This is a genomic window from Janthinobacterium sp. EB271-G4-7A (genome assembly GCF_020858075.1).
In the GTDB taxonomy this organism is placed as follows: domain Bacteria; phylum Pseudomonadota; class Gammaproteobacteria; order Burkholderiales; family Burkholderiaceae_D; genus Janthinobacterium; species Janthinobacterium lividum.
In genome coordinates this window covers 570,245-681,955 of record NZ_JACYMI010000001.1, presented here as the reverse complement: position 1 = coordinate 681,955, position 111,711 = coordinate 570,245, and the positions used below count along the sequence as shown (strand labels likewise).

Annotated in this window: 106 protein-coding genes and 2 tRNA genes (2 of these 108 only partly in view); 48 read left to right on the top strand and 60 right to left on the bottom strand. The window is 64.4% G+C overall.

The window, feature by feature from the left end; genetic code table 11:
• From IGS58_RS03165 to ybaK, 9 genes are all read right to left on the bottom strand, one after another.
• Positions 1 to 374 carry the beginning of an ion transporter gene (locus IGS58_RS03165; protein ID WP_034779933.1) on the bottom strand. It extends 535 nt beyond the left edge of the window, so only the first 374 of its 909 coding nucleotides appear in the window; it begins with the start codon at positions 372 to 374; the stop codon falls past the left edge of the window.
• Between the two features lie 92 nt (positions 375 to 466).
• Positions 467 to 2,218: a cation:proton antiporter domain-containing protein gene (locus IGS58_RS03160; protein ID WP_099394803.1), complete on the bottom strand. Its 1,752-nt coding sequence runs from the start codon at positions 2,216 to 2,218 to the stop codon at positions 467 to 469.
• Positions 2,219 to 2,325: 107 nt separating this feature from the next.
• Entirely contained in the window at positions 2,326 to 3,582 is a 1,257-nt protein-coding gene (locus IGS58_RS03155) for a metal-dependent hydrolase (RefSeq protein ID WP_230520641.1), read from the bottom strand.
• 102 nt (positions 3,583 to 3,684) lie between these two features.
• Complete coding sequence (locus IGS58_RS03150; RefSeq protein ID WP_230520640.1) at positions 3,685 to 5,346, bottom strand: GDYXXLXY domain-containing protein; 1,662 nt, start codon at positions 5,344 to 5,346, stop codon at positions 3,685 to 3,687.
• On the bottom strand, positions 5,343 to 6,302 hold the full coding sequence (locus IGS58_RS03145) for a DUF2157 domain-containing protein (protein ID WP_092607987.1): 960 nt from the start codon (positions 6,300 to 6,302) through the stop codon (positions 5,343 to 5,345). The genes IGS58_RS03150 and IGS58_RS03145 overlap by 4 nt, the downstream gene beginning before the upstream one ends.
• Positions 6,303 to 6,339: 37 nt before the next feature.
• The gene (locus tag IGS58_RS03140) at positions 6,340 to 6,630 is read right to left on the bottom strand and encodes a DUF427 domain-containing protein (RefSeq protein WP_070281496.1); all 291 of its coding nucleotides are present in this window, start codon (positions 6,628 to 6,630) and stop codon (positions 6,340 to 6,342) included.
• A gap of 70 nt (positions 6,631 to 6,700) precedes the next feature.
• Complete coding sequence (locus IGS58_RS03135) at positions 6,701 to 7,366, bottom strand: DsbA family oxidoreductase (RefSeq protein ID WP_230520639.1); 666 nt, start codon at positions 7,364 to 7,366, stop codon at positions 6,701 to 6,703.
• Positions 7,367 to 7,456: 90 nt separating this feature from the next.
• A complete protein-coding gene (gene plsY / locus IGS58_RS03130; RefSeq protein ID WP_230520638.1) occupies positions 7,457 to 8,101 on the bottom strand; it encodes a glycerol-3-phosphate 1-O-acyltransferase PlsY in 645 nt (214 codons plus the stop codon).
• A 97-nt stretch (positions 8,102 to 8,198) separates the two neighbouring features.
• Positions 8,199 to 8,690, bottom strand: coding sequence for a Cys-tRNA(Pro) deacylase (gene ybaK, locus IGS58_RS03125; RefSeq protein WP_230520637.1), 492 nt, complete (start codon positions 8,688 to 8,690; stop codon positions 8,199 to 8,201).
• Positions 8,691 to 8,727: 37 nt separating this feature from the next.
• Between ybaK and IGS58_RS03120 the strand changes: the two genes are divergently transcribed.
• Positions 8,728 to 9,714 carry an endonuclease/exonuclease/phosphatase family protein gene (locus IGS58_RS03120; RefSeq protein WP_230520636.1) on the top strand — a complete coding sequence of 329 codons (987 nt, stop codon included), beginning with the start codon at positions 8,728 to 8,730 and terminating at the stop codon, positions 9,712 to 9,714.
• On the opposite strand, the gene IGS58_RS03115 is transcribed toward IGS58_RS03120, so the two are convergent.
• The gene (locus tag IGS58_RS03115) at positions 9,711 to 12,245 is read right to left on the bottom strand and encodes a sensor domain-containing protein (RefSeq protein ID WP_230520635.1); all 2,535 of its coding nucleotides are present in this window, start codon (positions 12,243 to 12,245) and stop codon (positions 9,711 to 9,713) included. The genes IGS58_RS03120 and IGS58_RS03115 overlap by 4 nt on opposite strands.
• Positions 12,246 to 12,638: 393 nt before the next feature.
• On the opposite strand from IGS58_RS03115, the gene IGS58_RS03110 reads away from it, so the two are divergent.
• The 4 genes from IGS58_RS03110 (at position 12,639) to IGS58_RS03095 (ending at position 18,387) form a co-directional block, all read left to right on the top strand.
• Positions 12,639 to 13,871: an efflux RND transporter periplasmic adaptor subunit gene (locus IGS58_RS03110; protein ID WP_034779962.1), complete on the top strand. Its 1,233-nt coding sequence runs from the start codon at positions 12,639 to 12,641 to the stop codon at positions 13,869 to 13,871.
• Positions 13,872 to 13,874: 3 nt separating this feature from the next.
• Positions 13,875 to 16,994 (top strand): efflux RND transporter permease subunit, encoded by a 3,120-nt coding sequence (locus tag IGS58_RS03105; RefSeq protein ID WP_070257467.1) that lies wholly within the window; start codon positions 13,875 to 13,877, stop codon positions 16,992 to 16,994.
• Positions 16,995 to 17,356: 362 nt separating this feature from the next.
• Positions 17,357 to 18,076, top strand: a complete 720-nt coding sequence (locus tag IGS58_RS03100) for an MgtC/SapB family protein (protein ID WP_230522187.1) — start codon at positions 17,357 to 17,359, stop codon at positions 18,074 to 18,076.
• The gene (locus IGS58_RS03095) at positions 18,073 to 18,387 is read left to right on the top strand and encodes a hypothetical protein (protein ID WP_230520634.1); all 315 of its coding nucleotides are present in this window, start codon (positions 18,073 to 18,075) and stop codon (positions 18,385 to 18,387) included. Before IGS58_RS03100 ends, IGS58_RS03095 begins: the two co-directional genes overlap by 4 nt.
• Here the strand turns inward: IGS58_RS03095 and IGS58_RS03090 are convergent.
• Both IGS58_RS03090 and IGS58_RS03085 read right to left on the bottom strand, forming a co-directional pair.
• On the bottom strand, positions 18,379 to 19,776 hold the full coding sequence (locus IGS58_RS03090) for a sensor histidine kinase (protein ID WP_092607964.1): 1,398 nt from the start codon (positions 19,774 to 19,776) through the stop codon (positions 18,379 to 18,381). The two genes, IGS58_RS03095 and IGS58_RS03090, sit on opposite strands and share 9 nt — an antisense overlap.
• Positions 19,769 to 20,449, bottom strand: coding sequence for a response regulator transcription factor (locus IGS58_RS03085; RefSeq protein ID WP_034779983.1), 681 nt, complete (start codon positions 20,447 to 20,449; stop codon positions 19,769 to 19,771). Before IGS58_RS03085 ends, IGS58_RS03090 begins: the two co-directional genes overlap by 8 nt.
• A gap of 227 nt (positions 20,450 to 20,676) precedes the next feature.
• Between IGS58_RS03085 and IGS58_RS03080 the strand changes: the two genes are divergently transcribed.
• The 3 genes from IGS58_RS03080 to IGS58_RS03070 are packed head-to-tail and all read left to right on the top strand — an operon-like array spanning position 20,677 to position 26,162.
• On the top strand, positions 20,677 to 21,801 hold the full coding sequence (locus IGS58_RS03080) for an efflux RND transporter periplasmic adaptor subunit (RefSeq protein WP_230520633.1): 1,125 nt from the start codon (positions 20,677 to 20,679) through the stop codon (positions 21,799 to 21,801).
• A complete protein-coding gene (locus IGS58_RS03075) occupies positions 21,794 to 24,898 on the top strand; it encodes an efflux RND transporter permease subunit (RefSeq protein WP_230520632.1) in 3,105 nt (1,034 codons plus the stop codon). Before IGS58_RS03080 ends, IGS58_RS03075 begins: the two co-directional genes overlap by 8 nt.
• Entirely contained in the window at positions 24,885 to 26,162 is a 1,278-nt protein-coding gene (locus IGS58_RS03070; RefSeq protein WP_230520631.1) for a TolC family protein, read from the top strand. The genes IGS58_RS03075 and IGS58_RS03070 overlap by 14 nt, the downstream gene beginning before the upstream one ends.
• A gap of 65 nt (positions 26,163 to 26,227) precedes the next feature.
• Here the strand turns inward: IGS58_RS03070 and IGS58_RS03065 are convergent, their stop codons facing one another.
• The 6 genes from IGS58_RS03065 to IGS58_RS03040 form a co-directional block, all read right to left on the bottom strand.
• Positions 26,228 to 26,434, bottom strand: a complete 207-nt coding sequence (locus IGS58_RS03065; protein ID WP_070257461.1) for a hypothetical protein — start codon at positions 26,432 to 26,434, stop codon at positions 26,228 to 26,230.
• An 80-nt stretch (positions 26,435 to 26,514) separates the two neighbouring features.
• Positions 26,515 to 27,432 carry a site-specific tyrosine recombinase XerD gene (gene xerD, locus IGS58_RS03060; RefSeq protein ID WP_230520630.1) on the bottom strand — a complete coding sequence of 306 codons (918 nt, stop codon included), beginning with the start codon at positions 27,430 to 27,432 and terminating at the stop codon, positions 26,515 to 26,517.
• Complete coding sequence (locus IGS58_RS03055; protein WP_230520629.1) at positions 27,429 to 27,941, bottom strand: methylated-DNA--[protein]-cysteine S-methyltransferase; 513 nt, start codon at positions 27,939 to 27,941, stop codon at positions 27,429 to 27,431. The genes xerD and IGS58_RS03055 overlap by 4 nt, the downstream gene beginning before the upstream one ends.
• A 425-nt stretch (positions 27,942 to 28,366) precedes the next feature.
• A complete protein-coding gene (locus tag IGS58_RS03050; protein WP_070257459.1) occupies positions 28,367 to 29,647 on the bottom strand; it encodes a TRAP transporter large permease in 1,281 nt (426 codons plus the stop codon).
• Positions 29,644 to 30,216 (bottom strand): TRAP transporter small permease, encoded by a 573-nt coding sequence (locus IGS58_RS03045; RefSeq protein ID WP_034780017.1) that lies wholly within the window; start codon positions 30,214 to 30,216, stop codon positions 29,644 to 29,646. Before IGS58_RS03045 ends, IGS58_RS03050 begins: the two co-directional genes overlap by 4 nt.
• A gap of 116 nt (positions 30,217 to 30,332) precedes the next feature.
• Positions 30,333 to 31,325: a TRAP transporter substrate-binding protein gene (locus IGS58_RS03040; protein ID WP_404811521.1), complete on the bottom strand. Its 993-nt coding sequence runs from the start codon at positions 31,323 to 31,325 to the stop codon at positions 30,333 to 30,335.
• A 136-nt stretch (positions 31,326 to 31,461) separates the two neighbouring features.
• Here IGS58_RS03040 and IGS58_RS03035 point away from each other — a divergent pair, with 136 nt between their 5' ends.
• Both IGS58_RS03035 and IGS58_RS03030 read left to right on the top strand, forming a co-directional pair.
• Positions 31,462 to 33,480, top strand: coding sequence for a sensor histidine kinase (locus IGS58_RS03035; RefSeq protein WP_070257457.1), 2,019 nt, complete (start codon positions 31,462 to 31,464; stop codon positions 33,478 to 33,480).
• A 32-nt stretch (positions 33,481 to 33,512) separates the two neighbouring features.
• Entirely contained in the window at positions 33,513 to 34,097 is a 585-nt protein-coding gene (locus IGS58_RS03030) for a response regulator transcription factor (protein WP_034780029.1), read from the top strand.
• 111 nt (positions 34,098 to 34,208) lie between these two features.
• On the opposite strand, the gene IGS58_RS03025 is transcribed toward IGS58_RS03030, so the two are convergent.
• Complete coding sequence (locus IGS58_RS03025) at positions 34,209 to 35,036, bottom strand: siderophore-interacting protein (RefSeq protein ID WP_070257456.1); 828 nt, start codon at positions 35,034 to 35,036, stop codon at positions 34,209 to 34,211.
• A 22-nt stretch (positions 35,037 to 35,058) separates the two neighbouring features.
• Positions 35,059 to 35,733 (bottom strand): PadR family transcriptional regulator, encoded by a 675-nt coding sequence (locus IGS58_RS03020; protein WP_230520628.1) that lies wholly within the window; start codon positions 35,731 to 35,733, stop codon positions 35,059 to 35,061.
• A 113-nt stretch (positions 35,734 to 35,846) separates the two neighbouring features.
• On the opposite strand from IGS58_RS03020, the gene IGS58_RS03015 reads away from it, so the two are divergent.
• Positions 35,847 to 36,224 (top strand): DUF3052 family protein, encoded by a 378-nt coding sequence (locus IGS58_RS03015; RefSeq protein ID WP_230520627.1) that lies wholly within the window; start codon positions 35,847 to 35,849, stop codon positions 36,222 to 36,224.
• 31 nt (positions 36,225 to 36,255) lie between these two features.
• Here the strand turns inward: IGS58_RS03015 and queG are convergent, their stop codons facing one another.
• The gene (gene queG, locus IGS58_RS03010; protein WP_230520626.1) at positions 36,256 to 37,347 is read right to left on the bottom strand and encodes a tRNA epoxyqueuosine(34) reductase QueG; all 1,092 of its coding nucleotides are present in this window, start codon (positions 37,345 to 37,347) and stop codon (positions 36,256 to 36,258) included.
• Positions 37,348 to 37,425: 78 nt separating this feature from the next.
• On the opposite strand from queG, the gene tsaE reads away from it, so the two are divergent.
• Genes tsaE through IGS58_RS02995 form a run of 3 tightly spaced genes read left to right on the top strand, consistent with a single transcriptional unit; the run spans position 37,426 to position 40,129 of the window.
• Positions 37,426 to 37,914 carry a tRNA (adenosine(37)-N6)-threonylcarbamoyltransferase complex ATPase subunit type 1 TsaE gene (tsaE, locus tag IGS58_RS03005; RefSeq protein ID WP_034780043.1) on the top strand — a complete coding sequence of 163 codons (489 nt, stop codon included), beginning with the start codon at positions 37,426 to 37,428 and terminating at the stop codon, positions 37,912 to 37,914.
• On the top strand, positions 37,878 to 39,278 hold the full coding sequence (locus IGS58_RS03000; RefSeq protein ID WP_230520625.1) for an N-acetylmuramoyl-L-alanine amidase: 1,401 nt from the start codon (positions 37,878 to 37,880) through the stop codon (positions 39,276 to 39,278). Before tsaE ends, IGS58_RS03000 begins: the two co-directional genes overlap by 37 nt.
• A gap of 14 nt (positions 39,279 to 39,292) precedes the next feature.
• Entirely contained in the window at positions 39,293 to 40,129 is an 837-nt protein-coding gene (locus IGS58_RS02995; protein WP_230520624.1) for a D-hexose-6-phosphate mutarotase, read from the top strand.
• On the opposite strand, the gene IGS58_RS02990 is transcribed toward IGS58_RS02995, so the two are convergent.
• The gene (locus IGS58_RS02990) at positions 40,126 to 41,106 is read right to left on the bottom strand and encodes a carbonic anhydrase (protein ID WP_425323871.1); all 981 of its coding nucleotides are present in this window, start codon (positions 41,104 to 41,106) and stop codon (positions 40,126 to 40,128) included. The genes IGS58_RS02995 and IGS58_RS02990 overlap by 4 nt on opposite strands.
• Before the next feature lie 208 nt (positions 41,107 to 41,314).
• Positions 41,315 to 41,965 (bottom strand): VTT domain-containing protein, encoded by a 651-nt coding sequence (locus IGS58_RS02985; RefSeq protein ID WP_034780059.1) that lies wholly within the window; start codon positions 41,963 to 41,965, stop codon positions 41,315 to 41,317.
• A 269-nt stretch (positions 41,966 to 42,234) separates the two neighbouring features.
• Here IGS58_RS02985 and IGS58_RS02980 point away from each other — a divergent pair, with 269 nt between their 5' ends.
• The 8 genes from IGS58_RS02980 to IGS58_RS02945 all read left to right on the top strand — a co-directional run bounded on the left by IGS58_RS02980 (position 42,235) and on the right by IGS58_RS02945 (position 50,754).
• Complete coding sequence (locus tag IGS58_RS02980; protein ID WP_092607928.1) at positions 42,235 to 43,173, top strand: peptidylprolyl isomerase; 939 nt, start codon at positions 42,235 to 42,237, stop codon at positions 43,171 to 43,173.
• Positions 43,174 to 43,211: 38 nt separating this feature from the next.
• A complete protein-coding gene (mutL, locus tag IGS58_RS02975) occupies positions 43,212 to 45,119 on the top strand; it encodes a DNA mismatch repair endonuclease MutL (protein WP_034780065.1) in 1,908 nt (635 codons plus the stop codon).
• Positions 45,120 to 45,221: 102 nt separating this feature from the next.
• A complete protein-coding gene (gene miaA / locus IGS58_RS02970; RefSeq protein ID WP_230520623.1) occupies positions 45,222 to 46,181 on the top strand; it encodes a tRNA (adenosine(37)-N6)-dimethylallyltransferase MiaA in 960 nt (319 codons plus the stop codon).
• A 91-nt stretch (positions 46,182 to 46,272) separates the two neighbouring features.
• Positions 46,273 to 46,349, top strand: a tRNA-Met gene (locus tag IGS58_RS02965).
• Positions 46,350 to 46,410: 61 nt separating this feature from the next.
• A tRNA-Met gene (locus IGS58_RS02960) sits at positions 46,411 to 46,487 on the top strand.
• A 181-nt stretch (positions 46,488 to 46,668) separates the two neighbouring features.
• Positions 46,669 to 47,196 (top strand): sigma-70 family RNA polymerase sigma factor, encoded by a 528-nt coding sequence (locus IGS58_RS02955; protein ID WP_230520622.1) that lies wholly within the window; start codon positions 46,669 to 46,671, stop codon positions 47,194 to 47,196.
• Complete coding sequence (locus IGS58_RS02950) at positions 47,193 to 48,194, top strand: FecR family protein (protein ID WP_230520621.1); 1,002 nt, start codon at positions 47,193 to 47,195, stop codon at positions 48,192 to 48,194. Before IGS58_RS02955 ends, IGS58_RS02950 begins: the two co-directional genes overlap by 4 nt.
• Before the next feature lie 79 nt (positions 48,195 to 48,273).
• Positions 48,274 to 50,754, top strand: a complete 2,481-nt coding sequence (locus IGS58_RS02945; RefSeq protein ID WP_230520620.1) for a TonB-dependent siderophore receptor — start codon at positions 48,274 to 48,276, stop codon at positions 50,752 to 50,754.
• Positions 50,755 to 50,887: 133 nt separating this feature from the next.
• Here IGS58_RS02945 and IGS58_RS02940 read toward each other — a convergent pair whose 3' ends face one another.
• The 7 genes from IGS58_RS02940 to IGS58_RS02910 all read right to left on the bottom strand — a co-directional run bounded on the left by IGS58_RS02940 (position 50,888) and on the right by IGS58_RS02910 (position 57,885).
• A complete protein-coding gene (locus IGS58_RS02940) occupies positions 50,888 to 52,174 on the bottom strand; it encodes an MFS transporter (RefSeq protein ID WP_034780077.1) in 1,287 nt (428 codons plus the stop codon).
• Positions 52,175 to 52,718: 544 nt separating this feature from the next.
• Positions 52,719 to 53,039: a thioredoxin family protein gene (locus IGS58_RS02935; RefSeq protein ID WP_442908368.1), complete on the bottom strand. Its 321-nt coding sequence runs from the start codon at positions 53,037 to 53,039 to the stop codon at positions 52,719 to 52,721.
• Between the two features lie 21 nt (positions 53,040 to 53,060).
• Positions 53,061 to 53,756, bottom strand: a complete 696-nt coding sequence (locus IGS58_RS02930; RefSeq protein WP_070257445.1) for a fumarylacetoacetate hydrolase family protein — start codon at positions 53,754 to 53,756, stop codon at positions 53,061 to 53,063.
• Between the two features lie 71 nt (positions 53,757 to 53,827).
• Entirely contained in the window at positions 53,828 to 55,123 is a 1,296-nt protein-coding gene (locus IGS58_RS02925; protein WP_034780684.1) for an MFS family transporter, read from the bottom strand.
• A 153-nt stretch (positions 55,124 to 55,276) separates the two neighbouring features.
• The gene (pcaF, locus tag IGS58_RS02920) at positions 55,277 to 56,479 is read right to left on the bottom strand and encodes a 3-oxoadipyl-CoA thiolase (RefSeq protein WP_070257444.1); all 1,203 of its coding nucleotides are present in this window, start codon (positions 56,477 to 56,479) and stop codon (positions 55,277 to 55,279) included.
• Positions 56,480 to 56,534: 55 nt separating this feature from the next.
• Entirely contained in the window at positions 56,535 to 57,176 is a 642-nt protein-coding gene (locus IGS58_RS02915) for a 3-oxoacid CoA-transferase subunit B (RefSeq protein WP_070257443.1), read from the bottom strand.
• A 10-nt stretch (positions 57,177 to 57,186) separates the two neighbouring features.
• Entirely contained in the window at positions 57,187 to 57,885 is a 699-nt protein-coding gene (locus IGS58_RS02910) for a 3-oxoacid CoA-transferase subunit A (RefSeq protein ID WP_070257442.1), read from the bottom strand.
• 166 nt (positions 57,886 to 58,051) lie between these two features.
• On the opposite strand from IGS58_RS02910, the gene IGS58_RS02905 reads away from it, so the two are divergent.
• Positions 58,052 to 58,879 carry an IclR family transcriptional regulator domain-containing protein gene (locus tag IGS58_RS02905; protein ID WP_070257441.1) on the top strand — a complete coding sequence of 276 codons (828 nt, stop codon included), beginning with the start codon at positions 58,052 to 58,054 and terminating at the stop codon, positions 58,877 to 58,879.
• A 7-nt stretch (positions 58,880 to 58,886) separates the two neighbouring features.
• Here IGS58_RS02905 and IGS58_RS02900 read toward each other — a convergent pair whose 3' ends face one another.
• From IGS58_RS02900 to IGS58_RS02885, 4 genes are read right to left on the bottom strand one after another with little or no spacing between them, the layout of a single operon-like run.
• Entirely contained in the window at positions 58,887 to 59,750 is an 864-nt protein-coding gene (locus IGS58_RS02900) for a ChaN family lipoprotein (RefSeq protein ID WP_230520618.1), read from the bottom strand.
• Between the two features lie 42 nt (positions 59,751 to 59,792).
• A complete protein-coding gene (locus tag IGS58_RS02895) occupies positions 59,793 to 60,224 on the bottom strand; it encodes a YeeE/YedE family protein (protein ID WP_230520617.1) in 432 nt (143 codons plus the stop codon).
• A gap of 8 nt (positions 60,225 to 60,232) precedes the next feature.
• Complete coding sequence (locus IGS58_RS02890; RefSeq protein WP_230520616.1) at positions 60,233 to 60,658, bottom strand: YeeE/YedE family protein; 426 nt, start codon at positions 60,656 to 60,658, stop codon at positions 60,233 to 60,235.
• Between the two features lie 8 nt (positions 60,659 to 60,666).
• Positions 60,667 to 61,020: an ArsR/SmtB family transcription factor gene (locus IGS58_RS02885; RefSeq protein WP_070257439.1), complete on the bottom strand. Its 354-nt coding sequence runs from the start codon at positions 61,018 to 61,020 to the stop codon at positions 60,667 to 60,669.
• Positions 61,021 to 61,353: 333 nt separating this feature from the next.
• Here IGS58_RS02885 and IGS58_RS02880 point away from each other — a divergent pair, with 333 nt between their 5' ends.
• A complete protein-coding gene (locus IGS58_RS02880) occupies positions 61,354 to 61,758 on the top strand; it encodes a PEP-CTERM sorting domain-containing protein (RefSeq protein ID WP_139144178.1) in 405 nt (134 codons plus the stop codon).
• A 70-nt stretch (positions 61,759 to 61,828) separates the two neighbouring features.
• On the opposite strand, the gene IGS58_RS02875 is transcribed toward IGS58_RS02880, so the two are convergent.
• From IGS58_RS02875 to IGS58_RS02860, 4 genes are read right to left on the bottom strand one after another with little or no spacing between them, the layout of a single operon-like run.
• Entirely contained in the window at positions 61,829 to 62,008 is a 180-nt protein-coding gene (locus IGS58_RS02875; protein ID WP_034746783.1) for a hypothetical protein, read from the bottom strand.
• Positions 62,005 to 62,406 (bottom strand): DUF3224 domain-containing protein, encoded by a 402-nt coding sequence (locus IGS58_RS02870; RefSeq protein WP_070257437.1) that lies wholly within the window; start codon positions 62,404 to 62,406, stop codon positions 62,005 to 62,007. The genes IGS58_RS02875 and IGS58_RS02870 overlap by 4 nt, the downstream gene beginning before the upstream one ends.
• Positions 62,406 to 62,987, bottom strand: a complete 582-nt coding sequence (locus IGS58_RS02865) for a DUF1697 domain-containing protein (protein WP_230520615.1) — start codon at positions 62,985 to 62,987, stop codon at positions 62,406 to 62,408. The genes IGS58_RS02870 and IGS58_RS02865 overlap by 1 nt, the downstream gene beginning before the upstream one ends.
• Before the next feature lie 15 nt (positions 62,988 to 63,002).
• Positions 63,003 to 64,580 (bottom strand): sensor histidine kinase, encoded by a 1,578-nt coding sequence (locus IGS58_RS02860; RefSeq protein ID WP_070257436.1) that lies wholly within the window; start codon positions 64,578 to 64,580, stop codon positions 63,003 to 63,005.
• A gap of 205 nt (positions 64,581 to 64,785) precedes the next feature.
• Between IGS58_RS02860 and IGS58_RS02855 the strand changes: the two genes are divergently transcribed.
• Positions 64,786 to 65,124 carry a hypothetical protein gene (locus IGS58_RS02855; protein ID WP_070257435.1) on the top strand — a complete coding sequence of 113 codons (339 nt, stop codon included), beginning with the start codon at positions 64,786 to 64,788 and terminating at the stop codon, positions 65,122 to 65,124.
• A complete protein-coding gene (locus tag IGS58_RS02850; RefSeq protein WP_070257434.1) occupies positions 65,121 to 65,966 on the top strand; it encodes an HDOD domain-containing protein in 846 nt (281 codons plus the stop codon). Before IGS58_RS02855 ends, IGS58_RS02850 begins: the two co-directional genes overlap by 4 nt.
• A gap of 162 nt (positions 65,967 to 66,128) precedes the next feature.
• Here the strand turns inward: IGS58_RS02850 and IGS58_RS02845 are convergent, their stop codons facing one another.
• Positions 66,129 to 66,455, bottom strand: a complete 327-nt coding sequence (locus tag IGS58_RS02845; protein WP_034746769.1) for a hypothetical protein — start codon at positions 66,453 to 66,455, stop codon at positions 66,129 to 66,131.
• Positions 66,456 to 67,105: 650 nt separating this feature from the next.
• On the opposite strand from IGS58_RS02845, the gene miaB reads away from it, so the two are divergent.
• The 11 genes from miaB (at position 67,106) to IGS58_RS02790 (ending at position 78,518) form a co-directional block, all read left to right on the top strand.
• Entirely contained in the window at positions 67,106 to 68,473 is a 1,368-nt protein-coding gene (miaB, locus tag IGS58_RS02840; protein ID WP_230520614.1) for a tRNA (N6-isopentenyl adenosine(37)-C2)-methylthiotransferase MiaB, read from the top strand.
• A complete protein-coding gene (locus tag IGS58_RS02835) occupies positions 68,470 to 69,534 on the top strand; it encodes a PhoH family protein (RefSeq protein ID WP_070257432.1) in 1,065 nt (354 codons plus the stop codon). Before miaB ends, IGS58_RS02835 begins: the two co-directional genes overlap by 4 nt.
• Positions 69,518 to 69,982: an rRNA maturation RNase YbeY gene (gene ybeY / locus IGS58_RS02830; protein WP_230520613.1), complete on the top strand. Its 465-nt coding sequence runs from the start codon at positions 69,518 to 69,520 to the stop codon at positions 69,980 to 69,982. Before IGS58_RS02835 ends, ybeY begins: the two co-directional genes overlap by 17 nt.
• 4 nt (positions 69,983 to 69,986) lie before the next feature.
• Positions 69,987 to 70,406: a DUF4259 domain-containing protein gene (locus IGS58_RS02825; RefSeq protein WP_034780174.1), complete on the top strand. Its 420-nt coding sequence runs from the start codon at positions 69,987 to 69,989 to the stop codon at positions 70,404 to 70,406.
• Between the two features lie 117 nt (positions 70,407 to 70,523).
• On the top strand, positions 70,524 to 71,402 hold the full coding sequence (locus tag IGS58_RS02820) for an HlyC/CorC family transporter (protein ID WP_034746750.1): 879 nt from the start codon (positions 70,524 to 70,526) through the stop codon (positions 71,400 to 71,402).
• Positions 71,403 to 71,481: 79 nt separating this feature from the next.
• Positions 71,482 to 72,999, top strand: a complete 1,518-nt coding sequence (gene lnt, locus IGS58_RS02815) for an apolipoprotein N-acyltransferase (protein WP_081345693.1) — start codon at positions 71,482 to 71,484, stop codon at positions 72,997 to 72,999.
• Positions 73,000 to 73,146: 147 nt separating this feature from the next.
• A complete protein-coding gene (gene glyQ / locus IGS58_RS02810; RefSeq protein ID WP_034780177.1) occupies positions 73,147 to 74,064 on the top strand; it encodes a glycine--tRNA ligase subunit alpha in 918 nt (305 codons plus the stop codon).
• Positions 74,065 to 74,103: 39 nt separating this feature from the next.
• A complete protein-coding gene (gene glyS / locus IGS58_RS02805; protein WP_151096986.1) occupies positions 74,104 to 76,206 on the top strand; it encodes a glycine--tRNA ligase subunit beta in 2,103 nt (700 codons plus the stop codon).
• On the top strand, positions 76,206 to 76,793 hold the full coding sequence (gmhB, locus tag IGS58_RS02800; RefSeq protein WP_052139990.1) for a D-glycero-beta-D-manno-heptose 1,7-bisphosphate 7-phosphatase: 588 nt from the start codon (positions 76,206 to 76,208) through the stop codon (positions 76,791 to 76,793). The genes glyS and gmhB overlap by 1 nt, the downstream gene beginning before the upstream one ends.
• Before the next feature lie 16 nt (positions 76,794 to 76,809).
• On the top strand, positions 76,810 to 77,550 hold the full coding sequence (locus IGS58_RS02795) for a lysophospholipid acyltransferase family protein (protein ID WP_034780186.1): 741 nt from the start codon (positions 76,810 to 76,812) through the stop codon (positions 77,548 to 77,550).
• Positions 77,551 to 77,594: 44 nt separating this feature from the next.
• The gene (locus IGS58_RS02790) at positions 77,595 to 78,518 is read left to right on the top strand and encodes a M48 family metallopeptidase (RefSeq protein WP_099389016.1); all 924 of its coding nucleotides are present in this window, start codon (positions 77,595 to 77,597) and stop codon (positions 78,516 to 78,518) included.
• A gap of 123 nt (positions 78,519 to 78,641) precedes the next feature.
• Here the strand turns inward: IGS58_RS02790 and waaA are convergent, their stop codons facing one another.
• From waaA to IGS58_RS02770, 4 genes are all read right to left on the bottom strand, one after another.
• Positions 78,642 to 79,916: a lipid IV(A) 3-deoxy-D-manno-octulosonic acid transferase gene (gene waaA / locus IGS58_RS02785; RefSeq protein WP_230520612.1), complete on the bottom strand. Its 1,275-nt coding sequence runs from the start codon at positions 79,914 to 79,916 to the stop codon at positions 78,642 to 78,644.
• An 18-nt stretch (positions 79,917 to 79,934) separates the two neighbouring features.
• Positions 79,935 to 80,957 carry a lipopolysaccharide heptosyltransferase I gene (waaC, locus tag IGS58_RS02780; protein WP_070255901.1) on the bottom strand — a complete coding sequence of 341 codons (1,023 nt, stop codon included), beginning with the start codon at positions 80,955 to 80,957 and terminating at the stop codon, positions 79,935 to 79,937.
• A gap of 4 nt (positions 80,958 to 80,961) precedes the next feature.
• Positions 80,962 to 82,344 carry a phosphomannomutase/phosphoglucomutase gene (locus IGS58_RS02775; protein ID WP_034780201.1) on the bottom strand — a complete coding sequence of 461 codons (1,383 nt, stop codon included), beginning with the start codon at positions 82,342 to 82,344 and terminating at the stop codon, positions 80,962 to 80,964.
• 92 nt (positions 82,345 to 82,436) lie between these two features.
• Positions 82,437 to 82,745 carry an H-NS histone family protein gene (locus IGS58_RS02770; protein ID WP_034780203.1) on the bottom strand — a complete coding sequence of 103 codons (309 nt, stop codon included), beginning with the start codon at positions 82,743 to 82,745 and terminating at the stop codon, positions 82,437 to 82,439.
• A gap of 455 nt (positions 82,746 to 83,200) precedes the next feature.
• Between IGS58_RS02770 and IGS58_RS02765 the strand changes: the two genes are divergently transcribed.
• The 7 genes from IGS58_RS02765 to IGS58_RS02735 all read left to right on the top strand — a co-directional run bounded on the left by IGS58_RS02765 (position 83,201) and on the right by IGS58_RS02735 (position 89,654).
• Positions 83,201 to 84,040: a symmetrical bis(5'-nucleosyl)-tetraphosphatase gene (locus IGS58_RS02765; protein WP_092607863.1), complete on the top strand. Its 840-nt coding sequence runs from the start codon at positions 83,201 to 83,203 to the stop codon at positions 84,038 to 84,040.
• Between the two features lie 107 nt (positions 84,041 to 84,147).
• Positions 84,148 to 85,068 (top strand): AraC family transcriptional regulator, encoded by a 921-nt coding sequence (locus IGS58_RS02760; RefSeq protein WP_099394842.1) that lies wholly within the window; start codon positions 84,148 to 84,150, stop codon positions 85,066 to 85,068.
• Positions 85,069 to 85,186: 118 nt separating this feature from the next.
• Positions 85,187 to 85,741 (top strand): carboxymuconolactone decarboxylase family protein, encoded by a 555-nt coding sequence (locus IGS58_RS02755; protein ID WP_230520611.1) that lies wholly within the window; start codon positions 85,187 to 85,189, stop codon positions 85,739 to 85,741.
• A 1-nt stretch (position 85,742) separates the two neighbouring features.
• Positions 85,743 to 86,828, top strand: coding sequence for an acyl-CoA dehydrogenase family protein (locus IGS58_RS02750; RefSeq protein ID WP_070255914.1), 1,086 nt, complete (start codon positions 85,743 to 85,745; stop codon positions 86,826 to 86,828).
• Complete coding sequence (locus IGS58_RS02745) at positions 86,825 to 87,625, top strand: ABC transporter ATP-binding protein (RefSeq protein ID WP_034780212.1); 801 nt, start codon at positions 86,825 to 86,827, stop codon at positions 87,623 to 87,625. Before IGS58_RS02750 ends, IGS58_RS02745 begins: the two co-directional genes overlap by 4 nt.
• 17 nt (positions 87,626 to 87,642) lie before the next feature.
• Positions 87,643 to 88,887 (top strand): ABC transporter substrate-binding protein, encoded by a 1,245-nt coding sequence (locus tag IGS58_RS02740; protein ID WP_070255916.1) that lies wholly within the window; start codon positions 87,643 to 87,645, stop codon positions 88,885 to 88,887.
• Positions 88,888 to 88,889: 2 nt separating this feature from the next.
• A complete protein-coding gene (locus IGS58_RS02735; RefSeq protein ID WP_230520610.1) occupies positions 88,890 to 89,654 on the top strand; it encodes an ABC transporter permease in 765 nt (254 codons plus the stop codon).
• Here IGS58_RS02735 and IGS58_RS02730 read toward each other — a convergent pair.
• The 6 genes from IGS58_RS02730 to IGS58_RS02705 all read right to left on the bottom strand — a co-directional run bounded on the left by IGS58_RS02730 (position 89,651) and on the right by IGS58_RS02705 (position 94,484).
• Positions 89,651 to 90,397: a lysophospholipid acyltransferase family protein gene (locus IGS58_RS02730; protein ID WP_230520609.1), complete on the bottom strand. Its 747-nt coding sequence runs from the start codon at positions 90,395 to 90,397 to the stop codon at positions 89,651 to 89,653. The genes IGS58_RS02735 and IGS58_RS02730 overlap by 4 nt on opposite strands.
• Before the next feature lie 87 nt (positions 90,398 to 90,484).
• Complete coding sequence (locus tag IGS58_RS02725; protein ID WP_230520608.1) at positions 90,485 to 91,786, bottom strand: dihydroorotase; 1,302 nt, start codon at positions 91,784 to 91,786, stop codon at positions 90,485 to 90,487.
• Positions 91,787 to 91,810: 24 nt separating this feature from the next.
• The gene (locus IGS58_RS02720; RefSeq protein ID WP_034780223.1) at positions 91,811 to 92,776 is read right to left on the bottom strand and encodes an aspartate carbamoyltransferase catalytic subunit; all 966 of its coding nucleotides are present in this window, start codon (positions 92,774 to 92,776) and stop codon (positions 91,811 to 91,813) included.
• On the bottom strand, positions 92,769 to 93,293 hold the full coding sequence (gene pyrR, locus IGS58_RS02715; RefSeq protein ID WP_070255920.1) for a bifunctional pyr operon transcriptional regulator/uracil phosphoribosyltransferase PyrR: 525 nt from the start codon (positions 93,291 to 93,293) through the stop codon (positions 92,769 to 92,771). Before pyrR ends, IGS58_RS02720 begins: the two co-directional genes overlap by 8 nt.
• Before the next feature lie 39 nt (positions 93,294 to 93,332).
• Positions 93,333 to 93,716, bottom strand: a complete 384-nt coding sequence (gene ruvX, locus IGS58_RS02710; protein WP_070256114.1) for a Holliday junction resolvase RuvX — start codon at positions 93,714 to 93,716, stop codon at positions 93,333 to 93,335.
• Between the two features lie 165 nt (positions 93,717 to 93,881).
• Positions 93,882 to 94,484 carry a YqgE/AlgH family protein gene (locus IGS58_RS02705; protein ID WP_034746689.1) on the bottom strand — a complete coding sequence of 201 codons (603 nt, stop codon included), beginning with the start codon at positions 94,482 to 94,484 and terminating at the stop codon, positions 93,882 to 93,884.
• Positions 94,485 to 94,926: 442 nt separating this feature from the next.
• Here IGS58_RS02705 and IGS58_RS02700 point away from each other — a divergent pair, with 442 nt between their 5' ends.
• Positions 94,927 to 96,390: a cryptochrome/photolyase family protein gene (locus tag IGS58_RS02700; protein WP_230520607.1), complete on the top strand. Its 1,464-nt coding sequence runs from the start codon at positions 94,927 to 94,929 to the stop codon at positions 96,388 to 96,390.
• Here the strand turns inward: IGS58_RS02700 and IGS58_RS02695 are convergent.
• The 7 genes from IGS58_RS02695 to IGS58_RS02665 form a co-directional block, all read right to left on the bottom strand.
• Positions 96,383 to 97,024 (bottom strand): hypothetical protein, encoded by a 642-nt coding sequence (locus IGS58_RS02695; protein WP_230520606.1) that lies wholly within the window; start codon positions 97,022 to 97,024, stop codon positions 96,383 to 96,385. The genes IGS58_RS02700 and IGS58_RS02695 overlap by 8 nt on opposite strands.
• A 29-nt stretch (positions 97,025 to 97,053) precedes the next feature.
• Complete coding sequence (locus tag IGS58_RS02690) at positions 97,054 to 102,366, bottom strand: hybrid sensor histidine kinase/response regulator (RefSeq protein ID WP_230520605.1); 5,313 nt, start codon at positions 102,364 to 102,366, stop codon at positions 97,054 to 97,056.
• Positions 102,367 to 102,406: 40 nt separating this feature from the next.
• A complete protein-coding gene (locus IGS58_RS02685; RefSeq protein WP_034780233.1) occupies positions 102,407 to 104,644 on the bottom strand; it encodes a methyl-accepting chemotaxis protein in 2,238 nt (745 codons plus the stop codon).
• Positions 104,644 to 105,225: a chemotaxis protein CheW gene (locus tag IGS58_RS02680; RefSeq protein ID WP_070256117.1), complete on the bottom strand. Its 582-nt coding sequence runs from the start codon at positions 105,223 to 105,225 to the stop codon at positions 104,644 to 104,646. Before IGS58_RS02680 ends, IGS58_RS02685 begins: the two co-directional genes overlap by 1 nt.
• 59 nt (positions 105,226 to 105,284) lie before the next feature.
• Positions 105,285 to 105,650, bottom strand: a complete 366-nt coding sequence (locus IGS58_RS02675; RefSeq protein ID WP_034780235.1) for a response regulator — start codon at positions 105,648 to 105,650, stop codon at positions 105,285 to 105,287.
• Between the two features lie 36 nt (positions 105,651 to 105,686).
• Positions 105,687 to 106,109, bottom strand: a complete 423-nt coding sequence (locus tag IGS58_RS02670) for a response regulator (RefSeq protein WP_070255929.1) — start codon at positions 106,107 to 106,109, stop codon at positions 105,687 to 105,689.
• A gap of 85 nt (positions 106,110 to 106,194) precedes the next feature.
• Positions 106,195 to 106,347: a rubredoxin gene (locus IGS58_RS02665; protein ID WP_034780237.1), complete on the bottom strand. Its 153-nt coding sequence runs from the start codon at positions 106,345 to 106,347 to the stop codon at positions 106,195 to 106,197.
• A gap of 96 nt (positions 106,348 to 106,443) precedes the next feature.
• Between IGS58_RS02665 and thiD the strand changes: the two genes are divergently transcribed.
• Positions 106,444 to 107,301, top strand: coding sequence for a bifunctional hydroxymethylpyrimidine kinase/phosphomethylpyrimidine kinase (gene thiD, locus IGS58_RS02660; RefSeq protein ID WP_442908351.1), 858 nt, complete (start codon positions 106,444 to 106,446; stop codon positions 107,299 to 107,301).
• 45 nt (positions 107,302 to 107,346) lie between these two features.
• Positions 107,347 to 108,636 carry a glutamate-1-semialdehyde 2,1-aminomutase gene (gene hemL / locus IGS58_RS02655; RefSeq protein ID WP_230520603.1) on the top strand — a complete coding sequence of 430 codons (1,290 nt, stop codon included), beginning with the start codon at positions 107,347 to 107,349 and terminating at the stop codon, positions 108,634 to 108,636.
• 2 nt (positions 108,637 to 108,638) lie between these two features.
• On the opposite strand, the gene IGS58_RS02650 is transcribed toward hemL, so the two are convergent.
• Positions 108,639 to 109,355: an HAD family hydrolase gene (locus tag IGS58_RS02650; protein ID WP_230520602.1), complete on the bottom strand. Its 717-nt coding sequence runs from the start codon at positions 109,353 to 109,355 to the stop codon at positions 108,639 to 108,641.
• 286 nt (positions 109,356 to 109,641) lie between these two features.
• Positions 109,642 to 110,607 carry a magnesium/cobalt transporter CorA gene (gene corA, locus IGS58_RS02645; RefSeq protein WP_034746658.1) on the bottom strand — a complete coding sequence of 322 codons (966 nt, stop codon included), beginning with the start codon at positions 110,605 to 110,607 and terminating at the stop codon, positions 109,642 to 109,644.
• On the opposite strand from corA, the gene IGS58_RS02640 reads away from it, so the two are divergent.
• On the top strand, positions 110,606 to 110,764 hold the full coding sequence (locus IGS58_RS02640; RefSeq protein ID WP_161789554.1) for a hypothetical protein: 159 nt from the start codon (positions 110,606 to 110,608) through the stop codon (positions 110,762 to 110,764). The two genes, corA and IGS58_RS02640, sit on opposite strands and share 2 nt — an antisense overlap.
• Positions 110,765 to 110,828: 64 nt before the next feature.
• On the opposite strand, the gene mtgA is transcribed toward IGS58_RS02640, so the two are convergent.
• Positions 110,829 to 111,554, bottom strand: coding sequence for a monofunctional biosynthetic peptidoglycan transglycosylase (gene mtgA / locus IGS58_RS02635; RefSeq protein WP_070255932.1), 726 nt, complete (start codon positions 111,552 to 111,554; stop codon positions 110,829 to 110,831).
• Positions 111,551 to 111,711, bottom strand: partial view of a shikimate dehydrogenase gene (aroE, locus tag IGS58_RS02630; RefSeq protein ID WP_230522186.1) — the end only. Its footprint extends 667 nt past the window's final position; 161 of the gene's 828 nt are visible here — the last part of the coding sequence; its start codon lies beyond the right edge, outside the window — the gene reads right to left on this strand; it ends in the stop codon at positions 111,551 to 111,553. Before aroE ends, mtgA begins: the two co-directional genes overlap by 4 nt.

The following is a 111,711-nucleotide window of genomic DNA, read 5'->3' as shown; positions in this document are numbered from 1 at the left end:
ACGATGGCCAGCAAGTCGATAATGCCGAAAAAACTCTTGGCGTAGCGCACAGGATGCTGCAGGCAGGACAGGCGGGCGAAATACTCGATGGTAAATAAAATGGTGAAAAACCATTCCAGCGCCGTCAGCCAGGTGCCATAGCGCTCGGCCACGGAGGCGACACTGCTGAGCACGACCACCGTCACGCTGATCAGGATGGCGGCGATCAGCAGCAGGTCGAAGGCGCGGCCCGTGCGCGTTTCCGCCTCGAAAATGACGGTGTACACCTGCTCGCGCCAGCCCCGCTCGGGCTTGCCATATTTCTGCTGCGTTTCCTGCGCAGCCAGTTGCTGCGGCGTCAGGGGCGCCGCGCCGCTCTTCGTCGCGGCTTTCATGTGGGTAGTGTGCTCATATACTATTATTGTATAGATAATTTACAAAGCACGGCGACACGCACGGTTGGGCTACAGGTTTCACTACAACAACACTACGACAACTTTTTCGCCAGCAGCACGGCATTGCGCCGGTCGCGCTCGGCCTGGACGATGTCCGTCGTGCGCGCTTCCGAGATGCCCACCGTGTGCAGCACGGTGGCCGTCAGCTGCAGCGCCGATTCCAGCGCCTCGGGCACGACCAGGGTAGCGCCCGCCTGTATCAGGGCCACGGCATGCGCCTCGTCGCGGGCCCGCGCATACACGGGCAGCTGCGGATATTCGCGGCGGATCGATTTCACGGCATGCAGCACGGACGCCGCATGGTCCATGGTCAGCACCACGGCGGCGGCCCGGTCCGCATTGACCTTTTGCAACAGTTCCGCGCGCGACGCATCGCCGAAATACACGGGGAAACCGCGCGGATGCAGGGTCGTCACCAGGCGGGCATCGTTTTCAATCGCCACATACGCGATATCCTGCTCCGTCAGCACCTTGGCCAGCAACTGCCCCACCCGGCCGAAGCCGGCGATGATGACGGTGTTGCCCTGCGGCGGCAGCGCGCCGTGCGCCAGGTCGGCCAGCTGATGGTGGTGGCGCTGTTCCCACCAGTTGCCGAAAGCGCGCGCCGCCTTGGCCAGCGCCGGCGTGGCGAACAGGCTCAGGCCCACCACCAGCATGACGAACTGCGCCACCTGCGGTCCGATCAGCTTGGTACCGAGCGCATACGCGACGACGATGAAGGCGAATTCGCCGCCCTGGCCCAGCAGCACGCCCGTTTCCACGGCGCGCCCCCAGTGAAAGCCGCCGATGCGGAAAATCACGCTGATGACGAGGGTTTTCAAGGCAAACAGGCTCAGCACGGCCAAGGGAATCAACACCGGCGACTTGAGGATTTCGCGCACGTCGATCTGCATGCCCACGGACATGAAGAACAAGCCCATCAGCAAGCCTTTGAAGGGCTCGATCGTCACTTCCACTTCGTGGCGAAATTCCGTTTCCGCCAGCAGCAGGCCGGCCAGCAAGGCGCCCAGCGCCATCGACAAGCCCGCCAGATAGGTCAATCCCGCGATGCCCAGGGTGCTGAGCAGGGTCAAGGCCATGAACACGTCGGGCTGGCGTTTCTTGACGAAAAACTGGAACAGCGGACGGATGACGCGGCGGCCCAGCAGATAGATCAGCAGGATGGCGCCGGCCGATTTCACGGCCGCAAAGCTGAGCAGATACGCCAGGTCGTCGCTGCGCCCGCTGGCGAACACGTCGATCAGGATGAACAGCGGCACCACCATCAGATCCTGGAACATCAAAATGGAAAACCCCGCCTGGCCGGCCGGCGTCTGCAGCGAGCGCTGGTCGGTCAGCAACTGCATCACCACGGCCGTCGACGACAGCGACAGCACCAGGCCCAGCACGATGGACGCTTCCAGCGACAGGCCAAAGTAATACGCCACGCCGCCGATCAGGCAGGCGCTGACCGCCACTTGCCCCACGCCCGCGCCAAATACCCAGCGCCGGAGCGCCCACAGCCGTTCCGTCGACAGTTCCAGGCCGATCATGAACATCAAAAACATCACGCCCAGCTCGGCCAGGCCGCTGACCTGCTCGGCGCGGACAAACGAGAAATACGTCAGCCACGTGAACTCGCCGGCCCACAGGCCGAAGCCAAACGGGCCAAACAGGGCGCCGACGGCCAGGAAGCCGAGGACCTGGTTGACCTTCAGGCGTTGCAATAGCGGAATAAAAATCCCGGCCAGGGCGAGAAACAGCAGGGTTTCCCGCAGATACGGTAAGGCGTGTTGCTCTTCCAAGATAATCCTAATTGAATGGCATTCATGCTGAATTTACAATTGTCGCATGCTGAGCAAGGGCACAGCAGGCGCATCCGCGATATTTTTTCCACAAGGCAACATAACCGCTACTTGCCATCCGCTTGCGGCAACGCCAGCATGTCGGCACGGGGGCGGTCCCAGCCCGGCACGTAGGCAGGGCATGGCCGGCCACGGAACTGCTGCAATTCGACCGTGGTGAAATTCGGCAACATGCCGGGATTGAAGCGCACGTCCGTCAGCTTGTCCGCGTTCAACCTGGGCATGCGGGCAAAGCGGAACCAGGCGTCGACATAGCAATTGTCTTCCTGCAAAGCGCGCAAGGTGGCCAGGCTGCCCGCCGCTTGCGCGGACACGGCGATGCCGGGCGCCAGTTGCTGTCCCCGCTTGCCCGTCTCGGCCAGTCCCGCCGGGCAGGCGGCGGGCGCCAGCGACTCCGGCAGCAGGCTCAGCGTGCCGCGCCGCAAGGTGTACGCGTCCGCCTTGGCGTCCGTTTTGCTGTCGAGCGAGACATAGATCCAGCACAGCGGGTTGCTGGGAAACGCCGTCATCGCCACATCCCACACGCGCGTGCCAGGGTCCAGGCGCTGCACGGCCGCCTCGATGCGCGCGCGGCCGAGGGCCGAGGCCACGCCCTGCGTGCCGATGAACGTGGCGGCCAGCGCGAAGGCCAGCAGCAACGGTCCGCGTCCCCGCTCGCCGGCCCGGCCTTGCAGCACGGCCAGGATCACGCCCAGCCCCAGCAGCATGGCCAGCGAAGCGGGCGCCAGGTAGGTTTTATAGGTGAAGAAACACAAGGCCGCCGCCAGTCCCGCCAGCAGCACGCTTTTGACGATGCCGTAGTGCAAGGACATGATCACGGGCACGCCCAGCAGTACCCAGAACATGGGCTCGACAATGAAGACCATGTCGCCATACAGCCAGCGGCTGTCAAACGGGTAAAACGGGTGCAAGCCATAGGAATTGAGGAAATCCATGCCCATGTGCAAGCAGAATCCCAGCAACAGGCAAGCCGCCAGGCCGATGCGGGCGGGCACGCTGCTTTTCAGCAACCGGCGCGCACCGGGCCATAGCAGCCACAACAGGGCCAGCAACAGCAGCGCCTGGGGCAAGGCCAGCAGCAAGGTATGCGTGTGGCCCCGGTGGTGCAGCATGTAGCCGAACGGGCGCGGCAGCAGCTTGGTCAGCACCAGGTCCAGGTCCGGCGCGTTGCTGGCAAACCAGGCCGTAAAGAGAAACAGCGCGCGCCGGGTGCGCTGGGCGGGGGCCTGCGGCTCGGGCGGCAGGCTGCGGTGTACCAGTTCGCCGACCCCGAGGCCGATGACCGAATGCGTAATATTATCCATCGGGCAATTTTACAGGATACGGCCACCCCAAGAGCAAAGGCTGGGGTCGTACCCTCAGGGTACGACCCCGGATTCTGTCATTGGGTTTGTTCAATCAAGCGGCTACAGCGCCTGTAAATCTTCCCCACGCATGCCCACCAGCAAGGCGCGCCCGTCCGGCATCACGCGGAACTCGCCATAACGGGCTTTTTCCCAGCGCGCCGCCTCGCCTTCCTTGAAGAACCAGGCATCGCTGACCAGCACCCAGTTCCCATCCTTCGGCGTCAGCTCGAGCAGGAATTCGCCGGGCGCAAGGGCTTCCCTGGTGTACGGGCGCAGCAGTTCCGCCACGCCGCGCGCATCGCGCGTGGCCACGACGAGGGGCCGGCCAGGCGCCCGGTCCACGCTGGCCAGCGTGCTCAAGACGCCAAGGTTGACGAAATTGAGGCGCATGTAGTCGCCCTGCATCAGCGAGCGGGGATCGACGGGCTCCAGCGCCACGAAGATCGCTTGTCCTTTGGCAATCAGCTGCTCTTTTTGCCAGATGCCGCCATTAGCGACCAGCAACACCAGCAGCAAGCCGCCCAGCACGCCCAGGCGCGCGGCGCGGTGTTCGGTGGCCACGCCCGCCGGTTTGCTTTCCACCAGGTGCAGCACGGCGCCGCGCATGGCCAGCCACGACAGGGCGCACAGCACGGCGCCAGCCACGGCCAGCAACGCCGCCTTGCTGGCCAGCGGCCAGGCCAGCTGATAATAAAAGCTGCCGAGTATCCATGCGGCGGCCAGCGCGGCCGCCACGGCCACGCGCGAGCGCCCGCTCGTCAGGCAATACGCGAGGATCAGCAGCACGGGCCCCAGCGCCGGCATGAACCAGGACAGCACGACCAGCACCAGCGCCACGCCGATGGCGGGCAACTGGCGCAACGCCGGCCAGCGCCATCCCGTCCAGGCGGCAGCCGCCATGGCCAGCACGAGCGACACACCATTCAAGGCTTGCACATACCAGGCGCCGGCCTGGTGCCGGGTCACTTCGCGCGCCACTTCGCCGGCAAAACCACCGCCCAAGGCGCCGCCCAGCATGAAGGTCATGCCGGACCAGAAGACCAGTCCCAGCAAGATTGCCAGGACCCACCCCGTCGACAGCGATTCCAGGAAGGCGGCGACGGACGCGCCGCGGCCATCGTTGAAGGCTTGCTTCTGCAGCCAGTGGGCGCCCAGCCAGAGGGCCAGGGCCAGCATCCAGGCCAGATACAGTTGCGTGGGGTCGTTTTCGAAAATAAAGTCGCGCGTGCTATCTACGATGCCCAGCCCCAGCAAGCCGCAGGCGACCAGCCCCAGCAGCACCCGCAGCCAGTCGCGCGGCAAGGCGGCGGCCACCACCAGGCATGCGAGGCACAGCAGCAGCGACGCCGTCTGCGTGGAATAGTCGCGGTACAGGGCATAACCGAGCAAGCCGCCCCCCACCAGCAGGCATGGCACGGCCAGCTGTTCGACGAACAGCGCCACGCCGCGCGTGCGGATCAGCAGCACGGCCGCCACCAGTACGATGCCGGCGACGACATACGCGCCGGGTCCGTGGCGCACGACGCTTTCCAGGCCCACGCCCAGCGCAATCATCAGGGGAATGGCGGCCAGCCAGGCGCCGAAGGCCGTCATCAGCACCAGCGGCCACGGCCGTACATCCTGCACGGGACGGGTGGCGTTGGGCGGCAGCAGGCCGGCGCGCGTGGCGTCGTCGATCAGGGTGGCGAGCGCATCGGCTCGTTGACCATGGATAGTGTTCATGCCGCCTCCCGGCGCGTGCGCCACAGGATGCCCTGCACGGTCAGCGCCAGCAGCACGGCGGCCAGCAAGCCCAGCATGGCCAGCGCGCCGACGCCATCGCCATGGCCGTTGAATAGCACGTGCGTCAGCCCTCCCACCAGCAAGGTGTTGATACCGAGCGCGACGGCGCTCAGGCCGAACACATCAAAGAACCGGCCGGTGGCCAGCAGGACGCCGGCGACGGCCAGCAAGCCCAGTCCCGCCCAGTACGGCGATTCGATATCATTGCCGAACAGGGCGCTGACGCCCGTGCCCGTGATAAGGATGGTGGCCAGTACCAGGCCCAGGCGCAAGGCCCAGCTGCCCGCGCCCGTCCAGCGCGCCAGCAGAGGCGAGACAAACGCACAGGCAAGCAGCACGACCAGCCAGCCGCTGACGAAAATGGACAGATCGGCCGAATCGATGCGCCAGCTGTGGCGCGCCTGCGCCTGCATCCACAGGGTGGCAGCCGTCGACAGTATCAGCATCCATGGCGTCCACAGCACGTCGCTGCGCGCGACCAGGCACAGGGGCAAGGCCAGCACGGCCCACAGGGCGAACAGCTGCCACGGGTCGGCGCCCGTCTGGTACGTCTGGCCGAAATACGCAAACAGGCCGCCGATGGCCAGCAAAGCCAGCAGCAGCAAGGGCACGCGCGCCTTGGGCACGGCGAAGGCGCCCACGCAGGCGGCGGCCAGCACCCCTTGCAGCAGGGCAAAGCGACCCATGCGGCCCAGCTCTTCCCAGTTGGCGGCGACCCAGCAGATCAAGCCCATGCCCAGCAGTGCGGCGCCCAGCACGGCCACGCCGCGCGGCAGCCAGTAGGCCAGGCGCGCGGGTTCGCGCTGGAAGCCGGCCACTTCCTGCAACTGCCGGGTTTGTAGGGCATCGAGCGCATGGTCCGAGGCGAGTTGGTACACGGCGAGGCGTAAATCCATCGTCTGCTTTCTTTGTCAGGAAATTGGGGGAATCAGGTCAGCGCTCGACGCTCACGCCGCGCCAGAAGGCGACGTGGCCGGCAATTTGCTTGGCGGCATCCTTGGGCTGGGGGTAATACCAGGCCGCGTTGGCATTCGTCTGGCCACCGACGACGAGGTCGTAATAGCTGGCCGTGCCCTTCCACGGGCAAATGCTCGTGTGGCTGCTGGGACGCAGGTATTCCTGCGTCACAGACGATAAAGGAAAATATACATTGTTTTCAACGACTTGCACCTGCGCATCGGTGGCTTGCGCGATGACAGCGCCATTCCAGCTGGCTGTTGGCATTTGACTATCCTCCTTCTGCGCCGAGTGTAGCGCAAAAAGTCTGCCATGGCGCGCGCCATTGGCGCCCCGCTCAAGCGCCGGCGATGATCTGGCGCAAGGCTTGCTCGAACACTTCAGGCGGCTGGCCCCCGGAAATCAGGTGGCGCTCGTTGATGATGACGGCAGGCACCGAGTTGATACCGTTCTGCTGGTAGAACTGTTCCTGCGCGCGCACCTCGTCCGCGTAGGCGTTTGATGCCAGCACCTCGGCCGCCTTGACGGTGTCCAATCCCACCTTGCCGGCCACGGCCAGCAGCACCTCGTGCGAGGATGGATCCTGTCCCTGCGTGAAATAGGCATCGAACAGCGCCATCTTGAGTTGCTTCTGACGCCCTTCCAGCCCGGCCCAGTGCAGCAGACGGTGCGCATCGAAGGTGTTGTAGATGCGGCCGCGCTTGTCCATGGCAAAGGTAAAGCCCAGCTGCTCGCCGCGCGCGCGGATGGCTTCGCGCGACTGCGCCATCTGTTCCGGAGTGGAACCGTATTTGCGGGCAATGTGTTCGCCGATATCCTCGCCTTCGGGCGGCATATTGGCGTTCAACTCGAAAGGCTGGAAGTGGATGTCGGCCTGGACGGTGTCTTGCAGCTTGTCCAGCGCCTGCTCCAGCGATTTCAGGCCCACCACGCACCAAGGGCAGGAAACGTCGGACACGAAATCGATACGGATGGAGGTGGGGGTGGCGGGAGTGGAACTCATGGTGGGCAGCCTTTGCGCGAGTCGGTGGCGGCCGCACCGCGCGGCGCCGCAAGCACAGCATATGCGTGCGGGCCGCGGGAAATCAAGCGCTTACTTCTTCTTGACGGTCGCCTTGGCCGCATCCTTCTTGCCGCCGATCTTGCTTTCCTTACCGGAGAGCAAGTTCGCGATGTTCTGGCTGTGGCGATAAGCCAGCAGCACGCTCATGACGATCACGGACAGCAAGATGGGATCGACGCCGAACAGCAAGCCATAGTAAAACGGCGCGAACAGGGCCGCCACCAGCGCTGCCAGCGAGGAATAGCGGAAGGCATAGGCGATGATCAGCCAGGTAGCCAGGGTCGCCAGGCCCAGCCATGGATTGATGCCCAGCAGCACACCGAGGGCCGTGGCCACGCCCTTGCCGCCGACAAAGCGGAAGAACACGGGCCACAAATGGCCGAGGAAAACGGCGATGGCCACCAGGGCCACGGCCGTGTCGCCCACGCCCAGCGCAGTGGCAAAATGGTCGGCCAGGAACACGGCCAGCCAGCCCTTGGCGCCATCGCCCAGCAGGGTCATGATGGCGGCGCCCTTGTTGCCGCTGCGCAGCACGTTGGTGGCGCCCGGATTTTTCGAGCCATAGGTGCGCGGATCGGCAATGCCGTAGACCTTGCTCATCACCACGGCAAACGATATCGAGCCGAGCAAGTAAGCGGCCACTGTCATTGCCACGGTTGTGATTACTGGATTCATTTCTTCCCTTTATTGTGTTTATTACACCAGCATCGAGGCTGGCGCAGCAGAATATACACCATGGCCGATGCCCGGTAACAGCCCGTCGTCTATTTCATTAATCCTGCAGGGCGCACTGCACCGGCTTGGCTTGCAACAAATCAACAAGCACCTGCGGCGTCAGCGAGACGAGGAAGCCGCGCCGCCCGCCATTGATATAGATGCGTTCAAGCGCCAGGATCGATTGCTCCACGTACACGGGCATGGCCTTTTTCGTGCCGAACGGCGAGGTGCCGCCGATCATGTAGCCGGAATGGCGCTGCGCCACCTCGGGCTTGCACGGCTCGACGGACTTGCAGCCGATGGCGCGCGCCAGATTCTTGGTCGACACCTTGCAATCGCCATGCATGAGCACGATCATCGGCTTGGCCGCCTCATCCTGCATCACCAGGGTCTTGATCACCGCATGCTCGGGCACGTTCAATTCGCGCGCCGAGACGCTGGTGCCGCCGTGCTCCTCGTACGGATACGGGTGTTCATCGAAGGAAACTTGATGCTTGCGCAGCAACTGCGTCGCCTGGGTCTCGGAAATATGCTCTTTTTTAGCCATGCGTGATACGCTGATCGTTCAGTGAGGAGTGCTAATTATGCAGGAAGAAATCCGCTTTGCCACATTCAATGTCTGCAACCTGGCCCCCGCCGGGGCGAAATTGTATGACAACCTGGAACCGTTGAGCCCGGCGCAATACGCGGCCAAGGCGGAGTGGACGGCGCGGCAGATCGACCTGCTCGACGCCGACGTGATCGGTTTCCAGGAAATTTTCTCGCAAGCGGCCTTGCGCGACATACTGTCGCGCACGCGCCATTACCGCGAAGCCACCCTGGCCGGCTACGATGCGATGGATGCCGCCGGACGCATATTGCCCACGGTGGCGCTGGTGTCGCGCCTGCCGCTGGCCGGCGCTGGTGTTGCCTGGGCGAATTTCCCCGCCGGCGTGAGCGTGCCTGCCGACAGCCATGTCCAAGATGACAATGCCTGCCGCTTCGCCCGCGCGCCCCTGCACGTCCAGGTCATCTTGCCTGGCGGACAACTCACGGACGTGGTCGTCGTGCATTTGAAATCACGCCGGCCCGACTACCGCCATGGCGACGGCAGCGATGCCATCGCCTACGCGCTGGCCAACCTGCGCTCGCTGCAGCGGCGCGGCGCGGAAGCCGTGGCCCTGCGCGTGCTGGCAAGCGAACTGGGCCACAGCGGCCGCCCCCGCATCGTGCTGGGCGACTTCAACGACATCGCCAATGCCGTCACCACGGCCATCGTCATGGGGGCGGGCGGGCCGTGCGAACCACATGGCGACATGCCGGAAATGCGCGCGCGCCTGTACGACGCCAATGCCATCCAGCTGCGCCAGGATGCCCTGCGCCACGTGGGCTACACGAATATCCACGACAGCACCTACATGACGATCGACCACATCCTTGTGTCCGAACATTTCCACGCCGCCTCGCCGCGCGCCATCGGCGTGGTACAGGAAGTGGGTTATCTCAACGACCATTTGCTGCTGGGCTTGCCGCATGCATCCGACCATGGCCAGGTGCTGGCACGCATCAAGCTGTTGGGAAATATCCACTAATGCAGCAACCTCGCCAGCGCGCTGCCCTCGACTTGCGCGCTGGCATAGCGGCCCTGGTATTGCTGGCAGCCCTGCCCCCGCAGATACGCCAGCTGCTGCGCCGTTTCCACGCCTTCGGCAATCACCGTCAATTGCAGCGCGCGCGCCATGGCGATGATGGTGGCGGCGACGGCCGTGTCGGACTCGCCTGCCGCGCCGTTCGCGGCGGCGGGCAGGAACGAGGGATCGATCTTGAGTTTATCCACCGGGTAATGGCGCAGATTGGCCAGGCGCGAATAGCCGGTGCCGAAGTCATCGATGGCCAGCCTGGCGCCCAGCGCGCGCAGCTGCGCCAGCACCCCGGCCAGGCGGGCGCCACCCTTCATCAGCAAGGACTCCGTCACTTCCAGTTCCAGGCAGCCGGCAGGCAAGCCCGACACCGCCAGTGCCTCTTGTACGCTCAGCAACAAATTATTGTGCAGGCATTGCGCCGGCGACAGATTCACGGCCACGCGCCAGGCATGGCCCGCATCGTGCCAGGCACGCGCGCGCAGGCACGCGTGGCGCAGCACCCAGTTGCCAATCGACACCATCAAGCCGCATTCCTCGGCCACGGCGATGAAGCGCTCGGGCGGCAGCACGCCCAGTTGCGGGTGGCGCCAGCGCAGCAGCGCTTCGGCGCCAACGATCTGCCCGCTGGCAACATCGAGCGCGGGCTGGAACTCCAGCACGAATTCATCGCGTCCCAGCGCTTCGCGCAAGCCCTGCTCCAGGCTGGCCCGCTCGACGATTTGCGCATTCATCTCGGCATTGAAAAACTGGAAATTGTTGCGCCCGCTTTCCTTGGCATGGTACATCGCGATGTCGGCGTTATGCACGAGGGTATCGATGCTGTCGCCATCGCTGGGAAAGATGGCTACGCCGATCGAGGTCGACACATGCAGTTCATATTCGCCCAGCTGGTACACCTGCGTCACGGCATGCAGCAGGCTGGACGCCACATGGGCCACCTGGTCGATGCCGCCCACCTCGGCCAGGATGATGACGAACTCGTCGCCGCCATGCCGGCTGACCGTATCGACGCCGCGCACGCAGCGCACCAGGCGCCGCGCCACTTCCTTGAGCAGCAAGTCGCCCACGTGGTGGCCCATGCTGTCATTGATGTGCTTGAAATGATCGAGATCCAGGTACAGGATGGCCAGCATGCTCAGCTTGCGCCGCGCGGCCGCCAGGGCCAGCGACAGCCGGTCCAGCAGCAGCACCCGGTTCGGCAAGTCGGTAAGGAAATCGTGCTCGGCCAGGTGGCGCGTGTGCTCCTCGTTTTTCTTGCGCTCGCTGATATCGCTGAGAATGGCCAGGTAATTGCTCAATTGCCCTTGCGAGTCGCGGATGGCCGTCAGCGACAGCCAGGCCGGGTAGCGCCCGTCCGCCTTGCGCTGGCCCATGATATCGCCTTGCCAATAGCCATTCGCATCGACCTCGTCCCACACGTGATCGAAAAACGCCGGCGCATCCGGCTCCACGCCGTGCAGGACGAAGGGCTTGCCCAGCATGTCGTCCAGGCTATAGCCGCTGATCTCGCTGTACGCGGGATTCATGCTGACGACCCGCTGCTGCGGGTCCATCACGACGATGGCGACACTTGCATGCTCGATGACCTGCATCGACAGGTACAGGGCCCGCTCGGCCAATTTGCGCGAGGAAATATCGCGGATCACGGCGTAAAACAGGTAGGTGTGGTCGAGCGTGACGGAAGTGAGCAGCACTTCGCCCCAGAACAGCTCGCCGCTGCACGTCTGATAGCGCCAGTCAAAGCGGCAATTGCCGTCGGCGTGGGCCTGCGCCGCCAGTTGCGTGCCGCTCAACGATGACAATTCGCCATCGGGCTGGCGCAAGGGCGAAAAGTCGCTGAGGCGGCGCCCCAGCAGGCGTTGCCGGTCTTCACATTGAAACAGGGCAATGGCGGCCGGATTCGCCTCGGCGATATGCTCGTCGCGCAGCAGCAGGATGGCATCGGCGGATTTCTGATACAACTGGCGGAAATTGTCGCCCATCAGCAACAAGGCGCCCTGCGCGGCGCCATCCTGGCCGCTGGCCGTGATGTCGACATCGATGCAGACCACTTGCCGCACTCTTCCGGATTGCATGACAGGAAAAACGGTGGAACAGATGCAGCGCGGCGCGGCGCCATCGGCATCCAGCATCCACAGGCGCGTGCTGCGCGCCTTGCCGCTGTCCCACACGGCCGCCAATTCACCGGCAACCTCCTCGGCCACGGTGGCGGCGTCCGGCAGCGAAGCGGCCACCCTGGCCCACGGCTGGCCCAGCGCCAGCTCCGCCGTCACGCCATACAGGCGCGCCGCGCCAAAGCTCCAGTAGCGCACGATGCCATCGCGGTCGATGCCGCGCACGGCCAGACCGGGCGCCTGTTCGACGGCGGCAACAATGATGGACAGCAAATCGAGCGCCTTGCCGGCCGGCCCCGCCTGCGGTTCGGCAGCGGCCAGCAAACGGCCCGGCGACGGGGCGGCTCCGACAATCCGATCAGACATCAGGCCCCCCGTGGCGCGGCAGCGCGGCAACCGGCGGGCGGATGGCCTGTCCGGTGGCGCAACCATCCCGACCATTCTTGCGCGCCCGCGAATCGGCTTCTTGAGGATGCGCAAGCATCGTGACGCGCACCGCGGGCATGCCGGCAGTGGTTCCGGTCGCCGTTTTTTGCATTCCAGCCCCGATTTTGTGCAATCTGTCGCACAGCGATGGCGGCCAGACTTGAATCTTCCTAAAGTGGCAACATGCGCATCGCCGTGAACGACCGCAGCGGCAGGCGTGCTGCCTGCGGCCGCCACGGTGATGCGCTACCCGAATTCTCCCGGCCAGCGACAGGCCGGGTCCGCACCGAGACCTGGCGCCGAACCCCTGCGCCGCTCCTGACTAAAAAACCTATGAAAAACGAGACCCTGCCCCCCGCCTCCCCCCTTGCCGCCACGCGCCGCCGGCGCTGGCGCACCCCCGTGCTGATCCTGGTCGTGCTGGCCCTGGCCGGCGGCGGCTGGACGGTGATGCAATCGAAGCAGCAAGCCGCCAAGGCTGCCGAACTGCAAGCGAGCAAGAAGAAGGAGCAGGACAAGACGCCCGTGCATGAACTGGCGCAGGGCGACGTGGCCGCCATCGATGCGCGCGCGCTGGCAATCAGCCTGCCCCTGTCCGGCTCGCTGGCGCCCTTGACCCAGGCCACCATCAAGGCCAAGGTTTCCGGCGTGATCCAGGAAACGACCTTGCAGGAAGGCCAGCATGTGGCGGATGGGCAAATCCTCGTGCGCCTGGATGCGGCCGACCAGCGCGCCCGCCTGACGCAGCAGCAAGCCATGCTCGACGAAGCGCAGGCGCGCCTGTCGATGGCAAGCAAAAACGAGGCCAATAGCCAGGCCTTGCTCAAGCAAAAGTACATTTCCCAAACGGCCTACGACACGACGCAAAACTCCGTCGACCTGGCGCGCGCCAGCGTCAAATCCGCCGCTGCCATGGTCGACATCGCCCGCATCGCGCTGGCCGACACGGTGATTCGCGCGCCCATGGCCGGTATCGTCAGCAAGCGCCACCTGCAGGCTGGCGAAAAAGTCTCCCCCGACATGCCCGTCTACACCATCGTCAACCTGGCGCAACTGACCCTGGAAGCGCCCGTGCCCAGCGCGGAAATTCCCCGCATCAAGCTGGGCCAGGATGTGCACTTCAAGGTCGACGGCTTCGGCGCGCGCGACTTCGCCGGCAAGGTCACGCGCATCAACCCCACCACCGAGAGCGGCTCACGCGCCATGCTCGTCTACATCGCCGTCGACAATGGCGATGGCGCACTGCGCGGCGGCATGTTCGCCAAGGGCAGCATCGTCACCGAGCGCTCATCCGTGGCGCCGCTGGTGCCATTGACGGCCGTGCGCAATGAAAAGCAGGGGCCCGTCGTGTATGCGCTGGTGAACAACAAGGTGGTCGCCCAGCCCGTCACGCTGGGACTACGCAACGAGGATGAAGGCTATGCGGAAGTGACGTCCGGCCTGGTGCCGGGCGCGAAAGTCATCATCGCCAAGCTCGATGGCGTCAAGCCGGGCCACAGCGTGACCTTCGCCGCACCAGCTGCCGCCCCTGCCGCGCCGGCAGCCGTGCTGGCACGGAAGGACTGAGCCATGTGGATGACCAAAGTCAGTATTCAAAATCCCGTCTTCGCCACCATGGTCATGGTGGCGCTGGTGGTGCTGGGCATCTTCTCCTACCGGGGCCTGGGCGTGGAAAGCATGCCCAGCGTGCAGTTCCCGTTCGCCGCCATTGAAGTGAACTACCCGGGCGCCTCGCCCGAAGCCGTGGAAAACGACATCACGCGCCCCATCGAGGACGCCGTCAACACCGTCAGCGGCATCAAGACCATCCGCGCCAACTCGTGGGAAGGACGCGCCGGCGTCTACCTGGAATTCGAGCTGTCGACGAACATGGACAAGGCCATGCAGGACTTGCGCGACAAGGTGGCCCTGGTGCGCCCCCGCTTCCCGAAAGAAGCCAAGGACCCGTTCATCGCCCGCGCCGAAGGCGACAACGAACGCCCCATCGCCACCATCGTGCTGACCTCGACCGGGCATGACCTGCGCTCGCTGTCGACCATGACGGAACAGATCATCAGCAAGCGCTTCCAGGGCGTGGCCGGCGTGGGGCAAGTCAAACTGCGCGGCTTGCGCGCGCGCCAGATCCTCATCAGCATGAAACCGATCGAACTCAATGCCCAGGGCATCGGCGTCGATGAAGTGATCCGCGCCATCCAGGCGACGAATACCAATTTGCCGGCCGGCTCGATCAGCCATGGCGCGGCCGAACAGCTGGTGCGCGTGGAAGGCAAGATCAAGGATGCGCGCGAATTCGGCAAGATCATCGTCGCGCGCCGCGCCATCGGCCCCGTCTACCTGGATCAGGTGGCCACCGTGGTCGACGGCGAACAGGAAGAACTGTCGATCTCGCGCATGAACGGCCAGCAAGCCGTGACCATGGAAATCACCAAGGTGCAGGATGCCAACGTGGTCGAAGTGGGTACCGGCATCCTGAAAGTGGCGGCGGACCTGCAAAAGACGCTGCCGCCCGATATCACCCTGCGCGTGCTGGACGACGAATCGGAACGCGTGCAAAGCCAGCTCAATAACGTCAAGCGCACCATCATCGAAGGCGCCGTGCTGACCATGGTGATCGTCTTCCTGTTCCTGCACTCGTGGCGCTCGACCATCATCACGGGATTGACCTTGCCGATCTCCGTGCTGGCCAGCTTCATCGCCATGAAGGCCTTCGGCTTTACCCTGAACTTTTTGACCCTGATGGCGCTGTCCTTGTGCATTGGCCTGTTGATCGATGACGCCATCGTCGTGCGCGAAAACATCGTGCGCCACCTGGGCATGGGCAAGAACCACTACAAGGCGGCCAACGACGGCACCAATGAAATCGGCCTGGCCGTGATGGCCACCACGTTCGCCATCGTCGCCGTGTTCGTGCCGGTCGCCTTCATGGACGGCATCATCGGCCGCTTCTTCCTGCAGTTCGGCATCACCGTGGCGGTCGCCGTGCTCGTCTCCCTGTTCGTCAGCTTCACGCTCGACCCCATGCTGTCGTCCGTCTGGCGCGACCCCGTCAAGGACCGCTTCAAGTATGCGCCGTGGCTGGGCCGCTTCATGGCCTGGATCGAGACGGGCATCGACCGCCTGCACGTCTGGTACGGCAAGGTGCTGGCTGTGGCCCTGCGCTGGCGCAAGACCACCCTGGCCACGGCCGTGGCCCTGTTCGCGGGCAGCCTGATGCTCGTGCCGATGATCGGCGGCGAGATGTTCCCCGAGACGGACCAGGGCTGGGTCAACCTGCGCTTCAAGACGCCCGTCGGCTCCAGCCTCGAATACACGGACAGCAAAGTGCGCCAGATCGAAACGGCCCTGAAGGAGTTTCCCGAGATCGACAGCCTGGTGGCCAATATTGGCACGCCCGATGGACGCAACGCGGCCGAGGTGAACCTGAAACTGACGGACCTCAAGACGCACAAGCGCCGCTCGCAGCAGGAACTGGAAAAGCTGATCCGCGAGCGCCTGGCACCGATCGCCGGCATCACCCTGTCCGTCGGCAACCGCCCCATCTTCATCGCCATCCTCGGCACGGATGAAGGCAAGCTCGATGCGGTGGCGCACCGGCTGATGGACAAGATGCGCACCATCAAGGGCCTGGCCGACATGGAGTACAGCCAGGAAGGCGCCAATCCGTCGACCACCGTGAAAATCAATAACGAGCTGGCCAGCGACCTGGGCTTGTCGGTGCAGCAGATCGGCAATGCCCTGCGGCCTTTTGTAGCGGGCGACACGGTCAGCCACTGGTTAGCCAGCGATGGACAAAACTATGACGTCAACGTCCAGCTGCCGAAATCGGGCCGCCAGAAAGTGGCCGACCTGGCCGACCTGTCGCTAGCGTCCAGCAAGTTTGACGCGAACGGCAAGCCCGTGATGATTCCGCTGCGCCAGGTGGTCGAATTCGTGCCGTCATCGAGCCCGCAAGTGCTGAAACGCCAGGCCTTGCAACGCCGGGTCGCCATCTATGCGGGCGTGCAGGGCCGCCCTGCCGGCGACGTCGACGCCGACGTGCAGAAAGCCATCAAGTCCATCGACCTGCCGCCCGGCGTGCGCTTCGACGTGGCCGGCAATGCGCAGCAGATGGCCGAAACCATGGGCGGCGCGATGATGGCGCTGGGCATTGCCGTGATCTTCATCTACCTGGTGCTGGCGTCGCAGTTCGGCAGCTTCCTGCAGCCGATCGCCATCATGGTGTCCTTGCCGCTGTCGCTGATCGGCGTGCTGGCCGCCCTGCTGATCACGGGCAGCACCCTGAACATCTTCTCCGTGATCGGCTTCATCATGCTCATGGGCCTGGTCACCAAGAATGCGATCTTGCTGGTCGACTTCACCAACCAGCGCCAGCGCGAAGGCCTGGGACAGTTCGAGGCGCTGATGGAAGCGGGGCAAGTACGTTTGCGCCCCATCCTGATGACGACCCTCGCGATGGTCTTCGGCATGCTGCCGATGGCCATCGGCATGGGCGACGGCGGCGAATCGCAGGCGCCGATGGGCCGCGCCGTCATCGGCGGCGTCATCACCTCGACCTTGCTGACCTTGGTGGTGGTGCCCGTCGCCTACACCTACCTCGACAGCCTGGGCAAGCGCGCCGCGCGCTTCTTTGGTGGCAGCGGCGGCGAGCATGCCGCATCCGCCGACGACGGCAAGGCACACGCCCACTGATTGACCGGTCGCCTTCACCGTCCCCGCATTGGCGGGGACGACGCGGCGGCTTTCTGAAGAGAGCTTCAGTTGACCAAAGCTGCCCCACTGGCTAGACTGTCCCCGTTATCAATGATATGGAGTGACTCGTGGGTGCTTGTTCCAGTGACAGTAGTCGATTGACCATCGGCGATCGGCCTTAGGCAAGACGCGCGCATTCCGCCCGCCCTGCCCATGGCAAGGTGCGGTTATACCAGCGGCGATGTCCATTCGCCGCACTTCCCTCCTCATCGTTCCACCGTTATCGTCTGCTGCCCCCTTTACCGGGCGGTTTCCGCACGCCCTGGCACTCGCCTGTTCCTCCCCAGCCGGGAGAAATAATGGTGGTATTTGACTTTGCGCTGCGCGTTGCCGCGGCATTGACCCTGGGCGCCATGATCGGCGCCGAACGCCAGCTGCGCCAGCGCATGGCGGGCCTGCGCACGAATGCGCTGGTGTCCGTCGGCGCCTCGCTGTTCGTGATGGTTTCCGTGCTCGAAGGCGATGCCTCTGGCCACATGCGCATCGCCGCGCAAGTGGTGTCGGGCATCGGCTTCCTTGGCGCCGGCGTCATCATGCGAGAAGGCATGACGGTGCGCGGCCTGAACACGGCCGCCACCCTGTGGTGCTCGGCCGCCATCGGTATCCTGTGCGGCCTGGGCTTCGCGCTGGAAGCGGCTATCGGCACTGGCTTCGTGCTGATCGCCAACCTGGTGCTGCGCCATCTGGCGCAACGCATCAACGCGCATGGCAGCGAAGCGGGCATCGAAACGGAAAGCATCTACCGCGTGACAGCCGTGTGCGAGGCGGAGCAGGAAGTCCAGGTGCGCAAGCTGATGCTGCGCTTGATCAGCGGCATGCCGGCGCTGATGCTGCAATCGCTGCACAGCGAGGATGCCGCGCACGCGGGGCGCATCGAAGTGCGCGCCGACCTGCTCACGCCCTTGTCCAGCCCGGGATTGCTGGAGCAGATCGTCAGCCAGGTGAGCCTGGAAGGCAGCGTTTCGGCCGTGCGCTGGGCGCTGGTAAACAACGCGGAATTTGTCGCCGAGCGGGGGGTATGATGATGAAAAAGTTCTTCCATTGGTTTGCCAGGCAAGCGCCTGTCGTGGCCACCTACCGCCTGACCGTCACCTGCCCCGCGGCGCAAGCCGACCATGTGGTGCGCCTGCTGCTGGCCGAACTCAAGGGCGCAGGCCTGGCGCCGTCGCAGATGCTGCGCAGCTGGGACGACGCCAGGCAGGTGGTGCACCTGATCGCCACGGTGCTGTGCCAGGCCGTGCAGCGCGCCGTGCTGGTACGCTTCGTCAACCGCGCGGGCGCCTGGCCGCAAGTGCGGCAAGTGCGCTGGGAAGGCGTCGCACCGTCAATCTGAGGCGGGCAGGCGCATGATGAACAGCGCGCCGCCTTCCGGGCGGTTGCGCGCCTCGATACTGCCGCCATACGCGTGCACGATGGCCTGCGACAGGGCCAGGCCCAGGCCGAAGCCGGGCGCCTCGCCTGCACGCGCCTGGGCGCCCCGGTAAAAGCGCTCGAACAGATGCGGCAAATCGTCCACGCCGATGCCCGGCCCCGCATCCGCCACGCCCACAAACGCCTGTTCGCCATCGCGCACCACGCGCACCGTGATGACGCTGTCTGGCGGCGAAAACTTCACGGCGTTATCGAGCAGATTGGCCAGCACCAAGTCCACCGGGCCGGCTGCCACTTTGGCCTGGACGGTCACACTGTCATCGAAGACGATGCGGATGCCGCGCTGCGCCGCCGCCTTTTCCAGGCGCTGCGCGGCCGCCCGCACGAGGGGATTGAGCGCGATGGTTTCCACCGCATTGCGCTCCTGGCCCACATCCAGGCGGGTGAGCATCAGCAATTCTTCCACCAGGGTCGTCAGGCGCTGCACTTCATCGAGGCAGGACGCCAGCGCATCGACATACTCGGGCGCTTCGCGCGGGCGGCGCAGGGTGATTTCAATTTCCGTGCGCAGGCGCGACAGGGGCGAGCGCAATTCGTGCGAGGCGTCGGCCGTGAAGCGGCGCTGCGCATCATAGCCATGCTCCAGTCGGTCCAGCATGGCGTTCAGGGTATCGACCAGGCGGCCGATTTCGTCCTGCGTGCCGGGATGTGGCAAGCGCTGGTGCAGACTGGCTTCGCCGATCGAATGCGCCTGGTCCACCACATCGTCAATGGCGCCCAGCACGCGGCGCGTGAGCATTTCGCCGGCCAAGCCCACGGCCGCCAGCAAGGCCAGCGCCATGGCGGCAAACAGCACCGTGGCCGCGGCCAGCACGTGGTTGGCGTCGTCGAGCGAACCGGCCACCTGCACCGCCAGACCTGCGCCGGACGATGGCACGGGAATCGAGACCATGCGCAGCGGCTCTTCGCCAAACTTGGGCAGGGTCTCGAAGACAGTCTCGCCGGCCGCCAGGCGCGCCAGCAGGGCGGGCGGCGCCGGCAGCTGCGCCGCCTCCAGGTTGCGGCTGCGCGCCAGCACGCGGCCTTCTCCATCGATGATCTGTACCAGGCGATCCAGGCGCGTCAACGAGGGCTGCGCCAGGCCAGGCGCCACCTCGTGCACCTGCACGGGCTGGCGCGGCGCGGCCGGCAGCATGGCCATTTCCGTCTCGGCCAGCGCCAGCAGGGCCGCATCGAGCTGGCCATGCACGGCGCGCGACAGGCCCCAGTAGCCGGCCAGCGCCGTGCAGGCGACGATGGCGAGGATGACGGCCAGGTGCACCAGCAGCAGGCGCTTGCGAAAGCTAGCCACCGTTGTTTTCCGCCAGGCGGAAGCCGCGTCCGCGCACCGTATGGATCAATGGCGGCAAGCCCGGCGTATCCACTTTTCCCCGCAGGTTGCGCACGTGGACATCGATCAGGTTGTCGATGCCGATCAGGTCCGCCTGCCATATCTGCTCGGCCAGGCGCGCACGGCTGACCACTTCGCCCGCCTGGCGCAGCAGGATCAGCAGAATCGCGTATTCCTTGGGCGTGAGCACCAGCGGCGCACCGGCCCGTGTCGCCTGGTGACTGACGGGATCGAGCGTCAAATCGGCCAGCGCCAGCACCAGCGGGCGGCTGATGTCGGAGCGGCGCAGCAGGGCGCGGATGCGCGCCAGCAGTTCCTCGAATTCGAACGGCTTGGTCAGGTAATCGTCCGCGCCCGTGTTCAGGCCCGCCACCCGGTCGGCCGTGGCGTCGCGCGCCGTGAGCATCAGCACGGGCGTCTGGATGCCGCGCGCGCGCAAGTCGCGGCAAAAATCGATGCCCTGCTTGCCCGGCAACATCCAGTCCAGCACGATCGCGTCGTAGTCGACGGCGTAGCTTTCATCCTCGCCTTCCTCGGCGCTATGCGCCACGTCGACAACAAAGCCTTCTTCCTGCAAGCCGCGGGCCAGCAGGCGCGCCGCCTTGCGGTCGTCTTCCACCAGGAGGATTCTCATGCCAGCCTTTCGCGTCGCGCCCTGTTTTCCATGCTGGCATTTTACCGCGCTCCACCGCGCGCGCACCGAACCTGAAGAATGATTCAGGCATTCTTGGGCGCTTCTTCAGGACCATATTGCTATGCTTTTCCGGCGCTGTCATATCTCTGCCCGCGCCCCTTCTGACCGCCCGCCTGGGCACGGCATCCACGCATGCCCCATCACCATCAATAACAAGGAAACACGGGATGAACACGACCACCCGCAACGCCCTGGGCGCCAGCTGCGCCCTCGCTCTCGCCTGTTCGGCCCTGGCCGGCTGCGCCAAACCGACGGCGGCAGCCACGCCGCCCGCCCAATCGAGACACCTGGACGACGGCAGCATCGCCGTCGACAAGATGTCGCCGCTGCGCCAGCGCCTGCAGGTCGCCGCCGTGCAGGAACAGGAGATCGCCACGCAGACGGATGCACCAGGCAGCATCGAAGCGATGCCGGAAAAACTGGTGAAAATCACGCCGCCGCTGGCTGGCCGCATCACGCGTTTGCAGCGCGCCTTGGGCGACAGCGTGAAGGCGGGCGATCCGCTGTTCACGCTCGATTCGGCGGAACTGAGCGCCGCCTACGCGGACGACAGCAAGGCGAAGTCCGCCCTGCTGCAGGCGCGCCAGGAACTGGAGCGCCAGAAAACCCTGTTCGAGGCGGAAATCGCCGCGCGCAAGGAGTACGAAGCGGCGCAGGCAGCTTTTGCGCAGGCCGGCAGCGATGCCCAGGCCAGCGCCGACAAGCTGGCCCAGTACGGCGCCGGCGCGCGCGGTTCGCGCCGCGACTATGTCTTGCGCTCGCCGATCGCCGGCACCGTGATCGCCATGGAAGGCGCCCAGGGCGGCTACTGGAACGATATCAACGCGCCCGTCATGACGGTGGCCGACCTGTCCACCGTGTGGCTGTCGGCCAACGTGGCCGAGAGGGACCTGGCGCACGTGGCCGTGGGACAAAAGACCAGCATCACCGTCGATGCCTGGCCCGGCAAGGCTTTTGAGGGCAAGGTCGCGTATGTGGGCGCCGTGCTCGATCCCGAGACGCGCACGGTAAAGGTGCGCGTGGCCATCGACAACCGCGCCGGCGCCTTCAAGCCGGGCATGTTCGCCCACGCGGGATTCGCCGGCGCTTCCCGCCTCGCCCTCCTCGTGCCAGCGGCCGCCGTGCTGCAAAGCGGGCCATCGACGCGCGTGATGGTGGAGCGCAGCCCGCTGGTGTTCTCGCCGCGCACGGTGGAAGTGGGCGCCAGCCATGGCGGGCAGGTGGAAATCGTCTCGGGCTTGCGCGCGGGCGAACGCATCGTCGTCAAGGAAGGAGTGCTGCTCAATGATTGACCGTTTCATCGCCACCTGCTGCCAGCGGCTCGGCATCGTCTGGCTGGTACTGCTGTTTGTCGCCGTCTACGGCGTCTATTGCTGGAAGCAGCTGCCCATCGAAGCCTACCCCGACATCGCCGACGTCACCTCGCAGATCGTCACGCAGGTGCCGGGCCTGGGCGCCGAGGAAATTGAACAGCAGATCACCATTCCACTGGAACGCGCCCTGCTGGGCACGCCGGGCATGCACGTGCTGCGCACGCGCAGCCTGTTCGCCCTGTCGCTGATCACGGTGGTGTTCGAGGATGGCAGCGATGGCTACTTCACGCGCGAACGGCTGCAGGAACGCCTGGCCAGCGTGAACCTGCCGTACGAGGCCAAGCCGGGACTCGATCCCTATACCTCGCCCACGGGCGAGATCTACCGCTACACGCTGGAATCGAAAACACGCTCGCTGCGCGAACTGTCCGAGCTGCAATTCTGGACCGTGATCCCGCGCCTGCAGCAGGTGCGCGGCGTGGCCGACGTCAGCAATTTCGGCGGCCTGACGACGCAATTCATGCTGGAACTCGATCCCGCAAAACTCGACAGCTACGGTTTCTCGCTGGCGCAGGTCAAGGACGCCATCAACGCCAACAATATCAGCGGCGGCGGCAGCGTCATCGACCGTGGCCAGCAATCGTACGTGGTGCGCGGCGTGGGCTTGCTGCATTCGCTCGACGACATGGGCAACGTCGTCGTCAGCAGCAAGGACGGCGTGCCCGTGCTGGTGAAAGACCTGGGCAAGCTCGCCTACGGCAACGTGGAGCGGCGCGGCATCCTCGGCAAGGACGACAACCCCGACACCATCGAAGGCATCACCCTGCTGCTGAAGGATTTCAATCCGTCCGAGGCGCTGGCCGGCATTCACGCGGCCGTCGATGACCTCAATACCAACCTGTTGCCGAAAGATGTGAAAGTGGTGCCCTACCTGGACCGCAGCTCGCTGATCGACGCCACCCTGCACACGGTCAGTTATACCTTGGGCGAAGGCATGCTGCTGGTCGCCCTCGTGCTGCTGCTGTATCTGGGCAGCCCGCGCGCCGCCGCCATCGTCGCGCTGACGATCCCGCTGGCCCTGCTGATCGCCTTCATCTTCATGCACCACTTTAAAATTCCCGCCAATTTGCTGTCCCTGGGGGCGATCGACTTCGGCATCCTCGTCGACGGTTCCGTGGTGGTGCTGGAAAACATGCTGCGCCGCCGCGAGCGGGAACAGGAGCGGCCCCTCACCCTGCAGGACGCCATCGACGCGACCCTGCAGGTGGCGCGCCCCATCATGTTCGGCATGGCCGTCATCATCGCCGCCTACCTGCCCCTGTTCGCCTTCCAGCGCATCGAATACAAACTGTTCTCTCCCATGGCGTATGCGGTGGGCGCGGCGCTGGTGGGCGCGCTGGTGGTGGCGCTGGTGCTGATCCCCGGCCTGGCCTGGCTGGCCTTGCGCAAACCGCGCCGCACCTTCCATAACCGCGCACTGGACAAGCTGGCGGGCGCGTATGGCCGCTTCCTCGAACGCATGGTGGGCAGGAAGCGCTGGGTGGCGATGGTGTGCGCCGCTTCGCTGGCGTGCCTGGCTTTGCTGGGCACTACCATCGGACGCGACTTCCTGCCCTACCTCGATGAAGGCTCCCTGTGGCTGCAGGTGCAGATGCCGCCCGGGATCACGCTGGACAAGGCGTCCGACATGGCCAGCGAACTGCGGCGCGCCGCGCTGGAGTTTCCCGAAGTGTCGACCATCGTCACGCAGACGGGACGCAACGACGACGGCACCGATTACTGGACGCCGTCGCACATCGAGGCGAGCGTGGGCCTGCATCCATATACCAGCTGGAAATCGGGCATGAGCAAGCAGCAGCTGATCGCGAAAATGAATGAGCGCTTCGCGCGCATGCCCGGCTTTACGGTGGCCTTCATGCAGCCGATGATCGATGGCGTGCAGGATAAATTGTCGGGCGCGCACAGCGACCTGACGGTGAAAATCTTCGGCAACGACCTCGATGAAGTGCGCGCCATCGCCGGCAAGGTGGCGCACGTATTGAAAGGTGTCCCCGGCGCCTCCGACGTGGCCGTGGACGTGGAACCGCCGCTGCCCAACCTGAAGGTGGAACTGGACCGCGCAAAGGCGGCCCGCTACGGCATCAACGCGGCCGACGTGGCCGACCTGATTGCCACCGGCATCGGCGGCGCGCCCATCGGCCAGGTGTACGTGGGCGAGAAAAGCTACGACATCGCCGTGCGCTTCCCGCCCGCCACGCGTTCCAGCCCGGACGCCATCGCCAACCTGAAACTCACGGCGGTGAATGGCGCGAAGATCCCGCTGGCGCAGGTGGCCAGCATCAGCACCACCTCGGGCGAGAGCGTCATCGTGCGCGAAATGGGACGGCGCCACATCATCGTGCGCCTGAATGCCCGCGGACGCGACCTGGCCGGCTTCCTGGCCGAAGCGCGCCCGCTGGTGGCGCAAGCCGTGGCAGGCGAGCACCAGCGCATCAGCGTCGAATGGGGCGGCCAGTTCGAGAACCTGCAGCGCGCGCAAAGCCGTTTGGCCCTGATCCTGCCGATGACGCTGGGCGCCATGTTCCTGCTGCTGTTTGGCCAGTTCCGCAACCTGCGCCAGCCCGCGCTGGTCTTGCTGGCCGTGCCGCTGGCCATGCTCGGTGGCCTGGCCGCGCTGCACCTGCGCGGCATGACCTTGAACGTGTCGAGCGCCGTCGGCTTCATCGCCCTGTTCGGCGTGGCCGTCCTGAACGCCGTGCTGATGCTGGCGCAGATCAACCGCTTGCGCGCCGACGAAGGCCGCAGCTTGCGCGACGCCGTGCTGGAAGGCGCGCGCGACCGCATGCGCCCCGTCCTGATGACGGCCACGGTGGCCGCCCTGGGCTTGACGCCGGCCATGCTGGCCACGGGTCTGGGCAGCGACGTGCAGCGCCCGCTGGCCACCGTCGTGGTGGGCGGTCTGGTGACGGCGACGGCGCTGACCCTGCTGCTGTTGCCGGCCCTGTATTACCTGATCGAGGCGCACGTACACAAACGCCAGACCGATACCGAAGGAGAGACCCATGACACGTTTTGATGTACTGCTGGCGGCCTGGCTGATCGCCCCTTGCGCCATCGCCGCCCCCCTGAGCTTTGAAACCTATTTGTCCGCCGTGGAAAGCCACAGCCTGGAGCTGCAGTCGCAGCAGGAAAGCATCGTCTCGGCCAAGGCCGGCATCGGCATCGCCGGCCTGCGTCCCGATCCCGAATTCACCTTGGGCGCCACGCGCGAAAGCGTGCGCAGCGTCGAACACCGTCCCGTCACGTGGAACCCGGCCATCAGCATGGCCATCGAGACGGGCGGCAAGCGCGCCGCGCGCTTGAAAGCCGCGCACAGCAATGTCGCGCTGGCCGAGGAAACGGTGGCCGGTTTCAGGAGCGAGCTGTATGGCACGGCCGCCGCCGCGTTCACGGAAGCGTGCCGCACGCGCGAAGTGGCCGCGCGCAAGGAGCAGACCATGGCGGCCCTGTCGCAAGTCGTGGAAGCGAACGCCGTGCGGCGCAAGGCGGGCGACGTGGGCGGCATCGAGCTGCTGCAGTCGCGCGTGGAACGCGACCAGTTCCAGGCCGAGCTGGCGCAGGCGCGCAGCGAGTCGGACAGCGCCATGCTGGCCCTGTCGCCGCCGCTGGGACGCCAGTTCGACGCGCTGTTTCCGGAGGCGCAGCTGGCATGCGACTTCGCCGCGTTTGAGAACCAGGATGCCGGTGTGCTGGTGCCGCAAGCGCTCGATGCCCGCAGCGACGTGCGCATCGCCCGCGCTACCCTGGACAACCTGCGCGACGGCGCGGCGCTGGTGCGCGCCAACCGCGCCGTCGACCCGACCGTCACGCTGGGCCTGGCCGCCGCGCGCGGCTACCATGACGGCATCGATGCCAGCGGCAATCCCGCCGATGGCGCGCCCCGCTCCCGTGCGCTGTCCATCTCGCTGGCCATCCCCATTCCCCTGTCGCGGCGCGACAAGGGCGACATCGTACAGGCGGAAGCGGGCGTGACACAGGCGATGCTGGCCCTGCGCCAGGCGGAACTGACAGCGGAAACGCAAGTGCGCACGGCGCAGCGGCAGCTGCGGGCGGCGCAGGACAGGCTGGCACACTACCGTGACGGCGTGCTGGTCGATGCGCAAAAGGTGGTCGATGGCATGCGCCTGTCCTACGTCAAAGGCAATGCCTCGCTGCTGGAATGGCTGGCGGCGCAGCGCTCGGCCGATGAGGCGTACCAAGGCTATGTGCAGGCGCGCGCCGATGCGGCCATCGCCAGCACGCAGCTGCAACTGGCGATCGGCCAGCGGCCGCGCTTGTAGCGGGGAAGGAGAGAGCGAGGAGATACCGGCGCGGCCATGCCGCACCGGTCGTCAGGAACGGAGAATTACTGGGGCTGGGCGGGAGCGTCGCCTTCGGCGGCCGGATCGGCGTCGACGTCGGCGTCGTCCGCTTCCGGCTCATCGCCCTCGCCGCCGTCGGCCGGCTTCGGATTGTTTTTCGCTTCCAGCTTGCGCCTGGCTTTTTCCTCGGCTTTCTTCTTCTTTTCCAGCTCTTTTTGCCGTTTTTCGTATTGGAAATTTGTCTTGGCCATTTACTACCTCTTTAGTTTTTAGATGTTACAGATAAGCACATAAGGCACATTATGACGTAATTGAACCAAACACCAAATGTTTAGCCTCGCGGATGATGCTGCGCATGCAGCAGTTTCAGCCGTTCGCGGGCCACATGCGTGTAAATCTGCGTGGTGGAAATATCGGAGTGTCCCAGTAACAATTGCACAACACGCAAGTCCGCGCCATGATTCAGCAAATGGGTGGCGAACGCATGGCGCAGGGTGTGCGGCGACAGCGGCGCCGTGATGCCGGCGCTCAGCGCGTGTTTCTTGATGATGACCCAGAACATTTGCCGCGTCATGGCGCCGCCGCGCCGCGTGACGAACAGCGCATCGTCCATCTGGCCGTCGAGAATCACGCCGCGCGCTTCCTTCAGGTAGCGCTCGATCCACAGCCGCGCCTGTTCACCGAACGGCACCAGCCGCGTCTTGCTGCCCTTGCCCGTGATGCGCAGCACGCCATCGTTCAGGCTCAGCTCCACGGATTGCAAGTCCACCAGTTCCGACACGCGCAAGCCGCTCGCATACATGAGTTCCAGCATCGTGCGCTCGCGCAGGCCCAGCGGCGTGCTCACGTCGGGCGCCGCCAGCAGCGCTTCCACCTGCGCTTCGCTCAAGGTATGCACGAAGCGCGCGGGCTGCTTGGCCGACACCATCTTCAGGCACGGGTCGGCCGCGATATGCTTGTGCCGCAGGGCCAGCTGGTAAAAACGCTTGAGCACTGACAGGCGCCGGTTCGACGACGTGGCCTTGCTCTCGTCGTGGCGGGCGGCGAAATACGCCTCGATATCGGCCGTGGACACGTCGTACAGGCCCTCGCGCCCGGGCCGCGCCACTTCCAGCCAGCGCGAAAACAGCCGCATGTCGCGCCGGTAGGCGTCCAACGAGTTTTTCGACAGGCCGTCTTCCAGCCACAGGCTGTCGCAGAATTCATCGATCAGGGTAGTGTTGTCGGGCGCCAGCAGGCTGTTCATCATCGTGTTGACCATCCCATGCCCGCCACGCCTTCATGCGCCAGCAGCCAGCGCTTCACGCCCAGGTGGAAGCCCGTCGCATCGTCATGGTGGGCAAAGCCGCCCAGGCCGCCAGCGGCCGTGACCCGGTGACAGGGTATGACCACGGGAAACCAGTTGGCGCCGCAGGCCTGGCCCACGGCGCGCGGCGCCGAGCCGATCAGGCGCGCCACGTCGCCATAGGTGCGCACCTGGCCGCGCGGGATGCCGGCGATCGCCGCCCATACCCGTTGCTGGTAGGCGCTGCCCGCGCCTGCCAGCGGCAAGTCGAAGACCTGATCGGGATCGAGGAAATAGCGCGCCAGTTGCCGGCACGCCCGCTCGGAGACGGCATCCTGCGCGTCTTTTTCCGCAAAGTGCGGCGGCAGATACACCAGCTCGCATACCTGGCCATCCTGTGTGCGCACGCCCATGGCGCCGAACGGCGCGGCCACGATGGCGCTGAACAGTTCACTGCCCTGTTGTTTTTTCATCTGCTGATCATTATTCAAGTGTGGCATATATGCAACCTGCCGGCGCCGGAAACAGCGCCACGGGAATTATGCACCGACTTTGGGCGTGCCGGCGGACGTTTCCCGGGGACGAAAAAAAAGCGCACCAGTCGGTGCGCTTCAAATATTGCTTCACGTTCCCGGTCGTTTGGGTCCGCCGGTGCCGGCTTGTGGCCGCAGACAGCTATGACTCAACAACTTCTGTGAAACGTGTGTCTCCTCAATATATCCCCGGTATCAATACCGTTTTTATAGACCACTCCCCCACTAACCTTGTTGCCAATTCTGTATTTCAGCCTTGCTACCTGAGCGTATATGCATATACGTGTTTCCCCTTAAGGCTGCCCATCATAGCGCATTTATTCGGCCGGATCGACTTTTTTTGCACCATGACGGGGACAACTGTTTTAGTTGTAAATTAAATTTGGCAGCCACAGCGAGATTTGTGGTACGTAGGTAATCAGCACCAGGAAGCCCAGCATCGTCAGCAGCCACGGCATCACGGCCACGGTCAGCTCCGAAATGCCCATCTTGGTAATGCCGGACGCCACGTACAGGTTCAGGCCCACGGGTGGATGGCACATGCCCACTTCCATGTTGACCACGATCAAGATGCCGAAGTGCACAGGATCGATGCCCAGCTTCATGGCGACGGGGAACAAAATCGGCGCCATGATCAGCACGATGGACGACGGTTCCATGACGTTACCAGCCAACAACAACAGCACGTTGACCACCAACAGGAAGCTGATCACGCCCAGGCCCTTGCCCGTGATCCATTCGGCCATCGCTTGCGGGATATTTTCACTGGTCATCAGGAACGAGAACAGCACGGCATTCGTGATGATGTACAACAGCATCGCCGACATGGCGGCCGAGTCGAGCAAGACCTTGCCCACTTGCTTGATCTTCAAGTCCTTGTAGACGAAGACGGCGATGATGAAGGCGTACACGGCTGCCATGGCGGCCGCTTCCGTCGGCGTGAAGGCGCCCGAGTAGATGCCGCCCATGACGATGACGATCAAGAGCAGGCCCCAGGCGCTCTTCTTGAACGTGACGAAGCGCTCGCCCCAGCTGGCCTTTTTCATGCGTGGATAATTGTGCTTGCGCGCCAAAAACCACGTGGTCAGGCCCAGCAGCATGGCCAGCATCATGCCGGGAATCACGCCGGCCATGAACAGCTTGCCCACCGAGGTATTCGTGCTGACGGAATACATCACCATCACGATCGATGGCGGAATCAGGATGCCCAGCGCGCCCGAGGTGGTGATGACGCCAGCGCCGAAACCGCGCGGGTAGCCCTGCTTGACCATGGCCGGCAGGATGATGGAGCCGATCGCCACCACGGTGGCGGGGCTGGAGCCGGAGACGGCCGCAAACAGCGCGCACGCCATCACGCCGGCCAGCGCCAGACCGCCATGCCAGTGGCCCACCATGGAACTGGCAAAGTTGATCATGCGCCGCGCCACTCCGCCATGCGTAAGGAAGTTGCCCGCCAAAATGAAGAACGGGATGGCCATGATCTCGAATTTCTCGATGCCCGTGAAAATCTTCAGGGCCACCGATTCGATGGGCACGCTGGTCATGGTAAACAGGAACGTGAGTACCGTCAGGCCCAGCGAAATGGAAATCGGCATGCCGGTCAGCATCAGCGCCAGCAGCAACACAAAAATGATCAGCGCGTTCATGCCTTGGCTCCCTTTTCTTCAGCCGTCAGTTCGTCTTCCAGGCCCTCGACGTGCGAATGGTCGTGTTTCGGCAAGGCGCCCGTCTTGATGAAATGCACCATCACTTGCAGGAAGCGGAAGCACATCAGGTAAGAACCGAGCGGCACGGCCAGGTAGACCAGCCACATCGGCACTTCCATGTCGGCCGAGGTCTGGTCCGTGTGGCCGATCGACCACACGAAGCTGGCGCCCAGGGTCCCCACGACACCCGTAAACAGGGCGCCGGCCCCCAGGCCGAAGACGATGAAACGGTCGCGCCAGCGCGGGTTCATGCGGTTGATCAAGACATCGACGCCCACGTGGATGCCCGTGCGTACGCCATACGCGGCACCGAACTTGGCCATCCAGACGAACATGTAGATGCACAGTTCCTGGGCCCAGCTGGTATTGATTTGAATCAGGAAGTCTTGCACGACCGGTATCGGCAGGCCGGCCAGGTAGCGGTGCACGACCGCGACGAAGATGATGAAGGTGGCCGCGCCCATCAGGGTCGCGATCAGCCACTCTTCCAGGTGATCCAGAAATTTCATGGTGGACTTTCAAAGAATGCGGGTACGCTGACACCCGCGCAGGACGCGCAGGTGCCGTTGCTGCAGAAAGACAGGGATGCCCCTGAAAGCCGCACCGGGTGGCGCGGCCAGCGCTATTACTTCGCGCTTTCCTTGTTGATGGCCGAGATCAGGTCCTTGCCGATGCGCGCTTCCATGGTCTTTTGCACGGGCGCCAGCGCCTTGCGCCACTCGGCCTGTTCCTGCACCGTCAGGGTGTAGATCTGCGTCCTGCCCGCCTTCTTGATGGCGTCGAGGGCCTGGTCGTTGTCGCGCTGGGCGATGGCTTTTTCAAACGTGGTGGCCTCGCGCATGGCTTTTTCCAGCTGGGCGCGGATATCGGGCGGCAAGCCATCCCAGAATTTCTTGTTGACGATAACGGCATAGCCCAGGTAGCCGTGGTTCGACACGGTCACGTGCTTTTGCACTTCATGCATCTTTTGCGTGTACATATTCGACGGCGGATTTTCCGTGCCGTCGACCACGCCCGTCTGCAGCGCCTGATACACTTCCGAGAAGGCCAGCACCTGCGGATTGGCGCCCAGCGCGCGCATCTGCGCGTCGAGCACCTTGGACGACTGGATGCGCATTTTCAGGCCCTTGAAGTCGGCCGGGCTGTGCAGCGGCTTGTTGGCCGACATCACCTTGAAGCCATTGTCCCAGTAAGCCAGGCCCGTGATACCCTTGGGTTCCAGTTTTTTCAGCAGGCTCTTGCCGATTTCGCCTTCGGTAACGTTGTACAGCGCCGTCTTGGTGGGGAAAATGTAGGGCAGGTCGAACGCTTCGAACTCCTTCACGCCCAGCGGGCCGAACTTGGCCAGCGAGGGCGCCAGCATCTGTACGGCGCCCAGCTGCAGGGCTTCGAGTTCTTCCTTGTCCTTGTACAACTGGCTGTTCGGGTACAGTTCGACCTTGACCTTGCCATTCGTGGCTTTCTCGGCCAGCTGCTTGAAACGTTCGGCGGCCTGGCCTTTCGGCGTGTCCGTCGCCACGACGTGGCTGAACTTGATGACGATGGGGGCTTGCGCGTAAGCGTGCACGCCGGCGGTGGCGCCTATCGCCGCGCACAGCGCGACGAACATGGTTTTCATCTGCATTTTTGTCTCCTGGATGGTTTTTAGAAAAACTTTATTATTTGTCTACTTGGATATTGTGCCAAAGAAACTGCTTCGGCTATTGTGGTTAACCACAATAGCCGGCTCCCGATAAGCCGCTACCCTGCCAGCCATGCCGACTCCCCCCACCCTTGCACGCCGCTTCAAGCTATCGAGCCCGATGCGCTGGCTGCTGCCCGTCATATTGCTGCTGCTGTTCCTGTCCATCCTGTTCTGGCTGCCCTGGCAGGCGCGCCAGATGGAAAGCAACGAGCGCCAGGAGCAATTGATCGCCGACACCCTGTGGGTGGAGCAGACCATCCGCTTCCAGCTGGCGCGCAACGAAGAAAGCCTGTTCAACCTGGGTGTCGATATCGCCAGCGCCTCGCTGGGCGCGGAAAAAGTGCACGAACGGCTGCAGCAGATGCTGCGCAATGGCCGCGAACTGCAACGCGTGCTGTGGCTCGACACCAGCGGCAAGGTGCTGGCCACCAGCGACAACAGCCTGCCGCATGCCCTGTCGTTTTCACCGGCCTCGCTGACGGCGGCCGACAATGCGCGCCGCCTGCACCGGGGCCAGTACGCCCAGCCTTCGCAGCAGAGTGGCTTTCCCGACGCGCCGCCGGGCGCCATGCTGATGGATTACCACCAGCCCCTGTTCGATGGCCAGCGCTATGTCGGCAGCCTGGTGGCCACCTACCAGATCAGCAGCCTGCTCGATGAAATGGTGCCGTGGTGGTTTGCGCAGGATAACCAGATTTCGCTGATCGACCGCGACGACAAGGTGCTGGCGCGGCGCGCCGCCGCCGGTCCCGGCCACGGCGTGTACACGCACAAGCGCGCGCTCGACGTGCCCGGCGCCACCATCACCTTGTTTACCGACAGCGTGAAAAGCCAGCCCAAGCTGCTGCCCAATCTGCTGGTCGGCTCCGTCATCGCCCTGTCGCTGGGTTTATTATGGAGCCTGCTGGCCCTGTGGCGGCACATCTCGCGCCGCCTGGTGGCCGAGGGCGCGTTGCGCCAGCAGATGCTGTTTCGCACGGCGATGGAAAACTCGCTGGTGACGGGCATGCGCGCGCGCGACCTTGAAGGAAGAGTCACATATGTGAATCCCGCGTTTTGCCAGATCGTCGGCTATCCGCCCGAGGAAATCCTGGGCCGTTTGCCGCCCATGCCCTACTGGGTGCCCGAGGCGCTGGAGGAATACCAGCAGCGCTTCGTCAAGGCCCTGGCCGGCAACCCCACACCGCAGTTCGAAACCTATTTCCAGCGCCCCGACGGCACGCGCGTGGCCGTGCTGATCTTCGAAGCGCCGCTGGTGGACAAGAATGGCCAGCAGACGGGCTGGATGGGTTCCGTGCTCGATATCTCGGACCGCAAGCGGGTCGAGGAACTGAATCGCCAGCAGCAGGAAAAACTGCAAACGAGTTCGCGCCTGGCCACCATGGGCGAGCTGGCGTCGATGCTGGCGCACGAATTAAATCAGCCGCTGGCGGCCATTTCCAGCTACACCACGGGGGCGCTGAACCTGATCCGCCGCGCCATCGAGCATGACGCCCCCGTCGATCCGGGCACCTTGAAACCGGCGCTGGAGCAAGCCAGCGCGCAGGCGCAGCGGGCCGGCCAGATCATCCGCAGCGTGCACGATTTCGTGCGCAAGAGCGAGCCGCAACGCCAGGATATCGCCATCCGCACCCTGATCGACGGCATCCGCGCGCTGATCGACCTGCAGGCCCGCAAATACTATGTCACCATCCAGGAAGAGCTGCCGCCGGACTTGCCGCTGCTGCGCGCCGACCCCGTGATGATCGAGCAAGTGCTGCTGAACCTGACGCGCAACGCCATCGAAGCGATGCAGGATGCGGCGCCGGGACGGCGTATCATGCGCCTGCGGGCCAGCCACGACGCGCAGCAGGGCATGGTGACGGTGGACGTGATCGACCATGGCCACGGCATTCCCCAGGACGTGGCCGAGCGGCTGTTTTCGCCGTTTTTCTCGACCAAGTCCGAAGGCATGGGCATGGGCTTGAACATCTGCCGCACCGCCATCGAATTTCATGGCGGCGCGCTGACCTTCGGCGCCAACCCCGCTGGCGGTACCATCTTTACATTCAGCGTGCCGGCCGCGCCGCGCGCGCCGCACTCGCATTAACGAATAACGCATAACGACAAGCCGGAGACCACATGCTACACATCATTGACGACGAAGAGGTCGTGCGCGACTCCCTGTCCTGGCTGGCCGCCTCGCGCAGCATCGAGGCGCGCAACTATGCCAGCGCGCAGCAATTCCTCGATAGCCTGGACGGCAGCTTCGACGCCGCCGGCGACTGCGTGCTGCTCGACGTGCGCATGCCCGACATGAACGGCATCGCCCTGTTCGACCAGCTGGTCAAGCGCGACCTGACGGCGCGCCTGCCCGTGATTTTCCTCACCGGCCACGGCGACGTGCCGATGGCCGTGGACAGCCTGAAACGGGGCGCCTTCGATTTCTTTGAAAAGCCGTTCAACGACAACGACCTGATGGACCGCGTGCAGCAGGGCCTGGCCAACTCGCGCCAGGCGGGCGAACTGGCCGCCGTGCATGCGCGCCTGGCCACCCTGTCGACGCGCGAACGCGAAGTGCTGGACCTGATTTTGGCGGGCAAGATGAACAAGGTGGTGGCCGACAAGCTGGGCATCAGCATGCGCACCGTGGAAGTCCACCGCGCGCATATCTTCGACAAGATGCAGGTCAAGACGGCAGTGGAGCTGGCGGGGTTGTTGAAGTAATGCAGCAATGTTGGATTACGCGGCGCTGGCGCGCCGCTAATCCAACCTACATTGCAATGTAGGTCGGGTAGGTCGGGTTAGCGCTCAGCGCGTAACCCGACACCACCGCCATCACGCATCATGGTGCTCGTGATGCTCCGCCGCCCCATGCTTCCAGTAACTGGCCACATGCAGGTGCTGCTTCGGCACACCGGCGTCAATAAAGTGCCCGCGCAAGCCCTGCACCTGCGCATGCTCGCACGCCACCCACACGTAACCGTCACCATCCTGCGGCAAGGCGACCTGCGCCAATTCTTCCAGCAGCAGCGGCCCCTTGCGGCCATGGCGCGCGACCCAGCGCACGTCCAGCTGCGCGGCGCACTCCAACGCGATCTGTTCGCCGTCTTCGACGATCTCGATCACGGCAATCGCCCGCGCCGTGGCCGGCAACTGCTCCAGGCGGCGGGCAATGGCCGGCAAGGCCGTCTGGTCGCCCACCAGCACATACCAGTCGAAATCGAGCGGCACCAGCATGGAGCCGCGCGGTCCGCCCACGCCCAGGGTCTGGCCGGGCGCCGCTTGCGCCGCCCAGCTGGCCGCGGGGCCGTCGCCATGCAGCACGAAGTCGATTTCCAGCTCGCGCCGCGCGGCGTCATAACGGCGCGGCGTGTAATTGCGGGCGATGGGACGCGCGCCTTCCGCGTACTGGATGGGATTCGGGCCATTGCCCAGCACGGGAAACACGGGCGCTGTCTCGCCCGGGGCGGGGAAGAACAGCTTGACGTGATCGTCGTGCGCCGGCGAGACAAAGCCATCCAGGTCGTCGCCCGCCAGGGTGATGCGGCGCATGTGCGGCGTCAGCTGCTCCGTTCGCACGACGGTGAGCACGCGCAGTTTCAAGTCATGCCGCACGCGCTCGATGGCATGCGGACGTGGTGCTGTAGGTGATGCAGTAGTCATTGCTTATCCTTGTAAAGTAGGCTCAGTGGCCGTCGACGATGGCATTCGCCGCCTGCTCCAGCACGGCGGAGACGCGCTCGGCTTCGGCGTCGTTCCAGCTGGTCTTGTTCAGCAACAGCGCATGCTTGAGGGTGTGCATGGCCTGGCGCACGCGCTCGGGCAAGGCGTTGCGCGCCTGGACGCGGGCAAACATGTCGAGGCGGGCCAGGATGCCATCCACCTGGGCGCGGTTCTCGTCGAGATACGCGCGCCCCAGGTCCGTGATCGTGTAGAGCTTCTTGCCGCTGGCGCTCTCGCTTGAGGTGACGTGATCCTGCTCTTCCAGCAGGGTCAGGGTCGGGTACACGGCGCCCGGGCTGGGGGCGTAGGCGCCGCCGCAACGCTCTTCGATGGCCTTGATGATTTCATAGCCGTGGCGCGGGCTGATTTCGATCAGCGCCAGCACGATCAGCGGCAGGTCGCCGCGGCCGAAGACGCGCTCAGCCCGTTCGCCGCGCCCACGTCCACCTGGGCCACCGGGGCCGCCATGGCCCATGCCGTCGCCGCGCTCGTCGAAGCCGCGCGGGCCGCGGCCATGCATGGCGTATTCACTGCGGTGCTCGTGGCGGTGTTCGCCATGGTGATACTGCTGGCCGCAATGGCCGTGATGATGGTGATGGCCGTGATGGCCGTGTTCTGCGTGGTGTGAGTTTCTCATGTTTTCTCTTTAAAGATATATCGTTAGTAGGTATCGTCATTTTATAACGATATATCGATAAGTCAAGGAGAAATTTGTTATGCTCGTCTTTCCGCAATCGACACGCCGATGCCATGCCTGACAAAACCGCCTTTGACAAAATGTATGTGAAAAATGCCACGGCCCTGGCCGTGCTCAATGACGGCGGCGAACATGGGGAATTGCTGGCGCAGTTGCCGCCAGAGCGGCTGGTGCGGGACGGTGAAAATGCCGACTGGCTATTGCTGTTCGCGCGCAGCCGCGCGGAACTGGAGCAGTACCTGCCGGCGTCACGGGCGCGCCTGGCGCCCGGCGGCGCGGTCTGGGTGGCATACCGCAAGGGCGGAATCAAAGCGGGCAGCGACATCCACCGCGACGATATCCGCGACTTTGCGCAAACCATGGGCCTCGACAGCGTGGCCATGGTCGCCATCGATGGCAAGTGGTCGGCGCTGCGCCTGAAGCAGGTTTAAACGCAGGGATAAACGCAGAAATAAACGCAGGTCAGGCGATGCCGTGCAGCGCCAGCGCCCATTCGACGTGCTCGCGCACGATGGCCGATGGGTGCTCGCGGCGCGACAGCAGGGCCGCGACGATGTCGGCCTGGCCCCGGGCCTTGGCCGCCGCGTTGCCCATGCCGACGGCCAGGTTGCGCAGCCAGCGTTCGTGGCCGATGCGGCGGATCGCGCTGCCTTCCATGCGGCGGTTGAACTCTTCTTCCGTCCAGGCGAACAGTTCCACCATGCCGGCGCTGCCCAGGCTGTGGCGCTCGTCGAAGTCCGGCACGACGGCGCGCTGGGCGAACTTGTTCCACGGGCAGACGGTCTGGCAATCGTCGCAGCCATACACCTTGTTGCCGATCAAGGGGCGCATCTCGACGGGAATGGCCCCCTTCAATTCGATCGTCAGGTAGGAGATGCAGCGGCGCGCGTCAAGCTGGTACGGCCCCAGGATGGCTTGCGTCGGGCACACCGTGATGCACGCCGAGCACTGGCCGCAGCGCGGGGTCTCCGGCGGGTCGACGGGCAGCGGCACGTCGATGAGGATCTCGCCGAGGAAAAAGAAGGAACCGCCCTGGCGGTTGATCAGCAAGGTATGCTTGCCGCGCCAGCCCAGCCCGCCCTTTTGCGCCAGCTCGACTTCCATCACGGGCGCCGAATCGCTGAAGACGCGGTAGCCGAAGTCACCGATCTCGCCCTTGATGCGCTCGGCCAGCTGCTGCAGGCGCGAACGCATGACCTTGTGATAGTCGCGGCCGCGCGCATACACGGAGATCACGGCCGCCGCGGGATCGGCATCGCGCGCCGCCTCGTGCTCACGCCAGTCGGGCCCCAGCGCCGGCGGCAGATAATTCATGCGCGCGCTGATGGCGCGCACCGTGCCCGGCACCAGTTCGGCCGGGCGCGCGCGCTTCATGCCGTGGCTGGCCATGTAATCCATTTCGCCGTGATACCCTGCATCGAGCCAGGCTTGCAAGGGCGCTTCCATGTGCGACAGGTCCACGTCGGCGATACGTACCTCGGCAAAACCCAGCTCGCGCCCCCATTCTTTAATGGTGCGCGCCAAGGCGGCGAGATCGGTGACGGTGGCGGACATAGGGGACTTTACGGAAAACGGCAGGCGCGCGGGCGGTTACAATGACAGCAGCCTCCATTTTATGCGATACCGAAGATAATGACCGAACACTTCAAAGCCCACCTCCACGACGAAGCCGGCACCGCCGCGCTGGGCGCCGCGCTGGCGCGCGCACTGGCGCCGGGCCTGGCGATCTACCTGCACGGCGACCTGGGCGCCGGCAAGACGGCCCTCACGCGCGCCCTGCTGCACGCGGCCGGCCATGCGGGCCACGTGAAAAGCCCCACCTATACCTTGTCCGAACCGTACACGGTGCAGCTCGATGGCCAGAGCGTCAACGTCATCCATTTCGACCTGTACCGCATGGGCAGCGCCGAGGAATTCCTCGACGCGGGTTTTCGCGAAGACTTCGACGGCCGCAATATCTGCATCGTCGAATGGCCGGAGAAAGCCGAGCCGGTGCTGCCGCCGGCCGACCTGAATATTTATTTGAACGTTGCGGGTACAGGACGTGATGTAGAATTGCAAGCGTCTTCTGAATTGGGTCTGTCATGCCTTCACCGTCTCAAATTCGCCCCGAACCTTTGATCTCCTCGCCCATCACCCGGCGCACGGTCCTCAAGGCCGGCGGCACCCTGCTGCTGTCCGTGTTCGCGCCCATGTCGGCAATGGCGGCGCAAATTCTCGCCGTGCGCGTCTGGCCGGCCGAGGACTATACCCGCGTCACGCTGGAAAACGACAGCATCCTCAAGGCGACCCACTTCATCGTCAAGGACCCGGAACGCCTGGTGGTCGACATCGAAGGGCTGGAACTCAATCCAACGCTCAAGGGCCTGGTGGCGAAGATCCAGTCGAACGACCCGTACATCAAGCAGGTGCGCGTGGGCCAGAACCGGCCCAACGTCGTGCGCCTGGTGTTCGACCTGAAGGAAGAGGTCACGCCGCAGCTGTTTACGCTGCCGCCGGCCGGCTCCTACAACCACCGTTTGATCTTCGACCTGTATCCCGTGCGCGAGCCGGACCTGATCGCGCAAATGATCGAAAAGGGCGACTGGTCGAGCGACCCTGCCAAGCCGCCAATGGCCGGCACGCATACGCCGCCGCCCGCGCTGCCCCTGCCCGACAGCGGCAAGCCGCCCGTGGCCGCCGTCGTGCCACCGGTAGCGCCCATCGTGCCGCCCGTGCCCGACATCCGCCCGGAACAGCGTCCCGAAGCGCGCCCCCTGCCGGGCCAGAAGGTGGTGCGCATGATTACCATCGCGCTCGATCCCGGCCACGGCGGCGAAGATCCTGGCGCCATGGGCAGCCGGGGCAGCCGCGAAAAAGACGTGGTGCTGGCCATCGCCAAGCGCCTCAAGACCAAGCTGGAACTGCAGCCAAACATGCGCGTCATGCTCACGCGCGACGCCGACTTCTTCGTCCCGCTGGGCATGCGCGTGGAAAAGGCGCGCAAGGTGCAGGCCGACCTGTTCGTCTCGATCCACGCCGACGCCTTCATCCAGCCGACGGCGCGCGGCTCGTCCGTCTTCGTGCTGTCCGAAAAAGGCGCCACCTCGACGGCCGCGCGCTGGCTGGCCAACAAGGAAAACCAGGCCGACCTGATCGGCGGCGTGAACGTAAAGAACCACGACAAGCAGCTGGCCAGCGTGCTGCTCGACCTGTCGACGACGGCGCAGATCAATGACAGCATGAAGCTGGGCAAGGCCGTGCTGCGCGAAATCGGCGGCATCAACCGTCTGCACAAGGGTTCCGTCGAGCAGGCCGGCTTCGCCGTGCTGAAAGCGCCGGACATTCCCTCCATCCTGATCGAGACGGCGTTCATCTCCAATCCGGAAGAAGAAGCCAAGCTGACCGACAACGGCTACCAGGACCAGATGGCCGACGCCATCGTCACGGGCATCAAGAATTATTTTGCCAAGAATCCGCCGCTGGCGAAAAGCCGCCTGACCTGACATGAAAGCCTAGCATGAGCAAGAGTATCTTTGGCGAGCTGCCGGCCGTGACCATCCGCGCCGCCGACGGCGCGCAGGCGACCGTCACCCTGTACGGCGGCCACCTGGTCTCGTGGCAGACCAGCGATGGCCAGGAGCGCCTGTTCTGCAGCCGGGATTCCGCGCTCGATGGCAGCCGCGCCATCCGTGGCGGCGTGCCCGTGATCTTTCCCCAGTTCGGCGCGCGCGGCACGGGCATGCGCCACGGCTTTGCGCGCGTGGCGACCTGGCAGCTGGAATCGAGCGGCGACACCGATGGCGCTGCATGGGCGCAATTTGCCCTGACCCAGGCTGACTTGCCGGAAGCGATCGCCGCCACCTGGGCCTATGCCTTCACCTTGCGCCTGCGCGTGGCCGTCAAGGCGCAGACGCTGGAACTGAACCTGTCCGTGCATAACACGGGCGAGCAGGCGTTTCCATTCTCGGCGGCCCTGCACAGCTATTTTTCGATAGATCAATTGAGCGAGGCGCGCATCGGCGGCTTGCAGCGCGTGCGCTATTCGGACGAAACGCCGCAAGATGCCTTGCAGGCGGAAGAAGTGCTGCAATTCGCGGACAAGCTGGACCGCATCTACTACCAGCTGCCGGGCGCCTTGAGCCTGCAGTCCGGCGGCCATACGCTGCGCCTGGAACAGCAGGGTTTTACGGACGCCGTCGTGTGGAACCCGGGCGCGCAAGACGCGGCCGCCCTGCCCGACCTGGCCGACGATGAATACCAGCGCTTCATCTGCATCGAGCCAGCCCTGATCCAGCCCGACCTGCTGGCCGCCGGCGCCGAATGGACGGGCCGCCAGCATCTCGCATTTATTTAATTCGATTCCTTGATGATGCGGCCGTTGGCAGGCTGGATCGGGCGCGCATTCAAGGGATACAAGCGACTGAACAGCGCCATCTGCGCCGGCGAAGCCTGCACCGGCTGCTTCATCACCAGCCACAGCACGCCTTCGCTGCAAGGCGGCTCCGTCATCGATCCCATGTACGTGTAGTACTCGCGCCGCGTGGGCAGCATCTCGGCCGGGTCGAGCAGGATGGTCGGCTGCATGGTCTCGAATTTTTCCAGCGGCAGGTTGTTCCACACGGTCTGGATGGTCGCCTGCGGCGCGCCCCGCTCCAGCAGCAGCGCCAGCACGGCTTGCCGGCCTTCCGCGTCGCGGTGCACCAGGTGCACCACCATCTCGAATGCCTTGCCATTGATGCGCTCTTCGGACGGACGGTGGAAATGGAATTGCTGCAGCTCGAACATGCGGTTCTGCACCGTGATGTAATTGCCGCCGCTCACGCCCACCTGCACCGTGTGGCCATTGTCGACCACATTGAACGACGACGGATGGTAGTCAAAGCTGATCTGCTCGAGTTCCACCTTCATGCCGTCGCGGATATCGATCGGCGACTGCCGGCTGCCATTGCCGCACTTGGCCCAGTCGACATTGATCTTGCTCCAGTGGGCCGGGCCGCTGTCGCCTTCGTACGACCAGTGCGTGCCGCGCGGCACGGGCGGCGGTGGCGGCGGCGCGGCCTTCACCACGGCGGCGCGCTTGGCGCGGGCGGCGGCGCGGGCCGCCTGGGTCGCGCGCATTTCCGCCAGGCGCGCCGCGATGCGTTCGGACAGGTCGACTTCGGCCGCTTCTTCCTTCTCGCGCGCCGTGGGCGCGACGACGACAGGCGCCTTGGCCTCCTTGCCCTTCACCGATTCGGTCAGGGTTTTCATGGCGGCCGCGCGCGCCGACGCCGACATGGGCGCGGATGCGGCGGCGCTCGCCGGGGCGGGGGCATCTTTGGCGCTTGCCATGGCCGTCATCGCGGCAAGGCTGCAAGCTAACAGGGCGCTCAAATGTCGCATGGAAATCCAGAAAGTGAGAATACCCTCTGGTTTACGGCTGGAAAGCAACAAAACTTGAATCAGCGCGGGAGTAAAACAGAAACAAGGCAGAGAAAAACGGGATCCGGGGCCGGCTGCGGGCTGTGCCGCAGCGCGCTTGCCCCGGATCCATGCGGCCTTACGCCGACTTGCCGACCATGCGCTTGTAGAGTTTCCACAAGCCGCCCAGTACCACCGGCACGACGGCGGCGCCGACACCGATCAGCACGATCAAGGTCAGGTGGTCGCGGATCCACGGGATATTGCCGAAGAAGTAACCCGCCGTCACCAGACCGACCACCCACAACAGTGCGCCCGTCACGTTGTACATCTGGAAGCGCGCATGCGTCATGTCGGAAATGCCAGCGACGAACGGCGCAAAGGTACGCACCACCGGCACGAAACGGGCCAGGATGATGGTCTTGCCGCCGTGCTTTTCAAAGAATTCGTGCGTGCGGCGCATGGCATCCTTGTTGATCCAGCGGTAATCGTGGGTAAACACCCTTTGCCCGATGGCCTCGCCTATCCAGTAATTGAGCGTGTTGCCCGTGATGGCCGCCGTGACAAGCAGGAAGATCAGCAAGCCCAGGTGCATCTGTCCCGTCGCGCAGAACGCGCCGGCGATAAACAGCAAGGTATCCCCAGGGAAGAAAAACAGCACCACGAGGCCTGTCTCGCAAAAAATAATGGCGAACAGCACCGCATACACGAGGGTACCGTACTGCTCGATCAAGAGACCCAGCGTCTTGTCGACATGCACGATCATGTCGAGGAATTGCACAAAATCCATATATTTTTCCCTAAAGGTAGCGGCGGAATCATACACCACCCGGCCAGCGCAACGGCAGTCCCCGGCCCGATATTTCAGGATTAATTATGCGGTGCCCGTGCGCGTGTGGCATTTTAAGGAAAGGTTAAGGAATTACCGACGCCAACTCGCTCAGGCCAGTTTTCCTGCTGGCATACCATGTTCGGCCCGCGCAACGTTTTTTCAGCGAAATATTGCCATTCCGGTATACACTTTCTGACCGGCGCAACCCGCGCCGACCAGGAGAAAACATGTATCGACACCCACTGAGCGGCCTGACCATGGCCACCGTACTGGGCCTTGCGCATCTGACTGCCCACGCGGCGCCTGTGCAGATCAAGGCGCCCGCCGAACTGCCCGCCAAAGCGGGCTTGGCCGACGTGATCAAGGCTTCGAAACCGTCCGACTGGCGTCCGCTGGATCCGGACAACACCCTGTACCTGGACATTCCCGCCGGCCGCGTGGTGATCGAACTGGCGCCAGACTTCGCACCGAAGCACGTGGCCAACATCAAGGCCCTGGTGGCCGAACAGTATTACGACGGCCTGGCCATCACGCGCGCGCAGGACAACTGGGTGGCGCAGTGGGGCGATCCGAACGAGAAAAATCCCAAGCCGATCCAGCATGCGCAGCGCACCTTGCCCGGCGAATTCACCGTGCCCCTGAAAAACGTCAAGAGCTTCACGCGCCTGCCGGACGTCGATGGCTATGCGCCGCAAGTGGGGCATTCGAACGGCTTCCCGTCCGCGCGCGACCCGAAAACCGGCACGGCCTGGCTCACGCATTGCTACGCCACCGTGGGTGTGGGCCGCGACAGCGCCAGCGACAGTGGCGGCGGCACGGAACTGTACGCCGTCATCGGCCAGTCGCCGCGCCACCTGGACCGCGACATCACGGTCGTCGGCAGAGTCGTCTCCGGCATGCCATTGCTGTCGACCCTGCCGCGCGGCACTGGCCCCATGGGCTTTTATGACAGCCCCGAGAAAAACGTGCCGATCAAGTCCATCCGCCTGGCCGCCAGCGTGCCCTTGGCACAGCGCGCAAACCTGGAAGTGATGCGCACCGACAGCGCCGCCTACCAGGCCGTGCTGGACGCCCAGCGCCACCGCGGCGGCCCGTGGAGCAAGGTCACGGCCGGCCATATTGACTTGTGCAATGCGCCGATACCGGTACGGGAGGTGGCGAAGTAGCCGATGCCCGGCAATTCGCAACCCGTTATAATCAGGGCATGAACGCTCCCATTACGCCCCACCGCCCGATCCAGGCCTTGCCTGACCAGTTGATTTCGCAAATCGCCGCCGGCGAGGTGGTCGAGCGGCCGTCCGCCGTCGTCAAGGAGTTGCTGGAAAACGCGCTCGACTCGGGCGCCACGCAGATCACCGTGCGGCTGGAAGAAGGGGGCGTGAAACGCATCGCGATTACCGATAACGGGCGCGGCATCGACAAGGACCAGCTGCCGCTGGCCCTGGCGCGCCATGCCACCTCGAAGATCGCGTCCCTGCACGACCTGGAAAACGTGGGCACGCTGGGCTTTCGCGGCGAGGCGCTGGCCTCGATCGCCTCGGTGGCCGCCGTCACCGTGACATCGCGCACGGCGGACGCGGCCCATGCGTGGGAAATCGTCGGCTCGCACAATGGCAGCGTCTCGCCATCGTCAGGCGCGCACGGCACCACGGTCGACGTGCAAGACCTGTATTTCAACACGCCCGCGCGGCGCAAATTCCTCAAGTCCGAGCAGACGGAATACGGCCATTGCGCCGAAGTCGTGCGCCGCATCGCCCTGGCGCGGCCGGACGTGTCGTTCTCGCTGTCGCACAATGGCCGCACCATCGACCAGTGGAATATCAGCGAACTGGCCAAGCGCAGCGCCCACATCCTGGGCAATGACTTCGCCGAAGCGCGCCTGGCGCTGGACGAATCGGCCGGCACCTTGCGCATTCACGGCTTTGCCGGCTTGCCGACGGCGTCCAAGGCGCGTGCCGACGGCCAGTTCTTTTATGTCAACGGCCGCTTCGTGCGCGACAAGCTGCTGGTGCACGCCGTGCGCATGGCCTACCAGGACGTGCTGCATGGCGACCGTTTTCCGTCCTATGTGCTGGCGCTCGACCTCGACCCGGCCCTGGTCGACGTCAACGTGCACCCGTCGAAGATCGAAGTACGCTTCCGCGACAGCCGTTCCGTGCACCAGTTCGTCTTCCACGCGGTACAGCGCGCCCTGGCGCAGACGTCGGCCACGGCGTTCGGCAGCGTGCCGGCGCCCCTGCCGGCTGCCTCCAGCCTCGGCGGTGATACCGCGGGCGCGGGTTTGGGTGGACCTGGCATCTGGCGCCGCGAGCAGACGCAGACCTCGTTCGGCGCACAATTCACGAATACCTTCGCGCCTGCCTCGCCCGGCGCGGCCCGCCCCTTCTTTGCCGATGCGCCAGGCGTGGCGCAGGACACGTCCGCCTACGGCGCCCTGTTCGGCGGCGGCGCTGCCAGTTCTCCCATCGCGCAGGTGGAACCCTACATCGCCTCGCCCGAAGCGATGGCGCGCGAAGAATATCCGCTGGGCTTTGCCCTGGCCCAGCTGCATGGCATCTACATCCTGGCGCAGAACACCAAGGGCCTGGTGCTGGTCGACATGCACGCGGCGCACGAACGCATCCTGTACGAGCAGCTGAAAAACGCACTGCAGGCGCAAGTCTCCGGCCAGGACATGCAGGTGCAATCCTTGCTGATACCCGTGACGTTCTACGCGGACGCCATCGAAGTGTCGACGGCGAATGAAAACCAGGACACATTGAAAGCGCTGGGCTTCGACATCGCCGCCCTGTCGCCCACCACCCTGGCCGTGCGCTCCGTGCCGACCCTGCTCAAAAACGCGGACGCGCAAACCCTGGCGCGCGACGTGCTGCGCGACGTGCGCGAATACGGCGGCTCGCGCGTGCTGATCGAGCGCCAGAACGAATTGCTGGGCACCCTGGCCTGCCACACGGCCGTGCGCGCCAACCGGATTTTATCGGTGCAGGAAATGAACGCCCTGCTGCGCCAGATGGAGAGCACGGAACGCGCCGACCAGTGCAACCACGGACGGCCGACGTGGGTACAGGTCGAGATCAATGCGCTCGATAAACTGTTCCTGCGCGGCCAATAGACAGTAGGTCGGATTAGCGCAGCGTAATCCGACACTGCGGCGGCATCACGTCGGATTACGCTTGCGCTAATCCGACCTACGCATCACCTTACAAAAGTCAACATGCAAAACACCCCACACCTCCCCCTGGCCGTCGCCATCATGGGCCCCACGGCCAGCGGCAAGACGGCCAGTGCGCTGGCCATCGCGCAAGCCATTCCATCCGAGATCATTTCCGTCGATTCCGCCCTCGTTTACCGGGGCATGGATATCGGCACGGCCAAGCCGTCGAAGGAAGAACTGGCCCAGGTACCGCATCATTTGATCGACATCATCGATCCGCTCGATGCGTATTCCGTGGCGCAGTTCCGCAATGACACCCTGCGCCTGGTGGCGGAGATCACGGCGCGCGGCAAGCTGCCGCTGCTCGTCGGCGGCACCATGCTGTACTTCAAGGGCCTGGCCGATGGCCTCGACGACTTGCCCGGCGCCGATCCTGCCTTGCGCGCCCGGCTGGAAGAGGACGCGGCCGCCATCGGCTGGCCTGCCATGCATGCGCGCCTGACGGAGCAGGATCCCGTCACGGCCGCGCGCCTGGCGCCGCAGGATGCGCAGCGCATCGGCCGCGCGCTGGAAATCATCGCCCTGTCCGGCCAACCCATGTCGGCCCTGCTGGCCCGGCGCGAAAAGACCGTGCTGCCATTTCAATTGCAATCGTTCGCGCTGGAACCGTCGGACCGCGCCGTGCTGCATGCGCGCATCGCCACGCGCTTCGACCTCATGCTGAAAGACGACGCCCTGCTCGATGAAGTGGAGCAGCTGCGCCGGCGCGGCGACCTGCACCCGGGTTTGCCCTCGATGCGCTGCGTGGGCTACCGCCAGGCCTGGGAGTATCTCGATGGCCGCATCGACCGCGCCGCCCTGCGCGAGACGGGCATCATCGCCACGCGCCAGCTGGCCAAGCGGCAGCTCACCTGGCTGCGCTCGATGCCGGAACGCATCGTCATCGATTGCCTGGGCGCTGATCCGGCCTCGTCCATGCTGGCGCAGATCCAGCCCTTGCTGACGCCGTTACAAAAATAATCATGCCTGTGCTGGCGCGTGAAAAATCCGCACATTTTTTTGCGCCGGCATTGACAAGGAAATGGGAAGACTGGATAATGCTCGGCTGTTGGGTGATATAGCTCAGTTGGTTAGAGCACAGCATTCATAATGCTGGGGTCGGTGGTTCAAGTCCACCTATCACCACCAAAGAACAAGAATCATGGTTCTGCCATGGTCGAAACCAGCATCCGGTCTGACCGGTCTGTTTGGTGATATAGCTCAGTTGGTTAGAGCACAGCATTCATAATGCTGGGGTCGGTGGTTCAAGTCCACCTATCACCACCAAGAATTTGCAGCATTGATAAACCCGCCCTGCCCCGTGCAGCGGCGGGTTTTTTCATTTCCGCCATCATCGCGCATGCGGCCTGCACGCAACACCTGCCCTCTGCGCATGCATTGGGGATTGTGGCAAGCGGCCCCTGCGGCTTACAATGAGAATAATTCTCATTTATATTATTCATCATCCATGTCCGCTATCCAGCCCAGCCTGCAACAGCAAGTGCATTCGCTCTACAGCGAGCATCACGGCTGGCTGGTCGGCTGGCTGCGCAAAAAACTCAGCTGTCCGCATGGCGCGGCCGACGTGGCGCAAGATACGTTCGTGCGCATCATCGCCTCGCGCGACGCCCTGTTCGGCATGCGCGAGCCGCGCGCCTATCTGTCCACCACGGCAAAGCGATTGCTGCTCGACCGCGCGCGCCGCCAGATACTCGAGCGCAGCTACCTGGCGGAACTGGCCCTGCTGGCCGACAGCCTGCCCGGCGCACCTTCCCCGGACGAGATCCTGATGGCCGTGCAGGCGCTCGAGCAGATCGCCACGGCACTGGATGGCTTGTCCACCAAGGCGCGCGACGCTTTTTTGCTGCACTACCTGGAAGAACAGCCGCAGGCCGCCGTCGCCGCGCAGCTGAACGTCTCCACGCGCATGGTACAGAAATACCTGGTGCAAGCCTTGCTGGCCTGCCGCCACGCCTGCCCGGCCATGGCGGCATGAACAGCACGCGCACCGACGTGGCGGCCGAGCAGGCCGCACGGTGGATCGTGCGCCTGAGCGCCGACGACCCGTCCGAACGCGACACGGCGCGGGCCGGCTTCGCCGCATGGAAGGCGGCCGACCCGCTGCACGCGACAGTCGCCGCCGGCATGGAAAACCTGCTGCTTCAATTGAGCGCCGTGCGCGAGCCGGCCGGCGGCGACCATCGCCCCGCGCGCGCAGCCCTGGCCGCCCTCGCCCCAAAGCGCCAGCGTCTGCGCCAGCTGGCCGCCGCCAGCGCCGTGGCCGTGCTGGCGCTGACCGGCGCGCTGGTCATCAGCGAGCGCCCCGCCTACCTGCTGGCCGACCTGCGCAGCCCCACGGGACAATGGCAGACGCACACCCTGGCCGATGGCAGCCGCCTGACCCTGGGCAGCCACAGCGCCGTCAACGTGCATTTCAATGCGGGCGAGCGGCATGTGGAACTGGTACGCGGCGACATCCTCGTCGATGTGGCCAAGGATGCGCAGCGCCCTTTCATCGTCGACAGCAACCAGGCGGCGATCCGCGCGCTGGGCACGCGCTTCAGCGTCCGCAAGGAAGGCGGCAGCACCACCTTGAGCATGCTGGAGTCCAAAGTGCTGGCACAGGTGCCGCAACATCCGGCCGTCGTGGTGCAGGCGGGCCAGCGCGCGCGCATCACGGACGATGGCGTGGGACTTATCATGGCCATCGATGCGGCCAGCGTGCAGGAAGCGTGGCGCGCGCACCAGCTGGTGGTCGACGACCAGCCGCTGGCCGAAGTACTCGACGAGCTGGCGCGCCACCGCCCCGGCCAGCTGCATTACGACCGCGCGCAGATAGCCGGCATCCGCGTGGCCGCCGTGCTGCCGCTGGATGACACGGACAAGGCGCTGCAACTGCTGATCGACAATTTCCCGCAGCTGCGCATCCGCATGCTGACGCGCTATCTCGTGATGGTCGACGCCCCCGCCAGCGGCGCCGCAAAAAATAAATAGAGAATTTTTCGCGTTCGCGGTTCCACTGTGCGCATCTCGTGCGTCAAGGCAGCTGAGATCATTCAAAAAAGGCTGTCACATGTACGCTCAAGTCGTTGCCGTTTCCTCCCCGAATACCCTGCGCACGCGTCTGCGCCCGCTGGCCCTGGCCGCCATGCTGCTCGCTGGCACCGGCCTGCACGCCCAGGCCGTCGCCCAGGCCGTGCCGGCTGTCGCCAGCTACGCCATCCCCGCCGGCCCGCTGGCAGGCGCCCTGAACCGCTATGCGCAGCAGGCGGGCGTCTCCATCGTCATCGACGCCGCCAAGGTGCAAGGCTTGCAAAGCGCCGGACTGCAGGGCAGCTATGCCATCGATGACGGTTTCGCCGTGCTGCTGCGCGGCAGCGGTTACGCCATCGGCAAGACCCCGACCGGCTATGTGCTGGTGGCCGCGCCGGCAACCTCGCCCACAGCGGCCGCTACCTCCGCCTCGGCTGCCGAGCGCACCATGCCCTCGATTACCATCGTCGGCCAGGCCGAGCAAGGCGCCACCACGGAAGGCAGCGGCTCCTACACGGCGCGCAAGATCACCATCGGCAAGGGCGAACAGTCGATGAAGGACATCCCCCAATCGGTGAGCGTGCTGACACGCCAGCGCCTGGACGACCAGGGCATCACGGACTTGCGCGAAGCCGTCAATAACGTCACGGGCGTGGTGGGCGTGCATGGCGTGGGGCCGGGCGTCGTGATCACGGCGCGCGGCTTCCAGATCGACCAATGGCAGTACGACGGCGTGCCGATCGACCGCAACACCTATGCGCTGGGCAACTGGGGCCAGGAAAACATGGTCATCTACGACCGCCTGGAAGTGCTGCGCGGCGCCTCGGGCATGCTGGTCGGCACGGGCAGCCCCGGTGGTTCAGTCAATCTGGTGCGCAAGCGTCCACTGGCCGCGCGCGCGATCACGCTGACGGGCCGCGCCGGTTCCTGGGACCATTATGGCGCCCAGGTCGACATCAGCACCCCCCTGAATGCGGAAGGCACCCTGCGCGGACGCGCCATCGTCGATGAAGACGATAGCCACTCCTTCATCGACCAGGTGTGGAGCAAGAACCGCACCCTGTACGCGGCGCTCGACTACGACCTGGCGCCCGCCACCACCGTGGGCCTTGCCGCCAGCCATGTCAAGGCCCACGGCCGTCCCACTTTCATCGGCCTGCCCCGCTACAAGGACGGCAGCGCACTGCCACTGCCGCGCTCTACCTTCACGGGCGCCGACTGGAACCGCAGCCAGGTCGAGCAGAGCACCGTCTACCTGGATCTGGAACACCATTTCAATACGCAATGGAGCCTGAAAGCCTCGGCGCTGGGCACGAATGAAAGCACCAGCTCCACGCACCAGCGCACGGCCTTTGAAATCAATCCCGATGGCAGCGGCGCGCGCTATGGCGACTTTTCCACCGATTTCGACAACCGCAAGCGCGGCATCGACGCTTTCGTGCGCGGCAAATTCAATGGCCTGGGCATCGCGCAGGAAGTCGTCGTCGGCGCCAGCTATGCCAGCTTCACGTCGACCGACCGCTATGCGCGCGCGTGGGAAACAGGTGCGGATATCTTCAATATCAACCACCATCGCCCGTGGCAGGACTTCGACACCATCGCCGCGCGCCCAGCGGGCGTGACCAGCTACAGCACCTACGACATGCGCCAGAAAGGCCTGTACGCCACCTGGAACGGCCAGCTGACGAGCAATCTGAAGGTCCTGCTGGGCGGGCGCTTCAACTGGTACGACTTCCTGTATGCCACGCCGGACGGCTATCGCGACGCCACCAGCGCCACGGCAAAGTTCACGCCATCGGTGGGCCTGATCTATGCACTGACGCCGCAATGGTCGGCCTACGCCAGCTATGCGGACGTGTTCCAGCCGCAGACGAACCACGATGTGGCAGGCCGGACCCTCAAGCCGATCACGGGCAGCAGCTACGAGGGCGGCATCAAGGGTGAACTGCTGGACGGCAAGCTCAACACCTCGCTGGCCGTGTTCCGCTATGACCACAAGGACCGCGCCGTCACCGATTACGCCGCCGGTTTCGCCTGCGACGGCTGGTACTGCTCGCGCGCCTCGGGCAAGGTGCGCAGCCAGGGCCTGGAAGCGGAAATGTCGGGCGAAGTGGCGCGCGGCCTGCAGCTGTCGGCCGGCTACGCCTATACGACGACGACCTACCTCGACGATCCGGACAACAAGGGCCAGGTCTTCTCCACGTGGACGCCCAAGCACATGCTGCGCCTTTGGTCGAACTACACCCTGCCTGGCGATTGGGACAAATTCAGCGTGGGCGCCGGCGCCAACCTGCAAAGCCATACGGTTGATACCGAACGCAGCTTCAAGGTTGCCGGTTTCTCGATCTGGAACGCGCGCCTGGGCTGGCAAGCCACGCCGCAAGTGGCCCTGTCGCTCAACGTCAACAACGTGTTCGACAAGCGCTACATCATCCCGTCCTACAACACCACCGGTTCGAACAACTACTATGGCGACCCGCGCAACGTGCAGTTCACCCTGAAGTACACGCCGAAGTGGTAAACGGATCGGGAGGCTGAGAGCCGGGATGACCGGCCAGAATGATGGCGCGGCGGAGGCGCCATAAAAAAACCCCGGAAGTTGGATGCCAACTTCCGGGGTTCGTTACATAAGGGGATTCAGCTGGCGCGGGTGTTTATTCCCAGGCTTCCTTGCCCGCGCGTGGCTTGCCCACCATCAGCAGCGCGCCCAGTGTCAGCACGGCCGCCAGCGACAGGTAGTAGCCCACGTATTGCAAGCCGTAGTTGGTGGCCAGCCAGGTGGCGATGTACGGCGCCAGCGAGGCACCCAGGATGCCGGCCAGGTTGAACGTCAGCGAGGCGCCCGTGTAGCGCACTTCAGGCGGGAACAGCTCGGACAGCATCGTGCCCAGCGGTCCGTAGGTCATGCCCATCAGGCCCAGGCCGACGGCCATGAAGACGGTTACTTCCCAGGTCACGCCGGAACCGAACATGGGCGCGAGCACCAGGCCGAAGATGGCGATGGCGACGGAGACCCAGATCATGGTCGCACGGCGGCCGCGGCGGTCGGCCAGCACGGCCGAGAAGGGTATCGTCAGGGCAAAGAACAGCACGGCAAACAGCTGCACGATGAGGAATTCCTTGCGCGTGAAGCCCAGCTTGGTCGTACCCCAGCTCAGCGCGAACACCGTCATCAGGTAGAACAACACGAAAGTGGCCAGGGCGATGATGGTGCCCAGGAACAACATGCGGCCATGCTGGCGGAACACGGTGGCGACCGGCAGTTTGACGACCTCTTTCTTGTCGATGACTTTCTGGAAGTCCGGCGTTTCCGTGATCTTCAGACGCACATACAGGCCGACGATGACCAGCAGCGCGCTGGCCAGGAACGGGATGCGCCAGCCGTAGCTGAAGAACTGTTCGTCGGTCATGGTTTCGCTCAGCAGCAGGAAGATGCCGCCAGACAGGAAGAAGCCGATCGGCGCACCCAGCTGCGGGAACATGCCGTACCAGGCGCGCTTGCCCGGTGGCGCGTTTTCCGTGGCCAGCAGCACCGCGCCGCCCCATTCGCCACCCAGGCCCAGGCCCTGGCCGAAACGGCACAGCGCCAGCAGCAGCGGCGCCAGGGTGCCGATGGCGGCATAGGTCGGCAGCAAGCCGATGATGACGGTGGAAATACCCATGGTCAGCAAGGCTGCCACAAGAGTAGCCTTGCGGCCGATGCGGTCGCCGAAGTGGCCGAACACGGCCGAACCGATGGGGCGCGCGAAGAAGGCGATGGCGAACGTGGCCAGCGACTGCAGCACGGCGGCCGACGGGTCGCCGGCGGGGAAGAACAGTTTCGGGAACACCAGCACGGCGGCGGTGGCGTAGATATAAAAGTCAAAGAACTCGATGGTGGTGCCGATCAAACTGGCGAACAGCACCGTGCCGGGGGAATTTTTCTTGGGGGGGGTGCTCATTTACTGCGCTCCTTGGGGAGGGTGTCTAAAGGCCATTCTCTGGATGTTTTTTCAGGCAGCAGCACAGCACGTTGTCTCCGTGTCGTTCGCATATCATAGCCTTGCGCGCAGGCATTTGCCGCGCATTTGCTATTAAATTTGCAAACAAAAAACAACGGTTTTAGTTGCCGTAGCGAACTGCCGGCAACGCGCGCTAACGCGCCGTGATCAGTGCTGATTTAGAGAAACAACGGTCGTGCGCCATCCGGTTACCCGGGGCACGGCAGGAAAGGCGTCAGGGGATGGGCGACGTGTATCAGGCCCGGCGTATCGCCAGGCATTCCGTACCAGACCCGCGCGTCGGCATCGCGGCATCGGTCATTTGTGGTGAATCCTTGCCTGCGGCCCCTCCGGGTGGAGCGGGCCGGCGATGATCGCGCCTGCATCACTAAGGATGCGGTTGATCTTGCTGTAAGCGGCTTATGATACGCGCAGTGGTGCAGTGCGGCAAGAAGTTGTGATGGAGCATGTGCGGTGATGTTGGCTTACGCTGCGCTAAGCCGACCTACGCATCAATCAATGCAAAAGTCTGCTCAATTTCGCGGCTGTCGAGCGGGCGCACGAGGCGCGCCACTTCCCGGCCATCCTTGAGGAAAATCAAGGTCGGCCACAGTTTTACCCGGAACGAACGCCCCAACGCGCGGCCGGGGCCGTCTTCCACACGCAGATGCGGCACCGCGGAGTGCTGCGCAAACGCGGCGGCCAGCGGCGCCTGGGTGGCGCGGCAGTGGCCGCACCAGCCCGTGCCAAATTCCAGCAGGGCCGGCCCCGTCAACGCGTCGATCTCGGCGCGCTTGGGTTGCGCTGCAGAATACGTATCGTGCATCATGCCGCTCTCCTTGAAAACTTAGACCACTTTCACGCGCAAGGTCTCCAGGCCATCGATGGCGCCCACCAGCTCGTCGCCGCGCTGCACGGCCGCCACGCCGGCCGGCGTGCCCGTGTAGATCAGGTCGCCCGGCTGCAAGGTAAAGTAGGTCGACAGGTCGGCAATGGTTTCAGCCACGTTCCAGATCAGCATGTCGATCGTGCTGCCCTGGCGCAGCTCGCCGTTCACGTGCAGGGTGATGGCGGCATGCTTGACGTCGCCCGCCTGCGCGGCCGGGGTGATGGGGCCGATGGGCGCCGAATGCTCGAAGGCCTTGCCCGTGTCCCATGGACGGCCCAGTTTTTTCGCTGCGCCCTGCACGTCGCGGCGCGTCATGTCCAGGCCGATCGCATAGCCCCACACGTGGCTCAGCGCATCGGCCACGCCGATGTCGCTGCCGCCCTTGCCGATGGCCACCACCAGTTCCATCTCATGCTGGAAATCCTGCGTCTGCGCCGGATACGGCAGCTCGCCCGTCGTGCCGGCAGGCACGGGCAGCACGGCGTCGTTTGGTTTCATGAAGAAAAACGGCGCCTCGCGGCCCGTGTGGCCCATTTCCTTGGCGTGGTCGACATAGTTGCGGCCCACGCAATAGATGCGGTGGACGGGAAAGCTGTCGGCGCTGCCCGTGACGGGAACGCTGGGCTGGATCGGTGCGGGAATGACATACGGCATGAAAACTCCTGATCGGCACGATAACGGTGATGAAAAAGGGACACCGCAGTGTCCCCCATTTTACGGCAAGCTTACTTCAACAGTCCCGAGCGGCTCGGGTCCGGCATGCGGATGGCGACGATGAAGGAAATCAGGCACATGACAGTCACGTACCAATAGAAATACTCTTCCACGTGCCAAGCCTTGAACTGCAGCGCCACGTATTCGGCCGAACCGCCGAACATGGCGTTGGCGACCGCGTACGACAGGCCCACGCCCAGCGCGCGCACTTCGACGGGGAACATTTCCGCCTTGATCAAGCCGCTGATCGACGTATAGAAACTGATGATGGCCAGGGCGATGATGATCAGGCCAAACGCCGCGTACGGGCTGGTGATGTCCTTCAAGGCATGCATGATCGGCAGCACGCACAGGGTGGCCAGGCCGCCGAAGAACAGCATCGAGGTGCGGCGGCCGATGCGGTCGGACAAGGCGCCGAATACCGGCTGCAGCACCATGTAGACCAGCAAGGCGCACGTCATGACGGCGCTGGCCGTCTTGGTGTCCATGCCGGCCGTGTTGACCAGGTATTTCTGCATGTAGGTGGTAAACGTGTAGAACACGAGCGAGCCGCCGGCCGTAAAGCCGAGTACCGTGATGAAGGCGCGCTTGTGCTTGAGCAAGCCGCGCAGGCTGCCCGCGTCCTTGTCCTTGCGCTCGCTGGCGGTGGTTGTTTCCGTCAGGGATTTACGCAGGTTCAGCGACACCAGGGCCGCCAGGGCGCCAAACACGAACGGAATGCGCCAGCCCCAGGCACGCAATTCTTCCAGGGTCAGCAATTGCTGCAAGACCACCAGTACCAGCAAGGCCAGCAGCTGGCCGCCGATCAGGGTCACGTACTGGAACGAGGCAAAGAAGCCGCGCTTGCCCGATTCCGACACTTCGCTCATGTAGGTGGCGCTGGTACCGTATTCGCCGCCCACGGACAAGCCCTGGAACAGGCGCGCCACCAGCAGCAGGAACGGGGCGAAGGCGCCGATGGTTTCATACGTGGGCAGCACGGCGATCATCAGCGAGCCGCCGCACATCATCAGCACGGAAATCATCATCGACTGGCGGCGGCCGTATTTGTCGGCGATGCGGCCGAACAGCCAGCCGCCCACCGGACGCATGAGGAAGCCGGCGGCAAAGATGCCGGCCGTCTGCAGCAGCTGCGTCGTCGGGTTACCGGACGGGAAGAAGGCGTGCGAGAAGTACAGCGCGCAGAACGAGTAAATGTAGAAGTCGAACCATTCGACCAGGTTACCGGAGGAAGCGCCAATGATGGCCTTGATGCGCTGCTGGGATGTCAGCTGCGCAACGTCATGCGGAGTATCGTGGGATGTCATATCAGTCTTCTTGTTCGTGTGAAAAAGCCAACGCCAGCCGGGTTGCCCGGGCTGGTTTTGCATCATACGCCCTTGATCGGGGTCAAAAAGCCGCCCGGCATACGCGTTAATACGTATCGCCGGCAACTTTTTTTCACCTGCGGGCGCGTGGAATCAGACCCGTTCCAGCACCAGCGCGATGCCCTGGCCCACGCCGATGCACATGGTACAAAGCGCGTAGCGGCCGCCCGTGCGGTGCAGCTGGTTGACGGCCGTCATCGCCAGGCGCGCGCCCGATGCGCCCAGCGGATGGCCCAGGGCGATGGCGCCGCCATTCGGGTTCACGCGCGGGTCGTCGTCAGGCAAGCCCAGCTGGCGCAGCACGGCCAGGCCCTGGGCGGCGAACGCTTCGTTCAGTTCGATGACGTCGAAGTCGGCCAGGGTCAAGCCCGTCATGGCCAGCACTTTCAGGGTGGCGGGCGCGGGGCCGATGCCCATGATGCGCGGCGCCACGCCGGCCGTCGCCATGGCCACGACGCGGGCGCGCGGCGTCAGGCCAAAGCGGACCGCGTTCGCTTCATCGGCCAGCAGCAGGGCCGCCGCGCCATCGTTGACGCCGGACGCGTTGCCGGCCGTGATCGTGCCGTCCGCGCGCACGACGGGTTTCAATTTGGCCAGGGTGTCGAGCGTGGTGGCGCGCGGATGCTCGTCGCGAACGACGACGACAGGATCGCCTTTCTTTTGCGCGATGCTGACGGGGCAGATTTCACTGTCGAACACGCCCGCCTGCTGCGCCGCCAGGGCTTTTACCTGGCTGGCCAGGGCAAACGCATCCTGGTCCGCGCGGCTGATGCCGAAGTCGACGGCCACGTTTTCCGCCGTTTCCGGCATCGAATCGACGCCGTACTGCGCCTTCATCAAGGGATTGATGAAGCGCCAGCCGATGGTCGTGTCTTCCATTTTCATGCCGCGTGCAAAGGCGCTGTCCGCCTTGCCCATGACAAACGGCGCGCGGCTCATGCTTTCCACGCCGCCGGCGATCAGCAAGCCCGCCTCGCCGCTCTTGATGAAGCGGGCGGCACTGCCGATGGCGTCCAGGCCCGAGCCGCACAGGCGGTTCAGGGTGGCGCCCGGCACGCTGTCGGGCAAGCCGGCCAGCAGGGCCGCCATGCGCGCCACGTTGCGGTTATCCTCGCCCGCCTGGTTGGCGCAGCCGTACAGCACGTCGGTGACAGCCGTCCAGTCCACGTGCGGATTGCGTGCCATCAAGGCACGGATGGGCACGGCGCCCAGGTCGTCGGCGCGCACGCCGGCGAGTCCGCCGCCATAGCGGCCAAACGGCGTGCGCTGGGCGTCGCAGATATATGCGTGGGTCATGTTCTTTCCTCCAAGAAAGTAGTTTGCGTATTGATGGTGACGTATTGATGGTGAATTAACGTCCGTCCGTCAGCGGCACGACCGTCAACGCTTGCAACTGCTCGAAACTCAAGCCGTCCACCAGTTCGACGACCGTGGCGCCGGCGGGCGACAGGTCGAGCACGGCCAGGTCGCTGTAGATGCGGCTGACGCAGGCGATGCCCGTCAGCGGATAGGTACAGGCCTGCACCAGCTTGCTTTCACCCGTCTTGGTCAGCAATTCCATCATGACCCAGGTCTTTTTCGCGCCGATGGCCAGGTCCATGGCCCCGCCCACGGCGGGAATGGCGTCCGGCGCGCCCGTGTGCCAGTTGGCCAGGTCGCCCGTGGCGGACACCTGGAAAGCGCCCAGCACGCAGATGTCCAGGTGGCCGCCGCGCATCATGGCAAAGCTGTCGGCATGGTGAAAATAGCTGCCGCCCGCCAGCAGGGTGACGGGCTGCTTGCCCGCGTTGATCAGGTCGTAGTCTTCCTCGCCGGGCGCGGGCGCGGGGCCCATGCCGATGACGCCGTTTTCGCTGTGCAGGATGATGTCTGCGCCAGCCGGCAAGTGGTTCGCCACCAGGGTCGGCAAGCCAATGCCCAGGTTGACGACACTGCCTTCATGGATGTCGGCCGCCACGCGGGCCGCCATTTGATCTCGATTCCATTTATTCACTTGATACTCCTCAGGCGGCTTTGAAGCCGGCGGGGCCGGTGGCCGTGCGCGGCACTTGCACGATGCGCTGCACGAACAGGCCCGGCGTGATGACGTGCTCGGGATCGATGCTGCCCAACTCGGCAACTTCATGTACGGAAGCAATGCTGACTTTCGCGGCCATGGCCATGATCGGGCCGAAGTTGCGCGCCGTCTTGCGGTAGGTCAGGTTGCCCCAGCGGTCGCCCTGCTCCGCCTTGATCAGCGCGAAATCGGCGTGGATCGGTGACTCGAGCACATACATGCGGCCATCGATCTCGCGCGTTTCCTTGCCTTTGGCCAAGTCCGTGCCATAGCCCGTGGGCGTGAAAAAGCCGCCGATGCCGGCGCCGGCGGCGCGGATACGCTCGGCCAGGTTGCCCTGCGGTACCAGCTCCAGCTCCAGCTTGCCCGCGCGGTACAGGGCATCGAAGACGTGGGAATCGGCCTGGCGCGGGAAGGAGCAGATGATCTTGCGCACTTGCCCGTTTTTCAGCAGGGCAGCCAGGCCCGTATCGCCATTGCCCGCATTATTGTTGACGATGACGAGGTCGCGCGCGCCTTGGGCGATCAAGCCGTCGATCAGCTCGGCCGGCTGGCCGGCGCCGCCAAAGCCGCCAATCATGACGGTGGCGCCATCGTGGATATCGGCCAGCGCATCAAGCACGCTGGAACGCAGTTTGTCGATCATTGCCTGCCTCCTCCAAATCAAAGCCATCTGTTATTTGTTCGCATAACGAACAAATATTCGTATTTAGAACTTATTCGTGAGAATATGCCTGATCGGGGCGCTTGTCAATTTGCCGTTTTCGCCAGCGCCATGGCTATAATTGCCACCTTGATCAATTGGAATTGCCATGACCGACCTCCGCAGCACGCCCCTTTCCGCCGCAGACACCCTTGACGCCGACGGCGCACCGCGTCCCGGCGACAGCTATGTGCAATCGTTCGCGCGGGGGCTGGCCGTGTTGCGCAGCTTTGGCGCGGACGCGCCGCAACAGACCCTGAGCGAAGTGGCGGAGCGGGCGCAGCTGACGCGCGCGGGCGCGCGGCGCATCCTGCATACCTTGCTGCATCTCGGTTATGTGGAAGCGGATGGACGGCTGTTCCGTTTGACGCCCAAGGTGCTGGACCTCGGTTACGCCTATCTGTCGTCCTTGCCCGTGTGGACGCAGGCGCAGCCGCTGCTGGAAGAATTGATGCAGACCTTGCGCCAGTCGTGCTCGGCCACCGTGCTCGACGGCGATGACATCGTGTATGTGGTGCGCCTGTCCGCGCACCGCACCATGTCGATCAACCTGGGCATCGGCAGCCGCCTGCCCGCCTACTGCACCTCGATGGGACGGGTTTTGCTGTCGGGCCTGGCGCCCGACGTGCTGCACGCACGGCTGTCGAAGATGGCACTGCTGAAAATCACGCCGGCGACCAAGGTCGATATCGACGTCTTGATGGAAGAGATTGCGCAAGTGCGGCGCCAGGGCTGGTGCCTGGTGCAGGAAGAGCTGGAACAGGGCTTGATCGCCCTGGCCGCGCCCGTGTTCGACCGGGCTGGCAAGGTGGTGGCGGCGATCAACGTCAGCGGCCAGACGGCGGGGCCGTCCGTGGCGCACCTGCTGGAACACAGCTTGCCGAAACTGCTCGAGACGGCCAGCCGGGTCAGCGCCCTGGTGCGGGTGCAGCAGTGATTATTTCTTAAACCTTATTTTTAAACTTCAAGCACGGGTCCGCGCGCGGCTGCGCCGGCATCGTTTGCGTCAGGTCAAACGTGCCCTTGTAGCCGCTGCCGCCCTGCTCCAGGTAGCCGATGCTGCGCACGTTCAGCTGCGGGTCGGCCAGCTTCAGCCAGCGGGGCACGCCGATATCCTTGCGCACATGGGCATTGCCGGCGATCAGCACCACGTCGCGCGGCGCCTGATCGCGGATCAGTTTGGCCATCCAGATATCGCGCGCCACCTGGGCGTTGACGACACCGTTGATCATCATGTCGGGCAGCATATTGCAGCGGGCCGCCTGGACTTCCTTCTGTTGCCCGTCCAGGATATCGGCCGGCACGGGTGCGGCCAGGTAAGTGGCCACCATGGCGGGCGGCATGGACCACTGGATGCCGTCGCGCACGATACGCGACGCATCGGCCGGCGACAGGTTGCCGGCGACCAGGCTCAGCTGGTAGCTGATGACGAGGTCCAGCACGGGCCGGTACAAGCTCCAGTCCCAGCGCGGCTGTTCCATCACGCGGATGATGCAGTCGGGATCGGCGCAATCGCGCGCGGCGCGCGTCAGCAAATCCTGGTTTTCGCGGTCGAACTGCTCCATCACAATCACGGGACGCCAGCCGGCTGCCAGGCGGCGGCGCAATTCTTCGACGCGCAGGCGCTGGCCTTGCGCATTGTCATGGACTTCGCCCAGCAGCAAGACTTGCGGATTGGGCAAGGTGTCGGCCACGGGCACGGGAGCGGGCGGCGCTTCCTTCTTCAGCAAGCTGCCGCAGGCGGCCAGCGCCAGCATGCTGGACAGCAGGGCGGCGCGCGCGCCGGCGCGGAAAATCACGGTCTTCATGTAAGCAGTATCCAAAGTGGCGATGCGCCAGATTGTACCGTCTCAGACCGGCGCGGGCAGCTTGCGGCGCTCCTGCACTTCAAACAGGACCATGCCGGCCAGCATGGCGCCCACAAACAGCCACGCTTTCGGCTGGCCCGCCAGCAGGGATACGAGGGCGGGACCGGGACAAAAACCGGCGATGCCCCAGCCCACGCCAAAGGCCAGGCTGCCCAGCAGCAAGCGCCGGTCGATGCGCCGCGATGCCGGCAACTGCATGGGCTCGCCCAGCAGCGCCGTGCTGCGCCGGCGCGCCAGCCAGAAGGCTGGCAGGGCCACGCCGATGGCGCCGCCCATCACCAGCGCCAGCGACGGATCCCAGGCACCGGCCAGGTCGAGGAAAGCGAGCACCTTGGCCGGATTGCCCATGCCGGAGACGATCAGGCCCAGGCCAAAGAGGAGGCCGCTCAACAGGGAAAGGATCAGCTTGCTCATAAGCTTGCTCACAGATGGCGCAACAGATAGACGGTGAGGAATCCGGCCGCCATGAAGGCGATGGTGGCAGCCAGCGAACGGGGAGACAGGCGCGACAGGCCGCACACGCCGTGGCCGCTGGTGCAGCCGGCGCCATAACGCACGCCCACGCCCACCAGCAGGCCCGCGACGATCAGGGCCGGCGTGCCCGCGTCGATCTGCAAGGGCGGCAAGGCTTGCCACAATTGGTAAAGCAGGGGCGTGCCGATCAGGCCGGCAAGAAAGGCGATGCGCCAGCCCAGGTCGCCACTGCGCGGCCGCAGCAAGCCGCCGAGGATGCCGCTGATGCCGGCGATCCGCCCATTGAACAGAATCAGCAGGGCAGCCGCCAGGCCGATCAGCATGCCGCCAGCCAGCGAGGCCCACGGCGTGAAGTGCTGCCAGGCTATGCTCATGGCAGCGTTCAGTCCGCTTCGTCGTTGAAGGCGGGGCGCGGCGCGCAAAATTGCGCGTACAGCACTTGCAGCACGGCCAGCACGGGCGGGCTGGCGACGCGGTAATAAATCTGCTTGCCATCGCGCCGCGTGGCCACCAGCATCTCTTCCCGCAGCACGCCCAGCTGCTGCGACAGGGTCGGCTGGCCGATGCCCACTTTTTGTTCGAGGTCGCTGACGCAATGCTCGCCCTGCGATAGCTGGCACAGCAGCATCAATCGGTCGGCATTGCCCATGGCCTTGAGCAGCGAGCTGGCCTTGTAGGCCGAGCCACGCATGGCGTCGAGGTTGTATGCGTGTTGCGGTGTTACGACTGTCTCCATCTTGCCCTCCCACAGGCGGTCATATTGATCATCATGCGATAAACAATATACTAATCAATATACTGTTTTCCTGCTGGCGATTCGCACAAAAAAACAACAGTGTTTTTTGGCGATAGCGTGCTCATGCAAAGTGTGCGGCAACGATCATGTTTACGCTATCAAAATGACAAATATTCGTAATAAAGAGGAAATAAACGTATCAAAATTGTCACGATCTGTGCTGTAATGGGAGAACAGCAGAAAAACCATGATACGCCCCCGTACAGGCGAATTATCCGTCCATGCGCAAGCCGGTTTCGGCTGCGCCGCGCGGTGAACAACAGGGAGAGCACGATGAGTATCTATCAGCCGTTATGCGTGGCCTTGCTGGCGCTGTCGGCCAGCACATGGAGCGTGGCGGCAGTCAGCGACACGACGGCCGACAAGCAGCAGGAAACCGGCGAACGCGTGGCGATCGATGAAAGCATCAGCTTGAATAATAATCCCGGCTGGGAAACGCCGGACTTGCCGTATGCACGCCTGCTTGCCAGCAGCGCGGCTGCTGCACCGCACTGGAGCACCAGTGGCGCGCACCATGTGGCCCTGGCGCCGCCCAGGCCCATGACGGCCGCGCCCGCACAGCAAGCCCACGTGCCGGCTCCCGTGCCTGAAGCAAGCATGTACTCGATGCTGCTGGTGGGATTGGGCCTGGTGGCCTTGAGCCTGCACGGCGAAAAACAGGAAAAATTCGATAACTGACGGCGCCAGCACTGGCAAGGCGCTGCTGAAAAACATTCCGCCTGGTGCGGAATGTTTTTTTATGGCGTCATCATTTGTCCAGCAGGCGGCAGACCCGTTCGATATTCCCCACCGGAATGCCCGACTTCAGGGCCCGCGCGATGCAGCCCGCCTTGTCCGGGCCCGAGGCGGAAATGAGCACGAAGGCCGTCACCACCACGCTGATGGCCACGAGCACGATCAAGACCCCCTTGACGATATCCCAGTTCATTGCGTCTCAACAATGTCATACGTAAAGTCATAATAATGCTTGCCGTCCTCAATGCGGATGGCCAGGCTGCCGGTGAGCCCTTGCAACTGCTGCGTCCCCGTATCGGGCACCACCGTCACCGACAAGGCGGGCGCGCCGCGCGTCATGGTGCCGCTGTGCTGCAAATAAAAACTGCCATGGCGCCCGTCCAGGCTGCCTTCCACCCGCTCCAGCGCCACATAGCCTGCCGAACCGGCCACGCTGGCGCGCGCGCTGAGCATCTCGCCCTGCGCGCTGGCGTCGAGGGCGCCGTGGTAGCGCTTGTCGAGCGACAAGCGCCCCAGCCCCGATTGCGCGGCCGTGTCCGACAAGGTTTCCGGGGTGATGCTGACATCAAAGGTTCCGGTAATGAAAGGCATCAGTACTCCTTGGTCGATGTGACTGCCGCATCCGGCCCGTTCAGCAGCGCATGTAATTTTTGCATCGTGGCCCAGTTGCGCGAGGTGACGCCATCGCCCAGCAGCACGCCCAGGGCCGCCACCACCTTGCTGGCCAGCACGCCATCGGGACACCAGGCATACGCGGCCCATCGCCCCAGCGCCAGCGCTTCCGGCTGCCACGGCTGCTGCAAGAGCGGAGCCAGACGCTGGACGTCGGCCGGATTATTCAGCACCAGCACCAGCAGCCGGGCCGCATCGGCCGCCGGCGCCAGGGGGTTTTGTTCGATCAGTTCGGCAAACTGGCTGGCCGACAGCACCGTCACCCTGGCCGCCACGCCCAGTTTCAGCACCAGCGCTTCCTCGATGCGGGCAGCGGCGTCGGCCGGCGCAACCTTGCCTCCGTCATACACGACGTTGCCGCTGTTGAGCACGGTACGCACCTGCGCAAACCCCAGGTCGCCCAGCAGCTTGCGCAAGTCGGCCATGGCCACGCGCTTGGCGCGGCCCACATTGATCCCGCGCAACAGCGCCACCTGCTGACTGTTTTCCATCTGTGCCATGTATTGTCTCCTTGCCTATGCCTGGCCGGCAGGACCGCTGGCGGCGCCTTCCGGCAATGGCGTCACCTTGGGCAGGCGCAGCAGAAACGTCGCGCCCTGCCCCAGCGTGCTGCTGACCGTGATGGTGCCGCCAAACTGCTTGGCAATCAAGTTGAATACGATATTCAAGCCCAGGCCCGTGCCGCCCTGTCCGCGCCGCGTGGTGACAAACGGGTCGAACACGCGGTCGAGCATGTCGGGCGCGATGCCGCGACCATCGTCGCGCACCTGCATGGCGATCCAGTCGTTATCGCCAAGCACGCCGATATGGATATGGCCGTCCGTGTCCGCATCAAAGGCGTGCTCGACACAGTTCAAGACCAGGTTGGTCAGCACCTGCGCCAGCGCGCCCGGATAGCTGTCGAGCATGATACCGGGCGGGCAATCGATATCGATGCGGATGCGCGTCTTTTTCAGGGTCGGCTGCAGGCTCGAAATCACTTCACCGATATAGTCGCGCAATTCGAACAAGCGGCGCGCCTCGCTGACCTGGTCGACGGCGATCTGCTTGAAACTGTGGATCAGGTGCGCGGCGCGATAGGCATTGTTCATGATCAGCCGCGCGCTTTCGCCGGCCGTTTCCAGGTAGCGCACGATATCGGTCTTCTTCACGCTGCCGCCGGCCACCGCCGTGCTGATGGCATCGGTGGCTTCCTTCAGCACCGAGGCGCTGGTCAGCGCAATGCCGACCGGGGTGTTGATTTCATGCGCCACGCCGGCCACCAGGCTGCCCAGCGAGGCCAGGCGTTCCGACTGCAGCAACGATTCCTGCGCGCGGCGCAGCTCGTCCATGGCCTGCGCCGTTGCCTGCTGCGAGCGGCGCGCCATGTCTTCCGCCTCGCGGCTGCCCTCGATGATGGACTTGAGCTTGCGCTGCACGGCATTGAAGCCGCGGATCACGTCGCCCAGCTCGTCGCGCCGGTTTTCCGGCAGCTCTTCGACATCGTCACTGCCGCGCGTGGCCAGGTCGAACAAGCCGTCGCGCAACTGTTTCAGGGGCCCGAAGACGATGCGCAGGCTCAGCGCGAGGGCGCCCACCAGAATGATGTCAAGCAGCAACACTTCCAGCACCTTGCGCCGCACTTCGCCGCGCAGGGCCGCATCGATCTGGGCGCGGCTGAAATTGACGATGACCTTGCCGACGATCACGGGCTTTCCACCCGTGGCCGCGGCCACGGCGTCGCGGAACACCAGCGGCGCCTCGACGGGCGTGCCACCCATGGCCACGTCGGCCGTCAGCGGCACCAGGGTGCCCGCCGCGTCGCGCACTTCGCCCGCGAACAGGCCGACGGAGGCGTCGTAGACGCGGATGCCGACCAATTCCGGCGGCAGCATTTCGGCCGCGACGATGCTGTCGACCTTGGATTTATCGAGGTCCCACAGGGCGGAAGGCAAACTCGTCTGCAAGCGCGTGAGCACGCCGCTGCGCAGGCGCGCGCTGCCCGATTCGAGTTCCTTGCTCAAGGTATATTGGGTATAGGTACCCGAAATGCCCAGCACCAGAGTGACGATCACGACAAAAAGCAGGGTCAGCCGGACTTGGATACTCACCATCAATCAACACTCCCCGGGCCAGGCCGGCCGCCGGCCCGCGGCGCGGGCGCAGATATGTCAGCGGACAACAGCCTGAATCAAATGTACGGTATGACATGCTTATTGGCAAGATTTACAGCAATGCCGTTTTCCACCGGGCCTTGATACAGGTTGAGACATTGCGTCATGGCAATGGTAATATCCCGCAATCATCTAAGGAGTCGTCATGGCGGTCATGCATCAACATCTACCCCTGGAACAAGTTCGTCCTGGCATGGTCTTGTCGGATGTCTTGCTCGATGCGCATGGACAAGTGCTGTTGCCGCAAGGCGCGGTATTGACTGAAAACATGCTGGCCCTGATGCCGCGCCACAACATCGACATGCTGCCGATCCAGGCGCCGCCACCGTCGCCCGAAGAAATCGCCGCACAACAGGCGGCCGACAGCGAACGGCTGGCCTACCTGTTCCGCAAGCATGACCCGGAGGATCCCCTGGACGCGGCCACCACCTTGCTGCGCAGCTATGTCACGGCGTACCGCCTGGGCACGGGAGAGGCCGCATGAGCACCCAGCTGACCCTCGACGACATCGTCGCCCACCTCGACGATTTACCCTCGCTGCCCGCCGTCGTCATGGAACTGCTCAACAGCATCGACCAGGAAGACGTCGATATTTCCGTGCTGGCCAAAAAAGTGTCGTACGACCAGGCACTGACAGCGAAAACCCTGCGCCTGGCCAACTCGTCGCAATACGGCTTGCAAGTGAAGGCCACCACCATCCAGCAAGCGATCACGTACCTGGGCTTCCAGACCACGCGCAGCCTGATCACGTCGGCCGCCATCACGGGCTGCTTCCCGGAAGGTCGCTGCCCCGGCTTCGACGACAAGGCCTTCTGGCGCCATTCGGTGGCGACAGCCGCCTGCGCCAAGGTGCTGGCGCGGCAGATCCGCTTCAACCAGGATTACGCCTTCACGGCCGGCTTGCTGCACAACATCGGCCGCCTGGTGCTGGTCAGCAGCTTTCCCGCGCACTACGCGCAAGTCATCGCGCACCAGGCGGCGCACGATTGCAGCCTGCTCGAAGCGGAGCAAACCGTGCTGGGCGTGGACCACGTGCAGGCCGGCGTGGCGCTGGCCGAACACTGGAATTTTTCCGATACCATGCGCCTGGCGCTGGCCAACTACCTGCAGCCGGAAACGCCGGGGGCAGGCTTCCTCGCATCGCTGATCCACGTGGCCAATGCGCTTGTTTGCGCGCTCGACCTGGCGCAGGCGGGCGACGACATGGTGCCGCGCGTCTCGCCGGTGGCCTGGGATGCGCTGGGACTGGGCGAAGACACGTATCTGCAGCTGTTCCGCGAAACGGAGCTGCGCTACGATGAAATCACCTCGGCCTTGCTAAGCTGATTGCTTAAGCGAACTCGGCAGGCACAGCCGCAAACGCAAACGGCTCTCGCTGCGAGGCGAAAGCCGTTATAGGTACTGCGGTACGTCCATGCTGCCCGGTCCACGCCAGCCTGTTGCCGCCAGCAGCTACGCAAGCGGCACAGTCAGCGTACAACCACCACATCAGTGCGCGTAATTCGATTCTTGCGCATCGCCGCGGTCTTCCGCTTTTGGACGGCCTTGGGCGTCGGACAGACGATACTTGGTGCGGCGATCGCCCATCAAGTCACGCAGGTCACGAATGCTCATGCCCGTCACTTCGTGCATGCGGATCAGCAGCGAGGCGCCGACCGGCAATCGGTGGTGGCGGATCTTGCTGATGACCGGTGGCGCCACTTCAAGCAGACGCGACAGGGCTGCATCGTTTTTCAGCTGCATCTTGCTCAGCAGAATATCCAGCAGGTGGTTCGGGTTGTAACTCTCTTGCGATGCTAATGCATGATGTGCCATGATTTTTCCTCGTCTGGTGAATGTAGAAAATAATGCCGATACGAACTTAAGGCTGGCTTAGAGTGTTCAAATAAACGTCTTCCATCGGATTCAGCCCTCCCTCCTTATCGCACTGCCTGTACAGGACTCGCACTGCCACGCCCAGCCAACGTACGCAACTTGCCGCGTGAATAAAGACACTCAAAGCACGTATGACTCGCCAAAAATGAATTGCATATAAGGCAATATACTAGCCCAAACACGCAGCATCTGCGCCTCGCGCAAACTTCCTGATTGTTAAATATCAATCAAGCTGCTGGTTGGCTTGGCAACGATGCTATTTCAACACATTAGGATGCCTGCGGGCGCACACAAGGCTTTGCAGCAACTTGTTACAAATCAATGGTGTCGCACGGCAATAAATGCTTTCGAGCATCACGCCACATGGCGGCATAGGCAGGCGGCAACCTTGTCGGCAAGGTAAGCACAACATGGCCCGCCCCGGCGTTTTACGCTAAACTATCGCCTGAACTTGCAGCGAGCCTGCCGCCGGGCAGCCAGAGGCGCCAGGCCGGTCATCCACCGCGCCCGCCCTGAGCGGCCCCCTGCGCTGCAGCATCCCGCCCAGCCATCTTGTTTGCCGCCACATTTACCGATAAGCGCCCAACTCCATGCAGAAAAAAGTATTCATTAAAACCTTCGGCTGCCAGATGAACGAGTACGACTCGGACAAGATGGCCGACGTGCTGGGCGCCTCCGATGGCCTGGTGCGCACGGACACGCCGGAAGATGCCGATGTGATCCTGCTCAATACCTGCTCCGTGCGCGAAAAGGCGCAGGAAAAAGTGTTTTCCGACCTGGGCCGTCTGCGCGACCTGAAGCTGGCCAAGCCGCACCTCTTGATCGGCGTGGGCGGCTGCGTGGCGTCGCAGGAAGGCGACGCCATCGTCAAGCGCGCGCCGTATGTCGACATGGTCTTCGGCCCGCAAACCCTGCACCGCCTGCCGCAGATGATCGAGTTGCGCCGCTCCAGCGGCGCCTCGCAAGTGGACATCAGTTTCCCGGAAATCGAAAAATTCGACCACATGCCGCCGGCCAAGGTCGAGGGCGCCTCGGCGTTCGTCTCCATCATGGAAGGCTGCAGCAAATATTGCAGCTATTGCGTCGTGCCCTACACGCGCGGCGAGGAAGTGTCGCGCCGCTTCGAGGACGTGCTGACGGAAGTGGCGGGCCTGGCCGCCCAGGGCGTCAAGGAAATCACCCTGCTGGGCCAGAACGTGAACGCCTACCGCGGTGCGATGGAAGGCGGAGACATTGCCGATTTCGCCCTGCTGCTCGAATACGTGGCCGACATCCCCGGCATCGAACGCATGCGCTTCGTCACCAGCCACCCGAAAGAATTCACGCAGCGCCTGATCGACGCCTATGCGAAGATCCCGCAGCTGGTCGACCATTTGTATCTGCCGGCGCAGCACGGTTCCGACAAAGTCCTCGGCGCCATGAAGCGCGGCTACACGGGCCTCGAATACAAGTCCATCATCCGCCGCATCCGCGCCGTGCGCCCGAACATGGCCATTTCGTCCGACTTCATCGTGGGATTTCCTGGCGAAACGCAGGCCGACTTCGACGCCATGATGAAGCTGATCGCCGATGTCGGCTTCGACAACAGCTACAGCTTCATCTTCAGCAAGCGCCCCGGCACGCCGGCCGCCAGCCTGGAAGACGACACGCCGCACGAAGTCAAGCTGGCCCGGCTGCAGCAGCTGCAGGCGGCCATCGACGCCAACACGCGCAAATACAGCCTGGCCATGGTGGGCACGGTGCAAACCATCCTCGTCGAAGGCCGCTCCAAAAAGGATACAGACGATAGCGAACTGCAAGGCCGCACGGAAAACAACCGCGTGGTCAATTTCGACGCCGGTCCCGACGGCTTGCAATTGACCGGCCAGCTGGTCGACGTGCGCATCACCGAAAGCCATTCCTACACCCTGCGCGGCGAACTCGTCGCCAGCACACCCGCATTGAAAAGAGCCAGTTGAAAACCAAAGCCCCGATACAGCCGCATTACTTCATCCCCGAGCCGCTGGACAACACGCGCCTGGCGCACCTGTGCGGACCGCTCGATGAAAACCTGCGCCAGATTTCCGCCGCCCTCGACGTGACGATCTTCCGCCGCGGCGAGAAATTCATCGTCGGCGGCAGCAATGCCGAACGCGCCGTGGAAATCCTCGAGCAGTTCTACGCCATCGCCAACAAGGTCGTGCCGCTGGAAGAAGTGCAGCTGGCCCTGGTGGAACAGCGCGCGGGACTGTCCGCCGCCTCGGAACACCACGCCAACGCACCCGCCAGCACCTTCGTCGAGCCGGATATCGCCAGCCCCGTGCTGAAAACGCGGCGCTCCGACCTGCGCGGGCGCACGCCGCACCAGATCGCCTACCTGCGCGACATCCTCGAACACGACATCAGCTTCGGCGTGGGCCCGGCCGGCACGGGTAAAACCTACCTGGCCGTCGCCTGCGCCGTCGACGCGCTCGAACGCGACGCCGTCAAGCGCATCATTTTGACGCGCCCGGCCGTCGAAGCGGGCGAGCGCCTGGGCTTTTTGCCTGGCGACCTGGCACAAAAGGTCGATCCGTATCTGCGTCCCCTGTACGATGCGCTGTATGATTTGCTGGGCTTTGACCGCACGCAAAAGCTGTTTGAAAAACAGGTGATCGAGATCGCCCCGCTGGCCTACATGCGCGGGCGCACCCTGAACCACGCGTTTGTCATCCTCGACGAGGCGCAAAACACCACCGTCGAACAGATGAAGATGTTTTTGACGCGCATCGGCTTCGGCAGCAAGGCCGTGGTGACGGGCGACGTCACGCAAGTCGACCTGCACAAGAGCCAGACGAGCGGCCTGATCGACGCCGTGCACGTGCTGAAAGACGTGCGCGGCATCGGCTTCACGCAATTTAACAGCACCGACGTGGTGCGCCACCCGCTCGTCGCGCGCATTGTCGACGCCTATGAAACGGCGCAGGCGGCCAACGCCGACGCCGCCCAGTTACTCCCCTTGTTGAAACCAGCTGCCGCCAAAAATGTCCGAAAAAAATAAACTGTCCCTGTCCGTGCAATACCCGGATACCCGCCTGGAAACCCTGATCACGCGCCCGAAAGTGCGCCGCTGGGTCAAGGCGGCCCTGTTCGCCCCCGCCGAATTCACGATCCGCTTCGTCGACGCGGAAGAAGGCCGTACCTTGAACCGCGACTACCGCGAAAAGGATTACGCCACCAACGTGCTGACGTTCGCCTACAACGAAGGCGAAGAGTTGAATGACGACGAGCCGACGCGCGCCGACATCATCCTGTGCACGGACGTGCTGGAAAAGGAAGCGGCGGAGCAGAAGAAGAGCGTGGAAGAGCACACGGCCCATTTGATCGTGCACGGCGTGCTGCATGCGCAGGGTTACGACCACATGGATGACGAAGAAGCCACCGAGATGGAGGGCCTGGAAACGGACATCCTCGCGAAACTCGGCATTACCGACCCGTACAAGGAGTAAGAGCATGGGAACCTGGGCACTGGATGCCTTCGGCAACGACTACGCCATGGATTGGGCGCAGGACTTGCACGAATATAAAACCCTGGAACTGGTCGAGACGACGCTCGACAACGTCATCGACAGCCAGGAAGCGCAGCTGGAGGCGCCGTTCGCCGCCGAAGCGCTGGCCGCGCTGGAAGTGATCGCGCGCCTGCTGGGCAAGCCGGGCGAGGACGACCCGGCCACCGCGGAAGTGGACGAATGGGTGGCCGCCTGCAAGAAGAAGGTCACGCCGCCGTTGCTGGAAAAAGCGCGCCTGGCCTTCGACAAGATCGGCGGGGAAGCGTCGGAACTGCGCCAGCTGTGGCAGGACAGCGAGCATTTCGCCGACTGGCAGGCCGACGTGGCGGCCCTGCGCGCGCGCGTGCTGGGCGCGGACGCCTGAAACATCGCGCAACGGCGCACTTCAACATATTAAATTTGCATCAAAAGCGGGGAAATCCGGTATTCCCCCACTTTTGGTGTATCCTATATCCCTTCGCAACAACGGCTCACGCCTCCTATGCCCGAGCACCCTAGTGGCGTCAGAACTGACGTCAAGCCCCACCGGTCACTGTTTGAACGCCTGACCGCACTCATTTCCCCCGAGCCAGAGAACCGTGCAGAATTGCTCGAAGTTCTACACGATGCGCATGAACGCAAGCTGATCGACGCCGACGCCCTGTCGATGATCGAAGGCGTGTTTCAGGTATCGGATCTCTGCGCGCGCGACATCATGATTCCCCGTTCGCAAATGGATGTCATCGACATCAGCAAGCCGATCGAGGAATGGATGCCGGAAGTCCTGTCCACCGCCCACTCGCGCTTCCCCGCGATCGAAGGCGAGCGCGACAAGGTCATCGGCATCCTGCTGGCGAAAGACTTGCTGCGTTATTACGCAGAAGAAACTTTCGACGTCCGCGACATGCTGCGCCCTGCCATCTTCATCCCCGAATCGAAACGCCTGAATGTGCTGCTGCGCGATTTCCGCGCCAACCACAATCACATGGCCATCGTCGTCGATGAATACAGCGGCGTCGCCGGCCTGATCACCATCGAAGACGTGCTGGAACAGATCGTCGGCGATATCGAGGATGAATACGACTTCGACGAAGCCGAGGACAACATCCTGTCGCTCAAGGAAGGCCAGTTCGGCCCCCGCTGGCGCGTCAAGGCGCTGACCGAGATCGAACAGTTCAACGAAGAAGTGGGCAGCCACCTGGTCGACGACGACGTCGACACCATCGGCGGCCTCGTGTCGAAGTACTTGGGCCGCATGGCGCACAAGGGCGATATTTTCGACCTGGGCAATTTGCGTTTCGAGGTGCTGCGCGCCGATGCGCGCCAGGTGCACGTGCTGCTGGTCGAGCGCCTGCCCAACGTGCCGGAACTGGAACTCTGACATGCGCGTGCTGTAAATGCGTTTCAGACGCGCTGACCCCAACGCCCCCGCCAAACCGCCCCGCAGCATAGGGGCGCGCATGCTGACTGCCGCCGTTGCCGGCGCCGTCGCGGTGCTGGCGTTCGCCCCTTTCGGCTACTGGCCCCTGCAAATCCTCAGCCTGGGCGTGCTGTTCTATCAGGTGCTGCGCGCGGCGAACGTCAAGGCCGGCGCGCTGATCGGCTGGGCCTACGGTTTTGGCTGGTGCGCGGCCGGCACGCACTGGCTGTATATCTCCATGCACCGCTATGGCGACATGGCCGCACCGATCGCGGTCATCGCCGTGGCCCTGCTGGCCCTCCTGATGGCCATTTACGTGGCCCTGGCCATGGGCGCGGCCGCCTGGCTGCGCCAGCGCTGGGTGCTGTCCCTGCCCGCCATGACCTTGCTGGTGCTGCCCGCCACCTGGACGCTGTTCGAATGGACGCGCGGCTGGCTGTTTACGGGTTTCCCGTGGCTGGCCACCGGTTACGCCCACAATGCCAGCCCGCTGGCCGGCTTTGCCCCCATCGTCGGTGCGTATGGCCTGGGCTGGCTGGCGGCGCTGTCGGCCGGTGCCCTGCTTTTGCTGACGCACCGCACGCGCTGGTTTGCGCTGGGCGGCGTCATCGCGCTGTACGCGGCAGGCATCGGCTTGCAGTACGTGGCGTGGACGCACCCGGTCGGACGCCCGATCACGGTGCGCCTGTTGCAAGGCAACGTGCCGCAGCAGCAGAAATTCGACCCCGGCTTCGTGCTGGGCGCCCTGCAAATGTACCAGAGCGCCATCACCAGCGCGCCGGCCGACCTGATCGCCACGCCGGAAACGGCCGTCACCGTGCTGCCGCACCAGCTGCCGCCCGGCTATCTGGACAGCCTGGCGGCTTATTCGCAGCAGACGGGCAGCACGATCCTGGTCGGCATGCCCGTGCTCGACGAGCAGCAGCGCTTCTACAATGCGGCCCTGGGGATCACGCCCAACGGCGCGCCGGGACCGTATTACCAGTACCGCAAGCACCATCTGGTGCCGTTCGGCGAATTCGTGCCGCCCGGCCTGCACTGGTTTGTCGCCATGATGGCCATCCCGCTGGGCGACATGGGCCGCGGCGCGGAAGTGCAGGCGCCGCTGCAGGTGCGCGACCAGCTGGTGTTGCCGAATATCTGCTACGAAGACTTGTTTGGCGAGGAAATCGCCGGCCAGCTGGCCAGCGCCCACCGCCATGGCAAGCAGTCGGCGTCCGTGCTGCTGAATATCTCGAACCTGGCCTGGTTCGGCGACTCGATCGCCATCCCGCAGCATTTGCAGATTTCGCAGATGCGCAGCCTGGAAACGGGCCGCCCGATGCTGCGCTCGACAAACACGGGCGCCACCGCCGTCATCGACGGCAAGGGCGTGGTGCAAAGCCTGCTGCCGCCGGAACAGCAAGCCACGCTGGCGGCCAAGGTGCAAGGCATGGGCGGCATGACGCCATACATTCTGTACGGCAACAAACTGGTGCTGGCCCTGGCCGCGCTGGCCCTGCTGGCGGCCTTCCTGCTGTCGCGCGCCGCCCGCCGTGGCCGCGCCGGGCAGCAATAAGCGGCCGATATTGCCCGAAGAGTCACAGTGGGCCCGTAAAAACCGCTAAAATTAGCAAAACCCCGGCCCGGACGCGCTTGACTGGCAGCGTCCGGGCTTCAAGCAAACCTTAACAGCGCGCAGTCTCCCGCGCGGCGAACTCATACGATGCTCACATTTCAACAAATTATCCTGACCTTGCAAACCTATTGGGACAAGCAAGGTTGCGCCCTGCTCCAGCCTTACGACATGGAAGTCGGCGCCGGCACCTTCCACACCGGCACCTTCCTGCGCGCGATCGGCCCGGAACCCTGGCGCGCCGCGTATGTGCAGCCGTCGCGCCGCCCGAAAGATGGCCGCTATGGCGAAAATCCGAACCGCATGCAGCACTACTACCAGTACCAGGTGGTGCTCAAACCCGCGCCGGAAAACATCCTCGACCTGTATCTGGGTTCGCTGGCCGCGCTGGGCCTGGACTTGAAGCAGAATGACGTGCGCTTCGTCGAAGACGACTGGGAAAGCCCGACCCTGGGCGCCTGGGGCCTGGGCTGGGAAGTCTGGCTGAACGGCATGGAAGTGACCCAGTTTACCTACTTCCAGCAAGTGGGCGGCCTCGATTGCAAGCCCGTGCTGGGCGAGATCACCTACGGCATCGAACGCCTGGCCATGTATCTGCAAGGCGTGGAAAACGTGTATGACCTGGTGTGGACCGAGTGGGAAGAAAACGGAGTCACGAAGAAGCTGACCTACGGCGACGTCTTCCACCAGAACGAGGTGGAGCAATCGACCTACAACTTCGAGCACGCGAACACGGACCTGCTGTTCGAACAGTTCGGCAACTACGAAGCGGAAGCGAAGCGTTTGATCGAGCTGCAACTGACCCTGCCCGCCTACGAAAAGATCATGAAGGCTTCGCACAGCTTCAATATGCTCGACGCGCGCGGCGCCATCTCGGTGACGGAACGCGCCGCCTACATCGGCCGCGTGCGCACCCTGTCGCGCCTGGTGGCGCAGGCGTATTACGACTCGCGCGAGCGCCTCGGTTTCCCGATGCTGCCCGCCGCAGACCAACCCGCCGCCGCTTGATCGCCTAGCTCATACACCGCCGTACCAGACAAGAACACCATGAACCAAACACTGCTCATCGAACTGCTGACCGAAGAACTGCCGCCGAAAGCGCTGGCCAAACTGGGCGCCGCCTTCACGGCCGGCATCGTCAACGGCCTGAAAGCGCGCGACTTCCTGGAAGCCGACAGCGTCGCCACCAGCTACGCCTCGCCGCGCCGCCTGGCCGTCTCCATCACCAACGTGCGCGAAGTCTCGCCCGACAAATCGATCCGCGAAAAAGTCTTGCCCGTCTCCGTGGCGCTGGACGCGAACGGCAACGGCACGCCGCCGCTGGCCAAGAAACTGGCCGCACTGGGCTTCCCCGAGCTGACGGTGGCCGAGCTGGAACGCGCCGTCGACGGCAAGGCCGAAAGCTTCTTCTACACCTACACGGCGCCAGGCAGCCAGCTCGCCACCGGCGCGCAGGCGGCATTGACGGAATCTTGCGCCAAGCTGCCGATTCCAAAGCTGATGAGCTATCAGCGCCCGGACGGCACCACCGTGCAATTCGTGCGCCCGGCCCACAGCCTGATCGCCCTGCACGGCATCAATATCCTGCCGTTGACCCTGCTGGGCTTGACGGCCGGCCGCACCACCCTGGGCCACCGCTTCCTCACCGATGGCGAACCGATCACCATCGCGCACGCGGAAAACTATGCGCCTTCACTGATCCTCAACGCCAGCGTCATCGCCAGCAACGAGGAACGCAAGGAGCGCATCCGCGCCCAGTTGCTGGACAAGGCCGGCGCCGACCAGGTGCTGATGCCCGAAGCGCTGCTCGATGAAGTTACCGCCCTGGTCGAATGGCCGGTCGTGTATGAATGCCACTTCGAGGAGGAGTTCCTGGCAGTGCCGCAGGAATGCCTGATCCTCACCATGCAGACGAACCAGAAATACTTCGCCCTGACGGACAGCGAAGGCAAGCTGCGCTCGCGCTTTTTGATCGTCTCGAACATCGAGACGGACACGCCCGAGCACATCATCGGCGGCAACGAGCGCGTCGTGCGCCCGCGCCTGTCCGACGCCAAGTTCTTCTTCGAGCAAGACAAGAAGAAGACCCTGGCATCGCGTCTGCCGCTGCTGGCCAACGTTGTCTACCACAACAAGCTGGGCACGCAAGCGGCCCGCACGGAGCGCGTCAAGTCGCTGGCCGGCGCCATCGCCGCCAAGCTGCAATATGACGTGGCACTGGCCGAACGCGGCGCCCTGCTGGCCAAGGCCGATCTGCTGACCGACATGGTGGGCGAATTCCCCGAACTGCAAGGCATCATGGGCACGTATTACGCGCGCCATGACGGCGAACCGGAAGAGGTGGCGCTGGCCGCCTCCGAACACTACCAGCCGCGCTTTGCCGGCGACAGCCTGCCGACCACCGGCACCGGCACCGCCGTGGCCCTGGCCGACAAGCTCGAAACCCTGGTCGGCATCTGGGCCATCGGCCTGGCGCCGACGGGCGACAAGGATCCGTTCGCGCTGCGCCGCCACGCCCTGGGCGTGCTGCGCATGCTGCTGGAAAAACGCTTGCCACTGTCGATCCAGGGCTTGCTGGCCGATGCCGCCGCGCAGTTCGCAACGGTGCCCGGCTTCAAGGATCCGGTCGCGGATGTCACCACCTTCATGCTGGACCGCCTGCGCGGCATCCTGCGCGAACGCGGCTTCTCGCCAAATGAAATCGAAGCCGTCGTGGCGCAAAACCCGGACCGCCTGGACGACATCGTGCAGCGCCTGGAAGCCGTGCAGGCGTTTGCCGCCCTGCCGGAAAGCGCCTCGCTGGCCGCCGCCAACAAGCGCATCACGAACATCCTGAAAAAGAACGAGGAAGCCGTCAGCCAGGTCGCCGCCGGTGGCGTGAATGTGGCGCTGCTGCAGGACGAAGCGGAGAAAAAACTGGCCGCCGCCGTTTCGCGCGTGCAGCCGGAAGTCGACGCGGCCTTTGCCAAGGGCGATTTCACCAGCACCCTGCAAACCCTGGCGCAGCTGCGCGACGATGTCGATGGCTTCTTCAATGACGTGATGGTGATGGCCGAGGATGTCGCCCTGCGCAACAACCGCCTGGCCTTGCTGTCGTCCTTGCACGGCATGATGAACCGCGTGGCCGACATTTCCAAGCTGGCGGCATAATGGGTACTCCGGCTCTGAAACTGATTATTCTCGACCGCGACGGCGTCATTAATCATGACTCGCCGGACTTCATCAAGTCGCCGGCCGAATGGCTGCCGATCCCCGGTTCGCTCGAAGCGATCGCCCGCCTGAACCAGGCTGGCTATCGCGTCGTCATCGCCTCGAACCAGTCAGGCATCGCGCGCGAATATTTCGACATGACGGTGCTGAACGCGATCCACCAGAAGATGCACACCCTGGCGCAGCAGGTAGGCGCCGATATCGACGCCATCTTCTTTTGCCCGCACGCGGGCGCGGACAATTGCGACTGCCGCAAGCCCAAGCCCGGCATGTTCCATGAAATCTCGCAGCGCTACAACACCAGCCTGAAAGGCGTGCCCACCGTCGGCGATTCGCTGCGCGACCTGCAGGCAGGCTTCATCAGCGGCTGCGTGCCCTACCTGGTATTGACGGGCAAGGGCGAAAAGACCAACGAAACGGGTGGCCTGCCGCCTGGCACCCAGGTCTTCCCCGACCTGGCCGCCGTCGTCAGCCATCTGCTCAAGGCGCCCGCCGCAGCGGCGCCCAGCGTGGCATTGAGTATCTAATCTTCGGAGAACCGCATTGCGTAATATTTCCCTGTTCCTGCGATCCCTGCTGTTCATGATCATCATGATCGTGGCCACCATCGTCTGGGCCTGCGTGTGCTTTTTTGCCGCGCCATTGAGCTACAACAAGCGCTATTGGGTCACCTCGCGCTGGAACGTGTTTATCCTGTGGTGTGCCAAGGTCATTTGCGGCATCCGCTATGAAGTCAAGGGCGCCGAGAACTTCCCCGACGCGCCGGCCATCGTGCTGTCGAAGCACCAGTCGGCATGGGAAACCATCTTTTTGCTTCCCAGCCTGCCACGCCCGCTCGTGTATGTGTTCAAGAAGGAGATTTTGTACATCCCGTTCTTCGGCTGGGCCATGGCGCTGCTGCGCATGATCCCCATCGACCGCAAGCAGGGCAAGCATGCGTTCAAGAGCGTGGTCGCGCATGGCAAGCGCCGTCTGGCCGATGGCCAATGGATTATCATGTTCCCTGAAGGCACGCGCATTCCCGTGGGCCAGACGGGCAAGTACAAGAGCGGCGGCACGCGTCTGGCCATCGCCACGGGCGCCGTGGTGGTGCCGATTGCACACAACTCAGGCGAGTGCTGGCCCAAGCAGTCATTCCTCAAACGCCCGGGACTGATCACCGTCTCGATAGGCAAACCGATTTCGCCGGAAGGGCAAACCCCGGACAGCATGATGCAACAGGTGGAAAATTGGATAGAATCAGAAATGCGCGTCATTTCGCCTCACGCCTACAACGCTGGCTAGACGGCATCAGCGCGGTCATCCAGGAGCCGACACTGCGCCAGCAGATGAAGACCATCAAGGTCGGCGACCAGCAACTGGATTTGTTCGCGCATGACGTCTCGACCAGCACGCCCCCGGCGGTGCGCCCCACGGCACCGCCAGCGCCGCCCGTGGCGCCACCGGTAGTGGCGCCCGCGCCCCCCATCATTCGTCCTGCCCCGCCTCCCCTGCCTTCCCCGCCACGCACCGCCGATGGCCCGCCGCTGCGCCAGCTGCAACTGGGCAGCCACCTCGTCGAATTCGCCCTGCGCCGCTCCACGCGCCGTTCCATCGGCTTCATGATCGACGATAACGGCTTGCGCGTCACGGCGCCCAAGCGCGTCACCCTGGCCGAAATCGACAACGCCATCCGCGCCAAGCAAGGCTGGATCGTCTCGAAGCTGCTGGAGCGGGGCGAGCGCAAGGTGCAGCGCCAGCAGCGTCCGCCCGTGGCCTGGGTCGATGGCGCCGTGCTGCCCTACCTCGGCGGTGACATCACCCTGCGACTGCACCAGGCGCCGCGCCACCGCGCCAGCTTCCAGCGCGAGACGAATGAGCTGCACGTATGGGTCACGCCCACGGGCAGCGAGCAGCAATTGAAGGAAAAAGTGAAGGGCTGGTTCCAGCATGAAGCGCGCCAGCTGTTCGAGGCGCGGCTGGACCTGTATGCGGACAAGCTGGGCGTGCGCTACGACTCATTGTCGCTATCGTCGGCCGGCACGCGCTGGGGCAGCTGCACTATCGAGCGCAAGATCCGCCTGAACTGGCGTTTGATCCACTTCGCCCTGCCGCTGATCGACTACGTGGTGGCGCACGAACTGTCGCACCTGCTGGAAATGAACCACAGCCCCCGCTTCTGGGCCACCGTGGAATCGATCTATCCCGATTACGACGGCGCCAAGCAGGCGCTCAGAAAACGCTCGCAAGAGCTGCCAGTCCTGTTCGCGTAAACAACATTGTTGGCGTCGCCTGTCGGATTACGCGCAAGCGCTAATCCGACCTACCTCGATCACGGCAGTAGGTCGGATTAGGCCGCAGGCCGTAATCCGACAACATTGTTGGCCGTGCATCCATCACGGCAACAGGGGCTGGATGGCCGCTATCGTGCGCGGCGTGGCGCCCCGGTGCTGGTTGGCAAACGCCAGCGCTTTTTCTCCCATAACCGCCAGGCGCGCGGGATCCTGCAGCAGGGCCGACGCCTGCGCCATCAGCGCATCGGCGTCTGCCACCAGCGCGGCGCCGCCGGCGGCAATCGCCTGCTCGGTCACCAGCGCAAAATTGAAGGTGTGGGGACCGATCAGCACGGGCTTGCCCAGGGCTGCCGGCTCGATCAGGTTTTGCCCGCCCAGCGGCAGCAGGCTGCCGCCGACGAAAGCGCAATCGCAGGCTGCATAGTACGCAAACATCTCGCCCATCGAATCGCCCAGCAGCACCTGCGTGGCTGCCGCAACGGCATCGCCCTGCGCCAGGCCGGACCTGCGCTGCACGGCCAGGCCCTGCGCCGCGATCAGTTTTTCCACTTCGTCGAAGCGCTGCGGATGGCGCGGCACGATCAGCAGCAGCGCATTCGCGGGCAAGCTGGCGCGGGCATAGGCATCGAGGATCAGCGGCTCTTCCCCTTCGCGCGTGCTGGCGCACAGCAGCACGGGACGTGCGCCGATGGCTGCGCGCAGCGCCGCCCCCGTCGCCAGCGCCGCCTCGGGCACGACGACGTCGAACTTGATGCTGCCCGTGACGACCACGTCACGCACGCCCAGTTGGCGCACGCGATCGGCGTCGTCCTGCGTCTGCGCCGCCACCAGGGTGATGCCGCGCGCCGCATCGGTGATGAGCTTACCCAGGCGCTGCGCCTTGCCCAGCGAGCGCTGCGACAATCGCGCATTGGCCAGCACCACCGGCACTTTGTAGCGATTGCATTGGTGGATCAGATTCGGCCACACTTCCGTCTCCATCAGGATGCAGATGCGCGGCGCGAAATGGCGGATGAAGCGGGCCGGCATGGCGCCCGTGTCGTACGGCAGATAGCTTTGCACGAGACGCGTGCCGTGTTTGGCGAACAGGGACTTGCCCGTGGCGCGCCCCGTCGGCGTCATGTGCGTGAGGACGATGCGGCAAGCGGGCCATGCGGCCAGCAGCGCATCGATCAGCGGCTCGGCCGCGCGCGTCTCGCCGACGGAAACGGCGTGCAGCCAGATGGTGTCCATGGCAGGGGCTGGCTGGCGCCCGTAAAAGCCCAGGCGCTCGCCCCAGTGCTGGCGGTAGCCGGGTTCCTGGCGTCCGCGCAGCCACAGCCGCGCCAGCACCAGTGGCAAGGCCAGCCACCAGGCAAGGGTATAAAGAAGTCGCATGATTGTTTGATGTTGAAGTCAGGCGGGAGGATAGTCGGCCAGCAGGCGCTGCGCCGCGGCCAGCACTTCCGGCACGCCGGGCGGCGCGCCTTTGTCGCCCAGGTTGATGATTTTCGGCGACCAGTTGCCTTCCGTTTTCCACAACGGGGAATCGGCATAGATTTCCACCGTCGGACGCACAAAGGCGGCGGCGATATGCGTCAGGCCCGTGTCGACGCCGATCACCAGCGCCGCGTGGCGCGCCAGCAGGGTGGCGTCGCCCATCGACAGCTTAGGCAGCACGCGCGCATTCGGCAGGCCGGCCGCCACTTGTTCGGCTTCCGCCTTTTCCTTGGGCGAACCCCAGGGCAGCAGAATCGGCATGGGCGCGAGCGCCTGGCCCAGGGCGATCCAGTTTTCCGGCGCCCATTTCTTGGCGTCGCGCGCCGTGCCGTGGAAATACACGCAGTAAGGCGCCTCGCCCATCCAGTCCGGGCGCGGCTCGCTGCCTGATACTTCCGGCAAGCCGAAATCAGCCGGCGTGTCGACCGTGTAGCCGAGTGCCGCGGCAGCCACCAGGCGGCCCCGCGCTACCGCATGCGTGCGCGGGTCGAGGGGAATGCTTTTCGTGTGAAACAGGCGCGAGATGCCTTCATAGCCGGAACCTTCGCTGCCATTGGCCAAGCCGACTTTCTGTCCGCCCGGCGCCAGGCGCGCGGCGCCCATGATGATGCCCGTCTTGAGCAGGCCCTGGGTATCGAACACATAATCGTAGCGCGTCTGCCGCAGGCTGCGGAAGAAGGCGGCGATTTCCGCGCGCGTCTCTTTCTTGCCCAGGCTCTTGCGCCAGCGCCGCAGCGCAAACGGGAAGATGGTAGCCACGCGCGGGTTCAGGCGCACCAGGCTGGTATAGCCCTCCTCGACCACCCAGTCGATGGTCGCGTTCGGGAAATGGCGGGCGATGTCCGCCACCATCGGCAAGTTATGCAGCACGTCGCCCAGCGAAGATACCCGCACCAGCAGGATTTTCAAGGGCGCCTGTGCGCCAGGTTGACCGGCCATGCTGTCAGAACGGCAGGACAGCGTCTGGCTTGGCCGCCAGGATCACGCTTTTGAACTGCCCCTGGATGCGCGCCAGGGCTTCCGGCGTTTCCGCTTCGAAGCGCATGACGATCACCGGCGTGGTGTTCGACGAGCGGGCCAGGCCGAAGCCGTCCGCGTATTCCACGCGCAAGCCGTCGATGGTGATGATCTGTTCATTGCCGGGGAAGACGGCGTCGCGGCGCAGCATGTCCATCAGCGCGACATTCTCGCCCTCCTTCAGTTCCAGGTGCAGTTCCGGCGTGCTGTCGGACTGCGGCAGGGAATTGAGCAGGCTTGACGGATCCGCTTCGCGCGTGAGGATTTCCAGCAGGCGCGCAGCCGAATACAGGCCGTCGTCGAAACCGTACCAGCGGTCCTTGAAGAAGATGTGGCCGCTCATTTCGCCGCCCAGCGGCGCGCCCGTTTCACGCAGCTTGGCTTTCACCAGCGAGTGGCCCGTCTTGTACATCAGCGGCACGCCGCCATGCTTGCTGATCCACGGCGCCAGGTGGCGCGTGCATTTCACGTCATACAAAATCTGCGCGCCTGGGTGGCGGGTCAGCACGTCGGCGGCAAACAGCATCATCTGGCGGTCAGGGTAGATGATCTGGCCATCCTTGGTGACCACGCCCAGGCGGTCGCCGTCGCCGTCGAAGGCGATGCCGATTTCGGCATCCGTCTCGGCCAGGCAGCGGATCAGGTCTTGCAGGTTTTCCGGATGCGCCGGGTCCGGGTGGTGGTTCGGGAAATTGCCATCGACTTCGCAGAACAGTTCGATGACTTCGCAGCCCATGCCGCGGAACAGGTCGCCCGCGAATGCGCCGGCCACGCCATTGCCGCAGTCGACGGCGATCTTGATCGGGCGCGCCAGCTTGACGTCGCCCAGGATGCGCTCCAGGTAGGCGGCGCGGATATCGTGCGTGGCATAGCTGCCCGGCGTGCTGCTGGCGCTGCCGTCGTGCGCGACGATGCTGTGGTACAGGGCCTGGATCGCTTCGCCGTGAATGGCTTCACCGGCCAGCACCATCTTGAAGCCGTTGTAGTCGGGCGGATTGTGGCTGCCCGTGACCATGATGCCGGAGCGCGTGTCGAGCACATTCGTGCCGAAATAAACCATCGGCGTAGCCACCACGCCCAGGTCGATCACATCGATGCCTGCCGCTTGCAAGCCCTGCGCCAGCGCTGCCGTCAATTCCGGTCCCGACAGGCGGCCATCGCGGCCGATCACGACCCGCTGCTCGCCCTTGGCCAGGGCTGCCTGGCCAAATGCCTGACCGATCTTGTGCGCCACGCTGGCATCGAGGGTTTTAGCGATGATGCCGCGGATATCGTAGGCCTTGAAGATCGTTCTGGACAATGGAAGCATGGTGTGGGCGGTATAAGTAAGGGAATAGTGTGGTGCCTGGCAAGGTGCAGCGCGCGGCTGACAGCTTGCTGCTGCGCCAAGAGTATACCGAATTATACGCGCAGCAGATCGATCGACTTGCCCGATTCCACCCACTGCTTGACCCACAGCGGCTGGCGACCACGGCCTGTCCATTGCTCGGTCGCATTGTCAGGGTGGCGGTAACGCACCGCGACCTTGCCCGTGCGCGGGTGCAAACCATCGAGTATCAGCTGTTTCAGCGGAATGCCCGCCTGCTGCGCGATGGCCATGATCTGTTCGCGCGCCTTGTTCAAGTCTTCGCGCTCGCGGCCGTTCAATTCCTGCTTCACATTATCTTCCAGCTTGCGCAATTCCAGCATCGTCATGGTTGACAGATCCATCCGGTACATCCTTTACATTAATTTAAATAATAAAATCACGTGAAATATACTACATTGTATAAACAGCTGCGCACCGTTGCATAATCCATCAACTATTGAATCACGGCCATCAGCGTATTTATCTGCTCAACATTAAGATTCAATGAAGAATATGCCGAAAGCACGCGTGAAAAATAAATAAACAAGGATGCGTGGCATTCCGGAATGGCTGCGCATGCCGCTTGCAAGGCTGGCATGGCGCAGCCATCCATGCCGATAAACGCGCTGGCCGATTATTATCGATGTACGGCAACGGGAAATGCAGCCCTATTAAATCCCCATGCGGCATAATCGGCATCCGCTTTTTTCTTCCCGCCGGCCATGCGCGCAATTGCTCGCAGCCCCTCGATGTCCCCAACGCCAAAGGGCTGGCATGCTTATAATGCAGGCGCGTAGTTCACTTCACCCCGGCACATATGAAAACTTACTTTATCGGCGATCTGCAAGGCTGCCACGCACAAACCGTCGAGCTGATCGAACGGATCCAGGCGGCAGCGGATGGTCCCTACCGCCTGCTGTTCGCGGGCGACTTGATCAATCGCGGCCCCGCATCGCTGGCCACCCTGCGCCACGTGCATGCGCTGGCGCGGCAGGGCCTGGCCGACAGCGTCCTGGGCAACCATGACTTGCACCTGCTGGCCGTGGCCAACGGCATCCGCCCCGAGCATGCGTCCGATACGCTGGCCGAGATCCTCGATGCGCCCGACCGCGAGGAATTGCTCGCCTGGCTGCGCCAGCGGCCACTGGCACTGGAACACGACGGCCATGTGCTCGTGCATGCGGGCTTGCTGCCGCAATGGAGCGCTGCCCAGGCCCTGTCGCTGAGCGGGGAAGTGTCCGCCATGCTGCGCAGCGACGGCTGGGTGGCGTTCCTGCGTACCATGTACGGCAACGAGCCGGCCGCCTGGCGCGACGACCTGCAGGGCGCCGACCGGCTGCGCTGCATCATCAACGCCATGACGCGGCTGCGCTTTTGCACGCCGGATGGCGTGATGGACTTCAAGATGAAGGAAAGCGGCAGCCCGCCGCCCGGCTCCGGCCTGCTGCCGTGGTTCGACGTACCCGGACGGCGCAGCGCTGGCGACACCATCGTCTTCGGCCACTGGTCGGCGCTGGGACTGCAGTTGCGACCGCACCTGATTGGCCTCGATAGCGGCTGCGTGTGGGGCGGCAAACTGTCGGCCGTGTGTCTGGAAGACCGCTCGCTGCTGCAAGTCGACTGCCCTGCCTTCCAGCAGCACAGTGGCAAGCGGTAAGTGACAAGCATGGCGCGCATATGCTTAGTCGAAATCGGTCGTTGGCCTTGCCGCGCGTGGCCCTTATGATGCAACTTTTATGATGCAGCTTTTGCCTGTGCTATCCCATGCCCCCTGATACCGACAGACTGGCGCGCTGGCTGCTCGGCAGCCTGGAACTCGACACCGCCGTCCTGCATGTGGGCCAATACTGCGGCCGCTGGCGCGCCTCCACGGCAGGCCGGGAACTGGGCAGCTTTCACCTGGTGCTCGATGGCCACTGCTATCTGCACCTCGATGGCGCGGCGCCGATTGCGCTCGGCCCGCGCGACGGCGTCTTCCTGCTGCGCGACTTGCCGCACTTTCTGAGTCCCCACAGCGACCCGCTTCAGGCGGTCAGTGCGCAAGCCATGCTGCCGCTGCAGGCGCCCACGAAACTGCCGGCGACGGCGCTGGCCTGCGGCTTCTTTCAATTTCGCGGTGCCCTCTCAGCGCTGATCGTCGACTCCTTCCCGCCATATCTGCTGATACGCGGCGACGCGCCCGCCTTCAGCGCCGCCGCCGCGCTGTTCGACCTGATCCTGGCGGAGGCGGGCGGCGATCCGGAACAACCGTCGCCGCTCATCGCGCGCCTGGTCGAACTGCTGTTCTTTTACCTGATCCGCCATGTGGCGCAGGGCGAGCAGGTGGCGGCCGGCCTGCTGTCGCTGCTGCACCAGCCCGCGTTTTCGCCGCTGCTCGAACGCATGCTCGACGCCCCCGCCGCCGACTGGTCGATCGAGAACATGGCCAAGGCAGCGTGCATGTCGCGCGCCAGCTTCTGCAAGCATTTCGCCAGCGCCAGCGGCCACTCGCCGGCCCAGTTCCTGCTCCTGCTGCGCATGAAGATCGCGGCGCGCCGGCTGCACGACGGCGTCTCCGTCGAACGCGCGGCCGAACTGGTGGGCTACCGCTCGCACGCCGCCTTTACGCGCGCCTTCAAGCGGGTCACGGGCGAGCAGCCGGGCGCCTACCGGCGCGACCAGCGCCTGCGCCAGCTGGCCAGCTGAAATCAAGGATCTCACAATCGCAGACGAACGAGCACAAAAGGGCGACGCTGACGTCTGTTGCGCGCACGGCATGGCCGATATAATGGCCGGGTGACTTACCAACTTAGCAAGGTACCCCATGCCCCGTCTGACGCTGCACACTCTCGATACCGCTCCGGCCGATAGCCGTCCCTTCGTGGAAAAGGCCATCGCCAACAATGGCTTCCTGCCCAACCTGATCGGCGTGCTGGCCAATGCCCCGCTGGCCCTGGAAACCTATCTGACCGTCTCCGGCATCAATGGACGCGCCAGCCTGAGCCTGATGGAACGCGAAGTGGTGCAAATCACGGCAGCGCGCATCCATGGCTGCGATTTCTGCATCGCCGGCCATAGTGCCATCTCGCTGAAAAAAGCGGGCCAGACACCGGACACGGTGCGCGCCCTGCAGCACGGCCAGCCGACGGGTGACATCAAACTGGACGCCGTCGCCGCCTTCGCCACGGCCGTCATCGCCACGCGCGGCGCCGTCAGCGACGCCGAATATCAAGCCTTCCTGGCCGCCGGCTACGAGGAACAGCAGGCGCTGGAAGTCGTGCTGGGCATCAGCCTGGCCACCCTGTGCAATTTCTCCAACAGCCTGGCCGGCACGCCCGTCAATCCGCAGTTGACGCCCTACCTGCCTGGCGCCGTCTGACATGGGCCGCCTCAATCACTGGCTGCACATGCATGCCGACCAGCTTGACCAATCATCGGAACTGGCTGAAACCGTTTTGCCGGCCCTCGCTGGCGACCAGTTGCTGGCCATCGGCGTGCCGCAGGCACATGGCGGCGCTGGCGGCGACGTACGCGACGCCATCGACGCCATCGCCAAAGTGGCCGAGCAATCGGTGACGGCAGCTTTTGTTTTCTGGGGCCAGCGCTGCTTCATCGAATTCCTGCTGCAAAGCGAGAACCGCGCGTTGGCCGAGCGCCGCTTGCCAGGCCTGCTGGCAGGCACGCAAGCGGGCGCCAGCGGTTTGTCGAACGCCATGAAATTCTTGTCCGGCATCGAGCAGCTGCAGATCACGGGCGCGCGCCATGATGACGGCCTGCTGGTCGACGGCGGCCTGGCCTGGGTGACGAACTTGCGCAAGGCGGGCTTTGTCGCGGCGGCCGCCGTGGCGCCGAACGATGGCGCGCCCCCCGTCATCGTCGCCTTCGACAGCGGTACGGCAGGCGTCAAGCGCAGCGAAGACCTGGACCTGATCGCCCTGCGCGGCAGCAATACGGCTTCCGTCAAGCTGGCGCAGGTGCACATTCCCGCCGCGGACATCATCAGCGACAATGCGCCAGCCTGGCTGCCGCAGGTGCGCCCATCGTTCCTCGGCATGCAGTGCGGCCTGTCGATCGGCCTGGCGCGCGCCAGCCTGGCAAAAGCGGCGCAGATTTCCGCCGGCTCGCGCAACCAGCTCACGCCCCGCATCGAAGCGCTGCAAGCCACCCTGGAAAACGCCGTCGCTACCCTGCTGGCCGGCGTGCATGATGGCCGCTTCCAGACGCAGGCGCCAGCCATGTTCCGCCTGCGCATACAGCTGGCCGACGTGCTGCAGCAGGCGCTGATGCTGGAACTGCAAGCCATGGGCGGGCGCGCCTACCTGAACGCCGAGCAGCAGGGCTTTGCCCGCCGCTGGCGCGAATCGTCGTTCATCCCCATCGTCACCCCCAGCCTCACGCAATTGCAGGCGGCCTTGCAGCTGTTCGACAGCCAGCAGGCGGCCAAGGCGGCGGGAGCCCCGGCATGACGGCAGCGGCGCAAGACTGGGCGCTGCAGGCACAGGACCTGAGCTACGCCTATCCCGGCACGGCGCCTGTGTTCCAGCACGTCTCGCTGGGCGTGCGCAAGCGTGAAATCGTCTGCCTGCTGGGCGGCAGCGGCTGCGGTAAATCGAGCCTGCTGCGCGTGCTGGCTGGCTTGCAGCCGCCATCGACGGGCGAGATCCAGTTCCTCGATGCGCCCATGCGCGAACCGGATCCGCGCAGCGCCCTCGTCTTCCAGCAGGCCAGCCTCCTGCCCTGGCTGAATGTCACGGGCAATGCCGGTTTTGGCCTGGACTTCAAGCACCAGCCGCAGCTTACGCGCGAGGCGCACCAGGCGCGCGTGGCGCAAGCCATCGAAGCGGTCGGCTTGAAGGGCCGCGAAAAACTGTACCCGTCCGCCCTGTCGGGCGGCATGGCGCAGCGCGTGGCGCTGGCCCGTGCGCTGGCGCGCGAACCGGAACTGCTGTTTGCCGATGAACCGTTTTCCGCGCTCGACGCCATCACGCGCGCCGAGATGCAGTCGCTCCTGGTCGACGTGGTGCACCGCTGGCACACGGCCGTGCTGCTCGTCACGCACGATATCGATGAAGCCATCCTCGTGGCCGACCGCATCTTGCTCATGGGCGGCAAGCCGGGCAACATCGTGCGCGAATGGCCCGTCGCCATCGCCCAGCCCAGAATCGGCCACAGCGCCGACGTGATCGCCCTCAAGATGGACATCCTCGACGCCCTGCAAGCGCTGCAAAAGCAGGATCAAACGCCCGCCTTTGCTCCCCATTAATCGACCGGAACATTCCCATGACATTCGAAGACCAAAACAAACCCCTGCACATCTGCGCCTCGTCCGATTGCGATTGCGGCCTGACGCGGCGCGACTTCCTGCGCATGTCGGCCCTGGCCACGGCCAGCGTTGCCTCGCCGCTGCTGTTCGCCGGCGACGCCATGGCCCAGCAAGGTCCGAAAGGCGATGACCAGCCCGTGAAGATCGGCTACCTGCCGATTACCGACGCCACCCCGCTGCTCGTCGCGCACGCCCGCAAGCTGTTCGAGGCCGAGGGCTTGCAGGCGGAAACGCCGCGCCTGTTCCGCAGCTGGGCGCAGATCATCGAAGCCTTCGTCGCCGGCCAGGTCAACGTCATCCACCTGCTGTCGCCGGCCACCCTGTGGGTGCGCTACGGCGCCAAGTTCCCCGCCAAAGTCGTCGCCTGGAACCACGTCAACGGTTCCGCGCTGACGGTGGCCAACGAGATCAACAAGGTCTCCGACCTGGGCGGGCGCACGGTCGCCATCCCGTTCTGGTACTCGATCCACAACATCCTGTTGCAGCAAATCCTGAGCGCCAATGGCTTGACCCCGGTCACGCGCGCGCGCAACGCAGCCATCAAATCGAATGAGGTCAATCTGATCGTGCTGGCGCCGGCCGAAATGGTCTCCGCGCTGGCCAGCAAGTCGATTGCCGGCTACATCGTGGCCGAGCCGTTCAATGCGGCGGCAGAAAACGCCGGCATCGGCAAGATCCTGCGCTTCTCGGGCGACGTGTGGAAAAACCATGCATGCTGCGTCACGTTCCTGTCCGAACGCGACATCAACACGCGTCCCGAATGGGCGCAAAAGGTCACCAACGCCATCGTCAAGGCGCAGCTGTGGACGCGCTCGAACCAGGTCGACACGGCCAAGCTGCTGTCGAACGTGGGCGAGCACCGCTACACGCCGCATCCGCTGCAAGTGCTGACGAAGGTGCTGGCCACCACCGATTACGCCAGCTATGAAAAACAGGGCCTGATCGTGCACAAGAACTGGCAGCAGCGCCGCATCGACTTCCAGCCATATCCGTTCGCCTCGTACACGGAAGAGCTGGTGCGCGCCATCGGCCGCACCAAGGTCGAAGGCGATACGCGCTTCCTGGCCAACCTCGATCCGAAGTTCGCCGCGCGCGACCTGGTCGATGACCGCTTCGTGCGCAAGGCCATCACGGCAGTCGGCGGCCCGGCCGCCTTCGGCTTGCCGGCCAACCTGCTGCGCAGCGAAACCGTGGCGGTCTGACGATGGCAAGCAAGTTGTTCACGAAGTTCGGCCTGCCCCTGGTGGGGCTGGCCTGTGCCTTGCTGCTGTGGTCCATGGGCGTGACGGCGCTGGAGAAATCCACGCCGATCGCCACCGCCTTCGCCCCCTTGCCCACGGCGCTGGCGTTCCAGGAGATGGTGGGCGGTTCGGATATCTGGCTGCACGTGGTACTGAGCCTGCAAAGGGTAGCCGTGGGCCTGGGACTGGCCATCGTCATCGGCGTGCCGCTGGGCGTGCTGGTGGCCATGTCGAAGAGCTTTTCCGGCGCGGCCATGCCGCTGTTCCAGCTGCTGCGCATGATTTCGCCGCTATCGTGGATGCCGATTGCCGTGATGGTGCTCGGTGTCGGTGACGCGCCCGTGTACTTCCTGCTGGCGTTTGCGGCCGTCTGGCCGATCCTGCTCAATACGGCGGCCGGCGTGGCGCGGCTCGATCCAAACTGGCTGCTGCTGGCGCGCAGCCTGTCGGCCACGCGCAGCGAGATCGTCTTCAAGGTGATTTTGCCGGGCATTACGGCCGATATCCTGACGGGCGTGCGCCTGGCCATCGGCATCATCTGGATCGTGCTGGTACCGGCGGAAATGCTGGGCGTGTCGGCGGGCCTCGGCTACTTCATCCTCGACACGCGCGACCGGCTCGCGTATTCGGAGCTGATGGCCGCCATCGTGCTGATCGGCATACTCGGTTTCATCCTCGACTACCTGGCCCGCGCCGCGCATGCGCGCTGGCTGCACGTCAAAAGCTAGGCGGTCTTTTCCAGCGGCAGCGTGGCGGCGATAGTCGCCTGCGTTGCCGCTGCCAGTTCACGGCGGTGCGCGTCGAGCGTCGCCACTGGCGCCAGACAGGTCAGGCGCGCCGTGATGGGCGGGCCGCTCAGAATCGCCACCATGCTTTGCGCAAAGCTCATGTCGCCGATGAAGTCGACGGCGTGGTGCAAGGCTCCCTTGTCATCCACATACACGAGCGCGAACGGCTGCACCGGCACTTGCGCGTCGATGGCCGCCTCGAACAGGTTGGCGTGAAACGGCAGGATCTGTCCTTGCGCGGCGGTCGTGCCTTCGGGGAAGAACGCAATGCGCTCGCCCGCCGTCAATTTATCCACCAGGCCCTGGAAAATCAAACGCAGGTCGCGCTTGCTGCCGCGCGAAATGAAGATGGTGCCGGCGCGCCCCGCCAGCCAGCCCAGGATCGGCCAGGCGCGGATTTCCGCCTTGGCGACGAAACGGCAGGGGTGGACGGCATTGATGACGAAGATGTCGAGCCACGACACGTGGTTCGCCACCACCATCGCATGGTCGAGGGCCGGCACGCTGTCTGCCGGCTGCGCCACGTGCACGCCGCAGATGTCGAGCAGTTGCGTCGACCAGCGGCGGATCCGCCGGTTGCGCCCCTCCAGGTCCAGCCAGGGAAAGAGCACGGCGCTCTTGGCCATGCCGCAGCCCAGGTGAATGGCGATGCGCGCGAGGCGGTAGGTAAGCAGAAGTTTCAAATCACACCAACAAATAAACCAGAACCGAAATCCGGGAGCAGACAAGGGATGCCGGGGCAGCGCGCCCCGGTCCATGGATCTGATTTTTTAACGCTGAAACGCCACCTGTCCGGCAACGATGGTCGCCTTGACGATGCCGCTCAGCTCATAGCCGAGGAAAGGCGTGTGCTTGCCCTGGCTGGCCAGCGACGCCGACGACACGGTCCAGCGCGCGGCGGGATCGAAGACGCAGATGTCGGCCGCTTCGCCCACGGCCAGGCTGCCGGCCGGGATGCCGGCGACACGGGCCGCGTCCGCCGTGACCTTGGCCACGGCGCGCGCCAGCGGACGGGCGCCCGCTTGCGGCTGCGCCAGCGCATAGTCGTCGGCCCATTTCAGGGCCAGCGACAGCAGCAGCTCGAGCCCCGTGGCACCGGGCGACGCTTCGCCGAACGGCAGCAGTTTTTCATCGTCGTCGACCGGCGTGTGGTCCGAGCACATGGCGTCGACCGTGCCGTCGAGCAGGCCGGCGCGGATCGCATCGCGGTCGCGCTGGCTGCGGAACGGCGGCGTGACGCGCGCATTCGGGTCGAAGAAGCCGATGTCGGCGTCCGTCAGGTGCACATGGTGCACGCCCACGTCGCAGGTGACGGGCAAGCCTTCGGCCTTGGCCGCACGGATCAGTTCCAGGCCGGCCGCCGACGAGATGCGGCACAGGTGCACGCGCGCGCGGCTGGCGCGCATCAATTCGAAGATCGTGTGCAGGGCGATGGTTTCGGACATCACGGGCACGCCGGATAGCCCCAGGCGCGACGCCAGCGGGCCGCTGTGGGCGATGCCGCCGCGGCCGATATGCGGATCCTGCGGGCGCAGCCAGACGGTGTAGCCGAAGGTGTTCGCATACTGCATGGCGCGCAGCAGCACGGTGGTGTCTTCGATCGGCTCTTCCGCCTGCGCGAAGCCGATGCAGCCCGCTTCCGTCAGTTCCGCCATTTCCGTCAGCGACTTGCCCTTCAAGCCCATGGTCAGCGCGCCCAGCGGATGCACGTGGGCCTTGTTCTGCGTCTTGGCGCGGTATTTCAGCATTTCCACCAGGCCCGGCTCGTCCAGCACGGGGTCGGTGTCGGGCGGGCATACCAGGCTCGTGACGCCGCCTTGGAGAGCTGCCTGCAGTTCCGATTCCAGGGTCGCCTTGTATTCGTAGCCCGGCTCGCGCAGGCGCGCGGACAGGTCGACCAGGCCGGGGGAAACCACCAGGCCGGCCGCGTCAAACGTGGTGTCGGCCTTGAAACCGGCCGGGGCGCTGCCCACGGCCAGCACCTTGCCGTCGGCGATAAACAGGTCTTGCAAGCCATCGATGCCGTTGGCAGGGTCGATCAGGTGGCCGTTCTTGATATGTAGTGTCGTCATGCTCGCTTACTCGTCCTTGGGCTATCAGCCCTGATTACCAGCCAAAATACTCATCACCGCCATGCGCACGGCGATACCGAAGGTCACCTGCGGCAGGATCACCGCCTGCGGACCGTCGGCCACGGCCGAATCGATTTCCACGCCGCGGTTCATCGGGCCCGGATGCATAACGATGGCGTCCGGTTTCGCCAGCGCCAGGCGCTCGGGCGTGAGGCCGTAGCTCTTGAAGTATTCCTGCGCCGATGGCAGCAGCGCGCCGCTCATGCGTTCATTTTGCAGGCGCAGCATGATGATCACGTCGACGCCCTTGAGGCCTTCATCCATGTTGGTGAAGGTGCGCACGCCCATCTGCTCCAGGCCGCCCGGCAGCAGGGTGTGCGGACCGATGGCGCGCACTTCCGGCACGCCCAGCGTGGTCAGCGCGTGGATGTCGGAACGGGCCACGCGGCTGTGCAGGATGTCGCCCACGATGGCCACCGTCAAGTTGGTGAAATCCTTCTTGTAATGGCGGATCGTGTACATGTCGAGCAAGCCCTGGGTCGGGTGCGCATGGCGTCCGTCGCCCGCGTTGACAACGTGGACGTGCGGCTGCCTGGTGTCGATCAGGTGCTTGGCGATCAGGTAGGGCGCGCCCGACTGCGCGTGGCGCACGACGAACATGTCGGCATGCATGGCCGACAGGTTGTCGATGGTGTCGAGCAGGGACTCGCCCTTGCTGGCCGACGACGCCTGGATGTTCAGGTTGATGACGTCGGCCGACAGCCGCTTCGAGGCGATCTCGAAGGTGGTGCGGGTGCGCGTGGAGTTTTCAAAGAACAGATTGAAAACGCTCTTGCCGCGCATCAGCGGCACCTTTTTCACATCGCGGTCGGAGATGCCGACGAACGAGGAAGCGGTATCGAGGATGTGGTTGACGATAGACTTCGGCAAGCCTTCGATCGTCAGCAGATGTTGCAGTTCGCCGTGTTTATTCAGTTGCGGATTAAGCATGGTGGGTATCTATGGTGAGCGTGAATTTTCCATCGTCGGCTTGCTTCAGGACCAGGGCCTGGCCCGGCGGCACGGCTGTGAAGGCGGCCACGAAATCGGCGGCCACCGGCAACTGGCGCTCGCCGCGGTCGACCAGGGCGGCCAGCATGATCTTCGCCGGGCGGCCATAGTCGAACAATTCGTTGATGGCCGCGCGCGTGGTGCGGCCCGTGTACAGCACGTCGTCGACCAGCAGGATGGTGGCGCCAGCCACGTCAAAACTGATCTGCGTCGGCTTGACGTCCGCATGCAGGCCCTTCTGCGCAAAGTCGTCGCGGTAGAACGAGACATCGAGCACACCCAGGCGGTCGACCAGGTTCAGGTCGCGCGCCAGGCGTTCGGCCAGCCAGGCACCGCCCGAATGGATACCGACGATGGCCACGTTGGGGATGCCCGCCAGGCCGCTCTGCACTTGCTGCAGCAAGACCGCGTACAGGGCCTCGGCGTCGAGTTGGGAAGGATTCGTAGGATGCGGCATAGAGTTCTTGATCATTCAGGGAGGAAGTCTAGGGTCAGATTAATAATTCGCGTCGAAATACTGTTGCAGGATGATGGCGGCGGCGCGGTCGTCGATCACTTCACCGCGCTTGGCGGCGATGACGGCCGAGGAGTAACGCTCATCGACCAGTTCCACCGGCAGGTTGAAGCGGCCATGCACCTGGTTGGCGAAACGGCGGCAGCGCGCGCTCATCTCGTGTTCCGTGCCATCGGGATGGCTGGGCAAGCCCACCACGATGCGGCTGGCGCCCCATTCCCTGATCAGGCTATCGATGGCGGCAAACTTCGGCTCGTTCGCCGTGGCCGTGATCACGCTGAGCGGCTTGGCCTGGCAAATCATGGTATTGCCGATGGCCACGCCGATGCGTTTCAAGCCGAAATCGAAGGCGAGGATGGTGTCGATGGCGTCACTCGTCACAGCATTTTTCCATAATAAAGATCAACATAGGTGGTGCCAGAAACCGTAGCGAGCAAGCTCAATGTCGGGTTGAGTAGCGGAGCTGTACGAAGGTACAGCGAGCAACGGATGCCCGAAAGTGGGCTGCGCAGTAGGTTTATGGCATCCACCTCATGCGTGTCCGGCCTCGCTGGCCAGCATGAGGGGGTCGATGCCCAGCAACTTGATGGCCGCCACGTAGCGCTGCTCGATGGGGAAGTCGAACAGGATGTCGGCCGAGGCGCCTACCGTCAGCCAGCCGTTGCGGCCGATCTCGTCTTCCAGCTGGCCCGGGCTCCAGCCCGAATAGCCGATCGAGACCAGCATGCGCTCGGGGCCATCGCCCTTGGCGACGGCTTCGAGCACGTCGATCGACGTGGTAAACGCCACTTCATCGGTCACCGTCAGCGACGAGGAATAGCGCGCGCCCGGCGTGTGCAGCACGAAGCCGCGGTCATCCTGCACGGGGCCGCCGAACATGATCGGTTCGTTGATGATGGGCGTGTCGCTGCCGGCCGCCAGTTTCAGGTCGATGCGGTCGAACAGCACTTCCATGGTCATGTCGGTGGGCTTGTTGATGACGACGCCCAGCACGCCGTTTTCATTATGTTCACACACGTACACGACCGTGCCGCCGAAGATCGGATCTTGCATGGCCGGCATCGCAATCAGGAAATGGTTGGCCAGATTCAGGGTGGAGGAACCGGTCGCGGCCGGCTCTCCCACACCCTGCATCAGACGATGTCCTGGTAGAGTCTGGTCGATTTTACTCTTTTTCATACGCGATGCTCTCTCTGTGGGCTTGCTGGCAAGTCTCGCTTACCCCGCTATCGTACGCCTGGCACATCCTGCCGCGAATGCTGGGCGGCGGGAACCGTGTTGCCAGGCGCTATTCTTGTTATGTTATAAATTAGTTATCAATTTGCTGTGCCATGCGGCGACATCCTGCACGCTGAGTGACTTGCTTGATAGGAAACGTCGCTTTCCCTGCAAGCGCATTTCAATGCCAATTGTAAAATTGATTGCAAAATCGCTGTCGCACATAAAGCACCATGAACATACCCGGTAGTTTACACTGAATTGCCGCCGCAGCGACGCCAAAGGCACGACGCGAGCGGCCATAAAGCCCAGTTGGCGGCAAAAAATCGCCTATCTTTGACCCTGAACACGCGAAATAATGACAATCAAGACTTCCCTGGTGTGGTTCCGGCGCGATCTGCGCGCATTTGACCATGCTGCACTGCATCACGCCCTGCGCCAGAGCCAGGCCGTGCATTGCGTCTTCGTGTACGACACCGCCATCCTGGCAACGCTGCCGCGCCGCGACCGGCGGGTCGACTTCATCCATGCCAGCGTGGCCGAGCTCGCCAGCGAGCTGCGCCAGCTGGGCGGCGACCTGATCGTGCTGCACGCGGACGCGGCCGAGACCATCCCGCGCCTGGCCGCCGAGTTGAACGCCGACGCCGTTTTTGCCAACCACGACTACGAGCCGCAAGCGATCGCGCGCGATGCCGGCGTGGCCGCCGCGCTCACGCGCGACGCGCGCCTGTGGTTCAGTTTCAAGGACCAGGTCATCTTTGAAAAGGACGAGGTGCTGACGCTCTCGGCCAAGCCGTATACCGTCTACACGCCGTACAAGAATGCCTGGCTGAAGAAAATGCGCGCCGAACCCGCCTGCCTGGCGCCGTTCGATATCGAGCCGCATGCGGCCAGCCTGGCGCCGCCGCGCGCCGGCACGCCGGCCTCCCTGCCCACCTTGGGCGAGCTGGGTTTCGAGGCCAGCAACTTGGCCGAACTGGCCATCCCCACCGGCATGGCGGGCGCCAGTCAACTGTTTGAGGACTTCCTGCCGCGCGTGGCACGCTATGACGTGGCGCGCGATTTTCCCGCCCTGAAGGGGCCATCCTACCTGTCCATGCATCTGCGCTTCGGCACCGTGTCGCTGCGCTATCTGGTGCGCACCGTGGTCGACCTGATGGACCGTGGCAGTGGCGGCGATGGCGCGCCCGTGTGGCTGGCGGAACTGATCTGGCGCGATTTCTATGCCATGATTCTGTACCAGAACCCGCACGTGGAAGGCGGTGCCTTCAAACCCGCCTACGACGCCATCGCCTGGGAAACGGGCCCCGAGGCCGATGCCTTGTTTGCCGCCTGGTGCGAGGGGCGCACCGGCTATCCGCTGGTGGACGCGGCGATGGCGCAGCTGAACCAGACGGGCTACATGCACAACCGCCTGCGCATGGTCACGGCCTGCTTTCTGATCAAGGATCTGGGCATCGACTGGCGCCGCGGCGAAGCGTATTTCGCGCTGCACCTGAATGACTTCGACCTGGCCTCGAACAACGGCGGCTGGCAATGGGCCTCGTCGTCCGGCTGCGATGCGCAGCCCTACTTCCGCATCTTCAACCCCGTCACGCAGTCGGAAAAATTCGATGCCAGCGGGCGCTTCATCCGCCGCTACCTGCCGCAGCTGAAGGCGCTGGGCGACAAGGAAATCCATGCTCCCTGGCTGGTGCCGCGCATGCTGCTCGAGCAAAAAAACATCATGCTGGGGCGCGATTATCCGGAACCGCTGGTGCAGCACGACGAGGCGCGCAAGGAGACCCTGGAGCGTTATGAAGTGGTCAAAGTGGTCAAGTAAGGCCACCGGCTTCCTGTGCGGTGAACGGCGTCCACACCGACCGCCAGGCGCCGTGCGGAAGTTTCGCCTGCATGGAAAGGGATAGTCCGCCCGTCCCCAGCGGGTCACCTGGCTGCCATTGCGCAGTGTCCAACTGATTGTCGATGCTCAGTGCCCGCGCCCTTCCCACGTCGACATTGATCATTTCCCGCGTGTCATAGCCGACTTCCAGTATGGGGTGCAGCACCTTGCCCATGCCTGACAAATACAAGGTGTCGACATGGACAGCGGGTTTGTCAAAACGTTCGTACTGCCTCGTCGCGGCGGATTTGAACCCCTTGCCGATGGCGATGCCGATGGTGGCCGGACCGTCGCACCCCAGCAGCGCGGCGAGTGCCCAATAGTCATGATCGGCAATGACCAGCCTTGCCAGGCAGCGTTCTATCCATGCCGGCTCATCGGCTCTGAACGCATTCCAGTAGGGCTTCAGCGAGTTCTGCAGATAGCCCACTTCATGCAACGCCCCGACGAGGTTGATTTGCCTGTCGATGGAGTCGATATCCTGCAACAGATGGGCCGCGGCCGCGGCGACCGCATGCTCACCTTTGGCCATGGCTTTGTCTTCGAGTTTTTTCAGTTTGGCGTGAAGGCTCATTGTTTTCCTGATTTGGCGATGCACGCCTGTTATGGTTGCCGCGGTGTTTCGGCACCAGCCTCCGTTTGCAGGCGCTGCACTTCCGCCAGCAATTCCTCTTCCTGGAACGGCTTGCCGAAATACGCATTCACGCCCAGCTCGAACGCGTGCGCGCGGTGCTTGTCGGCGCTGCGCGAGGTAATCATGATGACGGGGATGGCGCGCGTCTTGTCGTCGCTGCGCACATTGCGCGTCAAATCAAAACCATCCATGCGCGGCATTTCCACGTCGACCAGCAGCAGGGCCGGCATGGCAGCCGGCTCCAGCGCATGCAGCTGTTCCAGCGCATCGACGCCATCCTTGGCCAGCAGCACCTGGTAGCCTTCGCGCTCGAACAGGCGCTGCATCACGCGGCGCACCGTCAGCGAATCGTCGACCACCATCACGCGCACGGCAGGCACGGCCAGCGCGCTGGAAGCGGCATGCTGCTCGCTGCTGGCCAGCGCATACTGCGCCAACAGTTCCGGATGGTGCTCCAGATGCTGTGCCAGCGCCACCGGATTGAGGATCAGCACGATGTCGCCCGTGCCCAGCACCGTGGCGCCGGCGATGCCCGGCATGCGCGCCAACTGCGGGCCCACGTGCTTGACCACGACTTCGCGGTTGCCCACCACGTCATCGACCTGCAAGGCCAGCCTGTCATTGCCATTCCTCAGTAACAGCACGGGCGCATAGCGCTGCGTGGCCTGCGCCGCCGGCGTCTCGCCCAGCATGGCCGACAGGTGGTGCAGCGCCAGCGACTGCCCGTGCGACTCGATGCGCCCGGCCGCCCGCACCTGCTCCAGCTGTTCGCCTTTCAGGTGCAGCACCTGCTCCACCAGCACCGATGGCAAGGCATACGTCTTGCCGCTGGCCGCCAGCAGCACCACTTGCGTGACGGCCAGGGTCAGCGGCAGGTGGATGGTAAAGCGCATGCCCAGGCCCGCCTGCGTCAGCGTTTCCACGCGCCCGCCCAGGGCCAGCGCTTCGGAGCGCACGATGTCCATGCCAAAACCGCGCCCGGCCAGTTCCGTCAGGCTGTCGGCGGTGGAAAAGCCGGGCGTGAAAATCAGTTCGGCCGCCTGCGCATCGGTCAATGGCTCATCCGTCGCCACCAGGCCGGCGCCGTGCGCCTTGGCGCGGATGCGTTCCAGGTCCAGCCCCGCGCCATCGTCGGAAAAGGCGATCGCCACTTCATTGCCCTGCTGGCTGACCTGCACCAGCAGCTCGCCCGTTTCGCTCTTGCCCGCGGACAGGCGCGCGTCGCGCGGCTCGACGCCGTGCACGATGGCGTTGCGCAGCAGGTGCTCGAAGGGCGCCGCCATGCGTTCCAGTACGCTGCGGTCGATTTCCACGCCGCCGCCGCGGATGTCGAGGTTGACGCGTTTGTCGACTTCCTTGGCGCTTTGCCGCGCCACGCGGAACAGCCGTTCGGCGATGCTGGCAAACGGCACCATGCGGATCTGCATCAGGTCGCGCTGCAGCTCGCGCGTCAGCCGCGCCTGCAGCACCAGGTCGTCCGTTACCGCATCGACGCTGTGGCTGAGGTTTTCGTGGAACGAGGCCACGTCGTTGACGCTTTCGGCCATCATGCGCGTGAGTTCCTGCAAGCGCGTAAAGCGGTCGAATTCGAGCGGATCGAAATCTCGCTCGCTGCCGACGGCCATGCGCGAGGCGATCTGCGATTCGGCCTGCATTTCCACTTCGCGCAGCTGGCGCCGCAAGCGCGCCAGGTTGTCGGAAAACTCGGCCAGCGAAGCGCCCAGCACGCCGACTTCATTTTCCATCTTGGAGCGCGTGATCGACACTTCGCCAGCCTGGTTCACCAGGCGGTCGAGGATATCGGCGCGCACGCGCACCAGGGCCGCCTTCGGTTCGGCGGCCGGCGTGTCTTCCATGCCCGGCAAGGGCAGCAAGGGCTGCTGCAACTGTTCGAACAGGTGCAGCGCATGGTCGTAGTGGGCCAGCAATTCCTCGAAGGCCTGCGGCGTGGCGGTACCCGCATGCAGCATGTTTTCGATATGCGTCTCGATTTCATGCGCATGCTGGCCCAGTCGCATGGCACCGGCCATGCGGGCGCTGCCCTTGACGGTGTGCAGGGTGCGCAGCAGCATCTGCGCCTGGCCACTGTCGTGCGGCTGCTGCTGCCAGCTGCGCAGCGCCTCGCCGATCTGCGGCAGCAGGTCGGCGCCCTCTTCCAGGAAGACGGACAATAAATCGAGATCGAGTTCATCGCTGATGCCGGCGCTCGCCGCCAGCAGCGCGGCCGCGTCGGCCGGCATGATGGCGGACGCCGGCGCTTCCGGCGCCGCGTGCTCCAATGGCGGCGCGTGCTCGAAGCCGGCGTCGAACAGGTCGTCGCCGATGCCGCTGTCCTGCATCGGCGCCGGTGCCGGCACTTCGGCAGCAGCCGGCTGCAGCGCGTCGGCGACGATGCTCGCATACGTCGCTTCGAACAGCGTCTCGAGCTGTGGTACAGGAATCTCGGCCAATGCGTCGGCCAGCGCGTCGGGTAGCGACTCCGCAGGCTGGGCCGGCGTGCCGACGATGCTGGCGTAGGCGGCCGCAAACAGGGCGTCGAGCCGGTCTTCCTGGCTCTCGCCGGGCGGCGCCGTCAAGGCGCGCCACAGGGTGTTGAGCGCTTCGATCATGTCCGGCTGCGTTGGCGCCAAATCTCCCAGCGCGAACGCCTGCAGCATTTGCCCGATGCGCTGCGTGGCCTGTTCCAGCACGTCGTGCTGTTCGGCGCGCAGGCCGGCCAGCGGCGGCACCACCGTCTCGATCACCGTTTCAAGTGCGTGCGCCAGGTCGCGCAGGGACTGGAAACCCACCGTGCCCGAGGTCCCCGCCAGCGTATGCACGGCTTGCAGCGCTTCCGCGCTGACGGCACGCTGTTCATGGCGCCACTCGCCGAAGTCGCGCGTGAGCACGCGCAGCAATTCATCCGTTTCGGCCAGGTAGATGTTGTACAAGGGAAGGCTGATGCGCAGTTCGCCCACGTGCTTGAGGTGATCGTCCGGCGCTTCGTGCAGCGTGGGCGCCGTGGCCAGGGGAAGTCCGATCACATTGCCATTGCTGGCCACGGGCGCGGCCGGGCGCGGCTTGCGCAATTCGAACGGGCCGCCTTCGCGCACGCGCTCTGCCGCCATCAGCAGCATGCCGGCCTCGCGCTCGCGTCCCGCTCCGCCTTCCAGTTCGGCCACCCATTCGCTGAGCTGGTACCAGCCGTAATTCAGCAAGGTGAACAAGTCGTCGCTGACGGGGCGCGCCTCGGCCAGCCAGGTGTTCATGACGCGTTCGATGGCGCCGGCCGCTTCGGCAAACTGCGCCAGGCCGATCATGCGGCTGCTGCCTTTCAGGGTATGGAACGAGCGGCGCAGCATGGCCAGGTGGTCGCCGCTGGCGGCCTGCTCTCGCGGCAGGGCCAGGGTGGTGTCGATAAAGGCCAGCACTTCGCGCGCTTCGGTCAGGAAGATGTCGAGCATCTCCGCATCGACATCGGTCACGGCGGGCGCGGCATCCATGCCGGCAGGCGCGGCGGGCGCCAGGGTCTGGTCGAGCAATGGCACCGGTACGGCACCGGCGGCGGCGACTCTCTCAAATGGCAGGGCGCGGAAGGTGCCGGCGGCGGCATCGAAATGGAAACGCCCGCTGGCCGCCTGCGCATTGCGGCCCAGCATATCGACAAAAAAGCCCAGCGCGCTGACATTTTGCGCGATCTCGTCGAGCGCCTCCGCATGCGCCTCCGCATTGGCGCCGCTACCGGCCAGCTGCCGCACGGCTGCGTCGACCTGCAGCACGGCGGCGCGCGCGTCTTCCTGTCCCAGCCCGGCCAGCTGCTGCTGCAACTGGCCCAGCACCGGCACGACGCCATCGAGTGCCCCCGCCGGCCGCAACGTATCCGCGTAATAAGCGTTGAGCACCTTTTCCACCTGGCGCAGACCCGTCTTCATTTCCTCGGCCAGCGCGGCCACCGTCTGGCCCTGTTCGATCTGGCGCGACATCTCGCCCGCCGTGACGGGCGGCGGCGCTTCGCCTGCCAGCAATGCCTGCAGGCGCGCGGCGATGGTTTCCGCATTGCCGGCAAAATCGTCGGGCAGGCGGCGCAGCTGCTCCAGCCCCGTGTCGGCAAACAGCAGCGCCATGCCGATTTCATTTTCCAGGGCCGCGCTGCGCCCGCTGGCCACGGCTTGCCGCGCCACGGCCGCGCATTCGCGCAGCAGGCTGGCCAGGGCCGGCTGCTTCAAGGACTCTACATGTGCGGCCACCTGTTGCAGCGACTCTTCGAAATCCGTGCCCAGGGCTGGATCGAGGTCGGCTTGCGCCAGACGGCTCCAGCTGGTGCGCGCCTGCGCCAGGGCCGTGCGGGCGCCTTGCAAGGCACCCTGGTCAACCTGGCCGTAGCGCCGCGTTTCCACGTCGGCGGGAACCTGCCCCTCCAGGGCGAAAGCGGCGCGCAGCTGGCGTGCCTCCGGCGTCGGCTCGGTGGCGGCCGCGATGAAGAACAGGGCGTCGCGCAGCATCGATTCGGGCAGGCTGGCCGTGCCCTGCGCCAGGCGGCGCAATTGCAGGTTGATCAGGCCGAACAACTGTTTGACATTGAGCGTGCCCATGCCCTCGCCGCTGGCCGCCAGCCCGGCAAAGGCCTGCATGGCGAACCAGAAGGTGCGCGCCGGCGCTTCCTGCTGCGCGTCGGCCACCAGGGTCAAGGTGGCGTGCAAGTCGCTGGCATGCTGGCGCCGCGCCGCGTCATCCTGCGCCTTCAGGAAGGGCAACAGGGACTTTTCAAAGCGTCCGCGCCAGGCCGGATAATCGGCCACCGGGGGCGCCTGCGCCAGCGCGATGGCATGCCCTTCCAGCATCGATGCCGGCGGAAAGAACAGGTCGGCCGGGTGACTGCGCTCGGCGCCCAGCATGCTTTGCAGGTCGCGGTAGTAGGGAAACAAACGCGTCGGCTGCGGCGGCGTGCCGGCCACCAGATCTTCCAGGTATTCGATCAGGGCCTGATACAGTTCGGCGACGACTTGCGCATGGTCCAGCGTGTATTCGAGGCTGCCGTCACGAAAGCGCGCCAGCGCCTGTTCCGCGCCGTCCGTCAGCAGGCTGGCGCCGGCCACGTCCACCATCACCAGCGCGCCATGCGCCTGGTGCAGATGCGAGCGTGCATGCTGCAGGGCCGTGGCGCGTTCCTCGCGCTCGCGGCCACCCGCCTCGAACAGGGCCGTTTTCGAGCGGCCCAGCGCTTCGCGGATTTCCACCATCACCCACGACAAAGGTTCGCTGTCGAACGGCTTGGACTGCTGTGGACTATCAGGTGTGCTCATGCATGCCTCGGTAAGGAAATCGCCTGGACTGGCGCGGCGTTCAGGCGGCGACGCGGAAGCGCGACACCGAATTTTTCAGTTCCTGCGCCAGCATCGACAGTTTATGGATCGATTGCGCCGTTTGCTGCGTGCCATCCTGGGTCTGCTCCGTCACGCTCAGGATATGCTGGATATTCAAGGCCACGCCGCTGGCCGAACCGGCCTGCGTGCCGGTGGCGAACGAAATGCCCTGGATCAGTTCTGCCAGGTGTTTCGACACCTGGCTGATGTCGTTCAAGGCTGCGCCGGCCGCGTCCGACAGGCGCGCGCCCTCGACCACGCCCTGCGTGGACGTTTCCATCGCCCGCGTCGCATCCTGGGTATCGGCCTGGATGGTGCGCACCAGCGCGCCGATCTGCTTGGCGGCGGCGGCCGAGCGTTCGGCCAGGCGCTGCACTTCCTCGGCCACGACGGAAAAGCCGCGCCCCGCCTCGCCGGCCGATGCGGCCTGGATGGCGGCGTTCAGCGCCAGCACATTGGTCTGCTCGGTGATGTCGGAAATGAGCTCGGTGATCTCGCCGATTTCCTGCGACGATTCGCCCAGGCGCTTGATGCGCTTGGACGTATCCTGGATCTGCTCGCGGATTTCATGCATGCCCTTGATGGCGTTTTCCACCGCCGTCGAACCCTGCTGCGCGGCCGCCACCGACTGGCGCGCCACGTCGGCCGAGACGCTGGCCGACTTCGACACGTCGGTAATCGCATTGGCCATCTTGACCACGGTGGCGCTGACGCCCTGGATTTCGCGCGACTGCTGCTGCGACGCGATCAGCAGCTTGCTGGAAATGCTTTGCGCCTGCGTCGAGGCGCGATTGACCTGTTCGGCCGTCGCCGTCACCCTCCCCACCAGGCCGCGCAATTCCTCCACCGTATAGTTGACGGAATCGGCGATGGCGCCCGTAATGTCTTCCGACACGGTCGCCTGCACCGTCAGGTCGCCATCGGCGACCTTCTGCAACTCATTCATCAGGCGCAGGATGGCCGCCTGGTTCTGCTCATTCCTGGCCTTCGCCTCTTCCTCTTTTCCCTGCGACTGGAGCCGCAGGATTTCCGCTTCCTGGCGCCGCCGCTCGGCATCGCGCGTGCGGTTGACGGAGTCCTGCAGCAGCACGCGGCCGATGCCGGCCGCCGCGATCAGGGTCAGCAACACCCCGCCGACCATCATCCAGAAGGCGATGCCCAGGGTTTCCTGGTTCACGTGATACATCTGCTGCAGCAGGGTCAAACGCTGGCGCAGGTCTTCGTTCTCGTTGAAGATCAGCTGTTCGGCGCTTTTCGCCGAACTGAATTTGTCGAGCCGGTCGAGTATCGACGACACCAGCTTCTGGTACGTGTCGAAACTGGCTTTCAACGCCACCAGGCGGTCGCGCAGTTCGGCGTCGCGCGTGGGCGCCAATTGCAGCGACACGCTGCCATTGAGCAAGCCTTCCACGGCGGTGCGGAAATACGTCGTGTCGCGTCCCAGCGAAAATGCCGTTTCCGAGCTGATGCTGCCCGACGACAGAAACTCGCTGGCGCTGCGGCTCATGCGCTGGCTCAGCATCATCAGGCGGCCGATGACGGCCAGGTCGCGCGCATTGCCGCCACGCTGCACCTTCAGGGCCGCGATTTCCTCGGTCTGCGCCAGCAGCGCCGGCGACAGCCCATTCAATTGCTGCAAGGTCTTGTCGAATTCGCCCAGCTCCGGCTTCAGGCGCAGGATGGTGCTGGCCGCGCGGTCGCTGCTGGCCCACTTCTTGCGCGCGTCGGCCACCGCCGCCAGCAGGGCGGCACGCGACTCGCCGATATCGCGGCCGTGATACGTCCCGCCGCGCAGCATCAGGCGGAAATCCTGGTTCAGTTCATTTCGGCTTTCCTCCAGCTGGCGGAAGGCTTCCGGATTACCTTGCACGGCGTTGGGCGCCGCCTTGCCGATGCGTTGCGAATGCATCAGCGCATCGCTGGCCAGCTGCGTTTGTGCCGAGGCGATATTGCCGCTGCGCGTGTTCAGCCCCACGAACAGCAGGCTGGCGGCCAGGCTCAGGGCCATCAGCGTCGACAGGATGCTCAGCTGCTTTTGCAGCGGAAAATGGCCGATCAGCGGCAGCTTCAAGTCGCTGACCGGCGCGCTGGCCAGCGACTTGCGCCGTCCCAGCGCGTCGCGCAGGCGCAGCGGCAGGTCTGCCGCCGATGCCGGCGCGTCCGCAGCGTGCTGCGCTTCGGGCATGCCGGCCGCCAGAATGGGGGAATTGGCGCCCATCAGCAAATATCCTTGTGGTCGGGGTAGCCGTCAAAGCCGGCATCGAGGAAGCGTTCCGATTGCGCCAGCTGCGCCAGGTCCAGGCGCAGCCACTGCTGCCCTTCGCTGTCGCGCAGCGCCTGCGCCGCCCACGATGGGAGCACACCCTGCGCCGCATCGTGAACGCGCACGGATTGCATCGCGCGCAACTGGCGCAAGCCCAGTACGCGTTCGACCAGCAAGGCGCAATTGAGGCCCAGACGGGGAGAAAACGTGATGATGCGGCAGTGATTGCCCGACACGCAAGCCGGCTCGCCCATGTAGCGGGCCAGGTCGACGACCGCCGTCAGGCGTCCGCGCATGGCCGCCAGGCCCAGGTACCAGTCCTGCGCCAGCGGCACGCCCTGGATCTGCACGCCGGAAGCAATGACGATTTCGCCCAGCTGCGTCAGGTCGAGCAGGCACGGCCGGCCACCGAGCATCACGCCCAGTTCCTTGCGCGCTGCCAGCGCGCCGCTGCGCGCGGCCTGTATCCGCTCGATCAATTGCAGCTGATACTGGCGCAAGCGCCCCTGCCGCGCGCCCGTCTCGAAAGATGGCATGGCAGCGGCAGGCGAAAGGGCCGCTGTGGACACGCCGTGACCTGGCATCGTGTGCATTTTCAGGAAATCGCGGCGATCTTGGCCAGCAGCTCGGCTTCGACCACCGGCTTGACCAGGTAATCGCGCGCGCCCTGGCGCAAGCCCCAGATGCGATCCGTTTCCTGGCTCTTGCTGGAGCAGATAATCACCGGCACGTCCTGCAGTTCGGGATCGCGCGCAATCGCGCGCGTGATCTGGAAGCCATTCGCACCGGGCATCACCACGTCCATCAGGATCAGGTCGGGCCTGGCCTGCTTGAGTTGCGCCAGCGCGTCGGCGCCATCCTGCGCCGTGAGGACGGCATAACCGGCACGCACCAGCATCTCGCTCAGGTAATAGCGTTCTGTCGGCGAGTCGTCGACGATCAGAATTGTGTGTATGGCCATCTGCTTCCTTGCTGCGTTGTCAATCAATAAAAACACTTATTCAAAATGCCCGGCCAGGTGCAACCGCACGGCCTCCAGCAGCGCCTCGCGCGCCAGCGGCTTGGCCAGGCAGGCGCTGGCGCCCGCCATGGCACCGCGCGCGCGGTCGAACAAGCCTTCCTTCGACGACAGCATCAGCACCGGCGTGGCGTGGAAGGCCGCACTGGCCTTGATCAGCGCGCAGGTACGGTAGCCGTCCAGGCGCGGCATCACAATGTCGCACACGATCAGCGCCGGCCGGCAGTCGGCGATCTTGGCCAGGGCATCGAAGCCGTTTTCCGCCACCACCACGCGATAACCGGCCTCGCCCAGGATCTTCGCGGCCGCGCTGCGTATCGTCGCGCTGTCGTCGATGACGAGTATCGTGGCGCTGGCGCACACGGCATCGGGCGGCGCCTCGGGCAAAAAGGGACGCGTCATGTGATTATTCGACAATCTTTCATACCATAGCACAGGCAGCCGCGATACCTGCGTGCGGCAGCGGCATCCCATGAATCTCGATTGATTACAGCGCCACCATCTCGAAATCATCCTTGCGCGCACCGCATTCAGGACAGGTCCAGTTCATCGGAACATCGGCCCAACGCGTGCCCGGAGCGATGTCTTCGTCGGGCATGCCGGCCGCTTCATCATAAACCCAGCCGCAAATAAGACACATCCACGTTTGGAATTGCTGCGTTGTTTCGTTGCTACTCACGTTCTGCCACCCTTCAATCAAGTAAAATGCTGAATTAGGTATCTTAATCTACCCGCCGTGCAAAACCAAACTTCTCCCCTCATATTAAGCTTCGGCGTGTCCGATCCGGTCGGTGCGATCGGCATCCAGGCCGACCTGGCCACGTTTTCAGCCTTCGGCTGCCATGGCCTGTCCGTCACCACGGGCCTGTTGATCAGCGATACGGCGCGCGTGGAAGACGTGCAGGCGGTCGACCCGGACTGGATTTCCGACCAGGCGCGCGTGCTGCTGGAAGACATGTCCGTCTCGGCCATCAAGATCGGCGCGCTGGGCAGCGTGGAAAACGTCACGGCCATCGCCGAAATCGTCTCCGACTATCCGAACGTGCCGCTGATCCTCGATCCCTTCATTTCGGCGCTGCCGGAACAGGGCATGGACGATGAAGACATCCTGACGGCCGTGCGCCAGCTCCTGATCCCGCAAACGACCCTGCTGGTGCTCTCGCCGGTGGAACTGGAGCGCCTGGCCGAGACCTGGCGCGACGCCGATCCGGACGACACCCTGCAAAACGACGTCGACTACCTGGTGGCCCTGGGCTGCGAATACGTGCTCGTCACCGGCATGCCGGCCGATGCCAGCAAGTCCGGCACGGCCGAAGGCAAGCTGCGCGCCAACACCCTGTTCGGCGAGGACGGCGTGGTGCGCCACGACGAATGGCAGCACCTGCCTGGCATCTTCAACGGTGCCGGCAGCACCCTGTCTGCCGCCGCCACCGCCCTGCTGGCCCTGGCGAACGATGAAGACGATGTGCCGCAGGTGGTCGTGGCGGCGCAGGAATTCACGGCCGGCGCCCTGGCCCACGCGCAGCGCCACGGCATGGGCAAGCTGGTGCCGAACCGCCTGTTCCGGCAGCAGCGCCAGCGCGGCGCCCAATAAGTACAGACGACACAGACAACGATCCACTTTCAAGGCACGATTATCATGACGACGACTTCACAAAACGACATCCTGTTTGCCCGCGCACAAAAAACCACGCCAGGCGGCGTCAATTCTCCCGTGCGCGCCTTCCGCTCGGTCGGCGGCACGCCACGCTTCATCACGCGCGCCGAAGGCCCGTACTTCTGGGACGCGGACGGCAAGCGCTATATCGACTACATCGGTTCCTGGGGCCCGGCCATCGTCGGCCACGCCCATCCGGAAGTGGTGAAGGCGGTGCAGGATGCGGCCGCGCTGGGCCTGTCGTTCGGCGCGCCGACGGAAGGCGAAGTGCTGATGGCCGAGGAAATCACGCGCCTGGTGCCGTCGATCGAACAGGTGCGCCTGGTATCGTCGGGCACGGAAGCGACCATGAGCGCCCTGCGCCTGGCGCGCGGCGCCACGGGACGCGACAAGATCGTCAAGTTCGAAGGCTGCTACCACGGCCACGCCGACTCGCTGCTGGTGAAGGCTGGCAGCGGCCTGCTCACCTTCGGCAACCCGACGTCGGCCGGCGTGCCGGAAGATTTCGTCAAGCACACCCTGGTGCTCGACTATAACAACGTGGAACAGCTGAAAGACGCCTTCGACAGCTTCGGCGCGGAAATCGCCTGCGTCATCGTCGAACCGGTGGCCGGCAACATGAACCTGGTGAAAGCCACGCCGGAATTCCTGCAGGCGATGCGCGAACTGTGCACGCAGCACGGTGCCCTGCTCATTTTCGATGAAGTCATGTGCGGCTTGCGCGTGGCCCTGGGCGGCGCGCAGGCGCTGTACGGCATCAAGCCCGATCTCACGGCGCTGGGCAAGGTGATCGGCGGCGGCATGCCGGTGGCGGCCTTCGGCGGCAGCGCGGCGCTGATGCACAACATGGCGCCACTGGGCGCCGTCTATCAGGCCGGCACCCTGTCCGGCAACCCGGTCGCCGTGGCGGCCGGCATGGCCACCTTGAAACTGATCCAGCAGCCTGGCTTTTACGAGCAGCTGGGCGCCACGGCCAGGCGCCTGGCCGAAGGCCTGACCGCCGCCGCGCAAGAAGCGGGCGTGGTCTTCTGCGCCGACTACATCGGCGGCATGTTCGGCATCTATTTCAGCGCCACCCCGCCGACCAGCTACGCGGAAATGATGGCGGGCGACCGCAGCAAGTTCAACGCCTTCTTCCACGCCATGCTGGACGAAGGCGTGTACTTCGCGCCCGCCGCCTTCGAGGCAGGCTTCGTCTCGGCGCAGCACGATGACGCCGTCATCGACGCCACCATCGCCGCCGCGCGCAAGGTCTTTGCCAAGCTCGCGTAAAGTTACACCGCCGCGGTGTCCATCACCGCGGCCACCAGCGCCGGCAGCCTGGCCATGTCGTTGAACACGACATGCGCACCGGCTGCCTTCAGGCGCGCTTCCTGGCCGGGCGCGATATGCCCGCCGCCGATAAACCCCAGCACCGTCATGCCCGCCGCCACGGCCGCAGTCACGCCCGTGACGCTGTCTTCCAGCACCAGGCACTGGCCTGGCGGCACGCCGAAGGCGGCAGCTGCCGCCAGGTAGACGCCCGGATGCGGCTTGGCGTGGCCCACCAGGTCCGGCGTAAAGACGCGCTTGTCGAACAGCGGCGCCATGCTGGTCCGCTCGAGCGCCGACAGCACGCGCGCGCTGACGCTGTTCGAAGCGACGGCCTTGGGCAGGGAAATGGCTGCCAGCGCCTGCGCCACGCCAGGCACGGCGCGCAGCTGCGCGTCGCAGGCCGCATCGACGGCGTTGCCGATGGCCATGATCTCGTCGGCCGGCAATTGCGGCAAGCCCAGTTCCTTGTAGATATCCTGCATCAGCGGCACCAGGCGCTGGCCCAGGCGCGGCTCGATCAAGCCTTGCAGGGTGACGCCCTCGGGCAGGTTCTGCAAGCGCGGTCCCAGCAATTCCAGCAGCGCTTGCAGGGCCACGGCTTCGCTGTCGATCAGCACGCCATCGCAGTCGCTGATCAAATGGGTATAGCGCAGTGGGGTGGTGGCGGTATCAGGCATGGACTCTCCAGAAGGCAACAGTGACGGGAAATGCGGCGGCCAGCCGGCCAAGGCAGGCATCGCAACGATCATAGGTGGAACAGGCGGACGCTACCACGCAGAAAACGTCTGAATGACGATACTTTTCTGCAAAAGGCAGCCAACGGGGGAAAGAATCGGGCGCCAGGCAGGCGTCGACGCGTAAATACCAATTCAATACCACGCAATACCAGTGATTATCGCTGATTTTTGAATTCGCTGCGTTCGTCTTGAAACCGGGACGCGGAAAGCGCCCCGGCGATGCGGTTTACTTCAGCCAGCCGCGGTGGCGGAAGTACAGGAACGGTGCGATGGCGCTGGTGATCATCAAGCCCCAGGCCCATGGATAGCCGAACGACCATTCCAGTTCCGGCATCAGCTTGAAGTTCATGCCGTATACGCTGGCGATCAGGGTCGGCGGCAGGAAGGCCACGCTGGCCACCGAGAAGATCTTGATGATCTTGTTCTGGTTGATGTTGATGAAACCGACGGTGGCATCCATCAGGAAGTTGATCTTGTCAAACAGGAACGAGGTATGGCCGTCCAGCGATTCGATGTCGCGCAAAATCTGCCGCGCTTCCTCGAACTGCTCGGAATTGAGCAATCGGCCGCGCATCAGGAAACTCACGGCGCGGCGCGTATCCATCATGTTGCGGCGGATACGGCCATTCAAATCTTCCTCGTGGGCAATCGCATTCAGCGCTTCGGCCGCGTGCGCATCGGTAAATTCCTTTTGCAGCACGCGCGTGCTGACTTCTTCCAGGTTCTGGTAGATGCCTTCGAGCACGTCGGCCGAATATTCGGCATCGGTGGCGTACAGGTCGAGCAGCACGTCCATGTAGTCGGCAATCGAGCCGGGCCGCGAACGGGCGCGCATGCGCACCAGGCGGAACACGGGCAAGTCGTCCGTATGCATGGAAAACAGGATCTTGCGGGCCAGGATGAAGGCGACCGTGATGACGCGCGAGGGACCATCGTCCTCTTCGCGCAGGAAATCTGTGCGCAGGTGCAAGTCGCCGTTTTCCGCTTCGTAATAGCGGGCCGACGCTTCAATATCCTTGACTTCGTCTTCGCCCGGCAGGGTGACGTTGTAGATGGCCTTGACCCAGGCCCGTTCATCATCGGTAGGGTCGGTCAGGTCGACCCACACCGGTTCGGCATTTTCGAGGTCTGCGCGGCTGTCGATCGGCACCTGGTTGAGCCGGCCATTCTGTAATACAAAGACATTGATCATGCGCGCTCTCAGCCGGATGTTGGGTTATCGTGATGTGCTGGCGCTGGCGCCAAAAATGAAAACAGCGCAAGTGTACCCGCAAAGGCCTTTTCACGACCACCCCCGGCACCGCTTTTTCACGGAAAAAGTGCGGCGTTGCACCAACCGGGCCGATTAAGATGCTGCGCCGCAATAGTGCCAATCAGGCAGCTTTAACTTTATACAAAGAAAGCCGGCTGCCATCAAGGCAGTTCCGCCGCTCCCATGCGGCGCAGGATCACGCCCGTACGCCGGTTCAGGTAGCCCGTATCGCGGTGACGGTCATAAAAGCGGGGGTTCGGCAGCATCACGGCCAGTTTTGCCGCCTGCCCGGCGCTCAGGCCCGCCGCGCTGACCCGGTAATAGTGGCGCCCGGCCGCCTCGGCGCCGAAGATGCCCGTGCCAAATTCCACCACGTTCAAATAAATCTCGAAAATGCGCTGCTTTTCCATCAGGCTTTCCAGCATATACGTGATGATCAGTTCCTGGCCCTTGCGCACATAGCTGCGCGAGCCGGACAGGAACAGATTCTTCGCCAGCTGCTGCGTGATGGTGGAACCGCCCGCCACGACCTTCTGCTTCTTGCTATTTTTTTCATATGCCTTTTGCAAGGCTTCCCAGTCCACGCCTTCGTGCTCGGAAAAATTCGCGTCTTCCGAAGCGATGATGGCCCGTTTCAGGTTGTTCGAGATGCGGTTGTACGGCACCCACGTCTGCTTGATCGTGGCGTTGGGATTCTTGTCCTGCAAGACAGACAGCTGTTCGCGCATGAAAGCCGTGCTGGACGGGTTATGCTCGACCCACCACCAGATTTGCAGGAAGAAATACAGCTGCACGACGATAAACGCCAGCACGGGCACGATGAACAGCCACTTGATCCAGCCGTAGCGGCTGCCGCTGCGGCGCTGGCCCTTCTTGCCGGCGCTCACAGGGCACTGCGCAATTGCGCCAGCAAATCCTGCGTCTGCGGCCGCACGCCGCGCCACACGTAAAACGCTTCAGCCGCCTGCTCCACCAGCATGCCCAGGCCGTCGCGCACCTGGGCGCCATGCTGCGCGGCAAAGTCCATGAAGACGGTGGGCTGGG

What these genes read in the sequence shown, in the direction of transcription:
- IGS58_RS02905 (WP_070257441.1), top strand. Translation starts at nt 58,052, where the DNA reads ATGACCGACCTCCGCAGCACGCCCCTTTCCGCCGCAGACACCCTTGAC.
- IGS58_RS02940 (WP_034780077.1), bottom strand. Translation starts at nt 52,174, where the DNA reads ATGAGCACCCCCCCCAAGAAAAATTCCCCCGGCACGGTGCTGTTCGCC.
- IGS58_RS02705 (WP_034746689.1), bottom strand. Translation starts at nt 94,484, where the DNA reads ATGCAGGGTGTGGGAGAGCCGGCCGCGACCGGTTCCTCCACCCTGAAT.
- IGS58_RS03050 (WP_070257459.1), bottom strand. Translation starts at nt 29,647, where the DNA reads ATGAACGCGCTGATCATTTTTGTGTTGCTGCTGGCGCTGATGCTGACC.
- waaC (WP_070255901.1), bottom strand. Translation starts at nt 80,957, where the DNA reads ATGGCCGGTCAACCTGGCGCACAGGCGCCCTTGAAAATCCTGCTGGTG.
- IGS58_RS02925 (WP_034780684.1), bottom strand. Translation starts at nt 55,123, where the DNA reads ATGACATCCCACGATACTCCGCATGACGTTGCGCAGCTGACATCCCAG.
- IGS58_RS03085 (WP_034779983.1), bottom strand. Translation starts at nt 20,449, where the DNA reads ATGAGAATCCTCCTGGTGGAAGACGACCGCAAGGCGGCGCGCCTGCTG.
- IGS58_RS02980 (WP_092607928.1), top strand. Translation starts at nt 42,235, where the DNA reads ATGTATCGACACCCACTGAGCGGCCTGACCATGGCCACCGTACTGGGC.
- IGS58_RS02930 (WP_070257445.1), bottom strand. Translation starts at nt 53,756, where the DNA reads ATGCCGTATGTCATTCCCGCACCGATCCAGCCCAGCGTTCCCGTCACG.
- IGS58_RS02695 (WP_230520606.1), bottom strand. Translation starts at nt 97,024, where the DNA reads ATGAGCCTTCACGCCAAACTGAAAAAACTCGAAGACAAAGCCATGGCC.
- IGS58_RS03080 (WP_230520633.1), top strand. Translation starts at nt 20,677, where the DNA reads ATGAACACGACCACCCGCAACGCCCTGGGCGCCAGCTGCGCCCTCGCT.
- IGS58_RS03075 (WP_230520632.1), top strand. Translation starts at nt 21,794, where the DNA reads ATGATTGACCGTTTCATCGCCACCTGCTGCCAGCGGCTCGGCATCGTC.
- IGS58_RS02910 (WP_070257442.1), bottom strand. Translation starts at nt 57,885, where the DNA reads ATGATCGACAAACTGCGTTCCAGCGTGCTTGATGCGCTGGCCGATATC.
- IGS58_RS02885 (WP_070257439.1), bottom strand. Translation starts at nt 61,020, where the DNA reads ATGGAGACAGTCGTAACACCGCAACACGCATACAACCTCGACGCCATG.
- IGS58_RS03035 (WP_070257457.1), top strand. Translation starts at nt 31,462, where the DNA reads ATGCCGACTCCCCCCACCCTTGCACGCCGCTTCAAGCTATCGAGCCCG.
- IGS58_RS02995 (WP_230520624.1), top strand. Translation starts at nt 39,293, where the DNA reads ATGAGCAAGAGTATCTTTGGCGAGCTGCCGGCCGTGACCATCCGCGCC.
- IGS58_RS02735 (WP_230520610.1), top strand. Translation starts at nt 88,890, where the DNA reads ATGGCAAGCAAGTTGTTCACGAAGTTCGGCCTGCCCCTGGTGGGGCTG.
- glyQ (WP_034780177.1), top strand. Translation starts at nt 73,147, where the DNA reads ATGCTCACATTTCAACAAATTATCCTGACCTTGCAAACCTATTGGGAC.
- IGS58_RS02945 (WP_230520620.1), top strand. Translation starts at nt 48,274, where the DNA reads ATGTACGCTCAAGTCGTTGCCGTTTCCTCCCCGAATACCCTGCGCACG.
- IGS58_RS02895 (WP_230520617.1), bottom strand. Translation starts at nt 60,224, where the DNA reads ATGAGCAAGCTGATCCTTTCCCTGTTGAGCGGCCTCCTCTTTGGCCTG.
- IGS58_RS02665 (WP_034780237.1), bottom strand. Translation starts at nt 106,347, where the DNA reads ATGTGTCTTATTTGCGGCTGGGTTTATGATGAAGCGGCCGGCATGCCC.
- IGS58_RS03155 (WP_230520641.1), bottom strand. Translation starts at nt 3,582, where the DNA reads ATGGATAATATTACGCATTCGGTCATCGGCCTCGGGGTCGGCGAACTG.
- IGS58_RS02750 (WP_070255914.1), top strand. Translation starts at nt 85,743, where the DNA reads ATGGGCCGCCTCAATCACTGGCTGCACATGCATGCCGACCAGCTTGAC.
- IGS58_RS03070 (WP_230520631.1), top strand. Translation starts at nt 24,885, where the DNA reads ATGACACGTTTTGATGTACTGCTGGCGGCCTGGCTGATCGCCCCTTGC.
- lnt (WP_081345693.1), top strand. Translation starts at nt 71,482, where the DNA reads ATGCTGACTGCCGCCGTTGCCGGCGCCGTCGCGGTGCTGGCGTTCGCC.
- IGS58_RS03025 (WP_070257456.1), bottom strand. Translation starts at nt 35,036, where the DNA reads ATGACTACTGCATCACCTACAGCACCACGTCCGCATGCCATCGAGCGC.
- IGS58_RS02790 (WP_099389016.1), top strand. Translation starts at nt 77,595, where the DNA reads ATGAAGACCATCAAGGTCGGCGACCAGCAACTGGATTTGTTCGCGCAT.
- IGS58_RS02855 (WP_070257435.1), top strand. Translation starts at nt 64,786, where the DNA reads ATGGCGGTCATGCATCAACATCTACCCCTGGAACAAGTTCGTCCTGGC.
- IGS58_RS02860 (WP_070257436.1), bottom strand. Translation starts at nt 64,580, where the DNA reads ATGGTGAGTATCCAAGTCCGGCTGACCCTGCTTTTTGTCGTGATCGTC.
- IGS58_RS02870 (WP_070257437.1), bottom strand. Translation starts at nt 62,406, where the DNA reads ATGCCTTTCATTACCGGAACCTTTGATGTCAGCATCACCCCGGAAACC.
- xerD (WP_230520630.1), bottom strand. Translation starts at nt 27,432, where the DNA reads ATGATGAACAGCCTGCTGGCGCCCGACAACACTACCCTGATCGATGAA.
- IGS58_RS03105 (WP_070257467.1), top strand. Translation starts at nt 13,875, where the DNA reads ATGTGGATGACCAAAGTCAGTATTCAAAATCCCGTCTTCGCCACCATG.
- IGS58_RS02775 (WP_034780201.1), bottom strand. Translation starts at nt 82,344, where the DNA reads ATGCTTCCATTGTCCAGAACGATCTTCAAGGCCTACGATATCCGCGGC.
- IGS58_RS02900 (WP_230520618.1), bottom strand. Translation starts at nt 59,750, where the DNA reads ATGAAGACCGTGATTTTCCGCGCCGGCGCGCGCGCCGCCCTGCTGTCC.
- IGS58_RS02675 (WP_034780235.1), bottom strand. Translation starts at nt 105,650, where the DNA reads ATGGCCATACACACAATTCTGATCGTCGACGACTCGCCGACAGAACGC.
- IGS58_RS02880 (WP_139144178.1), top strand. Translation starts at nt 61,354, where the DNA reads ATGAGTATCTATCAGCCGTTATGCGTGGCCTTGCTGGCGCTGTCGGCC.
- IGS58_RS02680 (WP_070256117.1), bottom strand. Translation starts at nt 105,225, where the DNA reads ATGCCATCTTTCGAGACGGGCGCGCGGCAGGGGCGCTTGCGCCAGTAT.
- IGS58_RS03150 (WP_230520640.1), bottom strand. Translation starts at nt 5,346, where the DNA reads ATGAACACTATCCATGGTCAACGAGCCGATGCGCTCGCCACCCTGATC.
- IGS58_RS02955 (WP_230520622.1), top strand. Translation starts at nt 46,669, where the DNA reads ATGTCCGCTATCCAGCCCAGCCTGCAACAGCAAGTGCATTCGCTCTAC.
- IGS58_RS02770 (WP_034780203.1), bottom strand. Translation starts at nt 82,745, where the DNA reads ATGGATCTGTCAACCATGACGATGCTGGAATTGCGCAAGCTGGAAGAT.
- IGS58_RS02720 (WP_034780223.1), bottom strand. Translation starts at nt 92,776, where the DNA reads ATGCTTAATCCGCAACTGAATAAACACGGCGAACTGCAACATCTGCTG.
- IGS58_RS02670 (WP_070255929.1), bottom strand. Translation starts at nt 106,109, where the DNA reads ATGACGCGTCCCTTTTTGCCCGAGGCGCCGCCCGATGCCGTGTGCGCC.
- pcaF (WP_070257444.1), bottom strand. Translation starts at nt 56,479, where the DNA reads ATGACCCACGCATATATCTGCGACGCCCAGCGCACGCCGTTTGGCCGC.
- IGS58_RS02685 (WP_034780233.1), bottom strand. Translation starts at nt 104,644, where the DNA reads ATGGGCGCCAATTCCCCCATTCTGGCGGCCGGCATGCCCGAAGCGCAG.
- IGS58_RS03065 (WP_070257461.1), bottom strand. Translation starts at nt 26,434, where the DNA reads ATGGCCAAGACAAATTTCCAATACGAAAAACGGCAAAAAGAGCTGGAA.
- tsaE (WP_034780043.1), top strand. Translation starts at nt 37,426, where the DNA reads ATGACCGAACACTTCAAAGCCCACCTCCACGACGAAGCCGGCACCGCC.
- IGS58_RS02760 (WP_099394842.1), top strand. Translation starts at nt 84,148, where the DNA reads ATGCCCCCTGATACCGACAGACTGGCGCGCTGGCTGCTCGGCAGCCTG.
- IGS58_RS03055 (WP_230520629.1), bottom strand. Translation starts at nt 27,941, where the DNA reads ATGAAAAAACAACAGGGCAGTGAACTGTTCAGCGCCATCGTGGCCGCG.
- ybaK (WP_230520637.1), bottom strand. Translation starts at nt 8,690, where the DNA reads ATGGCTAAAAAAGAGCATATTTCCGAGACCCAGGCGACGCAGTTGCTG.
- IGS58_RS02865 (WP_230520615.1), bottom strand. Translation starts at nt 62,987, where the DNA reads ATGGCACAGATGGAAAACAGTCAGCAGGTGGCGCTGTTGCGCGGGATC.
- IGS58_RS03140 (WP_070281496.1), bottom strand. Translation starts at nt 6,630, where the DNA reads ATGCCAACAGCCAGCTGGAATGGCGCTGTCATCGCGCAAGCCACCGAT.
- IGS58_RS02845 (WP_034746769.1), bottom strand. Translation starts at nt 66,455, where the DNA reads ATGGCACATCATGCATTAGCATCGCAAGAGAGTTACAACCCGAACCAC.
- IGS58_RS03020 (WP_230520628.1), bottom strand. Translation starts at nt 35,733, where the DNA reads ATGAGAAACTCACACCACGCAGAACACGGCCATCACGGCCATCACCAT.
- IGS58_RS03015 (WP_230520627.1), top strand. Translation starts at nt 35,847, where the DNA reads ATGCCTGACAAAACCGCCTTTGACAAAATGTATGTGAAAAATGCCACG.
- IGS58_RS02890 (WP_230520616.1), bottom strand. Translation starts at nt 60,658, where the DNA reads ATGAGCATAGCCTGGCAGCACTTCACGCCGTGGGCCTCGCTGGCTGGC.
- IGS58_RS03110 (WP_034779962.1), top strand. Translation starts at nt 12,639, where the DNA reads ATGAAAAACGAGACCCTGCCCCCCGCCTCCCCCCTTGCCGCCACGCGC.
- IGS58_RS03000 (WP_230520625.1), top strand. Translation starts at nt 37,878, where the DNA reads ATGCCTTCACCGTCTCAAATTCGCCCCGAACCTTTGATCTCCTCGCCC.
- IGS58_RS02950 (WP_230520621.1), top strand. Translation starts at nt 47,193, where the DNA reads ATGAACAGCACGCGCACCGACGTGGCGGCCGAGCAGGCCGCACGGTGG.
- IGS58_RS03095 (WP_230520634.1), top strand. Translation starts at nt 18,073, where the DNA reads ATGATGATGAAAAAGTTCTTCCATTGGTTTGCCAGGCAAGCGCCTGTC.
- IGS58_RS03145 (WP_092607987.1), bottom strand. Translation starts at nt 6,302, where the DNA reads ATGGATTTACGCCTCGCCGTGTACCAACTCGCCTCGGACCATGCGCTC.
- IGS58_RS02935 (WP_442908368.1), bottom strand. Translation starts at nt 53,039, where the DNA reads ATGCACGATACGTATTCTGCAGCGCAACCCAAGCGCGCCGAGATCGAC.
- IGS58_RS02690 (WP_230520605.1), bottom strand. Translation starts at nt 102,366, where the DNA reads ATGAGCACACCTGATAGTCCACAGCAGTCCAAGCCGTTCGACAGCGAA.
- IGS58_RS02725 (WP_230520608.1), bottom strand. Translation starts at nt 91,786, where the DNA reads ATGACGACACTACATATCAAGAACGGCCACCTGATCGACCCTGCCAAC.
- gmhB (WP_052139990.1), top strand. Translation starts at nt 76,206, where the DNA reads ATGGGTACTCCGGCTCTGAAACTGATTATTCTCGACCGCGACGGCGTC.
- pyrR (WP_070255920.1), bottom strand. Translation starts at nt 93,293, where the DNA reads ATGCCGCATCCTACGAATCCTTCCCAACTCGACGCCGAGGCCCTGTAC.
- IGS58_RS03120 (WP_230520636.1), top strand. Translation starts at nt 8,728, where the DNA reads ATGCAGGAAGAAATCCGCTTTGCCACATTCAATGTCTGCAACCTGGCC.
- miaA (WP_230520623.1), top strand. Translation starts at nt 45,222, where the DNA reads ATGCAAAACACCCCACACCTCCCCCTGGCCGTCGCCATCATGGGCCCC.
- IGS58_RS03135 (WP_230520639.1), bottom strand. Translation starts at nt 7,366, where the DNA reads ATGAGTTCCACTCCCGCCACCCCCACCTCCATCCGTATCGATTTCGTG.
- miaB (WP_230520614.1), top strand. Translation starts at nt 67,106, where the DNA reads ATGCAGAAAAAAGTATTCATTAAAACCTTCGGCTGCCAGATGAACGAG.
- IGS58_RS02745 (WP_034780212.1), top strand. Translation starts at nt 86,825, where the DNA reads ATGACGGCAGCGGCGCAAGACTGGGCGCTGCAGGCACAGGACCTGAGC.
- IGS58_RS02850 (WP_070257434.1), top strand. Translation starts at nt 65,121, where the DNA reads ATGAGCACCCAGCTGACCCTCGACGACATCGTCGCCCACCTCGACGAT.
- hemL (WP_230520603.1), top strand. Translation starts at nt 107,347, where the DNA reads ATGACGACGACTTCACAAAACGACATCCTGTTTGCCCGCGCACAAAAA.
- glyS (WP_151096986.1), top strand. Translation starts at nt 74,104, where the DNA reads ATGAACCAAACACTGCTCATCGAACTGCTGACCGAAGAACTGCCGCCG.
- ybeY (WP_230520613.1), top strand. Translation starts at nt 69,518, where the DNA reads ATGTCCGAAAAAAATAAACTGTCCCTGTCCGTGCAATACCCGGATACC.
- IGS58_RS02875 (WP_034746783.1), bottom strand. Translation starts at nt 62,008, where the DNA reads ATGAACTGGGATATCGTCAAGGGGGTCTTGATCGTGCTCGTGGCCATC.
- IGS58_RS02640 (WP_161789554.1), top strand. Translation starts at nt 110,606, where the DNA reads ATGCGCGCTCTCAGCCGGATGTTGGGTTATCGTGATGTGCTGGCGCTG.
- plsY (WP_230520638.1), bottom strand. Translation starts at nt 8,101, where the DNA reads ATGAATCCAGTAATCACAACCGTGGCAATGACAGTGGCCGCTTACTTG.
- IGS58_RS02825 (WP_034780174.1), top strand. Translation starts at nt 69,987, where the DNA reads ATGGGAACCTGGGCACTGGATGCCTTCGGCAACGACTACGCCATGGAT.
- IGS58_RS03115 (WP_230520635.1), bottom strand. Translation starts at nt 12,245, where the DNA reads ATGTCTGATCGGATTGTCGGAGCCGCCCCGTCGCCGGGCCGTTTGCTG.
- waaA (WP_230520612.1), bottom strand. Translation starts at nt 79,916, where the DNA reads ATGCGACTTCTTTATACCCTTGCCTGGTGGCTGGCCTTGCCACTGGTG.
- IGS58_RS03030 (WP_034780029.1), top strand. Translation starts at nt 33,513, where the DNA reads ATGCTACACATCATTGACGACGAAGAGGTCGTGCGCGACTCCCTGTCC.
- IGS58_RS02740 (WP_070255916.1), top strand. Translation starts at nt 87,643, where the DNA reads ATGACATTCGAAGACCAAAACAAACCCCTGCACATCTGCGCCTCGTCC.
- corA (WP_034746658.1), bottom strand. Translation starts at nt 110,607, where the DNA reads ATGATCAATGTCTTTGTATTACAGAATGGCCGGCTCAACCAGGTGCCG.
- IGS58_RS02985 (WP_034780059.1), bottom strand. Translation starts at nt 41,965, where the DNA reads ATGGATTTTGTGCAATTCCTCGACATGATCGTGCATGTCGACAAGACG.
- IGS58_RS03040 (WP_404811521.1), bottom strand. Translation starts at nt 31,325, where the DNA reads ATGAAAACCATGTTCGTCGCGCTGTGCGCGGCGATAGGCGCCACCGCC.
- IGS58_RS02765 (WP_092607863.1), top strand. Translation starts at nt 83,201, where the DNA reads ATGAAAACTTACTTTATCGGCGATCTGCAAGGCTGCCACGCACAAACC.
- mutL (WP_034780065.1), top strand. Translation starts at nt 43,212, where the DNA reads ATGAACGCTCCCATTACGCCCCACCGCCCGATCCAGGCCTTGCCTGAC.
- IGS58_RS02990 (WP_425323871.1), bottom strand. Translation starts at nt 41,106, where the DNA reads ATGGCAAGCGCCAAAGATGCCCCCGCCCCGGCGAGCGCCGCCGCATCC.
- IGS58_RS02700 (WP_230520607.1), top strand. Translation starts at nt 94,927, where the DNA reads ATGACAATCAAGACTTCCCTGGTGTGGTTCCGGCGCGATCTGCGCGCA.
- IGS58_RS03045 (WP_034780017.1), bottom strand. Translation starts at nt 30,216, where the DNA reads ATGAAATTTCTGGATCACCTGGAAGAGTGGCTGATCGCGACCCTGATG.
- queG (WP_230520626.1), bottom strand. Translation starts at nt 37,347, where the DNA reads ATGTCCGCCACCGTCACCGATCTCGCCGCCTTGGCGCGCACCATTAAA.
- IGS58_RS02650 (WP_230520602.1), bottom strand. Translation starts at nt 109,355, where the DNA reads ATGCCTGATACCGCCACCACCCCACTGCGCTATACCCATTTGATCAGC.
- IGS58_RS02755 (WP_230520611.1), top strand. Translation starts at nt 85,187, where the DNA reads ATGCCCCGTCTGACGCTGCACACTCTCGATACCGCTCCGGCCGATAGC.
- IGS58_RS02820 (WP_034746750.1), top strand. Translation starts at nt 70,524, where the DNA reads ATGCCCGAGCACCCTAGTGGCGTCAGAACTGACGTCAAGCCCCACCGG.